General features: G+C 70.9%; 110 protein-coding genes (2 of these 110 only partly in view). 45 read left to right on the top strand and 65 right to left on the bottom strand.

Annotation, left to right across the window (positions count from 1 at the left end; translation table 11 throughout):
• The 3 genes from cydB to ACIBK8_RS24285 form a co-directional block, all read right to left on the bottom strand.
• Positions 1-554, bottom strand: partial view of a cytochrome d ubiquinol oxidase subunit II gene (cydB, locus tag ACIBK8_RS24295; RefSeq protein ID WP_399043941.1) — the 5' portion only. 448 nt of this gene lie to the left of the window's left edge; 554 of the gene's 1002 nt are visible here — the first part of the coding sequence; its start codon is at positions 552-554; its stop codon lies beyond the left edge, outside the window.
• A 12-nt stretch (positions 555-566) separates the two neighbouring features.
• Positions 567-2105 carry a cytochrome ubiquinol oxidase subunit I gene (locus ACIBK8_RS24290; protein ID WP_399043940.1) on the bottom strand — a complete coding sequence of 513 codons (1539 nt, stop codon included), beginning with the start codon at positions 2103-2105 and terminating at the stop codon, positions 567-569.
• A 281-nt stretch (positions 2106-2386) separates the two neighbouring features.
• Complete coding sequence (locus ACIBK8_RS24285; RefSeq protein ID WP_399043939.1) at positions 2387-2590, bottom strand: hypothetical protein; 204 nt, start codon at positions 2588-2590, stop codon at positions 2387-2389.
• 3 nt (positions 2591-2593) lie between these two features.
• Between ACIBK8_RS24285 and ACIBK8_RS24280 the strand changes: the two genes are divergently transcribed.
• Both ACIBK8_RS24280 and ACIBK8_RS24275 read left to right on the top strand, forming a co-directional pair.
• Positions 2594-3307: a DUF389 domain-containing protein gene (locus tag ACIBK8_RS24280; protein ID WP_399043938.1), complete on the top strand. Its 714-nt coding sequence runs from the start codon at positions 2594-2596 to the stop codon at positions 3305-3307.
• An 83-nt stretch (positions 3308-3390) separates the two neighbouring features.
• Entirely contained in the window at positions 3391-4047 is a 657-nt protein-coding gene (locus ACIBK8_RS24275) for a maleylpyruvate isomerase N-terminal domain-containing protein (RefSeq protein WP_399043937.1), read from the top strand.
• Between the two features lie 13 nt (positions 4048-4060).
• On the opposite strand, the gene ACIBK8_RS24270 is transcribed toward ACIBK8_RS24275, so the two are convergent.
• Complete coding sequence (locus ACIBK8_RS24270; RefSeq protein WP_399043936.1) at positions 4061-4189, bottom strand: hypothetical protein; 129 nt, start codon at positions 4187-4189, stop codon at positions 4061-4063.
• A 143-nt stretch (positions 4190-4332) separates the two neighbouring features.
• On the opposite strand from ACIBK8_RS24270, the gene ACIBK8_RS24265 reads away from it, so the two are divergent.
• Together ACIBK8_RS24265 and ACIBK8_RS24260 are read left to right on the top strand one after the other, a co-directional pair.
• Positions 4333-4764 carry a DUF6153 family protein gene (locus tag ACIBK8_RS24265; protein ID WP_399043935.1) on the top strand — a complete coding sequence of 144 codons (432 nt, stop codon included), beginning with the start codon at positions 4333-4335 and terminating at the stop codon, positions 4762-4764.
• A gap of 123 nt (positions 4765-4887) precedes the next feature.
• Complete coding sequence (locus ACIBK8_RS24260) at positions 4888-6531, top strand: multicopper oxidase family protein (protein WP_399043934.1); 1644 nt, start codon at positions 4888-4890, stop codon at positions 6529-6531.
• 77 nt (positions 6532-6608) lie between these two features.
• Here the strand turns inward: ACIBK8_RS24260 and ACIBK8_RS24255 are convergent, their stop codons facing one another.
• The 7 genes from ACIBK8_RS24255 to ACIBK8_RS24225 form a co-directional block, all read right to left on the bottom strand.
• On the bottom strand, positions 6609-7487 hold the full coding sequence (locus ACIBK8_RS24255) for a geranyl diphosphate 2-C-methyltransferase (protein WP_399043933.1): 879 nt from the start codon (positions 7485-7487) through the stop codon (positions 6609-6611).
• Between the two features lie 15 nt (positions 7488-7502).
• Positions 7503-8807 (bottom strand): family 2 encapsulin nanocompartment cargo protein terpene cyclase, encoded by a 1305-nt coding sequence (locus ACIBK8_RS24250; protein WP_399043932.1) that lies wholly within the window; start codon positions 8805-8807, stop codon positions 7503-7505.
• 99 nt (positions 8808-8906) lie between these two features.
• A complete protein-coding gene (locus tag ACIBK8_RS24245; RefSeq protein WP_399043931.1) occupies positions 8907-10319 on the bottom strand; it encodes a family 2B encapsulin nanocompartment shell protein in 1413 nt (470 codons plus the stop codon).
• 914 nt (positions 10320-11233) lie between these two features.
• The gene (locus tag ACIBK8_RS24240) at positions 11234-11620 is read right to left on the bottom strand and encodes a VOC family protein (RefSeq protein ID WP_399043930.1); all 387 of its coding nucleotides are present in this window, start codon (positions 11618-11620) and stop codon (positions 11234-11236) included.
• Positions 11586-11909 carry an ArsR/SmtB family transcription factor gene (locus ACIBK8_RS24235; protein WP_399043929.1) on the bottom strand — a complete coding sequence of 108 codons (324 nt, stop codon included), beginning with the start codon at positions 11907-11909 and terminating at the stop codon, positions 11586-11588. The genes ACIBK8_RS24240 and ACIBK8_RS24235 overlap by 35 nt, the downstream gene beginning before the upstream one ends.
• A gap of 68 nt (positions 11910-11977) precedes the next feature.
• The gene (locus ACIBK8_RS24230; protein WP_399043928.1) at positions 11978-13582 is read right to left on the bottom strand and encodes a GMC family oxidoreductase; all 1605 of its coding nucleotides are present in this window, start codon (positions 13580-13582) and stop codon (positions 11978-11980) included.
• A 182-nt stretch (positions 13583-13764) separates the two neighbouring features.
• Positions 13765-14658 (bottom strand): LysR family transcriptional regulator, encoded by an 894-nt coding sequence (locus ACIBK8_RS24225; protein ID WP_399043927.1) that lies wholly within the window; start codon positions 14656-14658, stop codon positions 13765-13767.
• A gap of 130 nt (positions 14659-14788) precedes the next feature.
• On the opposite strand from ACIBK8_RS24225, the gene ACIBK8_RS24220 reads away from it, so the two are divergent.
• Entirely contained in the window at positions 14789-15439 is a 651-nt protein-coding gene (locus ACIBK8_RS24220) for a MaoC family dehydratase (RefSeq protein ID WP_399043926.1), read from the top strand.
• Positions 15436-16266, top strand: a complete 831-nt coding sequence (locus ACIBK8_RS24215) for an HpcH/HpaI aldolase/citrate lyase family protein (RefSeq protein WP_399043925.1) — start codon at positions 15436-15438, stop codon at positions 16264-16266. Before ACIBK8_RS24220 ends, ACIBK8_RS24215 begins: the two co-directional genes overlap by 4 nt.
• Positions 16267-16744: 478 nt before the next feature.
• On the opposite strand, the gene ACIBK8_RS24210 is transcribed toward ACIBK8_RS24215, so the two are convergent.
• Entirely contained in the window at positions 16745-17101 is a 357-nt protein-coding gene (locus ACIBK8_RS24210; RefSeq protein ID WP_399043924.1) for a MerR family transcriptional regulator, read from the bottom strand.
• Positions 17102-17232: 131 nt separating this feature from the next.
• On the opposite strand from ACIBK8_RS24210, the gene ACIBK8_RS24205 reads away from it, so the two are divergent.
• The gene (locus ACIBK8_RS24205; RefSeq protein WP_399043923.1) at positions 17233-18135 is read left to right on the top strand and encodes an MBL fold metallo-hydrolase; all 903 of its coding nucleotides are present in this window, start codon (positions 17233-17235) and stop codon (positions 18133-18135) included.
• Between the two features lie 20 nt (positions 18136-18155).
• Here the strand turns inward: ACIBK8_RS24205 and ACIBK8_RS24200 are convergent, their stop codons facing one another.
• A complete protein-coding gene (locus ACIBK8_RS24200; RefSeq protein WP_399043922.1) occupies positions 18156-18527 on the bottom strand; it encodes a VOC family protein in 372 nt (123 codons plus the stop codon).
• A gap of 92 nt (positions 18528-18619) precedes the next feature.
• Between ACIBK8_RS24200 and ACIBK8_RS24195 the strand changes: the two genes are divergently transcribed.
• Complete coding sequence (locus ACIBK8_RS24195; protein WP_399043976.1) at positions 18620-19081, top strand: MarR family winged helix-turn-helix transcriptional regulator; 462 nt, start codon at positions 18620-18622, stop codon at positions 19079-19081.
• Positions 19082-19202: 121 nt separating this feature from the next.
• Here ACIBK8_RS24195 and ACIBK8_RS24190 read toward each other — a convergent pair whose 3' ends face one another.
• The gene (locus ACIBK8_RS24190) at positions 19203-19598 is read right to left on the bottom strand and encodes a DUF6191 domain-containing protein (RefSeq protein ID WP_399043921.1); all 396 of its coding nucleotides are present in this window, start codon (positions 19596-19598) and stop codon (positions 19203-19205) included.
• Here ACIBK8_RS24190 and ACIBK8_RS24185 point away from each other — a divergent pair.
• Both ACIBK8_RS24185 and ACIBK8_RS24180 read left to right on the top strand, forming a co-directional pair.
• Positions 19587-19745: a hypothetical protein gene (locus tag ACIBK8_RS24185; protein WP_399043920.1), complete on the top strand. Its 159-nt coding sequence runs from the start codon at positions 19587-19589 to the stop codon at positions 19743-19745. The two genes, ACIBK8_RS24190 and ACIBK8_RS24185, sit on opposite strands and share 12 nt — an antisense overlap.
• Before the next feature lie 119 nt (positions 19746-19864).
• Positions 19865-21280 (top strand): MFS transporter, encoded by a 1416-nt coding sequence (locus ACIBK8_RS24180; protein WP_399043919.1) that lies wholly within the window; start codon positions 19865-19867, stop codon positions 21278-21280.
• 103 nt (positions 21281-21383) lie between these two features.
• On the opposite strand, the gene ACIBK8_RS24175 is transcribed toward ACIBK8_RS24180, so the two are convergent.
• A complete protein-coding gene (locus ACIBK8_RS24175) occupies positions 21384-21881 on the bottom strand; it encodes a hypothetical protein (RefSeq protein ID WP_399043918.1) in 498 nt (165 codons plus the stop codon).
• 186 nt (positions 21882-22067) lie between these two features.
• Entirely contained in the window at positions 22068-23726 is a 1659-nt protein-coding gene (locus ACIBK8_RS24170; RefSeq protein ID WP_399043917.1) for a purple acid phosphatase family protein, read from the bottom strand.
• 323 nt (positions 23727-24049) lie between these two features.
• Here ACIBK8_RS24170 and ACIBK8_RS24165 point away from each other — a divergent pair, with 323 nt between their 5' ends.
• Together ACIBK8_RS24165 and ACIBK8_RS24160 are read left to right on the top strand one after the other, a co-directional pair.
• Positions 24050-24586 (top strand): hypothetical protein, encoded by a 537-nt coding sequence (locus ACIBK8_RS24165; protein ID WP_399043916.1) that lies wholly within the window; start codon positions 24050-24052, stop codon positions 24584-24586.
• Positions 24587-24798: 212 nt separating this feature from the next.
• Positions 24799-25578 (top strand): class I SAM-dependent methyltransferase, encoded by a 780-nt coding sequence (locus tag ACIBK8_RS24160; RefSeq protein ID WP_399043915.1) that lies wholly within the window; start codon positions 24799-24801, stop codon positions 25576-25578.
• 214 nt (positions 25579-25792) lie between these two features.
• On the opposite strand, the gene ACIBK8_RS24155 is transcribed toward ACIBK8_RS24160, so the two are convergent.
• From ACIBK8_RS24155 to ACIBK8_RS24125, 7 genes are all read right to left on the bottom strand, one after another.
• Complete coding sequence (locus ACIBK8_RS24155; RefSeq protein ID WP_399043914.1) at positions 25793-27265, bottom strand: glycoside hydrolase family 3 N-terminal domain-containing protein; 1473 nt, start codon at positions 27263-27265, stop codon at positions 25793-25795.
• A 49-nt stretch (positions 27266-27314) separates the two neighbouring features.
• Complete coding sequence (locus ACIBK8_RS24150) at positions 27315-28121, bottom strand: HAD family hydrolase (RefSeq protein WP_399043913.1); 807 nt, start codon at positions 28119-28121, stop codon at positions 27315-27317.
• Between the two features lie 101 nt (positions 28122-28222).
• Positions 28223-29329 carry a glycosyltransferase family 4 protein gene (locus tag ACIBK8_RS24145; protein ID WP_399043912.1) on the bottom strand — a complete coding sequence of 369 codons (1107 nt, stop codon included), beginning with the start codon at positions 29327-29329 and terminating at the stop codon, positions 28223-28225.
• The gene (locus tag ACIBK8_RS24140; RefSeq protein WP_399043911.1) at positions 29326-29850 is read right to left on the bottom strand and encodes a dCTP deaminase domain-containing protein; all 525 of its coding nucleotides are present in this window, start codon (positions 29848-29850) and stop codon (positions 29326-29328) included. The genes ACIBK8_RS24145 and ACIBK8_RS24140 overlap by 4 nt, the downstream gene beginning before the upstream one ends.
• Complete coding sequence (gene dcd / locus ACIBK8_RS24135) at positions 29847-30374, bottom strand: dCTP deaminase (RefSeq protein ID WP_399043910.1); 528 nt, start codon at positions 30372-30374, stop codon at positions 29847-29849. The genes ACIBK8_RS24140 and dcd overlap by 4 nt, the downstream gene beginning before the upstream one ends.
• Before the next feature lie 36 nt (positions 30375-30410).
• Positions 30411-31421 carry a diiron oxygenase gene (locus tag ACIBK8_RS24130; protein ID WP_399043909.1) on the bottom strand — a complete coding sequence of 337 codons (1011 nt, stop codon included), beginning with the start codon at positions 31419-31421 and terminating at the stop codon, positions 30411-30413.
• A 37-nt stretch (positions 31422-31458) separates the two neighbouring features.
• Positions 31459-32769: an MFS transporter gene (locus tag ACIBK8_RS24125; RefSeq protein ID WP_399043908.1), complete on the bottom strand. Its 1311-nt coding sequence runs from the start codon at positions 32767-32769 to the stop codon at positions 31459-31461.
• A gap of 230 nt (positions 32770-32999) precedes the next feature.
• Here ACIBK8_RS24125 and ACIBK8_RS24120 point away from each other — a divergent pair, with 230 nt between their 5' ends.
• The 4 genes from ACIBK8_RS24120 (at position 33000) to ACIBK8_RS24105 (ending at position 36905) form a co-directional block, all read left to right on the top strand.
• Positions 33000-33464 (top strand): HIT family protein, encoded by a 465-nt coding sequence (locus ACIBK8_RS24120; RefSeq protein ID WP_399043907.1) that lies wholly within the window; start codon positions 33000-33002, stop codon positions 33462-33464.
• Positions 33465-33622: 158 nt separating this feature from the next.
• Entirely contained in the window at positions 33623-34675 is a 1053-nt protein-coding gene (locus ACIBK8_RS24115) for a polysaccharide deacetylase family protein (RefSeq protein ID WP_399043906.1), read from the top strand.
• 456 nt (positions 34676-35131) lie between these two features.
• A complete protein-coding gene (locus tag ACIBK8_RS24110) occupies positions 35132-35947 on the top strand; it encodes an SDR family NAD(P)-dependent oxidoreductase (protein WP_399043905.1) in 816 nt (271 codons plus the stop codon).
• A 373-nt stretch (positions 35948-36320) separates the two neighbouring features.
• Positions 36321-36905 carry a DinB family protein gene (locus ACIBK8_RS24105; protein ID WP_399043904.1) on the top strand — a complete coding sequence of 195 codons (585 nt, stop codon included), beginning with the start codon at positions 36321-36323 and terminating at the stop codon, positions 36903-36905.
• A gap of 301 nt (positions 36906-37206) precedes the next feature.
• Here the strand turns inward: ACIBK8_RS24105 and ACIBK8_RS24100 are convergent, their stop codons facing one another.
• From ACIBK8_RS24100 to ACIBK8_RS24085, 4 genes are all read right to left on the bottom strand, one after another.
• Entirely contained in the window at positions 37207-38226 is a 1020-nt protein-coding gene (locus ACIBK8_RS24100) for a metallophosphoesterase family protein (protein WP_399043903.1), read from the bottom strand.
• Positions 38227-38536: 310 nt separating this feature from the next.
• Entirely contained in the window at positions 38537-38953 is a 417-nt protein-coding gene (locus tag ACIBK8_RS24095; protein WP_399043902.1) for an arsenate reductase ArsC, read from the bottom strand.
• Positions 38946-40064 (bottom strand): ACR3 family arsenite efflux transporter, encoded by a 1119-nt coding sequence (gene arsB / locus ACIBK8_RS24090; protein ID WP_399043901.1) that lies wholly within the window; start codon positions 40062-40064, stop codon positions 38946-38948. The genes ACIBK8_RS24095 and arsB overlap by 8 nt, the downstream gene beginning before the upstream one ends.
• Complete coding sequence (locus ACIBK8_RS24085; RefSeq protein ID WP_399043900.1) at positions 40061-40462, bottom strand: ArsR/SmtB family transcription factor; 402 nt, start codon at positions 40460-40462, stop codon at positions 40061-40063. The genes arsB and ACIBK8_RS24085 overlap by 4 nt, the downstream gene beginning before the upstream one ends.
• Positions 40463-40543: 81 nt before the next feature.
• Here ACIBK8_RS24085 and ACIBK8_RS24080 point away from each other — a divergent pair, with 81 nt between their 5' ends.
• Complete coding sequence (locus ACIBK8_RS24080; RefSeq protein WP_399043899.1) at positions 40544-41023, top strand: ArsI/CadI family heavy metal resistance metalloenzyme; 480 nt, start codon at positions 40544-40546, stop codon at positions 41021-41023.
• A 209-nt stretch (positions 41024-41232) separates the two neighbouring features.
• Here the strand turns inward: ACIBK8_RS24080 and ACIBK8_RS24075 are convergent, their stop codons facing one another.
• Complete coding sequence (locus tag ACIBK8_RS24075; RefSeq protein ID WP_399043898.1) at positions 41233-41358, bottom strand: hypothetical protein; 126 nt, start codon at positions 41356-41358, stop codon at positions 41233-41235.
• Positions 41359-41618: 260 nt separating this feature from the next.
• Here ACIBK8_RS24075 and ACIBK8_RS24070 point away from each other — a divergent pair, with 260 nt between their 5' ends.
• Positions 41619-42719 (top strand): DUF5954 family protein, encoded by a 1101-nt coding sequence (locus ACIBK8_RS24070; RefSeq protein WP_399043897.1) that lies wholly within the window; start codon positions 41619-41621, stop codon positions 42717-42719.
• Positions 42720-42932: 213 nt separating this feature from the next.
• Here ACIBK8_RS24070 and ACIBK8_RS24065 read toward each other — a convergent pair whose 3' ends face one another.
• The 5 genes from ACIBK8_RS24065 to ACIBK8_RS24045 all read right to left on the bottom strand — a co-directional run bounded on the left by ACIBK8_RS24065 (position 42933) and on the right by ACIBK8_RS24045 (position 50473).
• Positions 42933-44945, bottom strand: a complete 2013-nt coding sequence (locus ACIBK8_RS24065) for a hypothetical protein (protein WP_399043896.1) — start codon at positions 44943-44945, stop codon at positions 42933-42935.
• Positions 44946-45896: 951 nt separating this feature from the next.
• Positions 45897-47420 carry an aldehyde dehydrogenase family protein gene (locus tag ACIBK8_RS24060; RefSeq protein ID WP_399043895.1) on the bottom strand — a complete coding sequence of 508 codons (1524 nt, stop codon included), beginning with the start codon at positions 47418-47420 and terminating at the stop codon, positions 45897-45899.
• A 183-nt stretch (positions 47421-47603) separates the two neighbouring features.
• Positions 47604-48857 carry a GAF domain-containing protein gene (locus tag ACIBK8_RS24055; protein ID WP_399043894.1) on the bottom strand — a complete coding sequence of 418 codons (1254 nt, stop codon included), beginning with the start codon at positions 48855-48857 and terminating at the stop codon, positions 47604-47606.
• A 129-nt stretch (positions 48858-48986) separates the two neighbouring features.
• The gene (locus tag ACIBK8_RS24050; protein WP_399043893.1) at positions 48987-49973 is read right to left on the bottom strand and encodes a DUF6114 domain-containing protein; all 987 of its coding nucleotides are present in this window, start codon (positions 49971-49973) and stop codon (positions 48987-48989) included.
• The gene (locus ACIBK8_RS24045) at positions 49964-50473 is read right to left on the bottom strand and encodes a DUF6230 family protein (RefSeq protein ID WP_399043975.1); all 510 of its coding nucleotides are present in this window, start codon (positions 50471-50473) and stop codon (positions 49964-49966) included. The genes ACIBK8_RS24050 and ACIBK8_RS24045 overlap by 10 nt, the downstream gene beginning before the upstream one ends.
• A 261-nt stretch (positions 50474-50734) precedes the next feature.
• Here ACIBK8_RS24045 and ACIBK8_RS24040 point away from each other — a divergent pair, with 261 nt between their 5' ends.
• Entirely contained in the window at positions 50735-51382 is a 648-nt protein-coding gene (locus tag ACIBK8_RS24040; protein WP_399043892.1) for a TetR/AcrR family transcriptional regulator, read from the top strand.
• Between the two features lie 68 nt (positions 51383-51450).
• Here the strand turns inward: ACIBK8_RS24040 and ACIBK8_RS24035 are convergent, their stop codons facing one another.
• Entirely contained in the window at positions 51451-52755 is a 1305-nt protein-coding gene (locus tag ACIBK8_RS24035; protein ID WP_399043891.1) for a glycoside hydrolase family 18 protein, read from the bottom strand.
• 340 nt (positions 52756-53095) lie between these two features.
• Between ACIBK8_RS24035 and ACIBK8_RS24030 the strand changes: the two genes are divergently transcribed.
• A complete protein-coding gene (locus ACIBK8_RS24030; protein ID WP_399043890.1) occupies positions 53096-54268 on the top strand; it encodes an acyl-CoA dehydrogenase family protein in 1173 nt (390 codons plus the stop codon).
• A 233-nt stretch (positions 54269-54501) separates the two neighbouring features.
• Here the strand turns inward: ACIBK8_RS24030 and ACIBK8_RS24025 are convergent, their stop codons facing one another.
• Complete coding sequence (locus ACIBK8_RS24025) at positions 54502-54918, bottom strand: hypothetical protein (protein WP_399043889.1); 417 nt, start codon at positions 54916-54918, stop codon at positions 54502-54504.
• Positions 54919-55126: 208 nt separating this feature from the next.
• Here ACIBK8_RS24025 and ACIBK8_RS24020 point away from each other — a divergent pair, with 208 nt between their 5' ends.
• The 5 genes from ACIBK8_RS24020 to fxsA all read left to right on the top strand — a co-directional run bounded on the left by ACIBK8_RS24020 (position 55127) and on the right by fxsA (position 60937).
• Positions 55127-55567, top strand: a complete 441-nt coding sequence (locus ACIBK8_RS24020) for an Lrp/AsnC family transcriptional regulator (protein WP_393680900.1) — start codon at positions 55127-55129, stop codon at positions 55565-55567.
• 99 nt (positions 55568-55666) lie between these two features.
• On the top strand, positions 55667-57307 hold the full coding sequence (locus ACIBK8_RS24015; protein ID WP_399043888.1) for an amidohydrolase: 1641 nt from the start codon (positions 55667-55669) through the stop codon (positions 57305-57307).
• 546 nt (positions 57308-57853) lie between these two features.
• Positions 57854-59530, top strand: a complete 1677-nt coding sequence (gene lnt, locus ACIBK8_RS24010) for an apolipoprotein N-acyltransferase (protein WP_399043887.1) — start codon at positions 57854-57856, stop codon at positions 59528-59530.
• The gene (locus tag ACIBK8_RS24005) at positions 59527-60285 is read left to right on the top strand and encodes a polyprenol monophosphomannose synthase (protein ID WP_399043886.1); all 759 of its coding nucleotides are present in this window, start codon (positions 59527-59529) and stop codon (positions 60283-60285) included. The genes lnt and ACIBK8_RS24005 overlap by 4 nt, the downstream gene beginning before the upstream one ends.
• 79 nt (positions 60286-60364) lie before the next feature.
• On the top strand, positions 60365-60937 hold the full coding sequence (gene fxsA, locus ACIBK8_RS24000) for an FxsA family membrane protein (protein ID WP_399043885.1): 573 nt from the start codon (positions 60365-60367) through the stop codon (positions 60935-60937).
• 163 nt (positions 60938-61100) lie between these two features.
• Here the strand turns inward: fxsA and ACIBK8_RS23995 are convergent, their stop codons facing one another.
• The 4 genes from ACIBK8_RS23995 to ACIBK8_RS23980 form a co-directional block, all read right to left on the bottom strand.
• Positions 61101-61478, bottom strand: coding sequence for an RNA polymerase-binding protein RbpA (locus ACIBK8_RS23995; protein WP_100605284.1), 378 nt, complete (start codon positions 61476-61478; stop codon positions 61101-61103).
• A gap of 305 nt (positions 61479-61783) precedes the next feature.
• Complete coding sequence (locus ACIBK8_RS23990) at positions 61784-63151, bottom strand: MFS transporter (protein ID WP_399043884.1); 1368 nt, start codon at positions 63149-63151, stop codon at positions 61784-61786.
• Between the two features lie 54 nt (positions 63152-63205).
• Complete coding sequence (locus tag ACIBK8_RS23985) at positions 63206-64003, bottom strand: glycerophosphodiester phosphodiesterase (RefSeq protein ID WP_399043883.1); 798 nt, start codon at positions 64001-64003, stop codon at positions 63206-63208.
• Positions 64003-64593 carry a YitT family protein gene (locus tag ACIBK8_RS23980; RefSeq protein WP_399043974.1) on the bottom strand — a complete coding sequence of 197 codons (591 nt, stop codon included), beginning with the start codon at positions 64591-64593 and terminating at the stop codon, positions 64003-64005. Before ACIBK8_RS23980 ends, ACIBK8_RS23985 begins: the two co-directional genes overlap by 1 nt.
• 194 nt (positions 64594-64787) lie before the next feature.
• Here ACIBK8_RS23980 and ACIBK8_RS23975 point away from each other — a divergent pair, with 194 nt between their 5' ends.
• Complete coding sequence (locus tag ACIBK8_RS23975) at positions 64788-66293, top strand: PLP-dependent aminotransferase family protein (protein WP_399043882.1); 1506 nt, start codon at positions 64788-64790, stop codon at positions 66291-66293.
• Between the two features lie 51 nt (positions 66294-66344).
• Here the strand turns inward: ACIBK8_RS23975 and ACIBK8_RS23970 are convergent, their stop codons facing one another.
• Positions 66345-68084, bottom strand: a complete 1740-nt coding sequence (locus ACIBK8_RS23970) for a hypothetical protein (RefSeq protein ID WP_399043881.1) — start codon at positions 68082-68084, stop codon at positions 66345-66347.
• A gap of 207 nt (positions 68085-68291) precedes the next feature.
• Complete coding sequence (locus tag ACIBK8_RS23965; protein ID WP_393680882.1) at positions 68292-68486, bottom strand: hypothetical protein; 195 nt, start codon at positions 68484-68486, stop codon at positions 68292-68294.
• A gap of 193 nt (positions 68487-68679) precedes the next feature.
• Here ACIBK8_RS23965 and ACIBK8_RS23960 point away from each other — a divergent pair, with 193 nt between their 5' ends.
• Positions 68680-69102, top strand: coding sequence for a YchJ family protein (locus tag ACIBK8_RS23960; RefSeq protein ID WP_399043880.1), 423 nt, complete (start codon positions 68680-68682; stop codon positions 69100-69102).
• Positions 69103-69133: 31 nt separating this feature from the next.
• Here ACIBK8_RS23960 and ACIBK8_RS23955 read toward each other — a convergent pair whose 3' ends face one another.
• Complete coding sequence (locus ACIBK8_RS23955) at positions 69134-69508, bottom strand: RNA-binding S4 domain-containing protein (RefSeq protein WP_399043879.1); 375 nt, start codon at positions 69506-69508, stop codon at positions 69134-69136.
• Positions 69509-69616: 108 nt separating this feature from the next.
• Positions 69617-70765 carry a Ku protein gene (locus ACIBK8_RS23950; protein WP_399043973.1) on the bottom strand — a complete coding sequence of 383 codons (1149 nt, stop codon included), beginning with the start codon at positions 70763-70765 and terminating at the stop codon, positions 69617-69619.
• Positions 70766-70795: 30 nt separating this feature from the next.
• Between ACIBK8_RS23950 and ligD (ACIBK8_RS23945) the strand changes: the two genes are divergently transcribed.
• The 3 genes from ligD (ACIBK8_RS23945) (at position 70796) to murJ (ending at position 74489) form a co-directional block, all read left to right on the top strand.
• The gene (gene ligD, locus ACIBK8_RS23945) at positions 70796-71692 is read left to right on the top strand and encodes a non-homologous end-joining DNA ligase (RefSeq protein WP_399043878.1); all 897 of its coding nucleotides are present in this window, start codon (positions 70796-70798) and stop codon (positions 71690-71692) included.
• A complete protein-coding gene (gene ligD, locus ACIBK8_RS23940; protein ID WP_399043877.1) occupies positions 71689-72651 on the top strand; it encodes a non-homologous end-joining DNA ligase in 963 nt (320 codons plus the stop codon). The genes ligD (ACIBK8_RS23945) and ligD (ACIBK8_RS23940) overlap by 4 nt, the downstream gene beginning before the upstream one ends.
• A 245-nt stretch (positions 72652-72896) precedes the next feature.
• Positions 72897-74489: a murein biosynthesis integral membrane protein MurJ gene (gene murJ, locus ACIBK8_RS23935; protein WP_399043972.1), complete on the top strand. Its 1593-nt coding sequence runs from the start codon at positions 72897-72899 to the stop codon at positions 74487-74489.
• 55 nt (positions 74490-74544) lie between these two features.
• On the opposite strand, the gene ACIBK8_RS23930 is transcribed toward murJ, so the two are convergent.
• Positions 74545-75027, bottom strand: coding sequence for a hypothetical protein (locus ACIBK8_RS23930; protein WP_399043875.1), 483 nt, complete (start codon positions 75025-75027; stop codon positions 74545-74547).
• Between the two features lie 204 nt (positions 75028-75231).
• Here ACIBK8_RS23930 and ACIBK8_RS23925 point away from each other — a divergent pair, with 204 nt between their 5' ends.
• From ACIBK8_RS23925 to ACIBK8_RS23905, 5 genes are all read left to right on the top strand, one after another.
• A complete protein-coding gene (locus tag ACIBK8_RS23925) occupies positions 75232-75810 on the top strand; it encodes a TetR/AcrR family transcriptional regulator (protein ID WP_399043874.1) in 579 nt (192 codons plus the stop codon).
• 175 nt (positions 75811-75985) lie between these two features.
• A complete protein-coding gene (locus ACIBK8_RS23920; RefSeq protein ID WP_399043873.1) occupies positions 75986-77242 on the top strand; it encodes an MFS transporter in 1257 nt (418 codons plus the stop codon).
• Between the two features lie 238 nt (positions 77243-77480).
• Complete coding sequence (locus ACIBK8_RS23915) at positions 77481-78347, top strand: endonuclease I family protein (RefSeq protein WP_399043871.1); 867 nt, start codon at positions 77481-77483, stop codon at positions 78345-78347.
• A gap of 209 nt (positions 78348-78556) precedes the next feature.
• Positions 78557-79861, top strand: coding sequence for a D-alanyl-D-alanine carboxypeptidase family protein (locus ACIBK8_RS23910; RefSeq protein WP_399043870.1), 1305 nt, complete (start codon positions 78557-78559; stop codon positions 79859-79861).
• A gap of 299 nt (positions 79862-80160) precedes the next feature.
• Positions 80161-80364, top strand: a complete 204-nt coding sequence (locus ACIBK8_RS23905; RefSeq protein WP_399043869.1) for a cold-shock protein — start codon at positions 80161-80163, stop codon at positions 80362-80364.
• A 77-nt stretch (positions 80365-80441) separates the two neighbouring features.
• On the opposite strand, the gene ACIBK8_RS23900 is transcribed toward ACIBK8_RS23905, so the two are convergent.
• Both ACIBK8_RS23900 and ACIBK8_RS23895 read right to left on the bottom strand, forming a co-directional pair.
• Entirely contained in the window at positions 80442-81011 is a 570-nt protein-coding gene (locus tag ACIBK8_RS23900) for a GNAT family N-acetyltransferase (RefSeq protein WP_399043868.1), read from the bottom strand.
• 158 nt (positions 81012-81169) lie between these two features.
• Positions 81170-81361, bottom strand: a complete 192-nt coding sequence (locus ACIBK8_RS23895; RefSeq protein ID WP_399043867.1) for an antitoxin — start codon at positions 81359-81361, stop codon at positions 81170-81172.
• Between the two features lie 155 nt (positions 81362-81516).
• Between ACIBK8_RS23895 and ACIBK8_RS23890 the strand changes: the two genes are divergently transcribed.
• Positions 81517-81732 (top strand): hypothetical protein, encoded by a 216-nt coding sequence (locus ACIBK8_RS23890; RefSeq protein WP_393680856.1) that lies wholly within the window; start codon positions 81517-81519, stop codon positions 81730-81732.
• Positions 81733-81762: 30 nt separating this feature from the next.
• Here ACIBK8_RS23890 and ACIBK8_RS23885 read toward each other — a convergent pair whose 3' ends face one another.
• The 6 genes from ACIBK8_RS23885 to ACIBK8_RS23860 form a co-directional block, all read right to left on the bottom strand.
• On the bottom strand, positions 81763-84807 hold the full coding sequence (locus ACIBK8_RS23885) for an alpha-mannosidase (protein WP_399043866.1): 3045 nt from the start codon (positions 84805-84807) through the stop codon (positions 81763-81765).
• 60 nt (positions 84808-84867) lie between these two features.
• Complete coding sequence (locus ACIBK8_RS23880) at positions 84868-86964, bottom strand: endo-beta-N-acetylglucosaminidase (RefSeq protein WP_399043865.1); 2097 nt, start codon at positions 86962-86964, stop codon at positions 84868-84870.
• A 92-nt stretch (positions 86965-87056) separates the two neighbouring features.
• Entirely contained in the window at positions 87057-88328 is a 1272-nt protein-coding gene (locus ACIBK8_RS23875) for a glycosyl hydrolase (protein ID WP_399043864.1), read from the bottom strand.
• Between the two features lie 67 nt (positions 88329-88395).
• Positions 88396-89298: a carbohydrate ABC transporter permease gene (locus tag ACIBK8_RS23870; RefSeq protein WP_399043862.1), complete on the bottom strand. Its 903-nt coding sequence runs from the start codon at positions 89296-89298 to the stop codon at positions 88396-88398.
• Positions 89295-90206, bottom strand: coding sequence for a carbohydrate ABC transporter permease (locus ACIBK8_RS23865; RefSeq protein WP_399043860.1), 912 nt, complete (start codon positions 90204-90206; stop codon positions 89295-89297). Before ACIBK8_RS23865 ends, ACIBK8_RS23870 begins: the two co-directional genes overlap by 4 nt.
• Positions 90203-91507 carry an ABC transporter substrate-binding protein gene (locus ACIBK8_RS23860; protein ID WP_399043858.1) on the bottom strand — a complete coding sequence of 435 codons (1305 nt, stop codon included), beginning with the start codon at positions 91505-91507 and terminating at the stop codon, positions 90203-90205. Before ACIBK8_RS23860 ends, ACIBK8_RS23865 begins: the two co-directional genes overlap by 4 nt.
• 513 nt (positions 91508-92020) lie before the next feature.
• On the opposite strand from ACIBK8_RS23860, the gene ACIBK8_RS23855 reads away from it, so the two are divergent.
• Together ACIBK8_RS23855 and ACIBK8_RS23850 are read left to right on the top strand one after the other, a co-directional pair.
• Entirely contained in the window at positions 92021-93115 is a 1095-nt protein-coding gene (locus ACIBK8_RS23855; protein WP_399043856.1) for a LacI family DNA-binding transcriptional regulator, read from the top strand.
• A gap of 144 nt (positions 93116-93259) precedes the next feature.
• Entirely contained in the window at positions 93260-94777 is a 1518-nt protein-coding gene (locus ACIBK8_RS23850; protein WP_399043854.1) for an SDR family oxidoreductase, read from the top strand.
• 94 nt (positions 94778-94871) lie between these two features.
• Here the strand turns inward: ACIBK8_RS23850 and ACIBK8_RS23845 are convergent, their stop codons facing one another.
• From ACIBK8_RS23845 to ACIBK8_RS23835, 3 genes are all read right to left on the bottom strand, one after another.
• Positions 94872-95330, bottom strand: a complete 459-nt coding sequence (locus ACIBK8_RS23845) for a spore-associated protein A (protein ID WP_399043852.1) — start codon at positions 95328-95330, stop codon at positions 94872-94874.
• A 307-nt stretch (positions 95331-95637) separates the two neighbouring features.
• On the bottom strand, positions 95638-96495 hold the full coding sequence (locus ACIBK8_RS23840) for a lysozyme (protein WP_399043851.1): 858 nt from the start codon (positions 96493-96495) through the stop codon (positions 95638-95640).
• Positions 96496-96855: 360 nt separating this feature from the next.
• Entirely contained in the window at positions 96856-97575 is a 720-nt protein-coding gene (locus ACIBK8_RS23835) for a transglycosylase SLT domain-containing protein (protein ID WP_399043847.1), read from the bottom strand.
• Positions 97576-98107: 532 nt separating this feature from the next.
• Between ACIBK8_RS23835 and ACIBK8_RS23830 the strand changes: the two genes are divergently transcribed.
• The gene (locus ACIBK8_RS23830; RefSeq protein WP_399043849.1) at positions 98108-98287 is read left to right on the top strand and encodes a hypothetical protein; all 180 of its coding nucleotides are present in this window, start codon (positions 98108-98110) and stop codon (positions 98285-98287) included.
• Positions 98288-98446: 159 nt separating this feature from the next.
• Here ACIBK8_RS23830 and ACIBK8_RS23825 read toward each other — a convergent pair whose 3' ends face one another.
• From ACIBK8_RS23825 to ACIBK8_RS23800, 6 genes are all read right to left on the bottom strand, one after another.
• The gene (locus ACIBK8_RS23825; RefSeq protein WP_399043847.1) at positions 98447-99166 is read right to left on the bottom strand and encodes a transglycosylase SLT domain-containing protein; all 720 of its coding nucleotides are present in this window, start codon (positions 99164-99166) and stop codon (positions 98447-98449) included.
• A 392-nt stretch (positions 99167-99558) separates the two neighbouring features.
• Complete coding sequence (locus ACIBK8_RS23820) at positions 99559-100041, bottom strand: HAD family hydrolase (RefSeq protein WP_399043845.1); 483 nt, start codon at positions 100039-100041, stop codon at positions 99559-99561.
• A 201-nt stretch (positions 100042-100242) separates the two neighbouring features.
• On the bottom strand, positions 100243-101142 hold the full coding sequence (locus ACIBK8_RS23815) for an alpha/beta fold hydrolase (protein ID WP_399043843.1): 900 nt from the start codon (positions 101140-101142) through the stop codon (positions 100243-100245).
• Between the two features lie 57 nt (positions 101143-101199).
• Positions 101200-102441: a beta-ketoacyl-[acyl-carrier-protein] synthase family protein gene (locus ACIBK8_RS23810; protein WP_399043842.1), complete on the bottom strand. Its 1242-nt coding sequence runs from the start codon at positions 102439-102441 to the stop codon at positions 101200-101202.
• Positions 102438-102569 (bottom strand): hypothetical protein, encoded by a 132-nt coding sequence (locus ACIBK8_RS23805; RefSeq protein ID WP_393680826.1) that lies wholly within the window; start codon positions 102567-102569, stop codon positions 102438-102440. Before ACIBK8_RS23805 ends, ACIBK8_RS23810 begins: the two co-directional genes overlap by 4 nt.
• Positions 102570-102783: 214 nt before the next feature.
• On the bottom strand, positions 102784-103236 hold the full coding sequence (locus ACIBK8_RS23800; protein WP_399043840.1) for a MarR family winged helix-turn-helix transcriptional regulator: 453 nt from the start codon (positions 103234-103236) through the stop codon (positions 102784-102786).
• 128 nt (positions 103237-103364) lie between these two features.
• Here ACIBK8_RS23800 and ACIBK8_RS23795 point away from each other — a divergent pair, with 128 nt between their 5' ends.
• A complete protein-coding gene (locus ACIBK8_RS23795) occupies positions 103365-103775 on the top strand; it encodes an organic hydroperoxide resistance protein (protein ID WP_399043838.1) in 411 nt (136 codons plus the stop codon).
• Here the strand turns inward: ACIBK8_RS23795 and ACIBK8_RS23790 are convergent.
• On the bottom strand, positions 103765-104781 hold the full coding sequence (locus ACIBK8_RS23790; RefSeq protein ID WP_399043836.1) for a DMT family transporter: 1017 nt from the start codon (positions 104779-104781) through the stop codon (positions 103765-103767). The two genes, ACIBK8_RS23795 and ACIBK8_RS23790, sit on opposite strands and share 11 nt — an antisense overlap.
• A 73-nt stretch (positions 104782-104854) precedes the next feature.
• Between ACIBK8_RS23790 and ACIBK8_RS23785 the strand changes: the two genes are divergently transcribed.
• The 5 genes from ACIBK8_RS23785 to ACIBK8_RS23765 all read left to right on the top strand — a co-directional run bounded on the left by ACIBK8_RS23785 (position 104855) and on the right by ACIBK8_RS23765 (position 110297).
• Positions 104855-105754, top strand: coding sequence for a LysR family transcriptional regulator (locus ACIBK8_RS23785; RefSeq protein ID WP_399043835.1), 900 nt, complete (start codon positions 104855-104857; stop codon positions 105752-105754).
• 269 nt (positions 105755-106023) lie between these two features.
• Positions 106024-106251 (top strand): acyl-CoA carboxylase subunit epsilon, encoded by a 228-nt coding sequence (locus tag ACIBK8_RS23780; protein ID WP_399043834.1) that lies wholly within the window; start codon positions 106024-106026, stop codon positions 106249-106251.
• A gap of 212 nt (positions 106252-106463) precedes the next feature.
• Positions 106464-108092, top strand: coding sequence for an APC family permease (locus tag ACIBK8_RS23775; RefSeq protein WP_399043832.1), 1629 nt, complete (start codon positions 106464-106466; stop codon positions 108090-108092).
• 301 nt (positions 108093-108393) lie between these two features.
• On the top strand, positions 108394-109230 hold the full coding sequence (locus ACIBK8_RS23770) for a PP2C family protein-serine/threonine phosphatase (RefSeq protein WP_399043830.1): 837 nt from the start codon (positions 108394-108396) through the stop codon (positions 109228-109230).
• Between the two features lie 62 nt (positions 109231-109292).
• Positions 109293-110297, top strand: a complete 1005-nt coding sequence (locus ACIBK8_RS23765; protein WP_399043971.1) for an MASE1 domain-containing protein — start codon at positions 109293-109295, stop codon at positions 110295-110297.
• A gap of 115 nt (positions 110298-110412) precedes the next feature.
• Here ACIBK8_RS23765 and ACIBK8_RS23760 read toward each other — a convergent pair whose 3' ends face one another.
• The 3 genes from ACIBK8_RS23760 to ACIBK8_RS23750 form a co-directional block, all read right to left on the bottom strand.
• Entirely contained in the window at positions 110413-111372 is a 960-nt protein-coding gene (locus ACIBK8_RS23760) for a hypothetical protein (RefSeq protein WP_399043828.1), read from the bottom strand.
• A 106-nt stretch (positions 111373-111478) separates the two neighbouring features.
• Positions 111479-112015 carry a phosphoribosyltransferase family protein gene (locus tag ACIBK8_RS23755; RefSeq protein WP_399043827.1) on the bottom strand — a complete coding sequence of 179 codons (537 nt, stop codon included), beginning with the start codon at positions 112013-112015 and terminating at the stop codon, positions 111479-111481.
• Between the two features lie 652 nt (positions 112016-112667).
• Positions 112668-112812 carry the final stretch of an MFS transporter gene (locus ACIBK8_RS23750; protein ID WP_399043826.1) on the bottom strand. The gene runs 1175 nt beyond the window's last position, so 145 of the gene's 1320 nt are visible here — the last part of the coding sequence; its start codon lies off the right edge, out of view; it ends in the stop codon at positions 112668-112670.

The following is a 112812-nucleotide window of genomic DNA, read 5'->3' as shown; positions in this document are numbered from 1 at the left end:
ACCGTCTTCAGCGACGCGAAGACCGCGCCGTGGAAGGTGAAGAGCACCAGCGTCAGCAGCCCGCCGAGCACCGCGTACAGGCCGAACAGGTCCCCGAAGCCGCCCACGTACGACTGGTGTTGGTCGATGGCGATGCCGCGGACCATGTCGGCGAAGATCACACCCCAGAGGAACGCGGGCAGCAGCGACGTCCAGAAGATGGCCAGTTCCCAGTTGCGCTGCCAGCGTTCGCCCGTCCGCTTGGCCCGGTATTCGAAGGCCACACCCCGGACGATCAGACAGATCAGGATGATCAGCAGCGGCAGGTAGAAGCTGCTGAACAGCGTGGCGTACCAGTCGGGAAAGGCCGCGAAGGTCGCACCCGCGGCCGTGATGAGCCAGACCTCGTTCCCGTCCCACACCGGGCCGATGGTGTTGATCAGAACCCGTCGTTCGGTGGTGTCACGGGCCATGAGCCGGGTGAGGATTCCGATGCCGAAATCGAATCCCTCAAGGAAGAAATAGCCCGTCCACAGCACGGCGATCAGAATGAACCAGAGATCGTGGAGATGCATGGCGATCCGTCCTCAGTACGCGAAGGCGAGGGGCTTGTCGGAGTCTCCGCCGGAAGGGCCGCGCAGGGTCGGGTCCTTGGCCGGGGGACGTTCGTCGGTGTCGGGGCCTGCCGCGGCGTACTTGGCCATGAGCCGTACCTCGATCACCGCGAGTACCGCGTAAAGGCCGGTGAACGTGGCCAGTGCGCCGATCTGTGTGCCCACACCGATATGGGGGGAGACGGCGTCGGCGGTGCGCATCAGCCGGAAGACGACCCAGGGCTGACGGCCCATTTCGGTGAAGATCCAGCCGAAGCTGTTCGCGACCAGCGGGAAGCACATGGTGAGGATGCCGATCCGCCAGCTCCACTTGGTGAAGAAGACGTTCATCTCACGGTTCCTGGTGAGCATCAGCCGTGGTGGTTCGTCCTCGCCGGTGCGGTACCGGGGAGCGAGCCAGAATTTCCTGCGGGTGGTCCACAGACCGATCAGGGCCGCCACGAAACTGGTCATCCCGAAGCCGATCATGAGGCGGAATCCCCAGTACGTCATGAAGATGCTCGGGAGGTAGTCGTGCGGCCTGCCACCGAATTCGGCCGCCTCCTCACGCGCCCTGTCATTGATTCCCGGGACCGGGGAGGAGAAGTCGTCCTTGGCGAGAAAGGACAGTGCGCCGGGGATCTCCAGCTCGACGGCGTTCCGTCCTTTGGAGACGTCGCCGACCGAGAAGACCGAGAAGGGGGCGGGAGCCTGTGTGTCCCAGAGCGCCTCGGCGGCTGCCATCTTCATCGGCTGCTGCTCGAACATGACCTTGCCGAGGCGGTCGCCGCTGATCGCCGTGCCCAGACCCGCCACCACGGCGATGACCAGGCCGAGCCGCAGCGAGGTGCTCATGACGGTGATGGTCCGGCGGTTGGTTTCCGTGCCGCGTTTGGCTCGCCACAGGTGGTACGAGGCGATGCCGATCACCAGGGCCGCGCCGGTGAGGAAGGCCGCCGTCAGCGTGTGGAAGACCTGGACCAGAGTGGTGGTCTGGAAGAGAACCCGGCCGATGTCGGTGAGTTGGGCCTTTCCTGTGACGGGGGCGATCTTGTATCCGACCGGGTGCTGCATAAAGGAGTTGGCCGCCAGAATGAAGTACGCGGAGAGCAGGGTGCCGATGGCGACCAGCCAGATGCACGCACAGTGCAGCTTCTTCGGCAGCCGGTGCCAGCCGAAGATCCACAGCCCGATGAACGTGGACTCGCAGAAGAAGGCGATCAGCGCCTCCATCGCCAGCGGGCCGCCGAAGACGTCACCGATGAAGCGGGAGTAGGCGGACCAGTTCATGCCGAACTGGAACTCCTGAAGAATGCCGGTGACGACCCCCATCGCGAGGTTGATCAGAAAGAGCTTTCCCCAGAATTTCGTGGCGTGGAAGTACGTGTCCTTGCCGGTCCTTACCCAGGCGGTTTCCAGCCCCGCCACGATGGATGCCAGGCTGATGGTGAGCGGGACGAAGAAGAAGTGGTAGACGGTGGTGATGCCGAACTGCCACCGCGCGATGGTCTCGTGACCGATTGCCAACTCCACTGCACCCTGCTCTCACTCGGTTTCGCCGCGTTCCGGGGCATAGGTATCTCTAGTGCATGGCACCCGCGAATCGGGTGAAGCCTGTCTGAGGGCGCGGGTGAACGTTCCTTGCAATCGCCGGATCGGCCCCCTGACGGCTTTACGCGGGGCGGCGGACCATTACCGACTCCGCGATGACGTGAACACCGGCCCCCGGACATCTGCCACGTGTTCGTGTTCGCGGAAATGCCCGCCCCAGCGCGATACTCGCCCTCATGATGCGCCTGAGAGTGGTGTGCGAATCACGCCACAGTGCCGCCGTGACGGATCTCCTGAATACCGAACCGGGGGTCGCTCACCTCACGGTCGCGAAGGGAATCGGCCGGCATCCCTTCGGTGACGTCATTGAAGCCGTGGTCGCGCGTGAGGTCGCCGAGGACATTCTGTTCCGGTTGGCGCAGCGCGGCGTACAGCGTCGCGGTGAGGTCAGTCTCCAGCCGATCCACACGATGCTGTCCGATACCGCCGAGGCCGCCGAACGCGCCGCACCCGGTGACAGTTCCGATGCCATCATCTGGGACGAACTGATTTCCACCACCGGCGAAGAGAGCCAACTGAGCCCCGTTTTCCTCACGTTCCTGACCATCGCCTGCCTCCTCGCCGCGGTGGGCGTGATCACCGACTCCGCGATCACCCTCGTGGGGGCCATGGTGGTGAGCCCCGACTTCGGACCGCTGGCAGCGCTCGCGGTCGCCATCGTCGGCGGGCGACGCGACCTCGCGGCCCGTGCCGGGCTGGCCCTCGGTGTCGGATTCCCGCTGGCGATGCTGGTCACCGCGGCGTTGACGCTCCTCGCCAGGACCGGTGGCCTGTTCGAACCCGGCGAACTGTCCCACCTCCGGCAGGTGTCGTTCATCTACCAGGTGGGACCGTTCTCCGTCATCGTCGCGCTGCTCGCCGGTGCCGCGGGCATGGTCGCGCTCACCTCGGAGAAGCAGGGCGCGCTGATCGGGGTCTTCATCTCCGTCACCACCGTGCCCGCCGCCGGGTTCGCCGTACTCGCCGCGGTCGCGGGCGACTGGCTCCGCTGCGGCGAAGCCGCCCTCCAACTCCTCATCAACCTCGCAGGCGTCACCCTCGCCGGCGCCCTCACCCTGCTCATGCGACGACGGCACCTCATCCCCGGCACCGGCGCCGCCCCCACCGACGCGTCACACGGGTAGCCGCCCGCCCGAGGTCACGCGGGCACCCGACCGTCCGGCCCCATGGCTTGTCCACCGTTCCGGGACCGCACTACCTTGCCGCTGTGGATCTCTTCTCACGCTCTTGGACAGCGCTGCGCACGGCGGTCGCCGCACTCCCGGACGAGGACTTCGCGCGGCCGTCCGGCTGCGCCGGCTGGCTCGTGCGCGACCTCGTGTGCCACCTGATCATCGACGCGCAGGACGTCCTGATCACCCTCGTCACCCCCGCCGCAACGGAACCCACCGTCGACGCGGTGACCTACTGGACCGTCGCGGACCAACCGCCGACCGGCGATGACCCGCTCGACGCGCTGATCGTCCGGCTGGCCGCCGCCTACGAGGACCCGCGCCTGCTCACGTTCCACTTCGACGACGTCGGCGCCGCCGCCGGACGCGCCGCCGAACTCGCCGACCCCGACGCCCGGGTGAGCACCCAGGACATGGTCCTCACCGTGGGCGACTTCCTCACCGCTTACGTCCTGGAATGGACGCTGCACCACCTCGACCTGATCGCGCACCTGCCGGGCGCGGTGGAACCGCCGGCGGACGGCCTGGCCCGCGCCCGCGCGATGCTGGAGGAGATCGCCGGCGCCGCGTTCCCCGCGTCGTTCACCGACAAGGACGCGCTCCGGGTCGGCACCGGCCGCCGCCCGCCGACCGAAGCGGAACGGGCCGAACTCGGCGAACTGGCCGGGAAGCTGCCGTTCGTCGTCGGCTGACGGGCCTACGGGGTCAGGACATGAAGGCGAGGCCGTGGGCGACGCCGTTGCGCCGGATCTCGGAGGTGCCGGTCAGGATGCGGACCATCCGGAACATGCGGAACATGCGGAACATGCGGAACATGCGGATCTTGCGGAACACGAACTCGATCTCGTTGCCCGGGTGAGCCCAGGCCGCAAGGCGCCCGGTTCCCGTCAGGTCACGGGGAGCTTGCCCGGCCGGCGTCGCGTATGCCCCCGGGGGGTAAGGTGGCGATCTCGGTGACACAGCCACAAGGGGAGTCGATGACGAAGCGGAGAGCTGGTGGCCGCGGTTCGGCCGCGCGCTTCGCCTTCGCCGCGCTCCTGGCCGTGTGCGTCGCGGTGGCGGTGCTGATCCACCACGAAATGCCGATGCTCGCCGCCCCGCCTGCGTCGGCATCCGGCCATGCCGCGCATGCCGTCATGGACGAGACCGCGGACGAGAAGGCGCCGAGTGCGGCGGAGCCGACCGTGGCGAACTCCTCGGAACGCAGCGCAGGCGCAGCGGGATGCGCCGCTCCGGGAACGGCGCACTGCAACGCGGCAGGAATCGACAGCGTGCAGCTCGCCGTGCCCGACCAGGGTGTGCTCGACCCGTTCGCCGACCTGCGCAGCGCCGCGGCGGGACGGGTGCCAGGAGGCGTGGCGAGCCGCGCCCCGCCGGATTTGTCCGTCCTCTCCGTACTGCGGATCTAGGACGCTTCTGATGGATCTCCGCGGCGTTCCATCAGAAGCGTCCTAGGCCGTCCCGCACGGCACGCCACGTGCCGTCCGCGCCATGGCCACCTCCGCAGTTTTCACGTCAGAGGACGTCACATCATGAACAGCATCACCCGTCGCTCCCTCGTGCTCGCCGGGCTCGGCACCGCCGGGGCAGGCGCGCTCGCCGCCTGCGGCAGCAACGCAGGATCGGGATCGGGGAGCGGCCAGGCACTGGTCAGCCCCGCCGGCTCGGCGGTCGCCGACACCGAGAAGAAGCGCGCAGGCACCGGGCGGGAGCACAAGCTCACGCTGACCGCCGCGCCCGCCACCGTCGACCTGGGCGCCGGCATCATGCCCAAGACCTGGGCCTTCGACGGCCGTACGCCGGGCAAGGAGGTCCGGGTATCCGCCGGCGACACCCTGGTCGCCACCCTCGCCAACCAGCTTCCGGGGAAGACGCCGACCTCCGTCCACTGGCACGGCCTCGCGCTGCGCAACGACATGGACGGGGTGCCGCCCACCACACAGACCGCCGTACGGGCCGGTTCCACCTTCACGTACCGCTTCATCGCCGAGGCGCCCGGTACGTACTTCTTCCATCCGCACGTGGGCGTCCAGCTCGACCGCGGTCTGTACGCCCCGTTGATCGTCGAGGACCCCAAGGAACCCCTCGGCTACGACGACGAGTGGGTCGTTGTGCTCGACGACTGGCTCGACGGCGTGAGCGGCACCCCCGACGAAGCCTTCGCCGAACTCAAGCACGGCATGGGCGACATGGGCGACATGCACGGCGGCGGGGACTCGGGCTCCGGAGGCATGTCGCACGACGGCATGTCCCACGGAGACACGGGTGGAATGGGCGGGATGGGCGGGGGGAGTTCCGCCTCCGCTTCCCCCGCGTCGTCGGGCGACGGCATGTCCATGAAGTTCATGCTCATGGGCGCCACCAGCAAGCTGCTGGGCGGCGACGCGGGCGACGTGAAGTATCCGCACCACCTCGTCAACGGCCGGGTGGCCGCCGACCCGGACGTCTACACGGGCAAGCCGGGCAAGAAGGTCCGGCTGCGGATCATCAACGCCGGTTCGGACACCGCCTACCGCGTGGCTCTCGGCGGCCACCGGCTGACCGTCACCCACACCGACGGCTTCCCGGTCCGGCACCAGCAGGTGGACGCCCTGCTGATCGGTATGGGCGAACGCTACGACGTCCTGGTCACCCTCGACGACGGGGTCTTCCCGCTGGTGGCAGCCGCGGAGGGCAAGGGCGCGAGCGGCCTGGCCCTGGTGCGGACGGGCTCCGGACGCAAGCCGTCCGCCACCGTCCGTCCGAAGGAACTCGACGGGAAGATCGTCACGGCCTCGCAGCTGCGCGCCGCCGACAGCGTGCGCCTGAAGCAGGCCGGGACCGACGTCACCCACCGGATCCAGCTGACCGGCGGCATGGCGAAGTACGACTGGGCCATCAGCGGCAAGCCGTTCGACATGACCCATCCCCAGGCAAACCCCCTCCGCATCACGGAGGGCCAGCGGGTACGGCTGGACTTCGTCAACGAGACCGACATGTGGCATCCGGTGCACCTGCACGGCCACACCTACCAACTCGGCGCATCAGGACCGCGCAAGGACACCACGATCGTGCTGCCGCAGCAGAAGATCTCGGTGTTCTTCGACGCCGACAACCCCGGCCAGTGGATGCTCCACTGCCACAACGCGTACCACGGCGAGGCCGGGATGATGGCGAACGTGGCGTACCGCGCCTGACCGAGCCGTGGCCGCCGTGACGGCGGAAGGTCCGGGTCCGTCGGGTGACGGGCCCGGACCTTCCGGTCGGCGGATGCTCAGACGCGGTCGGCGGCGATCAGGAGGTACTGGAAGGAGCCGTCCTCGTAGGAGTTGATGAACGCCTCTTCAATGCCGGTGACCAGCGACGACGTGGCCCGCAGCTTCCAGTACGGCAGGGTCGCGGGAGTCAGGTCGACGACGGCCTGCGGTACGAGACGGTTGTCGGCCATGGCGCGCAGGTACTCCCGGCGGGAGTGGATGTTGCACTCGAAGTGCGCGTTGATCTGGGAGACCCACTTCGACGGCTGGCCGTAACGCGGGTTCCAGCAGCCGGTGATGGTCACATAGCGCCCGCCGACCGCGAGGACGCGGGAGTGCTCGGCGAAGAGGTCGTGCAGGTCGACATACATGCTCGACTCGTTGTTCCACGAGGCCGCGGCCTGCCCGGTCCCGAAGGGCGTGTCGAGCATGTTGCACACGCGAGCCTGGACGTGGTCATCGATGCCGAGTTCCTTGGCACGCCGGTTGGCGAAGTCGGCCTGCTTCGCGGAGAGGGTGACGCCCTCGACGTTGCAGCCGAACCGCTGATGGGCCATGACCATCGAACCGCCCCGGCCACAGCCGGCGTCCATCAGCGTGTCGTCACGCTCGACGGATCCGAGGTGGTCCAGGAGTACTTCGGCCTGCGCCGACTCCAGGCGGTGGAGCTCGGCGATCAGCTTCTTCTCGTATGCGCTGTCCTCGGCGTCCCCGAGGGCACCGTGATCGACGGCGCCGATGCCGTAGTGGTGGTGGTAAAGCCCGTCGACGTCGCCGAGACGCAGGTTCACGGGCCTGGCCTCCTGGTCCCAGTAACGGGCGATGTCCCCCTGGTAGGGCGACGCCGGGGTGGGGATGAACAGGGAGGTGCCGGTGGTGAGTTCGGTGCTAGTCACAGAGAAGTCCACTCCTTACCAGAAATCGGGCAGGCTGTATCGGTAGGTATTGGTCTGATGCCAGTAGTGGTTGCCGTCGACCCACACGGCCACTCCCCGCAGGAAGCGCAGCACGCTCGGGACGGGGCAGGCGGCGGCCAAGGCGGCGGCCTCGGCTTCGAAGTCGTGCATGAGGTCGTTGTGGACCTCGACCGCCTTCAGATAGGCATCCCGGTCGGAGACGCCCTCACGTTCGGCGATCACGACGGGCAGGTTCAGATGCCGGCCGGGGCTGTTGAGTTCCTTGGTGTATGAGTACAGGTCGTTGACGATGGTGGTGGCATTGCCGGCGAGCGCGATGACCCGCTGCATGTCGGCCCTGGCGTGCAGGTTGGCCGGCAGCTCGTAGCCGCCGACGGTGTCGGTGATGGTGGGGCAGGGGCGGAAGTTGTTGAACTGGCGCATCGCCAGGTACTCCCACACCTCCGGAACCTGATCCGTCTGGGCCCAGGCGGCCTCGGCGAGGTACCCCAGGTGCAGACGGGCCATGTCGTGCCGGAACCGGTCGGCCTGCGAAGCGGTGGACTGCTGGAGGAAGTACTCCATGGCGGACCGGTAGGCGCGCCGAGGAGCGTCCGACTGGAGCGACTCCACCCACGCCGGCGCGTACTCATCCGTCGTGTGCAACGGGTCGAGTGCCGTGTGCGCCAGCAGGAGGCGGCTGCCGAGACCGATGGGCGAGCCGCCGTGGTCCTCGCAGTAGCAGTCGTCGACCGCGTTCTCGGCGACCATCAGCCGCGTGGCGACCATCAGGTGGTCGACGGTCGGAGCGTCCGGATGGCAGGCGACCATGTAGCGGCCGACGGAGAAACCGTCGAACTGGTCCTCCCACTCCGGCGGGTACGCCTGGACCTCGTGCACCGCCCAGGTTTTGATCCTGCGGCTGATCTCTGCCACCCGCGCCGGGTCGGGCTGCGGCACGGGATGGTGGTAGAGGCCAGGGACCGGGGTGCCGTCCGCCGGCGTCTCGGGCGCCGCAGGGGCCTCATCGCGGCGGCCCGGGTGCAGGCTCGCCGTGCCCAGACCACTGGGGCCGCGCAGGATCCGTTCCAGGGCGGAGCCCGGTCGCGGCACCGTGGCCGCGGCCTCCCGCGCCTGCTGCGCGATCAGGTCACCACCGGGGCCGTCCACGGGAGTGGCCCTGATGGCACGGAGGGAGGGCGGGCCGGGCAGCGCGGGCCGGACGCCGGTTTCGGGACCGGTGACGTGGCCGTGCGCCCCGGAGCGGGACGCCGTGGCGGGCGGGCTCGACTGTAGAGGGGAAGGCCCAGGATCGGGCATCCGTAGCTCCTTGGTGAGATGAGGTGGGCTGCCCCGGATCCCGGGCGTGCTCGCCCGGCCCGGGAAGGTCCGGGCCGTCGTGGCCGTCGAGCGGATCCGCTAGCCGTTGCGGCGGCCGATCTGCACGTTCTCCAGCACGCCGAGCGCATCGGGCACCAGGATGGCGGCGGAGTAATAGGTGGAGACCAGGTACGAGATGATCGCCTGCTCGTTGATGCCCATGAAGCGCACCGACAGGCCCGGCTCGTACTCCTCCGGCAGGCCGGTCTGGCGCAGACCGACGACGCCCTGGTTCTCCTCGCCGGTACGCATGGCGAGGATCGAGCTGGTGTTGCCCTTGCTGATCGGGATCTTGCTGCACGGCAGGATCGGAACCCCGCGCCAGGCCGGGACCTGCTGTCCGCCGAGGTCGACGTGGTCCGGGTAGAGCCCGCGGGCGTTGAACTCGCGCCCGATCGCCGCAATCGCCCTGGGGTGGGCGAGGAAGAGCTTCGTGCCGCGGCGACGGGAGAGCAGGTCGTCGAGGTCGTCCGGGGTCGGCAGGCCGGAGTGGCTCTGAATCCGCTGCTTGAAGGCGGCGTTGTGGAGGAGGCCGAACTCCCGGTTGTTGATCAGCTCGTGCTCCTGGCGCTCGCGCAGCGCCTCGATGGTGAGCCTGAGCTGCTCCTCGGTCTGGTTCATCGGCCCGTTGTAGAGGTCGGCGACCCTCGTGTGGATCCGCAGCACCGTCTGCGCGACGGAGAGTTCGTACTCACGCGGGCGGAGTTCGTAGTCGACGAAGGCGCCGGGCAGTTCAGGTTCGCCGGTGTGTCCGGCCGACATCGCGATCTCGGCCTCGCCGTGCTTGTTCTGCCGCTGTTGGGGAAGCGAGCGGAACTGCTCGATGTGGGCCTGGAGGCTCGGCGCCGTGGACAGTACGGAGGCGAAGTCGGCGCGGGACAGGGTGAGCAGGGTGCCGGCGGTCTCGGCGGTGATGGTGCGGTCCCACGTGGCGTCGGCGTCCAGAAGAGCGTCCTCGCCGAAGCGGTCGCCGTCGGCGAGCACGTCGTCGGAGACCTCGGTGCCGTACTTGCCGGCGGCGGTCTGGCTGACCCGGCCGTGCGCGATCAGGTGGATCTGCTCGGCCTGGGCGCCGCGCTCGGCCAGCACCTCGCCGACGCGGAAGTCGCGCTGGACGCACCGGTTGGCGATCGCGGTCAGCACCTCGATGTCTTCGAAGCCGCGCAGCAGGGCCAGTTCGCCGAGTTCGCGGGGGATCACCCGGACGTTGGCGCCGTCCTGGACGAACTCGATCTGCCCATCGCCGACGGTGTAGGTCAGCCGGCGGTTCACCCGGTAGGCGCCGCCCTTGGTCTCCACCCAGGGGAGCATCCGCAGCAGCCAGCGAGAGGTGATCTCCTGCATCTGCGGGGCGGACTTGGTCGTGCTGGCGAGGTTGCGGGCAGCCGCGGTGCTCAGGCTGGTCTGCCGGGGCGCCGCCGGCTGCGCTTCCGGGCCGGTCTCAACGGTCATCTGGCGAAATCTCCTTCGCGAAGGGGGGATCGGGGTACGCGGGCCAACCGGTGAATAGGAAGGAGGCCGGATCTCAGGAAATCCGTCCGGTTCCCGGGGACCAGTAAAGGGCCGTGACGCCCAGCTCACGCAAAGGAGACCGGCGGTGTTACCTCGATGCAGTGATCTTGGTCGGCATGAGGTTTATACGGATAACCGAAAGTATTCGGCCTACTTGATCGAGAGCGCGTCAGGTGCGTGGCACGGCTGCCGCCCCCGTGCTCCCTTCGGCTTCCTGCGCACGCGAGGTGACGCCTCGTCAGCCAAAGATCAACGACCAGGAGTCCCGTGTACGTGCAGTCGCAGGGGAGGGCTGCCGTCGGCGGCGAAAGGGGCCCCGGGCGGCAGTCGTTCGCCGCCGTCCGCGACGGCCCGAAGGTGCCCTCGGCACCCGGGCGGAGGCGAATCCGGCCAAGTTCCCCGCCGAGTCGGATCCCGGCGGGCGGGAGTCGTGAACCGGCCGGATCATGTCCCGAGCCCCGGGGCGCGACGCCCACGGCACCACACTGCGCGTAAACGCGCGTCACCCCGGTGTTGACGTCCACAACTGCCGTGATGGCGGCTCGCTTTGAGGCGTCAGCTCGGTCGTGGCCGAAGCCCCGGGGGAATGCGGATGCCGGGGAAATGTAGGGAAGACAAAGGGTTTTGGGGGAGTGCGGCGGCAGGGTGACGGCGGTGCCACACCTGCGGCGCTTGAACGGCGCAGGGCTGGTCGCGGAGGTCGAAACGCGGGCGGTTCCGCGCGGCGTGGCATCCGCGCGGAACCGGGACCGGAACCGGGACCGGAACCGGGACCGGAACCGGGACCGGAACCGGAACCGGGACCGTAGAGGGATCAGCTCATGCGCTCGCGTACTTCCGCCCGAGCCGGATCCCTACTTGCTGTGCATGATCTGGATCAGGTTGCCGCAGGTGTCGTCCAGTACCGCGGTGGTGACCGGGCCCATCTCCAGCGGCTCCTGGGTGAAGCGCACCCCCAGCTCGCGCAGCCGGTTGAACTCCGCGGGTACGTCGTCCACGGCGAAGGAGGCGACCGGGATGCCGTCCTGGACGAGCGCCGTCGTGTACGGCTTCACCGCGGGATGGCCGGACGGCTCCAGCAGCAGTTCGGTCCCGTCGGGCTCCTCCGGTGAGACCACCGTCAGCCACCGGTCCTCGCCCAGTGGGACGTCGTGCTTCGTCACGAAGCCCAGCACGTCCCTGTAAAAGCGCAGGGCCTTTTCCTGGTCATCGACGAAGACGCTGGTCAGGTGAATCTTCATGGGTGCTCTCCCGTGCATCGGGCCTGAGCCACCGGCTCACGATGCGCTCAAGGGGTTCGGTGTTCAGATCGTGGAACTTGTAGCGGCCCTGGCGTCGCGAATGGATCAGACCCGCGGATTCCATTACGGCAAGATGCTGGCTGATCGCCTGGCGGGACAGCCCGAGACCGTGCTTGGTCACCAGCCGTGCGCATATCTCGAACAGGGTTTGGCCGTCCCGCTCCACCAGCTCATCAAGGATGCGCCGACGGGTGGGATCGGCCAGAGCCTTGAAAACATCCTCCGTCACAACCCACACCATAGGCAAGTGGTGACTTGCCTATCAAGTTCGCCGCGCCTTCGGGCAGGTGGCACGGCTCAGAGGGCGCCGTCATCGCGCGCTTTCCCGGCCGCCGTTTCCTTGTCGCCCTTTTTGCCGCCCTTGATGAGGTCGGCCGCTTTCTCCGCGGCCATGATGGTGGGGGCGTTGGTGTTTCCGCGGGGCACGGTCGGGAATACCGAGGCGTCGACGACCCGCAGGCCCGCGACGTCGAATACGCGCAGTTCGGGGTCGATCACGGCGCCGATGGCGCAGGTCGATGTCGGGTGGTAGAGCGTATGCCCGGATCGCTGTGCCCAGGCGAGGAGGTCCGCGTCGGAGTCCGAGGCCGGCACGTCGTAGGGCCCGGTGATGAGGTCGGCCACCGCCCGTTGCGCCGCGATGCCGAGGGCGATCCGGATGCCGGCGATGATGCAGTTCCGGTCTTCGGGTGTCGTCAGGTAGTTGTGGACGATCCGGGGTGCGGTGTCGGGGCGGGGGGAGCGCAGTGTGACGGTGCCGCGGCTGGTGGGGGCGAGTACGCAGGGGCCGAAGGCGAAGCCGTGTTCGGTGGCCGGGCCGAGTCCTTCCTGGTGGAAGAGGACGGGGGCGGCGTGGAATTGCAGGTCCGGGGCGTCCAGGCCGTCCCGGCTGCCGAAGAAGCCGCCGGTCTCACCGATGTTGGAGGTCAGCGGGCCGCGCCCTTCGCTCTGCAGCAGCGCGGCGTTCTCCGGGCTCGCGGCGCCGGCCAGCGACTCGGCGTCGGTGCGGAAGTTCAGCAGGGTCATGTAGTGGTCCTGCAGGCCCTGGCCGACGGGCAGGTCGCGGATGACGTCGATGCCGAAGGCGGACAGGGCGGCGGCGGGGCCGATCCCGGAGAGCATCAGCAGCTTCGGGGACTCGTAGGCGCCCGCGGACAGGATCACCTCGCGTTCGGCGCGGACGACCTCGACGGTGCCGGCCCGTTCCACCTCCACACCCGTCGCCCGGCCGTTCTCGATCACGATGCGGTGGGCGTGGGCCGAGGGGAGGACGGTGAGGTTGGGGCGTTCGAGGGCGGGGTGCAGGTAGGCGACGGCGGTGCTGCAGCGCATGCCGCCGCGCTGGGTGAGCTGGTAGCGGCCGATGCCGAACTGCGTCTCGCCGTTGAAGTCGTCGTTCGCCTCGTGTCCGGCCTGCTCGGCGGCGTGCAGGAAGGCGGTGGCGAGGGGGTGCCGGGACCTTCCGTCGCTGACCGTCAGCGGCCCGCCCACGCCGTGGAAGGCGTCCTGGCCGCGCTGGTTGTCCTCGGCGCGCCGGAAGTACGGCAGTACGTCGGTGTAGGACCAGCCGGTGGCGCCTGCCGCGGACCAGCTGTCGTAGTCGGCGCGGTTGCCGCGGATGTAGATCATGGCGTTCATGGAGCTGGTGCCGCCGAACATCTTGCCTCGGGGCAGATAGGTCCGCCGTCCGCCGATCCCGGGTTCAGGGTCGGAGTCGAAGTCCCAGTCGAGGCCGGTCTTGAACAGTTGGGGGAAGGCGGCGGGGATGTGGATTTCCTGGGCGGTGTCGGGGCCGCCCGCCTCGATGACCGCCACCCGGGCATCGGGGTCTTCGGACAGCCGTGCCGCCAGCACGGAGCCCGCCGATCCGGCGCCGACGATGACGTAGTCGTAACTGCTCATTCCGTCTCCTTCATGCTCATTACGTCTTCACGTCTTCTTGGGCTGAGGAGTGCGTGGTACGGGCGAAGAGTGCGCAGATCGTGGATGGAGGGGAGCGCGCCGCATCGGGCAGCGCGACATGGTCGTCGGTGTCGACCTGCACCAGGATCGGGCACGCCAGGCGCCCTGGAAAGGAGGCGTTGCTATCCGCTACGCCCCGGTTCCGCCCGTTCCTTGGTGAAGATTCGGAAATTGCGTGCGGCGGGGGTGGTGCGGCGGGTGCGGTGCCAGGCGATGCCGATGGTGCGGTGGGCGGCGGGGTCGGTCAGGGGTATCAGGGCGAGGCCGGCGGGTTCGGTGGTGTCGGGGTCGCGGGGGAGTACGGCGACCCCCAGGCCGGAGGCGACCAGGCCGCGAATGGTGGCGATTTCGGTGGCCTCCAGGGCGATCGTGGGGGTGATGCCGGCCCGGGAGAAGAGCAGGTCGGTGGTCTGGCGGAGGCCGAATTCCGTTCTGAGGGCGATGAATTGCTCCGATGCCGCATCGGAGACCGCGAGTTCCTTGCGGGCGGCCAGTGGGTGGGCGGCCGGGACCGCCAACCACAGGCGTTCTTCGCGGAGCGGGTGCCAGGAGAGGTCCGGATCGGCCGGCTCGGGGCTGGTGATGATCAGGTCCGACTGGCCGTCGCGCAGGCTCTGCACCACTGCGTCGGCCGCGTCGGAGTGCAGCAGGAACTGCGCCGTCGGCGCCTGCTCGCGGTATGCGCTGATGAGTTCGGGGATCAGCCAGCGGCCGAAGGAGTGTGGGAAGGCCAGGGAGATGGTGCCCTGATGGGGATCGAGCAGGGCCGCGATCCGGTCCTCCGCGGTGGCGATCTCCTGGAGGGCACGCCGCACGTGATGCCGGAAGACCTCGCCGCGCGGGTTGAGGCGGAGCCGGTGGTGGTCGCGGTCGAAGAGCGGTGTGCCCAGTTCCTTTTCCAGACGGTGCAGCGCGCGGGAGAGCGTGGGCTGGGCGATGTGCAGCATCGCGGCGGCATCGGTGACGTGTTCCGTATCGGCCAGGACGAGAAACCAGCGCAGTTCAGCGACGTTCATCGGTTGATTATGCGTCAGGGGAATGAACTCGGTACGTGGCAGTCATTTTTCAAACGGGCCGGTGCGTAAGAGCCTTTATGGCACAGGCCCTTGGGGATCGTCCCGGGGCCGACCGAGGAGGCTGACCACCGTGTCCGACCAGCAGGAACGCGAGCAGGCGCGTGAGCAGAAGCGTGCCCAGGAACGTCCGCAGGAGCGTATGCGGGAACGCGCACAGGGGTGTGGAGTCGGCGAAGGCGCGAGGCCGGAACGGTCCGAGCCGACACTCTCCTGGCAGGGCCGCTATTTCGAGGATTTCACCGTCGGCGACGTCTATCGGCATCCGCTCGGCCGTACGGTCACCACGACCGATAACACCTGGCTGACACTGCTCACCCAGAACACCGCACCCCTGCATTTCGACGCGCATTACGCGGCGCAGACCGAATTCGGGAAGCCGCTCGTCGATTCCACCTTCACTCTCGCGCTGGTGACGGGCCAGAGCGTCACCGACATCTCCCAGCACGTGATGGCGAACCTCGGCTGGGACAAGGTGCGGCTGCCGCACCCGGTCTTCGAGGGCGACACCCTCTACTCGCAGTCCGAGGTGCTCCTGGCGCGTGCTTCGAAGTCCCGGCCGGAGGTGGGCGTCGTGACGGTGCGGACCGTGGGGTTCAACCAGCGCGGCGAGGTCGTGATCGTCTTCGAGCGCACCCTGCTCGTCTACCGGCGCGGGTACGGCCCCGGCTTCGCCGAGGTCCGTCCGGTGTGGGACGAGCGCTCGCGCAAGGCCCTGTCGTGAGCGCCGAATCGCGGGAGCGCTCCTGGCTGTTCGTGCCCGGTGACCGGCCCGAGCGGTTCGGCAAGGCGGCCGGCAGCGGAGCCGACGTGGTGATCTGCGACCTTGAGGACGCGGTGGCCCCGGCGCACAAGGACGCCGCGCGCCGCGAGGTGGCCCGCTGGCTCACGTCGGGACAGCCGGACGGAGAGCGGGGTTCCGCCTTCGTACGGATCAACGGCGCGGACACCGAGCAGTACGCCGAGGATGTCGCGGCGATCGGCGGGGCGCCAGGACTGCGCGGGGTGGTGCTGCCCAAGAGCGAGCAGGTCGACCAACTGCACGCGCTGATCGCTGCGTTGCCGCACGGCGTCCCGGTGGTCGCCCTGGCCGAGACCGCACTCGGGGCGCACCAGGCCACCGCCCTTGCCAGGGTGCCGGGCGTGCACCGACTGGCGTTCGGCTCGGTGGACTTCGCCCTGGACCTCGGCGCGCGGGACGAGCCGGAGGCCCTGCGCTACGCCCGCTCCCGGCTGGTGCTGGCCTCCCGGGTGGCCGGCATCGCGGCGCCCCTGGACGGAGTGACCACGCGGCTGGACGCCCCCGAGGTGCTCGCCGCCGACGCGCAGGCCGCGCGCGGGCTCGGCTTCGGCGGCAAGCTCGCCGCCCACCCGGCACAGATCGACGGCATCAACGCCGCGTTCGGTCCCACACCGCGGGAACGCGCCTGGGCCGAGCGTGTGCTGGCCGCCGTCCGGGAGGCGGGCGAATCCGCGATCCGGGTGGACGGCCAGATGATCGACCGGCCGCGCGTCGAACTCGCCCGGCGGCTGCTCGGGAGCCGGGAGTGAAACCACCGGCAGCCACCAACACCCCTACAGCCGCGGCCGATCCCCCCCCCAGATCCCCCCCAGGGCGGGCACGTTGGAGGCGTATGCCGGTGAACTTCCCCGCTCCGAACGCGCTGTCCGCGCCCGCGAAGATCACCTGGGCGAGTACCCCTTCCCCGTGGACGTGACCGACCACGGCATGCCGTATAGTTGATCTTGAGCGCGGGCCGGGATTCCGGTTACTGCGCCCGGCGTTGGTGGTCCAAGGAAAGGCGCCCCACTTCCTGTGGGGAGATGCAGGTGCAAGGCCTGCCCAGCGCTCGACGAGCCCCGTCCCTCGGTGTGAGGGGCGGGGCTTTTTGCTGCCCGGCACGGGTGAATTGGAACCCCAACTGCGCACCGGCCGCGACCTGGATCGCGCCCGGGAGTATTTCCGCCACGGCGTAGAGGCGGCGTTCCCGGCGAACGGCCGGGCGGGCGTCTGGCCGGTGAGGCTTTCTCAATCAGCCGGCTGCAACGGGCATCCGGCGCCGACGCGCACCTCAAGGTCGGTTCGCAGGGCGGCGAGTTCGGCCATGCGCGCGTCGATGACCTGGATCTTCTCCTTGAGCAATACAGACAGTGCTTCCGCGGCATTCGGCGCGTCGCGAAGTTCCTCGCCGTGCCGTGCGATCTCCGCCAGTGAGAATCCGAGCGACTGCGCGGTGCGGATGTAGTGCAGCCAGATCACTGTCTCGGGCGGAAAGTCGCGATATCCGTTGGACAACCGTCGGCCTGTGACGAGGCCGAGTTTCTCGTAGAACCGAATGGTGTCCTTGGTCATGCCCGCTTGTGCGGCCAGCTCTCCGATGCGCATGCCCCTCCGTCGGATCGTGGCTTGACCTTGGAGCGTACTCCACCGTTTAGCGTGAAGCGCCGCTGTCCGGCACGGCACCACCGTGGTGCGCCCGGTCGTCGCCCGGCGAACTGCATTCCTGGAGAGGGAACATGACGCGAATCCATCACCTGAACTGCGGCACGATGCAGCCGGTCGGCGGCCGGCTCATCAACGGCAACCGGCCGCCGTTCCGGACCGCCCGGATGGTCTGCCACTGCCTGCTGATCGAGACCGACCAAGGGCTGGTGCTGGTGGACACCGGGGTCGGCCTGCACGACATCGCCAACCCCGGGCAATCCCTGGGCCGCGCATTCCTGTTCCTCACCCGGCCGCGTCTGGACCCCGCCGAGACAGCGGTGCGCCAGGTGACCGAGCTGGGATACGCGGCCGACGACGTCAGGCACATCGTCTTGACCCACCTCGACCTCGACCACGCCGGCGGGCTGCCCGACTTCCCCAAGGCAAAGGTCCACCTCCACGCGACCGAGCACCGAGTCGCGATGAAGGCCGCCACACGGGCCGAACGTTCCCGATACCGAACCGGCCAATGGGCTCATCGGCCCGACTGGGTCACCTACAACTCCGACGGCGGAGACCACTGGTTCGGCTTCGAGGCCGTACGGCAACTCCAGGGGATTCCCGCCGACATCGCGCTGATACCGCTACCTGGTCACACCCGCGGACACACCGGTGTGGCAGTGCGCCGCCAAGCGGAGACGGACAGTGCAACCAGCCCTCACTGGCTGCTGCATGCCGGGGACGCCTACTTCTCCCATCGCGAGATCGATCCACTGGCTCCACACTCCACGCCAGGATTGGCCCTTTTCCAGACGCTGGTCCAAGTCGACGGCCCAGCCCGCCACCGCAACCAGGCCCGGCTGCGCGAATTGGCGAAAGAGCATGGCGATCAGATCGAAATCTTCTCCGCCCATGATCCGGTCGAACTCGACCGCTACCGGCAGAACGAGCCGCGGACCGTCGCGCAGGAACGCCAAGCGGGCCAGCCGTCCTGACCACCGCCGACCCCGTTCGGTCAGCCACCGTGCGCGGTGAGCGTGTACCCCTCCGGCCCCTCGAAGGAGAACATCGGCCCGAAGGGGCTGTCCGTCATCGGCGTGAAGATCTTGATGCCGGCGGCGACGAGCTGGTCGTGGAGCTGGTGAGCGTCCGAAGTCCGGAACCAGAGCACCACGCCGAGACCCGGTCGTGCGACGTCGGCAAGGTCGGTGCCCGGGAGGAGTGCGCGGACGGCGAACGGGGTCGGCGCGGTGTCGAACACGACCGCGTGCGGGGGCGAGACCGCGGCTCGGCGCAGCCCCAGGTGCTGCTCGCAGAAGGCCGCCGCGGCTTCCACGTCGTGGACCTGAAGGGCGATGAAGTCGGGACCGTCGATGACAGCAGGCATGAGTTTTCCCTCTCGATGTCAGAACTTTGACATAAGGGAGGCTAGGGCGCCGGGGTAAGCCATGTCAAAATGCTGACATGAGTGAGGCTGACATGAACGAGAGTGTGCCGACGGACCCGCTCCGTCCCGCGGACGACGTCACCCACCACGTGGGATATCTGCTCAAACGCGCCCAGGCGGCCCTGCGCGGCGCCATGGACAAGGCTCTGCGCGAGCACGGGCTGACCGTGCCGCAGTACTCCACTCTCGAACTACTGGCCCTGCACCCCGGCATGTCGAACGCCGACCTCGCCCGCGCGACCTTCGTCACCCGACAGTCCGGGAACGTCGTGCTGCGGGGCCTCCAGGAGGCGGGACTGATCACCCGCCCCGCCACCGCCGATCACGGCCGGGCCCGGCCCGCCAGCCTCACCGAAGAGGGCCGCACACGTCTCGCCGCGGTCCAGACCGCCGTGTACGCCGTCGAACAGCGCATGGTCGAGGCGATCCCGTCCCAGCGCGTCGCGGCGCTCCTGGCCGACCTCGACCGCATCGCGGCGGCTCTGGAGGGCTGACCCGCCGGGCGGGTGCGAAGACGCCCTACGGCGACGGGCAGGTGCGCGCGTGCGCGGCCTCGGGTCAAGGAATTTCCCCTGGCCGTGCGTACGGTCGCGTAGCGCGCAGGGAGACTGCCGGTCAGCGCTGCTCGGTCCGGTGACCGGGCTCCGGGCGGATCACTGCTACGCCGGAGTGCAGGTCCACGGAACTGCGCGGCGGTGCACCGGACTCCGCATCGTCACGGAGGGCGAGCCGGCGTTCCTTCTCCTCCTGGACATGCTGTTGTGAGGGCTGGAAGAGCTCGTCCCACGCGCCGGACGTCGCGCCGCCCCCTCCGAACTTGCGTCGGCGCCGACCCGCCCACACGAAGAGCAGCACCCAAAGGGCAGCGACCACGCCCGCGACCGTCAGCAACATCTGGCCCCGCCTCCGAATGCCGATCTTCTGGGAGCCATCGCACGCCCGGCGCAGCAGCCAGAAAATCGGAATCCGTTCGTGCCGATGGCGGATAGCATGGCGCTCATGCTGGCCCATCTGATGTCCGAGGCGACAGACCGCGCGCAGTCCGCGGTCCGCTTCGGCATGGCCAGGTTCTCCCGGGGCCGCCGGGCCATCGACCGTCGCCCGGCCGGCCTGGTGTGGATCTCCAGGCGTCGGCCCATGATGGTCTCCGGCGCCTGACGCGCGCACCGCTTCCGCAGTTCCCCGCGTCCGGGCCCGCGCTTCCATCACCTCCGCGTCCTCTGCACACCTTGTCTTGGTGGTTCATGCGGGCTGCCATGCCGATGGAACGAAGATCCATGCATTCCCTCACCACAGAGTTCCCCCTGTCCGAACACCATGCGGCCGACCGGCGCCGCCGTTGGCTGGGCGTCATCGTCATCTGCCTGGCACAACTGCTCGTCATCCTGGACGCCTCGATCATGAATATCGCGCTGCCGTCCGTGCAGCGCGCCCTGCACATCTCCGAGTCGACCCGCCAGTGGGGTGTGACCAGCTACATGCTGGCCTTCGGCGCACTGTTGCTGCTGGGCGGCCGGATCGCGGACAACGCCGGACGCAGGCGGGCCTTCGTCCTGGGCCTGGCCGGCTTCGCCGCCTGCTCCACGGTGGGCGGGCTCGCCGTGAACGGCCTGATGTTCTTCGTCATGCGGGCGGGCCAGGGAGCTTTCGCCGCTCTGCTCGTTCCGGCCGCACTGTCCCTGCTGTCCACCACCTTCAGCGACCCGTCCGACCGTGCCAAGGCGTTCGGCATCTATGGAGCGGCCTTCGGAGCGGGCTCCGCGATGGGTCTGATCGCGGGCGGCGCCCTGACCGAATTCGCGTCCTGGCGCTGGTGCATGGCCATCGCTGCGCCGTTCGCTTTGTGCGCTGCGGTGGCCGCCAGGCGCGTACTGGAGGAGAGCCGTACCGACGGCGCGCGCCGTTACGACCTGCCCGGCGCGCTGACCGCCGTGCTCGGCCTGGGCGTCCTGGTGTACGGGGTGACGGCCGCTCAGCAGCACGGCTGGAGCTCGGTGTGGGCGTGGGGCAGCTTCACGGTGGCACCGGTGCTGCTCGTGACGTTCGTACGGCTGCAGCGGCGCGGCAGCCACCCGTTGCTGCCGCTGCGGATCGTCACCGACCGACGGCGTGCCTCCGGGATGCTCGCGGCGGGGCTCGGCGGCCTGGCCGTCACCGGCATCTTCCTGCTGCTGAGCTACTACCTTCAGCGCAATCTGGGCATGTCCGCCCTGGTCACGGGGCTGGCCTTCCTGCCGTACTCGGCCGGGATGGCCGTCTCCGCCGCCCTCGGCGGACGCCTGCTGCCCCGTACCGGGCCGCTGCCCCTGATGACCGGCGGACTGGCGGTCTCCGCCGTGGGCGTGCTGCTGCTGGCGCGGGTGAACGGCGACGGTGACTACCTGACCGCTGTGCTGCCCGGTCTGCTGGTGCTCTGCACGGGCGTCGGGCCGATGTTCGCCGCGGCCTCGAACACCGCGCTGGACCGGGTGCCCGAGCGCGACAGCGGCACGTCAGGAGCGGTGTTCAACTCCGTCAACGAGATCGCCGGCGCCTTGGGGTCCGCGATCCTGGCCACGCTGGTCACCGCCGCCGGAACCGGCCCCTCGGCAGCCGTCCACGGCTACCGCACCGCGTTCGTGTTCAGCGCCGCCGCGCTCTCCGCCGGAGCGGTCGCGGTCGGCCTCCTGCTGCGCGAGCGGCGCACCGCCTAGCCGGACGCTCCCGAGCCGGCGCGCACGTAGCCCCTGCGCCGGCTCGGGGCGGGCCGGTACTCACCACACACGACGTCCCATCACCCCAACCGAAATGGCGAGGTCAGTCCGCGTCGGCGGGCTGCTGGCCTTCGCCGGCCATGAACTTCCAGACCAGCCCGTGGCCCAGGACGACCAGCAGGATCAGCAGAACCGCCTCGGCCTGGATCGGCTTCAGGCCGACGATGTCGGCGAGTTCGGGCCGCGCGCCCACCAAAGCGATCAAGGCGTAAAACAGGGCCGCCACCGTCTGCGTCAGGGGCAGGAACACGGACGAGCCGCTCCGGCCGCTGCGCCCGATCAGGCGCAGCGTCGACACACAGCCGATCACGGCGAACACCACGAAGCTGTACCGCCAGATCTCCGGGGTCTCGACACCGCCGACCTGCGCGAACAGGCCCATGAGCGCGGGGAGCAGGAACGAGATGTAGATACCACCGACGATGCGGCGCAGCGCCGGTTCGCGCAGCCACTCCTGGTGCCCCTGCACCACGTTCCACCAGAGGCCGACCAGCGTGAAGCAGGTGGCCGAGAAGAGTGCGTAGAACGTGCTGACATCCATAGGGCCTCCCACGTCACGAATCGCACGGCGCGTCCCTGGGACCGCCTTGAACGGCCACGGTCCCGGTGACGTGGACCCGTGCGGAGCGGTGCGAGCGTCCCACGACAACGCCGCCGCCCTGATGGACCGACACTCGCCACGCCCCCCAACGGACGCCGGGCCGGCCGCCGCGCCGAGGCGGTTGTGTCACCGGTGTGCGTCGCCCCGAGGGCGTTCCAGGGTGACACCGTCCACCGGGGTCAGCAGGCCGTGGGGGCCGTCGAAGGTGTAGTACGTGACCCGCATCCGGGTCCGGCCCTCGCGTGCGTCTCCGGGGTCGACGTCGAACGCCGCGAAGCCGTGAGTGTGTTCGCGGTCCTGGAACGCGCGCCAGGGCGCGTCCTCGATGAACCACAAGGGCTTGCGGTGGCGGCCCTCCTGCTCCTTCGTCAGGTCCACCACCACCCGGCCCTTCGCCTCCTGGAACAGGTCGTCCTGCGTGGTGGCGAAGTTCCCGCCGCCTCCGATGGTCAGGTGCACCGTGCCCCGGCCCGTGTCGGCCACATCGGTGCGGGTCTGCGTCGGCACGGGCGTACGGGCGTCATTGGGCAAGGTGCCGCGTACGGGCAGGGACCGCTCGTAGTAGTGCTCGTGGCCGCCGAGTACCAGGTCGACACCGTAGGCGTCGAAGAGCGGTCCCCAGGCGCTGCGCACCCCGAGGTCGCTGCCGGAACCGCTCCGGCTGCTGGAGATCATCGGATGGTGCATGCAGACCACGATCCAGTCGATCTCCCGACTGTGCCGGGCCGCCTTCAACTCGCGCTCCAGCCAACGGCGTTGGGTGCCTGCGGAGTAACCGCGTACGTAGGTGTCGCCGGTGTCCTGGATCGCCACGTCGTCGTTGGCGAGCGAGAGGAAGCGGACCGCGCCCACGGTGAAGGCGTACCAGAGCCCGCGGGTCTCCGGATCCGATGCCGCGCTCGATGCGGGCAGCGCGTAGTACGCCTGGTAGGCGGCGGTGCCGATGGGTCCGTTGCCGGCCTCGTTCTCGGCGTTGCCCACGCAGGGCATCCACGGGCGCAACCGGGTCGAACGGCTGTTGCTGATGAACCAGTCGGCCCACGTGGCGACGCGGTTCTCGTGGAACACACCGGCGGCCGACGCGTAGCACAGGTCGCCGTTGACCAGATTGAACAGCGGGCCCACGCGCTCGACCGCGGCCACGATGTCGGCGGAGGCGGCGGTGCCCGCCTGGCTGCTCGTGTACAGGGGGAAGCGGCCCGACGGTGACGGGGTACCGCTGCCCGCGGGCCAGTGCACGTCGCGGCGCAGGTTGGGGGCGCCCTGGTCACCGAAGCTGGTGAAGGTGAAGGCGGTGCGCCCGCGCGGGGCGGTGGTGAAGGACCCGGTGTCGGGGGCGGCCCCGGCGTGCCCGGCCGAGTAGAGGTAGGTGGTGTCCGGACGCAGGCCGGTGAGCCGGGCGTGGTGGACGTATACCTCCTCCTTCGACAGTGCGTCGCGGTAGGTCACGGTCTCCGCGTCGACGGCCGACCCCGCGCCGCCGTCGGGCGAGCCGAACCGGACCTGCGGCCTGCGGACGGACTGCGGGCTGATCCAGGACACCGTCATCTCCGTGGCGGGATCCGTACCGAACTGGAGATGCACCCCGCTCACCGCCGGTGTGCCGAGCCGGTGCGGCTGCCGCTGGAGCAGGGGCGTGGGCGTGCGCTCGCCCGGGACGGTTCCGTCGGCGGCATCCGCCGTCCTGGCGGGATCCGCCGTCGCCGGGGCCGGAGCCGCGGCGCCCGCCACGACGCCGGCGGCCACCGTCGAACTCCGGAGTACGGACCTGCGCGCGAGCGTCATGCGTGCCTCCTGCGTGAAGCCTCTTTCGAGGCGGGGAGCCGGGCGTCGGCAACTGTAGGCGTCCCGGCGCGCGGAATCACGAACTCCGGTCGGTCTGGCGGGAGTTGGTGCGTCGCATCGCGATATCCGACGCACCCCGCTTCGGTGGCGAGGACTTCCTTCTCCCAAGAGTGCGGACCGTCGAACGAGTAGGCTCCTGGTCCGCGCCGACGCCGCCCAACACCCCTTCACCGTATGGGTGATAAGCCACCGCTCCGTCGCGTCGGCCGTCTACTGTACGGACACGCCGCGCTGCTCAGCGCAGCCACCTGAGGAGGAATTCCATGTCATCGCCCTGCGACCCCCAGCACGCTCCCGTCGGTGATGTGGACGCAGCGCTCATGATGATCGACTCCCGGCTCAGAAGCATCCACGAAGGCAAGACCGGGACCGACCCCGAACAACAGGCGATGATCGACCAGTTCGCCGCGTCGCTGGGCCCCAAGGGAGCCAATGACGTGCTGGATGGCGCGTGCACGCTCATCTTCATGTTCATGACGTGGCTGCGGCAGGCCCATGAGGCCCAGGACAAGGACGTCATCGAGTACGTGGTGCCCAGCCTCGTGGCCACGATGCGCATGATGCCCAAGAGCATCCGCCCCGAGGCGGTCCCCACCATGGCCGGACTCGCTATCGCCGCGGGCACCGGCCTGAGCCCCAACCTGTGGCGCAAACAGTACGGAGGCTGGACCAAGGAGGAGATGAATCCCCTGGAAGCCACCGCCTTCCTGCTCGCCGAGCACATCAACCGCATCACCGACGACCCGAACTTCGCCACCCGCCTGATCACCGAAGCTCTGTCCAGCGCGGATGAAGACTGACGTACCGGGCGGCGGCCCCGGCCACTTGGCAGGCGAGGTGACCTCACCGGCGGACCTGGGCCGGCGGGCCGTCAACCAACCTCATCCGCGCCCCTCACGTCAGTGGTGGCCGCAGTCCTGCCCACACCGGCCCCACCACCGCTGCTGGGTGGCCTTCGCCGAAGTGGTGAGGAAGGGTGGCCGACCGTCGGCAGCACCGATAGCGTCAGCGCATGGATCAGGATGAACGGCTGCTGCACGCCTCGTCGTTCGGCGCGGCGGCGGTGGCATACGCCGAGCACCGTCCCGACTACGCGCAGGCCGCGGTGCGCTGGGCGCTCGATGCCGCGCCCGGCCCGCGCGTGCTCGACCTCGGCGCCGGAACCGGCAAACTGACCGCCACGCTGGTCGCGCTGGGTGCCGAAGTCATCGCGGTCGAGCCCGACCCGGCGATGCTGACCGAACTGCGCCGTTCGCTGCCGTCGGTCCGTGCCCTGTCGGGGAGCGCCGAGGCGATCCCGCTGCCGGACGCGTCCGTCGATGCCGTACTGGCCGGCAACGCCATGCACTGGTTCGACATGGCCGTCGCGGGATCCGAGATCGCCAGGGTCCTCGCACCCGGCGGCACCCTGGCCGGTCTGTGGAACGTCATGGACGACGGGGTCGAATGGGTTGCCGGGCTCGCGCGGATCAGCGGAAGCGCGGCCATCGGCCCGCGTGACACGCCGGCCAGTTGGCGCGCCGAGACGGCAGACATGCACCTTCCGAAGACTGGCGTGGCCGCCCGGTTCGGCTCGCCGGAACAGGCCGAATTCCCGCACGGGCAGCGCCGCAGCGCCGACTCCCTCGTCGCGACCATCGCGACGCGCGCGGGGGTGCTGGTCATGCCGGAACAGGAACAACAGGCCACGCTGAGCCGGATCCGCGCGTTCCTCGCAAGTGAACCGGAGACCGCCAATGGCGAGTTCACCCTCCCGATGCTGACCGGCGTGCTGCGCGTCCGAAGGCTGTGACGAAGGGCGCCTGACGATTGCCGGCGGACGGACAAGCGGACGGACAAGCGGACGGACAAGCGGACGGTGTGCCGGTACGGGAGTCTTGTACCGGCACACCGGGTGCGCGTGGGGCGTCCCTCAGCGGCGGGCCCGGGTGAGCGTGCCCTGAGGTGGACGCGGTGGCCGCCGCGTCCACCGCCACCGGGATCCGGGTCGTGCCGGCGTCGGCCGCTCAGTCGCGGACCGTCTCCGCTGAGCGCCGCCCGGCCAGCAGTTCCGCGGCGGCCCGGGTGTTCACCGCGCCCGCACCGTAGGTACGGATGGTGGCGCCGGTCGTCAGGGCGGTGTCATCGGGCATCCCGACCGCGATCAGGACGGCGTCGGGGCGCCCCGCCAGCAACTCGGCGACCAGCGCCGCGGCCTCCTCGGCGCGGTGCGCGTCCCGGACCGCCAGGACCAGCGGCGTGCCATCCGCCGCCGCCAGGATCGCCTTGGGTGATGCCTCGGCCGCGGTGGTACGGATCGTCCGGGCGAGCAGGCCGAGTTCGGCGAGCGGGGCGGCCAGCTCCCAGTGGGCGTCGCCCGCCACGGCGTTGCCCGCGGCGACCAGCTCGACCACGGTGGCCGGTCCTGGCAGTGCGACCGCGCCCTCGGCGCGGACCGCACGCCGTGCCGCCTCCAGGCCGGCCGAACGGTCCGCCGGGGCGGCCCAACGGCGCAGGTCCGCCACCCGCTGGGCCGCCGCCTCCAGGAGTTCGACGTCCAGCTCGCCCGTCCGTACCGCCGCCACCACGGCGTCCCGTACGTCGTGCCAGACGCGCTCGCCCTCGGCCGGCCCGAGCAGCAGCAGATCGGCCCCGGCCCGGAACGAGTCGACGGCTGCGCGGCCCAGTTCGGCCGCGGGCAGCGGACCGGCGATGGCGATGGCCGTGCCGATCACCACGCCCTCGAAGCCGAGTTCCTCCCGCAGGAGGCCGTGCAGCAGGGCGCGGCTCAGGTTGGCCGGGTGCTCCGCGTCCAGGGCGGGGAACAGGACGTTGGCGGCCATCACCGAGCGGACCCCGGCCTCGATGGCGGAGACGAACGGGGGCAGCTCGCGGCTGCGGAAGGTGTCCAGGTCGCAGTCGACGACGGCCAGGGCGTGGTGCGAGTCGACCACCGTCGCGCCGTGCCCGGGGAAGTGCTTGGCGCAGGCCGCCACCCCCGCCGCCTGGACGGCTCCGATGAAGGCCGCGCTGTGGGCGCCCACCAGCCGGGGGTCGGGGCCGAAGGAGCGGACCCCGATGACGGGGTTGTCCGGGTCGCTGTTGACGTCGACGGAGGGCGCGAGGCTGAGGTTGACCCCGGCCGCGCGCAGGTCGGCCGCCAGCGCGGCGGCGACCCGTGCGGTGCTGCCGAGGTCGTCCGCGACACCCAGCGCCAGGTTGCCCGGGTAGGAGCTGCCGTGGTCGGACTCCAGCCGGGTGACGTCGCCGCCCTCCTCGTCGACGCCGATCAGGGCGTCGGGGGCGGTCGCACGCAGGGCGCGGGCGCTGTGCAGGACCGCGTCGGCACTGCCGGCCCCGACGTCGCCGTCCGGCGCGCCGGGGAACAGTACGAAGCCCGGCAGACCTGCGTCCAGACCGGTGTGCGCCCAGTCGGGCGCGGTGCCGGCGGTGACCCCCGGGAGCAGGCAGGTGTTGACCAGACGGTCGAGTTCACTCATGGCTGTCGTGTCCCTTGTCGAAGCGGTCGGTGCGGTGGAGGAGGGTTGGTCAGTCCTGTGGGAAGAGCTCTTCGATGACCGCGGCCACACCGTCCTCGTCGTGACCGCCGATGACGTGGTCGACGTCCGACAGCACCGCGGGGTGGGCGTTGGCCATGCCGTACGAGGTGCCGGCCCAGGCCATCATGGGAAGGTCGTTGGGCATGTCGCCGAAGGCCACCGTCTCCGAGGCCGCCACCCCGTGCCGGGCGGCCAGCTCCGCGAGCGCGAAGGCCTTGCTGACGCCCTGCGCCACCGCCTCCACCAGCCGCTCGCCGTTGGAGTGGTAGACGGTGACCAGATGACCCACCGCGGGGTGCGCGAGCTCCACCAGTTCGTCGGCGGTCAGCTCGGGGTGCCGGCCGACCAGCTTCGGTGCGGGCCGGCCGAACAGGACGGCGTCGTCGGGGCGGATGACCGTGGTGTCGGAGTCCCAGTCGCCCGCCTCGTACCGGGCGTCGCCCGCCAACTCCTTGGCGTACTCCACCGCGAGGCCGATACCGGGGACGGCCGCCCGCAGCAGGGCGGCCACCTCGGTCAACGTCGGGACCGCGATGCCGTGTTCGGCGACGACCTCCTCGGTGTGCATGTCGTAGCTCAGGGCTCCGTTGGAGCAGATCGCCGTGCCGCGGTGGCCGAATGCCTCGGCGATCGGGCCCATCAGCCGCGGTGGCCGCCCCGTGACGAGGACGAACTGCGCGCCGGCCTTCTCGATCCGTTCGAAGGCGGCGACCGTACGGGCCGAGATGGTGCGGTCGCTGCGGACGATGGTGCCGTCGAGGTCGGTGGCGACCAGCAGCGGTGAAGCAGAGCTCATGTGGTGTGTTCTCTCCTGTCAGCGAGGGTCAGGTGATGGTCAGGCGGATGGGGTTGTCGGGGTCCGGGGACGGCGTGGCCGGACGCGGGCGGCGTTCGGGCTCAGCCTGCGCGGAGTTCATCGGACACCTCCCGCAGTTCGCGGGCCGTTCGGGAGAGCGGGAAGCGGGCCGCGTTGCGGTAACCGGCCGCTCGCACCTCGTCGAGGGCTTCGGGCGTACGGGCCAACCGGTCCACACAGGACGCGAAGGCGCGTGCCGAGCCGTCGCCGTCGGCGGCCTGTGCCGACCCCTTCAGCACCTCGGCCAGCCCGGGGACCGGCTGGTAGAGCACCGGGAGGCCGCAGGCCTGCGCCTCGACGGCGACCAGGCCGAATGCCTCCAGCCGGCTGGAGGGGACGACCAGCAGATCGTGCTCGGCGAAGCTCTGCCACAGATGGGGCCGGTCGAGCCAGCCGAGGTAGCGGACCGCGGACAGGTCGGCGGTCTGCGCCAGCGCGTGGAACTCGGCCGGTGGCGCGGCCACGCTGAGGCTCGCGCCCTCGATCGCGGCCAGCCGCGCCAGCAGCTCAGCGGCGGCCTTCTCACTGGTGAGGCGCCCCGCGTAGAGCACCCGGAGCTGTCCGGTCGTCCGTGGTACGCGCTTCGGCGGCGCGGTCAGGAGGTGATCGGGGATGCCCCAGGGGATCCGGGTGATGCGGTCCGGCTTGACGGGGGTCAGGGTACGCAGCCGGTCGGCCATCGCCCCGGTCGGGACGACGATCCGGCCGGCGGTCGCCGCCGCGTCCCGCAGCACCGCCCGCTGGGTGGGATGGTCGGCGGCGAACAGCAGGTCGGTGCCGTGCACCAGGGCGAGCTGCGGCAGCTCGGGGAAGGCGCGCAGCAGGGCGGGGGTGGCGCCGAACGCGAGGTGCTGGAGGTGCACCACCTCGTGGTCGCCGCCGCCGAACCGCTCGCGGATGGCCGCGGTCAGATCGTCCACGTACGTCCAGAACGCCGGCCCGCTCAGCTGCTTGCCCGGCACGTCGAGCAGCTGCGGTCCGTGTCCGGGGTCGCGGGGCACGACCGGGCCCGGTTTCCGGGGGTCCGCGGTGAGCATGAAGGTGTCGGCGGGGACGAGGGGTTCGGGCCCGAGGTAGAGGTCCCAGAGCAGCTCGACGCTGCCGCCGGGGCTGCCGATGGGGAGGTCGAGTCCGGTGAGCGTCGTCATGAGAGTTCCTGGTACAGCCGGGAGATGTCGATCCCCTGGGTCCGGGTGTATTTACGCCCCTGGCGCTGGTAACTCAGGCTCGATCCGAGTGCGCTCAGGAAGACGATCTTTCCGAAGGTCATGCCGGGGTAGACCCGGACCGGCCGGACGACCTGGATCTCCAGCGTCCAGGCGATCGCGTGTCCCTGATGGCCCAGCGGCGCGGAGACATGCACCCAGATACCGAGCGCACCGACGGTGTGATCGCCGTTGATGAACTGGGCATAACGTTCGGATCCGGTCCGTTCCCGGGTGACCCCCAGGTACAGCTCGCCCGGTTCCAGCACCATCCCCGACGCGGGGATGGTCAGCTCCTCGTACGCGGTGGGCCGGGCGGCGTCCAGTTCCCCCACGCACCGGCGGATCCGGTCGCCGAGGCACCAGTCGTAGGCGTTGGGGGAGACCCGCTCCGGGTCGAAGGGCTCGATCACGATGTCCCCGCAGGCGACGGCGGCGGTGATGGCCTCGCGGGTCAGGATCACGGCGCCCCCACCCGGTCGCGCCAGTACCGGGACTCCTGCGGACCCGCCGCCTTCTGGTACTTGCCCTCGTAGAGCTCGACCTCGCCCAGAGAGGCGAAGAACATGATCTGGCCGATCTTCATCTCGGCGTAGACCCGCAGTGGCCGGACCGGCGACAGCATCAGTGTCCACTGCCCGTGGAAGCCGATGTCGCCGATCGGTGCGGTGATCTCCACGAAGAGGCCGAGCCGGCCGACCGAGGAGCGGCCGAAGAGGAGCGGTACGTAGCTGTCCGAGCCGACCTGCTCCACGGTGTGGCCCAGGTAGAGCTGGCCGGGCTGGAGGACGAAGCCCTCCGGTGGAATCAGGAGGGAACGGGTCGGGTTGGCCTGGTAGGTGTCGATGGTCTGGTCGGTGTAGCAGAGCAGCGTCTCGCCCAAGCGGACGTTGTAGCTGTTCGGGTTCACCTGGTCGGCACTGAACGGCGAGATGCCGATCCGGCCGTCGGCCACCGCCTCGGTGATCTCCGGTCCTGTCAGAATCATGGGTGCGTATCCCGTGTTCGTCGGTGCGGTCGCAGGTCAGCCCTGCGCCCGGACCGCGTCGAAGTCGTAGTCGACCCGGTGCTCGATCCCCAACTCCCGCACCATCCGGTGCACGGTGGAGAAGTCGTTCATCATCAGCTCGTTGCCGGGGAGTTTGCGGGTGTCCTCGATGATCTCCTCGGCGTGCCGGATCCCGCTGAACTCCAGGAGCCTCGGCCACAGTTCCCAGTCCTCCGCGCCGAACGCGGTGATCGCGTCGGGCATCATCCGGACCAGGAAGTCGCGCTGTTCCGCGGTGAACTTCGGGAAGATCTCGCGCATCAGCTCCGCCAGCACCGGCCCGTGCGCGGCCTCGTCGCGCGCGTGGAGCCGGGCGATCAGGTTGTGCATGGGCTGGATCCCCTTGCCGCGGGCGAGCAGGTCGAGGAAGCCGTTGATGCTGATCTCGCCGACCGCCGTCCACAGCAGGTAGAGCAGGTCCTTCTGCCACGGCTCGCTGTGCTTGTCCGTCAGCGCGTACAGGCGCCGGTTGGTGACCGGCTGGCCGTAGTCGGGCTCGGCGCCGAGCTGGCGGGCCTCCCGGGTGCGCTGCATGGCGGCCATGTGCATATAGGTGTGCCAGACCTCGTCCACATGGGACTGCTGCACGACCTCCTTGACCTCGTAGCGGTCGACTCCGGGGAACACCCCGTGGGCGAGCTTCGTGAAGGTCGGGTTGGCGACGAACTCCTCGGCGGCGATGACCCGTTCGTTGTACGAGATCCACGCCATCGTGTTCACCTGCCGGCGCTGTTCATCGGACGCGGCCAGAAAATGCGGGTGTTCGGCGAACGGGAGCAGTTCGAGGGGGTAGTCGAGCAGTTCGGGGTCGTAGCCGCCCGGGTCGGTGACCGCCGCCATGTCGGTACGGATCGTCGCCCGGCGCGGCCAGGCGTCGGCCAGCCGGCGCAGGGTGCTGCGGCCGACGCTCGGCTGGGCCAACAGCTCGGAGTCGAGGGTCTCGGGGGTGGGGTCCGGGGAGTCGGTAAACGGGGCGTGCGTGGTCATCGGTTGCCTCTCGTTCGGACGCGGACGTATCGGTCTGTCAGCGGATGGGCCGCCTGGGGTTGACGGGCTGGAGGCGACGGGCAGGCGGGGGCGCGAGGGTCGCGCGAAGGGCGATCGGCCCCAGCAGGACGACGGTGAGGGCCATCGCCATCGGCAGCAGCATCGCGGAGCCGAGCGAAGTGGCCCCGGCGATCAGGCCGATGACGGCGGGTCCGGCGAGGTTGCCGCCGTAGGCGAGGGTCGAGACCCAGGCCAGACCGCGGCCGACCGAGCCCTCGTTGGCGGCGAGGCTGCTGAAGACCGCGGGTACCACGGTGGCCAGGCCCGCGCCCGCGACCGCCCAGCCGACGAACGCGAAGCCCAGCCGGCCGGTGGACAGGTGGGGCGCCAGCAGTACCAGCGCGTAGCCGAGTACGGAGATGGCTCCCGCCCACGCGATGCCGCGCACGGGACCGAGGCGCCGGCGGAGCCCGTCGCTGGTCAGCCGGGTGACGGTGAGCGCGGCGGCGAAGGCCGTGTACGCCAGCGGGGCGGTGGCCGAGTCGGCCCCCAGCTCCTGACGGGCGTGCAGGGCCGCCCAGTCGTAGCCGGCGCCCTCGCTGAGGAAGGCGGCCATGGCGGTGAGCCCGAGCAGCAGGATCAGACCGGCGCGCAGCGGCACGGGCTCGGTCGCCTCGGCCGTCCGCTCGGCCTCGGCAGCCGGCGATGGGCCCCCGGCCGGCGTCTCGGCGGCCGTACGCTCCGGTCGCAGCAGCGCCCGGCCTGGCAGCAGGGACAGTGCCGCGACCACCAGCGCGCCGCAGGCCACCAGGGCCTGACCGCTGCCGTGCAGATGCAGGCCGAGGGCGATCACGCCACTGCCGGCCACGCCACCCAGGCTCCACAATCCGTGGAAGGAGGACAGAATCGGCCGGCCGAAGCGCTGTTCGACCTCGATGGCCTGTGCGTTCATGGCCACGTCCAGGACGCCGAGACCGGCGCCGAGCAGGAACGCGGTCACCAGCAGCAGCCCGAATCCGGGGGCGAGCGCCGGACCGACGACGGTCAGGGCCGCGAGCGGTCCGCTGATGCGCAGCAGGCGCCGGCTGGTCCAGCGGTCGGACAGGCGCCCGGCCGCGGGCATCGCGACGATCGAGCCGATGCCGACCACCAGCAGCGCCAGGCCCAGTTGGTGGGCGCTGAGCTGGAGACGTTCGTCGACACCCGGCAGGGAGGCGCTCCAGAGCGAACGTGCGACCCCGCAGAGCGCGAAGACGCCGAGAGTGGCGATCCGAGCCCGCTTCGCCTCCCGGTGCCGTTGCTCCGGGTGAAGGCCATCCGTCGTGCGTAAGGAAGGTCCACTGGGCATCTGCTGCACCCCCGCCAGTTAGTAAACGTTACTAACTGACGGTAGGTTCCGTGATGCCGCGCCGTTGTGTCAAGGGACTCCCGTGGGGTGGGAGTTGACCCGTATGACGCGAGGGACAGTCGGTCTCGTAAAAACCGTGTGTGCACCACAGGTAATTTGACTCTGCGTCACCTCACCGGAGCGACAAGCCCGTTGGGCCGCCCGTGCCCTCGCCATCCGAAGGAGCCCCGATGACCGGATCCGCCGCCGACGGCCACCGCCCGGCCGGCGACCCCCGGACCGCAGACACCGCCGCGGCTTGCGTGTTCTGCGACATCCTCGCCGGCCGGCTCGCGGCGGCGGTCGTCTACGAGGACGCCAGGACCATGGCGTTTCTCGACATCACCGCGGTCACCGATGGCCACACGCTGGTGATCCCCAGACGGCATGCCGCGGACCTGTGGGAGATCGACGAGGAGGACGCCGTGGCCGTGATGCGTACCGTCCACATGATGGCGGCGCGTATCCGTGAGGTGATCGATCCGGCCGGGCTCACACTGTTTCAGGCCAATCGGCCGTCCGGTTGGCAGGACGTGTTCCACCTGCACGTTCACCTGGTGCCCCGCGCGGAGGGGGACCGGCTCCACCGGCCGTGGGTGGCGCAGCCGGTCGAATTGTCCTTGCTGGAACCCACGCGGCGCCGGCTGGCCTGCTGACCGCGCCGCCGATCCCGCCCGGCGCCCCCGAGGCCGACGAGCCGCCAATCTCCTTTGAACAACGGTTGGTTGACAGTCGGGACACCGGCGGGTTTCTATCAGGAAACCTTCCTGACTGGAGGGGGCACGTCAGACCGCACCCGACGGGGAAGGACTGTATGCGCTACTCCGGAATCTCCTGGACCGCCACCGGCTTCGATGTCTCGGTCCTCGACCAGGACGGCGTCCCGGTCGAGCCGGCCGTTCACTTCCCCGCAGGCCAGGTGGCAGAGGTCACCGCGTACCTGCTGGACCGTCAGCGCGCCTACGAGGCGGCGGGCGAGCACCTCGTGAACGTCATCGAGAGCACCAACGGGATGCTCGACGGCGGGCTGATGAGCGCGGGCCTGCGGATGTACCGGGCCGATCCCTGGGTCCTGCCGGACCGGCCCGCGTTCGGCTCGGTACCGGCCGGCCAACTGGCCCTGGCCGCGGTCCGCGACCTGACCGCCCTGGACCACCTGCACATCGAGACCGGCACCCTGACGGGGCGTACCGAGCAACTCAACGCAGGCATCACCGAGAGCGCCGACGCCACCGAGGCCCTGAGCCGGGCCGGCCGCTGCCTGAGCCACGGCTCACGCCAGCGACCGGTGGTCGCGCTGACCTTCGACGACGGCCCCAACCCCCCGTACACCGGCCGGATCCTGGATGTCCTGGACCGCTACGGCGTGCCCGCGACCTTCTTCTGCGTCGGCCTGCACGCCCTCGCCCACCACGAGGAACTGTCCCGGATGGCCGACGCGGGCCACCAGGTCGCCAACCACACCTGGTCCCACCCCTTCCTTCCCGACCTCACCCGGGGCGAGCTGCGCGCACAGCTCGAACGCACCGACGAGGCCATCGGGACGGCTCTGGGCACCGACGGCCCCCGGATGTTCCGGCCGCCGTACGGCTCCCGCACACCCGAGGTCCTGTCCTGGCTCGCCGAGGGCGACAACCCGGTGGCGCTCTGGGACGTCGACACGATGGACTGGGCGCTGCCAGGCGCCCCGACCATCACCCACCTCGTCCTGGAACGGGCCGCGCCGGGCTCTGTGATCCTGCTGCACGACGGCGGCGGGGACCGTTCACAGACCACGGAGGCGCTGCCCGCGATGATCGAGGGCCTGCTCGAACGCGGCTACGGCTTCGTCCGAGCGGAGGAGCTCATGACCGCCGCGACCCCCTGACCGGCCGCCTCACCCCGTCGACCGCGGCGCGGACGGGCCCACCGGTCCGCGCCTGCCGGACCACGTGCCCGTCGACGCCGCCACCCGTACGTGATCACCTTCCGCCGGCTCCTCGGCCACCTTCGCGACGTCGGAGGCCGATTCACGGCTTGCCGCAATGCCGCGGCACAGCCACCCACGCCTCGAAAACCTGCGCGCGGAGATCGCGGCCTGACGCGACGCCAACGCCCGAGAACGATCGACGGGTGATGGCGATCCCGCGCAACGGGCCACGCCGGGTTTCCGGGCGCGCTCGTGCAGCCATGGAATCTCCCTGACGTCGGCGCGATATTCGGGTCGGTGCTCTCCGAATGAGGTGGGGACGAGATTGGCGAAAAGACCTGCGTCAGTGAAGGCTGCATTGGGGATGCATTCGCCCGCGCAGATGCGCACACGTGGTATGAGCTGGAGGATGCTGTGCCGAATGCAGACGCCGTTGAAGAACGGCCGTCCGTCTCCCGGGCGCTGGAGGGCCGACACGTCTTGGTGACGGGAGGTTCCCGCGGCGTGGGTGAGCAAATTGTGCGGTCACTCCTGTCACAGGGCGCGCTGGTCTCGACGTGCGGCCGTCAGGAGGCCGACCTGGACAGGCTGAACGCTTCGGTCCAGGAGGACGGGCACCCAGCTCTGTTCACCCGGCCCTTGGACGTGGTGGACGGGGAGGCCCTGGGCAGCTTTGTCGATGCCGCGGTCGCCGCTCGGGGGGCACTCCACGGCGTGGTTGCCTGCGCCGGCGGCGGCGTCGGGCGGGGCCTGCTGGAGGCGTCGGCGCAGGACTGGACGTCCACATGGGAGCTGAATGCGGGACATGCCGCACGCCTCACGGCCGCTGCCGTGCCCCACTTCCGCGCGGCGGGAGGCGGATCGGTGGTGGTGATCGCCTCGATCTCCGGGTGGAAGCCCGGACCTCAAGCTCAGTACGGCGCAGCAAAGGCGGCACAAATCCACATGGTCGGTTCACTGGCCCGTGAGTTGGGGCCGGACGGCATCCGTGTGAATGCGGTTTCCCCGGGGTCGATGCTGATCGCCGGCAAGATGTGGGACCGGATGCGCACCGAGGATCCCGCCGCTTACGAGCGCTTTCTCGATGAGCTTCCTGCGCGGACCTTGGTCTCACCGGTCGAGGTGGCCGAGGCGGTCGCCTTCCTCCTGTCCGACCACGCAAGCGGAATCTCCGGAGCCAACGTGCCGGTCGACCGGGCCCAGAATGCCCCTACCCCTTACGGGTATTGAGCGGATCCAAGGCAGCCACACCCAGCAGCGGCTCTGCGACTTGGCCACCGACAGCGCGACGTACCGCCTCGGCTCCGGCCGCCGGCCTGCTTCCTGACGCTTTCCAACTGGGCGCTCGGCAACGCGTTTCACGCTGCGCCCCACTACATATCCGACGATCCCCGGTCAGCAAAACCGGGGATTCTCCGGACCGTTGAATTCGTTCGCACTGACTGCTTGGCGGCGCATTGGAGGGTGTCCCACGTGGCAAGTTTCGCGAGCTTCTTGTAGCAGGTCAGGGCGGCGGCCACGGCCCGGCCTCGGCTCTGCCGGTCGTTGCGGACCACGTACGGGATCTTGAGGCCACAAGCAGCCCATGGCAGGCTCATGCCGCATGATCGATGAATTCGCGAAGGACAACCTGCACGGGAGACTGCGGCGGGACCGCGAGGCGCTGCTCTGGAAACTCGACGGCTTGTCCGAATACGACGCCCGCCGGCCTTTGACGGCGACCGGGACCAACCTCCTCGGCCTGGTCAAACACGTGGCCACCGTCGAGGCCAGATACTTCGGCGAGGTCTTCGACCGCCCTTCCCCGGAACCGCTGCCCCGGTGGCAGGACTCCGACGGCAGCGATCAGTGGGCGACCGAGGACGAGACCCGCGATCAGATCGTCGGGTTCTACCGGCGCACGTGGGAACACTCGGACGCGACGATCAACGAGCTTCCCCTCGACGCCCCCGGCCACGTGCCGTGGTGGCCGGAGCCTTGTCCCAACACGAACCTGTTCGCCGTCATGGTCCATGTCCTCGGCGAGTCCATCCGGCATACCGGGCACGCCGACATCCTGCGCGAGGGCCTCGACGGCCGGACCGGGGTGCGCGCCGAACATGAGAAGCAGATCGACGAGGAAGCCCGTGCAGCCCACCGCGCGAAGATCGAGCAGGCCGCCAGGTCGGCCGCACCCATCAAGGCTTAGAGGCTGTCTCACGTGACGTGACGCCCGTGCGGCACGCTGCCGGTCGTCGGCGCTGATCCGTCGAAGCATTTGGTTCCTGATGGACTCCGGGAGTCGCCCGCCACCGCGCATCGCCGCTTCACGGTATGGACCGAGGCCGGCCTGTGGCGTCGGCCGCACCGGGCGGTGCTGGACGAACCCGGGGCCCGCGGCGAGGTGGACCGAACCTCGGCGATCGTCGACGCGGCCTCCGTTCGCGCCAAAGGGGGGATCGCTGACCGGGCCGAACCCGGTCGATCGCGGCAAGAAGGGCAAGTCCGCATCAGAGATGTGTCGCCAGCGGGATGGTGACCTGCTTCAGCCAGGCTCCCTCGGCGAAGTCGCGGGCCTTCACCAGGACGCGGTCGCGGAACACCTCCACCTGGAGCCCCTGGTTGAACGCGCCGGGAACGCTCACCTCGCCGCCCTTGCCGTCGTCCGTGTAACCCGTCGATATCGCGCCCGTGTTGATCACGGAGAAGCCGTCGATGTTGGCGGTGCCGGGCACGACACGACGCACGTGCCAGTCGGAAAGGCCGAGGTCCCAGTGGGTGTGGCCGCAGAAGAGGAAGACGTCGCGGTAGCGGCCGAGGATCGCGAGGAGCCGGTCCGCCTGCAGGTAGTCACGGGAGTACAGCTTGTTGTGGCTGCCGGAGACGGTGTTGGGCAGCGGATGATGGGTGATCACCATGACCGGCTTGCGGTGGCGCGCCCAGTGGCGCAGCCGGTCTTCCAGCCAGCTGAACTGAGCGTCGCTCAGCCACACTTCGTCCCAGAGCTTCGGGTCGTGGTAATGCATGTACTTTTCGGTGCCCAGGCTCAGTACGGGGATACCGCCGAAGGAATGCTCGGCATAAACGGTATTGCGGCCGGCAAAGTGGTAGAAGCTGCGGAACAGGGAATCCTCGGTGGTGCCGTTGGGCCAGGTTTCCTGCGCAAGTGTCTGCGGGTCGAGCCACTTGGGCACGTAGAACTCGTGATTGCCGATCGCCCAGGCCACCGTTTTCGGCAGGGTGTGTTTGGCGAACTCGGCCCTTACGGCTGCGTATTCGGCGTCGTATCCGCGCGGCGTGATGTCACCCGCGATCGCCAAGCCCGCGCTGTCCGGGTTGGTCTCGCGCGTGTCCTTCAGCGCCACGTTCAAGTCCTGGAGGTCACCCTGGATGTCGCTGATGACATTGAACCGGGCGACCGGCCTACCTCTGCGGCCGGGCACCGGCTGGGCGGCATACGCCGACGGGTGTGAGACGGCGCCGAGCGCCACCGCGCCCGCGGCGGTGCCCAGGAGAGATCTGCGATCCATGAGTGGTTCCTTCGCTGCGGCATTGCCCGAGTGAGAGCGACTGGTAGAGGGGCACGTCCTTGGACCTGCCCCGCAATGAGTAACCGACTGACCTGGATCGCACTGTGGCCGGAAATGGCAAACGGATGAACAGAGTCCGACGGTCCTGCTCGGACGATCAGCCCTAGGTCCTGCGACTTCATTGGGCTCATGTCTTCTGAAGGTTGTTCAGCGGGAACCGAAGGCTGTTACCCGGTTTGGCTCGTGGTGTGGCCTTGGGTTCCCGCTGATGCTCGGACGTGCGTGTCGGAGGTCCAGGGGTGCGACGCGCTCAGAAGCGAGGCTGAGTACCGAGGTCTTCCAGGAGGCCGCGGATACGCCGTTGGATCTCGTCGCGAATGGGGCGTACGGCGTCGACACCCTGGCCTGCTGGGTCATCGAGCTTCCAGTCCAGGTACGTCTTCCCCGGGAAGACGGGGCAGGTGTCGCCGCAGCCCATGGTGATCACCACGTCGGACGCTCGTACCGCTTCCACGGTCAGAACCTTCGGTGTCTCGGCGGATACGTCGATGCCGATCTCCGCCATCGCCTCAACGGCGGCCGGGTTCACGGTGTCGGCGGGTACGGAACCGGCGGAGCGGACCTCGACCCGGCCCTCGGAGAGGTGGGTGAGGAAGGCGGCGGCCATCTGCGAGCGGCCGGCGTTGTGGACGCACACGAACAGCACGGACGGCTTGGACTCAGACACGGGCGGAGCCTTCCGGGGAGACGGTCGGTCCGGCCGTCGGTGCGGGCTGGGGGAAGAACCGGCGGGCGGCCAGGGCGACGTAGACCAGGCCGATGAGGACCGGGACCTCGATGAGGGGGCCGACGACTCCGGCGAGGGCTTGGCCGGAGGTGGCGCCGAAGGTGGCGATGGCGACGGCGATGGCGAGTTCAAAGTTGTTGCCCGCTGCGGTGAACGCCAGCGTCGTCGCCTTCGGGTAGTCCAGTCCGACCGCGCGGCCGACGGCCATGGACCCGGCCCACATCAGGGCGAAGTACACCAGCAGGGGCAGCGCGATCCGGGCGACGTCGAGAGGCTTGGAGGTGATGGCGTCGCCCTGGAGGGCGAAGAGCACGACGATGGTGAACAGCAGGCCCCACAGGGCGAACGGTCCGATCCGCGGGATCAGCTTCGTCTCGTACCAGGTGCGGCCCCTGGTCTTCTCGCCCAGCCGGCGGGTGAGGAACCCGGCCAGCAGCGGGATGCCGAGGAAGATCAGTACGGAGCGGGCGATCTCCCACACCGATACGTCCAGCGTGGTCTGCTCCAGGCCGAGCCAGCCGGGCAGCACGGACAGGTAGAACCAGCCCAGTGCGGCGAAGGCGATCACCTGGAACACGGAGTTGAGGGCGACGAGGACGGCGGCGGCTTCGCGGTCGCCGCAGGCGAGGTCGTTCCAGATGATGACCATGGCGATGCAGCGGGCGAGGCCGACGATGATCAGGCCGGTGCGGTACTCGGGCAGGTCCGGCAGGAAGACCCAGGCGAGGGCGAACATCAGGGCCGGGCCGATGATCCAGTTGAGGACCAGGGACGGGATGAGCAGGCGGCGGTCGCGGGTGACGGTGTCGAGGCGGTCGTAGCGGACCTTGGCCAGGACCGGGTACATCATCACGAGCAGGCCGAGCGCGATCGGCAGCGAGACGCCGGTGACGGTCACCTTCGCCAGCGCGTCACCGAGCCCCGGCACGAGGCGGCCCAGCCCGAGGCCGGCGGCCATCGCGATCAGAATCCACACGGCGAGGAAGCGGTCCAGGAACGACAGTTGCCCGGCCACCGGCCGCGCAGCCGAGGCGGCGGCTTCCGGGTTCACGAGGCGGCTCCGGCGGGCGTGGTCTCGGCCGGCGGTTGTCCGGCGGGGCGGGTGAGAATCGCGGCGAGTCGGTCGGTCATCTGCGGAAGCAAGCGGTAGTACACCCACGTTCCGCGCCGCTCGGAGTCGATGAGTCCGGCCTGCTTCAGCAGCTTCAGGTGGTGGGAGATCGTCGGCTGCGACAGTTCGAAGGCCGGGGTGAGGTCGCAGACGCAGACTTCCCCGCCCGCCCGGGAAGCGATCATCGACAGCAGTCGCAGCCGCACCGGGTCGCCCAGCGCCTTGAACACCTTCGCCAGATCGGCGCACTGGTCCTCGTCCAGCGGGGCGGTCAGCAGCGCGGGACGGCACCCCCCGACACCGTCCTGGCCGAGCACCACAAGCTCTTGTTTCGACATCCTTCTATGTTGACGTTCTTCAATCCAAGACGCAAGCTTGCATCGACAGACATCAATGCAACGCGATCGGGGAGAACCGTCATGTCCCGTGTCCAGCTCGCCCTCAATGTCGCCGACCTCGAAGCCTCGGTGACCTTCTACTCCAAGCTGTTCGGCGTCGAGCCCGCCAAGCGCCGGCCGGGCTACGCCAACTTCGCGGTCACCGAACCGCCGCTCAAGCTCGTCCTCATCGAGGGCGAGCCCGGTCAGGACACCCGTCTGGATCACCTCGGCGTCGAAGTCGACTCCACGGAGACGGTCACCGCCGCCACCGACCGGCTCACGGAGGCAGGACTCGCCACGTTCGAGGAGAACGACACCTCCTGCTGCTACGCCCTCCAGGACAAGGTCTGGGTCCACGGCCCCGGCCGCGAACCCTGGGAGGTCTACGTCGTCAAGGCCGACGCCGACCAGATGGGCAAGAGCCCTGCGCTCGACGGCGGTGACGCCTGCTGCACCAGCGCTCCGGCGGAGACGGGCGAGCCTGCCCCGGCGGCAGCGGCCTGCGGTTGCGGAAGCTGACCGGTTTCGTCCACGTCCCTCGCCCAGGACGCGGTCAACGCGGCTGCGGTCCAGGCTCACGCCATGCATGGTGAGCTGCCGCTTGAGGAAGTAGGCGCTCACCTGGCCGGTGCCGTTCGCGGTCTGACGGGAAACCATGACGTGCCGGTTGAGGGTGTGCGGCCAGCGCGTTCGCCGTTCGGTGAGCCAGGCCCGCAGGGCGGCCCGGGTCAGGGCCCCATCGGCTGGACGTTGCCGTCGATGGTGATGCGGCCCTGACGGAAGTCCAGTTCGTCGAGCTGGAGCGCCCGGATTGTCTCGCTCCGGGCGGCATGGACGGCGGCCAGGCTCCCCACTTCAACGTAGCCGGGCAGGCCGGCCTCGCTGACTCCCTCGGCATGGACGGCTTCGAGGGACTGCTCGACGGGCGGGCCGGCGAGCTGGTTCGGGGCGTAGGCAGCGGCAGCGAGTAACAGGCTCGACGGGCAGGGGGAGTTGGCCTCGCTGAGGCCGAGCGCGCCACCGCGGACGACGACCTGTCGAGCAGGCTCAACCAGGGCATACGGATTTGGCGGAATACGCGTGGGAGGCGTCTCGCGGTCGGCAGGATGGGCGTATGGACCTTGAGGACATGAGGCCGGGCGGGGCGCGACCGGTGGCAGTGCGGCTTCCGGTGGAGCCGGTCGAGGCCGCCGTTGAAGCCGACGCGGTCGACGCCGCGAAGCAGGCCGGCGATGTGGCGATCCGCGGCCCGCTGTTCGGTGTGGCCGCGCAGGACGCGGCCGACAGGCAGCGCTGGCGGGTGGTGATCGAGGTGTCGAACGGCTGCCCGCAGTTGGCCCGCGACAGCCTGAATTCGCTGCTGTGGTTCCGTGCGAAGGACGAGGCCCAGGACAGGGCGGAGCGTCGTGCGCTGCTGGCGGCGGTTGCCCGGCTGGAGAGCGAGCGCGTTGACGAACTCACCGTGCTCGGAAGCCGCTACCGAATCGTGCGCGCCGAGGAGTACGTAGGCATGGGCCCGGACGGCATCGAGCAGCCGCGCCCGACCGATCCGGAGCCTGTCACCCCCGACTGGGGCTGCGACTCCAGGGGTGCGGAGATCGATGACGGTCTGGTCCTGGATCCGGACGTGCCGGTCACTCCCGCCCAGGCGGCGGAACGGCTGACCCTGCGCGACATGGCCTATACCGGTTCCTGGTATCCCGAGGACGTGCGGCTCGACTCGCGCCGGGCCCTGGACACCCACCCCGACATCCTGCTGCTCCCTACGACGTTCAAGATCGTGGAGCGGACTGACACCGGATGGAAGTCGGGCAGCGGCTTGCACGTCAGTGCGCATGAGGCCCGTAAGACGCTGGACTTCTCTCTGACGTTTTGGGAGCCGCGCAGGCGTGGTCTCATCCCTATGGACGCCGATCGGCATGTCGATGCCCGTACGCAGGCTGCCGAGGAGGCTGACTCCGCGGCCGGAGAGCTGACCGCGTACGCCGAGGCCGCTGACCGGCTGCGCACCGGCCGGGTCAACCAACTGGAGGTCCTGGGCACCGTCTACCGGATCGGCCGCGCCCGCCGCCTGCTGCGCTGGGGACCTGACGGGCCCGAAGGGCCGCGCCCATCCGATGTCAGCCAACATGCCCCCAGCCGCATCCACCCCTCACTCGATGAGGACGGCAACATCCACTACGAGGACGAGGACCACGGGGACGACGACGGCTGAGCTTTCCTGACCTGGCGCAGGTGGCGGTGAGCCGAACACGCTGATCTTGCGCAGGGCTTTCGGAAGGCCGTAGCCCGCTCTCCGGTACATGGCGATATCTGATGCACCGGAGAGAGCGAGCGGCTGTCATGTCAGAGAGCGAGCGGCTGTCATGCCAACGGCGCTGCGCCGGTAGGTCGCACTCCGAGGCGCTTCACGACTTCCTCGACCGGTTCATTCATCCTTATTGCAGAGCTTGGTCAGGTCGTCCCATGCATGAGTGCCGGCCCCGTTGACGATGATCAGTTGCTCGATGCGGGGGCCTTTGCCGTCTTTCCTCTGCTTGCATAGATTTTCTCGGACTTTGGCGAACTTCCTGGTCTCAAAAAGGAGATTCTCCAGGTCGGCCGTGGACTTCTGAAACAGATCCGTGAAACTTGGCTCCACATTGATCTGGAGGACACGCTTGAATCCGGGGGGTGCGCTCTCCGGTCCGCTATCGTCTTTGCTGCTCGCCCCGCCTTCGCCGTTGAGCTGTTCTCCGCCCTTGTTCACGTTCTCCGGCAGGTTTCTCTTGGACCTGACGGTCTTGACCTGGAAAGCCTTCTTCACCTCCTCCCCTCCGGTGCGGGATATGACCATGTAGTCAGTTTTGTACCTGACGCCATTGATCTCGTAGGGACCGTCGTAAATCACCTTGGCGTTCGGATCGGTCTTCATCAGGTGGGCAATCTGTTCCAGCACGCGCATGTCGCCTGGATTGTCAGCCTTGTAGGCTTTGATGACGTTGCCGGCCAGGTCTTTGGTATTCGACAAACGGCCTGACTCGGCGATCGCCGCCAACAAGGGGAGCTGACCGCGATGGTTGGCGCTGCTTATGGCCTCCACTGCGTTCTCGTTGGCCTTCGTGTCATCGACGGCAGTCCCCTGCGTCATCAGGTCCAGCAACTTCGCGATCTTGGGTTTCAGTGCGGCGGCGTAGGACATGTTCGCCGGGTCCAGCTCCCGGGCCTGCAGCCGTTTCGCCAGCTCTTGGTCGTGCCCGTACACGGCGGCCGTGTACACCCACACGTAGTCCGTGTGCCTGACGGTCTCTCCGGGCCGCGCGATGTTGGGACGCGTGCCGCCGACCTCCTTGGTCTCGTGGGGCTGCATCATGCCGAGCGGGTGGGTCCGGTCGGGTGTGCCGGGGAACCGCACGTGCAAGGTGGCCTCGGCCGCCTCGTCGCCCTTGTTCGTGACGCTGAAGGAGTACGAGCACGGCTTGGTCGTGCACAGGGAGGGGTCGTTACTGGTGACCGTGAAGTCGGGGCCCTTGTCGGCGACCGCCTCCTCGGTTGATGCGGGCGGGACGGCCGCGTCCGCTGCCTGGGCGGCTGCCGTGTGCGCGGCAGCCGTCTGCTTGTCCGTGGCCGGTTTCGGCACTGTGAAGAGGTATGGGTTGTAGATGTCGCTGTCGTCCCCCGAGGCGGCCGGCACGATCCGTTGGCCGGCGCTCTGCATCCGCGAGCTGACGGAAGAATGCCAGGCAGCTGTCTCGATCGGGCTGGTGTCGGCGGGGTTGATCCCGACAGCAACGACCGTGTACGGGGCGTCAGAAGTCAGGACGACCATGCGGTTCTGGGCGGTATAGGACGTGACGCGACGCCCGCCCCGTGTCCCGGCATCCTCCTGCACCACGGACGGGTCAGAGGTGACCTGCCGCACCACGGCGGCCATCGACTTCGGCGTCAGAGAGCCCGCGTTCACCCCGAAGCTGTCGAGCATGTAGTAGCCGTCACGCTTCTCCGGCTTGACCCAGTGCCCGCTGCTCGTCAGGTCGTTCCCGTAATGCGGGCTCTGCTGGGCCCAGAAGTCGTCGTCGCCCTTGAGATAGAGCTGGTCACCGGACCAGGCCATGGCAGCCTTACCGGTAACGGGCGCTCGGAGGGTTCCCGTTGCCTCCCCCTGGGCGGTGACAGTCATTTCGGCCCGCGTCACGGGCTCCCCGCCGCTGGGCGCGTAGACCGCAGAGAAGCGCAGGCCGGGCAGCTTACCCAGCACTTGGGCGGCGGACTCGCCGCGGGCCCGCGCATCGGCTGGGGACGCGCCGCCCGCACCGTCCGGACCGCCGGAGGAACCGCGGGGCCAGAACGTGACGGTCAGCGCCACCGCCAGCACGACGACGAAGGCGGCGACAGAGAGAAGCAGGCCCTTGCGTTGCGGGCCCGGCCTTGACTGCCCGGTGGTTCCCTGTGGAGGGATCACGGGGGGACAGGGCGGTGGCGGGGGCGCTGCCGGAGGAGCGGGCCATGGCGGGGGCGTTCCAGCTGCATCCCCGGGCCTGCTCGGCGCAGCGGACTTCCCGGCTCTACTCGTCGCGTTGGGTGTGGGGGATTCCCCGGAGTCGGTCGGCTCCGGGGGACGGGCGGGCTGTGGAGGAATCCCCCGTGGGGTTTGCGGCCCGCTTTGTCGATCCGGACTTTCGGACCCATTTCCCGCCTGCTGATCGCCCACGGCGCCCCCTCGACCTTACGGCAGATAGTCGGTTCCCGACGGACGCTACTGCATCAGCACGCACAGTCACAGAGCCGAAGTCGCATTGATCAAGCGGTAGTTGATGTCATCGTCCGGCCCAGGGCCGGGCAACGGGCCGGTGGGCAATTCCACCCCCATGCCGACCCGGAGCCTCGGCCGAAATTTGAGAGGCGTCCTCAAACCTTCCTGAGACCTTCCTGAAAACCGCGAATAGGCTTTCTCCCGAGCCCAGCTGGAGGGAAAGTCGCCATGACGTCGGTGAACGCGGCCCGCCAACTGGCCGAAGCCGATCACGCCCCGAGGACCGGCCAGCTCGAACCCGCCCCGAAGACCTTCGAAGGCTGGTACTACGGGCAGCACCAGCCGTAGCGGGACGCACGACGGCTCCTCGTCCACCTCTTCTGCCACAGCATCGTGCAGCTGTGGGGGGAGGCTCCGGACGGATCCGCACCCCGATAGACCCGATAGAGGAGCCGATGCGGCGGTGGGAGGAGCCGATGGGCGATGTGTGGGGCGCGTTAGCAGGGCCTTGGCCCGGAAGTGCCCCGGAACAGCTGGTCAGGAGTGGGATACCGATGGGAGATATCGGGGGTGTACTCGCATTTCGCCCCACGGCTCAGATCTGCTCCCCGAAGGGCGCCTGACGGGTGATTTACCTGGTCAGGCGCCCTTTTCCTGCGTCTAGAAGAACCCGAGCTTCTTCGCCGAGTACGACACAAGAAGGTTCTTCGTCTGCTGGTAATGGTCCAGCATCATCTTGTGGTTCTCCCTGCCGATTCCGGACTGCTTGTAGCCGCCGAACGCGGCGTGGGCGGGGTAGGCGTGGTAGCAGTTGGTCCATACCCGGCCGGCCTGGATGGCGCGGCCCGCTCGGTAGGCGGTGGAGCCGTTCCTGGTCCATACGCCTGCGCCGAGTCCGTAGAGGGTGTCGTTGGCGATGGTGATCGCGTCGTCGAAGTCGCCGAAGGGGGCCACGGCGACGACCGGGCCGAAGATCTCCTCCTGGAAGATCCGCATGTCGTTGGTGCCCTCGAAGATCGTCGGGCGGACGTAGTAGCCGCCCTCCAACTCGCCGCCCAGTTCGGCCCGTTCGCCGCCGGTGAGTACGCGGGCCCCTTCCTTGCGGCCGATGTCCAGGTAGGAAAGGATCTTCTCCAGCTGGTCGTTGGACGCCTGCGCGCCGATCATGGTGTCGGTGTCCAGCGGGTGGCCCTGGACGATCTTCTCCGTACGGGCCGTGCCCGCCGCGAGGAAGTCCGCGTAGTGGCCGCGCTGGATCAGGGCGCGGGACGGACAGGTGCACACCTCGCCCTGGTTGAGGGCGAACATGGTGAAGCCTTCGAGTGCCTTGTCGAGGAAGTCGTCCGCGGTCGAAGAGACGTCGTCGAAGAAGATGTTGGGGCTCTTGCCGCCCAGTTCGAGGGTCACCGGACGCAGGTTCTCCGACGCGTACTGCATGATCAGCCGCCCGGTCGTGGTCTCACCGGTGAAGGCGACCTTGGCCACGCGGGGGCTGGAGGCCAGCGGCTTGCCCGCCTCGGCGCCGAAGCCGTTGACGATGTTGACGACGCCTGGCGGCAGCAGGTCCGCGATCAGACTCATGAGGAAGTGCACGGATGCGGGGGTCTGTTCGGCGGGCTTGAGCACCACGGCGTTGCCTGCGGCCAGCGCAGGGGCGAGCTTCCAGGTCGCCATCAGGATGGGGAAGTTCCACGGGATGATCTGCGCGACGACGCCGAGCGGCTCGTGGAAGTGGTACGCGACGGTGTCCTCGTCGATCTCCGAGAGGGTGCCTTCCTGGGCGCGGACCGCTCCGGCGAAGTAGCGGAAGTGGTCGATGGCCAACGGGATGTCGGCGGCCAGCGCCTCGCGCACCGGCTTGCCGTTCTCCCAGCTCTCCGCGACCGCCAGCGCCTCCAGGTGCTGCTCCATCCGGTCGGCGATCTTGTTGAGGACGGCGGCGCGCTCGGCAGGTGCGGTGCGGGCCCAGCCGGGGGCCGCCGCGTGCGCCGCGTCCAGGGCGCGCTCCACGTCCTCGGCGGTGCCGCGGGCGATCTCGGTGAACGTACGGCCGTTGACCGGCGTCGGGTTCTCGAAGTACCGGCCCTGTGCGGGCGCCACGAATTCGCCGCCGATCCAGTGGTCGTAGCGGGGCTCGTAGGACATCACGGCATCGGCGGAACCGGGGCTGGCGTAACGGGCCATGGGGCGGTCTCCCAATCGCTTGGCGCTTGCCCTCCGCTCCCGTGCGGAGAGTGTGGCGCGCACGCTAGGGGCGGGGAGGTTGCCGGAACGTTGCGGGGAGGAGAGGAGGGGAGGCGAGGGGAGACGAGGAGGAGCGGGTCGTGGGCGCCCGTCAGCCCGTCAGCCCGCCAGCCCGCCAGCCCTTTAGCCCGTCAGCCCGTAAGCCGTCCGCAGCCGCGTCGCCGTGGTGTTCGCGTCCGCGCGGGCGTGCGAGTGTGGGGGGAGTGCCTCGACCAGCGCTTCCCAGACCTCCAAGTCGTCCTCGCCCCAGGGGGTTTGTGCCCACTGTCGCAGCGCGGCGGCGTCCCGGCAGGTCAGCAGGGTCCGTCGCAGCCGGTCCTCCAGGGTGGTGCGCAGGCGGCGTACGCCGGGTGCTTCGGACAGCGGCAGCAGCGGGCCGCGGTAGTCGCCCAGCGCGACGGTCAGGTCGCCGGCCGCCAGATCCGCCCCGACCGCAGCGGAATCCGCCTCGACGGGTCTGCGCAGCCGGTAGGGGCGGGAGGCGAGCAGCGGTCCCACCAGCTGCCGCAGGCGCGACATCTCGGCCCGCAGGGTCACCGGACGCATCTCGCGCTCGCCGTACAGCAGTACCGAGAGCTGATCACCCGTCAGGCCGTCGGGGTGGTGGGCGAGCAGCACCATGATCTCGCTGTGCCGCCGGCCGAGCCGCAGTCGCCTGCCGTCCAGGACCAGCAGGGCCTCGTCACGCCCCAGCGCGGTGAGGCAGACCCCCGGCTGCGGGGACTGCGCGGCGAGATGGGATTCGGCGGCGCGGGCGGTGGCCTGGACGAGGGCGAGGCTGTGCGGGCTGGCCAGGTGGTCGCCGCCGGTGATGTCGACGGCGCCCAGCAGCCGTCCGGTGCGCTGGTCGTGGAGCGGGGCTGCGGCACAGGTCCAGGGCTGCACCCGCCGGTTGTAGTGCTCGGCCGCGAAGATCTGCACCGCGTGGTCGGCGGCGAGCGCGGTGCCCGGCGCGTTGGTGCCCGCGTGCCGCTCGTCCCAGCGCGACCCGGCCACGAAGTTCATCCGCTCCGCGCGCCGCACCACTCCGGGATGCCCCTCGACCCAGAGCATCCGCCCCTGCGGATCGCAGACGGCCAGGAGGTGCGCACCGTCCTGGGCGATGGCGCCGAGCAGTTCACGGAAGACGGGCATCGCGCGGGCGAGCGGGTGCGCTTCGCGGTGGGCACGGAGTGCGTCCTCGTCCAGCTCGACGGGTGCCATGCCGTCCGACGCGGCCCGCGCGGCGGCCGAGCGGCGCCAGGAGTCGGCGACGACCGGGCGGACCGGCGGCGCGACCTGCCCGCCTGCCAGGAACGCCTCGTGCGCGCGCCGCATGGAGGCGATCCGTTCCGCGGGATCCGTACCCGTCTCCATCGCCAGCCAAGGGTTGACCACGTATCACCTCTCCGGTGCGGCTCGGCCCCGTATGCCGATCGTGCTCGTACCGGGCCGAGCCGTAAACCCCGGCGCACGCCGGATCGTGAAGCACAGGACCGGCGTGGGGGAGGGGTGCGGGCGCGGGGGTCAGGCGGGCCGTGCCTGCAGCCGCAGTCCGTCGGCGACGATCAGGTCGGAGGTGACCAGCGCCTGTTCCGCCGACACCCGCGTCATGTAGACGAAGGGCGGGACGACCGGCGGGACGGGCAGCGTGTCGGGGGTGAAGGTCAGGCAGACCACGCCCTGGAGACAGCCGCTGAACTTCGTCAGGTAGAGCGTGACGTCGCCGGTCAGCTCCAACGCGTCGGAAGCCAGCCGGAGTTCGGGGCCGCCGTCGCGGGTGGTGAGCCGGTAGTCGCTGAGCGAGGCGGCCTTCATGTGCAGCACCATGGCCTTCAGCGGCCCGTCGGCGGTCGGTACGTCGGTGACGCCCGCCAGGGTGAAGCCCTGTGGCGCGAACTTGGTCGTGGTCACCGTCGGCGGGTGCGCCGGTGCCGGGACGCCGGCGGTGCGGACCGGGTCCGCCGCACCGGCCCGTTCCGCTGGCCCGCCGAGCGCCGTGAGCAGTGCGAGGGGCAGTGCCACGGCCAGTGCCTTGCCCGCCGCCCCGCGGGCGCCCGCCCGGCCGGGGCGCCGCTCGCCGTCCGTCCCGTCGTCCGCCGCGTCCGGTGGTGCCGGGCGCCATCCGAAGCCCATCGCCCCGCCCGCGATGCCCAGCCCCATCCCCACCAGGAAGCCGCCGAGGTTCGTCGCGGCGAACGAGAGGACGGACAGGATCAGCGCGTTGACGCTCACGTAGTGGTGCGCGGCCGGTGTGCACCACAGGAACAGCCCGGCGGCCATCAGGGCGATGCCGATGCCGATCGCCGCCAGACCGCCGAGCCCCAGACTCACCAGCACCGTCAGCGGGGACAGCGGCACCAGCAGCAGTTCGGCCCCGCCGAGCAGGAGCAGCACTCCGGCCCAGAACGGCCGGGTGCGCCGCCAGTGGCGCAGGGCCGCCCGGCGTTCGGGCCAGGGCAGGCGCCGGTCGAGGTGCGCCGCCCAGCGGGCCCGGCGCGCCCTCAGAAGCACTTCGCACCGCCGAGGCGGACGCTGAGCCGGAGCCCGTTGAGGTGGAAGTTGCCTCCGGTGGCCGACCAGGCGTGCGAGCGGACACCCGCGACCGAGATGTCGCCTGCCTGGAGGCCGAACTTGCCCTTCGGGCCCGTGACATCGGGCACCGCGTCCAGCGACGAGGCGTCCCGGCCGATCTGGGCGGTGCCGAACCTGGCGTCGCCCACCAGGTCCTCGCCGTCGATGACGAGGCTGTCGGCGCGCACCGGACCCGCGTCGCCGCCCGCGGTCAGCTTGAACACCACAGGCCCCAACGGCGTTTTGACCTCGGCGGACTGGCAGATGTCGGACAGTTCGGCCTTGCCGATGCCGAGCAGCGCGACGGGATGCCCGCCGCCGTCGGTATCGCGGTCCGTGTGGACGTAGGAGGCGAGACCGGAGCTGGTCAGCCTGCCCGACGACACCTGGAAGTCGGTGCCGGACACCGCGAACGAGGCGGCCAGCGCGCCGTCGGCCATCACCACCGCGAGCGCGCCCACCGCGAGAAGCGCGGGCAGCGCGGCCACCGCGGTCTTCTTCCATGAGGTCCGCCCTTCGGGCGGTGTACGGGTCGTGGTGCTCACTGCGTCCTCCCCGGGGTGGCGGTCAGCCGGCAGTCGCGGGACAGGTACGGATGCGCGAGGGAAGTGCTTCACCGAGCCGTTACGCAACGAAGTCGCAAGTGATGACGCTCTGTCATACTGCGGAAAACTCGTGGCAGTTGGAGACTAGGGCGGATTTTGAATATGAGTCAACAGCGCGGACGGGCCGCCCGCGCCACCGAACGATCCCCATCCCGTCGCGCCGAACTCATAGCCACCGGGCGGAAGTTGTTCGCCGACACCTCCTACGACGCACTGTCCATGGACGACATCGCACGGCACGCCGGTGTCGCCAAGGGCCTGATCTACTACTACTTCAAGAACAAGCGCGGCTACTACCTCGCGATCATCGAGGACGCCGTGGCCGGCCTCGCCGAACTGGCCGGCAGCACCCACGACCTGGCGCCGTACGCCAGGGTCCGGCACACCGTCGACGGCTATCTGCGCTACGCCCAGCACCACCAGGCCGCCTACCGTGCCATCGTCACCGGAGGTGTCGGCTTCGACGCCGAGGTCCTGGCCATCCGTGACGCGGTACGCGACCGGATGCTCACCACCATCGCCCTGGGCGCCTGGGGCCGCGCGGACCTGCCGCCGCTGGCCAGGACGGCTTTGACCGGCTGGCTGTGCAGCGTCGAGGGCGTCACTCTCGAATGGATCAGGGAACAGCTGCTGCCCCGCGAGACGGTGGGAGAACTGCTGGTGCGCGGCCTGGGGGACACCCTGCGGCTGATCGAGGAGTATGAGCCGGACTGTCCCGCGCCGCCCCGTCCGCAGACCGGCTGAACCGCGGCCGGCGCACGCGAAGGGCGGGAGGCCGCAGCCTCCCGCCCTCACCTACGTACCGACGGCGGTTACTTGATCGCCTTGATCAGCTCGCCGTTGGTGGTGTCACCGCTCAGCTCCCAGAAGAACGTGCCGCCCATGCCCTGCTCGTTCTTGTAGGCCATCTTCGAGGCGATGGTCTCCGGGGTGTCGTAACTCCACCACTGGTCACCGCACTTGGCGTAGGCGGTGCCCGCCACCTTGCCGGTGGCCGGGCAGCGCTCCTTGAGCACCTTGTAGTCGTCGATGCCGGCCTCGTACTTGCCCGGGGCCGCTCCGGTGGCGGTGCCGCCCGGCTTGTCCTCGGTGACGCCCTTCCAGCCGCGGCCGTAGAAGCCGATGCCCAGCAGCAGCTTGTCCGCCGGGACGCCGAGCTTCTTCAGCTTCGCGGTGGTGTCGGTGGTGTTGAACCCGGCCTTGGGGATGCCGTCGTACGACGTGAGCGGCGAGTGCGGGGCGGTCGGGCCCTTGTCGTCCCACGCGCCGAAGTAGTCGTACGTCATCGGGTTGTACCAGTCGACGTACTGGGCGGCGGTGCCGTAGTCGGTCTTGTCGAGCTTGCCGCCGTCCGAGGCGTCCGCGCTGATCGCCGCGGTCACCAACTGGTCCTTGCCGAACTCCTCGCGCATCGCCTTCATGACGTTGGTGAAGGCGTCCTTGCCGCTGGTGTCACAGGTCAGACCGCAGTCGTTGGGGTACTCCCAGTCGATGTCGATGCCGTCGAAGACATCGGCCCACCGGGAGTCCTCGACCATGTCGTGGCAGGACTTGGCGAACGCGGCGGGGTTCTTGGCCGCCTCGCCGAAGCCGCCGGACCAGGTCCAACCGCCGAACGACCAGAGGACCTTGAGGTTCGGGTGCAGCTTCTTGAGCTTGCGCAGCTGGTTGAAGTTGCCGCGCAGCGCACCGTCGTCCCAGGTGTCGGCCTTGCCGTCGACACTCTGGTCGGCGGTGTACGCCTTGTCGTAGTCGGCGTACGAGTCGCCGATCGCGCACTTTCCGCCGGTGACGTTGCCGAACGCGTAGTTGATGTGCGTCAGCTTGTCGGCCGACCCCGACGTCTCGATGTTCTTGACGTGGTAATTGCGGTCGTAGACACCCCAGTTGGTGAAGTATCCGACGACCTTGTCGCCTGCCGCGGCCGGCGTGGACCCGGTCGTTTGGGCGGCGGTTGCGGAGGCGGCAGTGGTGCTCGGGCTCGTGGCGGTGGGGGCGCCGGCCGGAGAGGCGACGGCCTGTCCGGTGAGCAGCGAGCCGGCAAGCGCCGCCGTACCAAGCGCGGTTGCGGCGGCGATCAGCGTGCGCGGTGATCGCTTCCGTGGCGATCTGTGCATGTCGTCTCCTCGGAGGGGGGTCGAGGGGTGGAGCCCGACCTGCGTTCCGAACGGTCCTGAACGCGTTGGGCGTTGGGGAGAAGCTAGATGGACTAGACCAGTGCGTCAATGGTTCGGACCAATTTCATCGGGTGGCCCGCACCGGCCTGATGCGCACGTCCATCATTGATCAACCCGTGACGTGAGGCCGCCGATCGGGCATACTCCTAGCGCCACAGTCGCAGGTCACCGCCTTCCGCGACCCGGGAAGCGATCATCGGCTTGGTACACGGAATCCGGCGCCGCCGCCACACCCCATGCGTGCGGAGTCGCAGCGCCCGACAGGGAGGAGAGCGCCGCCATGACCCAGTACGGCCCCCGGCCGGTGGACCGCAGGCTGCCCACGGAGGAAGCCCGCGACCTGTTGACGCTCGTGCGGGAACTCATCGAGCGTGAAATCAAGCCGACGGCCGCCGACGAGGAGGACGCCGGGCACTTCCCGCGCGACACCTTCACGCTGCTGTCCGCATCCGGACTGCTCTCCCTCCCTTACCCGGAGGAATTCGGCGGCGGACAACAGCCCTACGAGGTGTACCTCCAGATCCTCGAAGAACTCGCGGGCGCCAGGCTCAGCGTCGGCCTCGGCGTCAGCGTGCACACCCTGGCCTGTCACGCGCTCGCCGAGTTCGGCACGAAGGAACAGCGCGCCGAACACCTTCCCGCCATGCTCGGCGGCGGACTGCTCGGCGCCTACTGCCTCTCCGAGCCCGCATCCGGCTCCGACGCGGCGTCCCTGACGACCCGCGCCACCCGCGAGGGCGACGGCTGGAAGATCAACGGCACCAAGGCGTGGATCACCCACGGCGGGGTGGCCGACTTCTACACCGTCCTGGCACGCACCGGCGGCAGCGGCGCACACGGCATCACCGCCTTCCTCGTCCCCGGCGACGCCGAGGGCCTGAGCGCCGCCGCACCCGAGCGCAAGATGGGCATGAAGGGCTCGCCGACCGCCCAGGTGCACTTCGACGACGTCCGCGTCCCCGACTCCCGCCGCGTCGGCGACGAGGGCCAGGGCTTCACCGTCGCGCTCTCGGCGCTGGAGTCCGGCCGCCTCGGCATCGCCGCCTGCGCCATCGGCGTCGCCCAGGCCGCCATCGACGAAGCACTCGCCTACACCGCGTCGCGCCGCCAATTCGGCCGCCCCATCGCCGACTTCCAGGGTCTGCGCTTCATGCTGGCCGACATGGCGACCCAGGTGGAGGCAGGACGCGCGCTGTACCTCACCGCCGCCCGCCTGCGCGACGCGGGACTGCCGTTCTCCAAGGAAGCGGCGATGGCCAAGCTCTTCTGCACCGACACCGCGATGCGGGTGACCACCGACGCCGTCCAACTCCTCGGCGGCTACGGCTACACCCTGGACTTCCCCGTGGAGCGCTTCCTGCGCGAGGCGAAGGTCCTCCAGATCGTCGAGGGCACCAACCAGATCCAGCGCATGGTGATCGCCCGCCACCTCGCAGGCCCCGAATCACACTGAGCGTCCGCCGTCGCGTGCCTCGGGGGAGAGATCGCCCGGGGCGCGCCGACGGGGTGCCGCGAAATGGCTGACTGAGCGTCAAATCCCTTATCCCACCCGGCACTTCGGGTGACTGACGCACCGGTGCGTGCCCCGCGTCCAGGCATGCGAAAGCGCATCGAAGCGGGGTGGAGGTGGGGCGGAGGCCGCCGCGGATGACGGGCGGGCGGCCTTCGGCGAATCGTCTGCGGCGGTCAGGCCCTGCGGCGCATCCGCGGCACCCTGACCGGCCGCTCGCCGGGCTCACCGATGTGCGAGAACGGCTGACGGCGCCAGTCCAGGCTCTCCGGGAGCGTCAACAGCACGGCCGCGTCCTGCTCTTGAGCGTCCATCGAGTCCGGAGTCGCCGGGGCCTCGGCCACCGGCCGCCCGGATCCCTGGCAGACCATCAGGCCGAACGGGTTCCACGGCGAGGGGCACAGCGCGTGCTCCGGGAGGCTGTCCTCCTCGGCGAGCAGGCCGATCGGCTGCCCGCAGTCCGGGCAGGTGACCCGGAAGATCTCAAAGGTTTCGTACGTACCGTCGTCGTCGGAGAAGTCGAAATCATCGCCCTCCGTAGCGCCGACATCGGCCTGCACGGATTCCTGCTTAAGACGTCGCATGATGTCCATCCCCCTCGGGTGGGCTGATCGGGCCGCCGACTTCCTGTGACGGGCGGTCCCGGCCACCACCAGCAATTCCCCTCATGCCGCGCGCATAATCACCGGCACCCGGCGGACGCCGATGCATGCATGTGGCATTCATCACATGAGCGGCGCAGGAGTGTCCACGATCCGGCGCGCGGTGCGCACACGCGCCCGAGCACAGTAAGTTGAGCGGGTGGAGGAGTTGGACCGACAAATCGTGGATCTGCTCGTCAAGGACGGGCGGATGAGCTACACCGACCTGGGCAAGGCCACCGGCCTGTCCACCTCGGCGGTGCACCAGCGGGTGCGCCGCCTGGAGCAGCGCGGTGTCGTACGCGGCTATGCCGCGATCGTGGACCCGGAGGCGGTGGGCCTGCCGCTGACCGCGTTCATCTCGGTCAAACCCTTCGACCCCAGCGCCCCGGACGACATCGCCGAGCGCCTCGCCGAGGTCCCCGAACTGGAGGCGTGTCACAGCGTCGCCGGCGACGAGAACTACATCCTCAAGGTCAGGGTCGCCACCCCGCTGGAGCTGGAGCACCTGCTCACCCGCATCCGCACCCTGGCCGGCGTCTCCACCCGCACCACCGTCGTCCTGTCCACCCCGTACGAGGCCAGGCCGCCGCGCATCTGAGCGGAATCCAGCCGTCCGGGGCGCACCCGGGCGGCATTTTCGGGTACGCACCCGACCCCGCGCGCCGTCCGTGCGCCCGCAGGGGCGAAACTGTCCGGTATGAGCGAGCGCACTCCCGATCCGTCCCGTCCCCGTACCGTCCTGCTCCGTGGCGGGGAGGTGCACAGCCCCGCCGATCCCTTCGCCACCGCCATGGTGGTGGAGGGCGACAGCGTCGCGTGGGTGGGGGAGGAGGGCGCGGCCGATTCCTTCGCCGACGGAGTCGACGAGGTCGTCCACCTCGACGGCGCGCTCGTCACCCCGGCGTTCACGGACGCACATGTGCACACCACGGCCACCGGCCTGGCACTCACCGGCCTCGACCTCTCGTCCGCCGCCGGCCTCTCCGACGCGCTGGCCCGCATCCGCGCCTACGCGCAGGCCCGTCCCCACGACAAGGTCCTGCTCGGCCACGGCTGGGACGCCAGTGCCTGGCCCGAAGGCCGTGCGCCGTCCCGGCCGGAACTGGACGCGGCGACCGACGGCAGGCCCCTCTATCTCACCCGCGTCGACGTGCACTCGGCGGTCGTCACCACCGCCCTGCTCGACCGCGTCCCCGGCGTCCGTGACCTGGCCGGATTCCACCCCGACGGGCCGCTGACCGGCGCCGCGCACCACGCCGTGCGGCAGGCCGGGTACGCCACCGTGACACCCGCCCAGCGCGCGGACGCCCAGGCCGCGGCGCTCGCCCGCGCCGCGTCCCTCGGCATCGGCAGCCTCCACGAGTGCGCGGGCCCCGACATTTCGAGCGAGGCCGACTTCACCGCTCTGCTGGCCCTGGCCGCCGAAGGCCACGGCCCGCGCGTCGTCGGCTACTGGGCCGAGCCCATCGCATCCGCAAAGGAAGCAGCCCGGGTCAGGGAACTCGGCGCACTCGGCGCGGCCGGCGACCTCTTCGTCGACGGCTCGCTCGGCTCGCACACCGCGCACCTCCACACCCCGTACGCCGACGCCGCCCACACCGGCACCGCCCACCTCGACGCCGCGGCCGTCGCCGACCACGTCGCCCTGTGCACCGAGGCCGGACTCCAGGCCGGTTTCCACGCCATCGGCGACGCCGCGCTCACCGCGGTCACCGACGGCGTACGCGCCGCGGCCGACCGCGTCGGACTCGACCGCGTACGGGCCGCCAGGCACCGCGTCGAACACGCCGAGATGCTCACCGAGCGCACCATCGCCGCCTTCGCCGACCTGGCCCTGACCGCCTCCGTCCAGCCCGCCTTCGACGCGGCCTGGGGCGGCGATGACGGCATGTACGCCACCCGGCTCGGCGCCGACCGCGCCCGCACCCTCAACCCGTACGCGGCGCTTCTCAAGGCCGGTGTGCCGCTCGCCCTGGGCTCCGACAGCCCGGTCACCCCGCTCGACCCGTGGGGCACCCTGCGGGCCGCCGTCTTCCACCGCACCCCCGGCCACGGCATCTCCGCCCGCGCCGCCTTCACCGCGCACACCCGCGGCGGCTGGCGCGCCATCGGCCGCGACGACGCCGGCATCCTGGTGCCCGGAGCCCCCGCCGACTATGCCGTCTGGCGCACCGGCGACCTGATCGTCCAGGCCCCCGACGAACGCGTCGAACGCTGGTCGACCGACCCCCGCTCCGGCACCCCCGGCCTGCCCGATCTCCGCCCGGGAAACGCGCTCCCCACCTGCCTGACCACGGTCGTCGGCGGCCGGACGGTCTTCCGGCGGCCGAACGAGTGACATCGGCCGGCCGCCGCCCGCGCGGCGGTCGGCAGGTACGGACTTGCCCCACCTGCGAAGCCGCCGCACCGACCCGGCAGGACGCGAAATCGGTGCAGACGGGACACCTGTTGACAGCAGCCGGTCGGCGGCCGGTAGGTTCGGCCGAGTCCACCACAGGACGTCCGATCGGGAGACATCCGCGCTGTCGTCGAACGCAGCTGGGCCATGGGGCGGTGCACCACACCGGAGCACCGCCACTGGGAGCCAGGTCCAGCACAAGCGGCACGGAGCGCAGGAAAGATTCGGCCGGTCGGCAGGTGCGACCCGGGTGGGGCCCGGACGCTCAGTAGACAACGGCTTTCGGTCGACCCGCATCCAGCGGGCCCCAGGTCGGCCCGAAGGGCGCCGGGCCCCTATCCGCACCTCATCGCGGCTGTCCGCACCGCAGCGGCCCGCACCCCGCCGCCCGAGTCGTCCCGCCCTTCACGCACCCCGCAGACGGCCCCGCGGCCCACCGATGTACGGTCAGCTGACCAACGCACGACCTGCAGGAAGGCCGCGACCGTGCCATCGGGTTCCGACACCACCGAAGCTGCCGCGGGCGACAACGCGGCCGACGGTCCTGTGCCGCCCGCCGCGCCGGGCTCGTCCCCGGACGCGCCGCGCCGCCCCGGCCGACTGCGCCGCCTCGCCGCACTGGCCAGGCGCGAGGCGCCGCGCACCCTGCTCGCCGTCGTCTCCGGCGTCGCACTCGGCCTGTCCTTCCCGCCCTACGACCTGTGGCCGCTCTCGCTCGTCGCGGTCGCCGCGCTCGCGCTGCTGGTGCGCGGCAGGACGGCCCGGCAGGGCGCGTGGAGCGGCTTCGCCTTCGCCGTGCCGTTCTTCCTGATCCTGCTGAAGTGGCTGCACGTCGTCGGCTGGGACGCCGTGGTGGGTCTTTCCATCGCCGAGGCGCTGTTCGTGGTGCTGATGGGCGCGGGCCTGGCGCTCACGTCACGGCTGCCCGCCTGGCCCCTCTGGGGCGCCTGCCTGTGGGTCGCCCAGGAGTGGGCCCGCGACCGCCTCCCGTTCGGCGGCTTCCCCTGGGGCCGGCTGGCGTTCGCCAACACCGGATCGCCGTTCACACCGCTCGCCGCACTCGGCGGCGCCCCGCTGGTGACCTTCGCCGTCGCGCTGACCGGCGGGCTGCTGGCCGCCTGCGCGGCCGGGCTGTGGGGGCTGCGCAGGCCGGGATCCCCGAACCGCGCGCTGCCGGCCATCGAGGCGTTCGGCCTCGCCGCCGTGATCACCGCGGCCGGCGTACTGGTGCCCGTCCCCACCAAGGCCGACGACACCGTCGACATCGCCGTCGTCCAGGGCAACGTCCAGCAGGCCGGCATGGACTTCCTCGGGCGCCCCATGAAGATCCTCGACAACCACGCCACGGCCACCGAGAAGCTCGCCGCCGACGTCAGAGCGGGCCGGGCGAAGAAGCCGGACCTGGTGATCTGGCCAGAGAACTCGTCGGACCTCGACCCGTTCCAGTACCCGCAGGCGTACGACCGCATCGACGAAGCCGTGAAGGACATCGGCGTACCGGTGCTGGTCGGGGCCCTCATCGACCATCCCTCCAAGAAGGGCTACGTCTTCAACGAGGGCATCGTCTGGGATCCGAAGAAGGGCCCCGGCGCCTCGTACACCAAGCAGCACCCGGTGCCGTTCGGCGAGTACGTGCCGTTCCGCGCACAGCTCAGCAAGATCATCACGCGCTTCCAGCGGGTGCCGAGGGACTTCTACCCCGGCGACCACACGGGCGTCCTGAACATCGGCCCCGCCAAGCTCGGCGACGTCATCTGCTTCGAGGTGGCCTACGACGAGATCGTGCACGACACCGTCGACGCCGGCGCCCGCGCCCTAGTCGTGCAGACCAACAACGCCACCTACGGCCGCACCGGCCAGCCCGAGCAGCAGCTGGCCATGTCCAAGCTCCGGGCCGTCGAGCACGGCCGGGCGGTGGTGACGGCCGCCACCAGCGGAATCAGCGCCGTGGTCGCGCCGAACGGGGCAGTCACCCACCAAATCCCCGAATTCACCCAGGGGGTCGTCTCCGCGAGCATCCCGCTGCGTGACGAAACGACGCTCGCCGACCGCGTCGGTGCAGCACCTGAGTGGACGCTCGCTATCGTGGGCCTTCTGTCCTGCGCCGCGGCCACAGTCATCGGCCGGCGCGGGCGTTCGAAGAGCGAGAAGGGGCACTTGTGACAGACGGCGGTCAGCGGCAGTACGGTCCGCTCGGCACCACGTTGGTGATCATTCCGACGTACAACGAGGCGGAGAACATCAAGCCGATCGTCTCGCGGGTGCGGTCCGCCGTCCCCGAGGCGCATGTCCTCGTGGCGGACGACAACAGCCCCGACGGCACGGGCAAGCTGGTCGACGAGCTGGTGGCCGAGGACGAGCAGGTCCACGTTCTGCACCGCAAGGGCAAGGAAGGGCTCGGCGCCGCCTACCTGGCGGGCTTCCGCTGGGGCATCGACCACGACTTCGACGTGCTGGTCGAGATGGACGCCGACGGATCCCACCAGCCGGAGGAGCTGCCCCGGCTGCTCACCGCGCTCAAGGGCGCCGATCTCGTGCTGGGCTCGCGCTGGGTGCCCGGCGGCCGGGTGGTGAACTGGCCCAAGTACCGCGAGTTCATCTCCCGCGGCGGCAGCACGTACTCCCGGATGATGCTGGACGTCCCGATGCGCGACGTGACCGGCGGCTACCGCGCCTTTCGCGCGGGCACGCTCAAGCGGCTCGGCCTCGACGAGGTGGCCTCCCAGGGCTATTGCTTCCAGGTCGACCTCGCCCGCCGCGCCGTACAGGCCGGGCTGCACGTCGTGGAGGTCCCGATCACCTTCGTCGAACGGGAACGCGGCGACAGCAAGATGAGCCGCGACATCGTCGTCGAGGCGCTGTGGCGGATCACGGCCTGGGGTGTCAGCTCGCGGGTGTCCAAGCTCCGCGGCAAGTAGCCCGCAGGCGGGCCTCGCGCTTGATCGTCAGGGCGACCCTCGAAGGCTGTCTGTCAGTGCGACCAGGCACACTTGAGGCATGACGTTCGGAGCAACGCCCACGCCGAGTCCCCGCCCGCCCCGGCGCTCCCGCGCCCGCCGGTTCATCCCGCTGTGCGTGGCCGCCTGGCTGGTGCTGGAAATCTGGCTGCTGACCCTGGTGGCCGACGCGGCGGGCGGCTGGACGGTGTTCCTGCTGCTGGTGGCCGGCGTGATCGTCGGCGGGTACGTGATCAAGCGCGCCGGACGCCGTGCCTGGAAGAACCTCACGGAAACGCTTCAGGCGGGCCAGCAGGAGGCGGCGAAGGACCCCGCGGCCTCCGGGAGCGGCGGCAACACGATGCCGATGCTCGGCGGCCTGCTGCTGATGCTGCCCGGGATGATCTCCGACGTCCTGGGCCTGCTCTGCCTCTTCCCGCCGACCGGGAAGCTGATCCAGCGCCGCGCGGAGAAGCTGCTGACCCGTCAGGCGCGCTACACACCGGGCTCGCTCGGCGACGCCTTCCAGCAGGCCCGTATGCACCAGCCCGACGGCAAGGTTGTCCAGGGCGAGGTCATCCACGACGACGAGCCGCAGCAGCCGCCCCGGCAGGACCCGCCGCTGACCCGTTGAGCCGCCGCGGGCCCCTGTACGCCGGGGCCCGCCGCGCACGGCGTGACGAAAAGACCCGCCCGCAGGGCGCGGCAGCCGCCGGAAACACGCAAGGGCCGGGGCCACCGTGAAACGCGGTGGCCCCGGCCCTTTTGCTGCGGTGCTGCGTAGTGAAGCCCGGTTGTCAGGCGGACTTGCGGTTGGTGTCGCGCGGATGCACGGCAATGTTCATGGTGCCGGAGCGCAGGACGGCCAGCCTTTCGGCCAGCACCTCCTCCAACTCCTCGCGGGTGCGCCGCTCCATGAGCATGTCCCAGTGCGTACGCGCGGGCTTCCCCTTCTTTTCCTCAGGGCCGTCGCCATCCACCAGAAGCGAGGGTGCACCGCAAACCTTGCACTCCCACTCCGGCGGAATCTCGGCCTCAACCGAGAACGGCATCTCAAAGCGATGTCCGTTCTCGCATGCGTACTCCACCGCCTGGCGCGGGGCCAGGTCGATGCCGCGGTCGGTCTCGTAGCTGGTCACCACGAGTCGCGTGCCGCGAAGAGCTCGCTCACTCATGAATCGTGCCTCCCGGGCTTGTCGCCCACAGGACAGGTGTCGCTGTCGTCGTCATCCGGTCAACGTCCGGTCGGCGGTGAAGATTCCCGAAATCGGGACATGCGCCCACCCGTCGCCCACCACCGCCCTTGACGGAGGCGCTGTGCGCCGCTGCCTACCTTCGTGCCGCCCCTTGTTGTACCCACCAGCGCCCGGTTTGTCACATCTGGCAGCAGATGTCACCCAGCGCTTCCCAACGTTAAGCGCGCAGTAACGGTCCGCCTGGTGAGCCAAAGGCGTACACTACCGGCCCGCGCGCTCCGGACCTAAATCCGGTCCGGCACGGCATTGCCCGCGGCAGCGATCGCGCGCCGCACCGGCACCCGCGCCAGCAGCACGAAACCGACCACGAAGAACGCCACCAGCGACAGAATCGCGTCCCGGTAGCTGCCCGTCACCTGGTAGGTCACGCCGAAAACCAAAGGCCCCAGCCAGCTCACGCCGCGGTCGCTGATCTCGTACGCGGAAAAATACTCCGCTTCCTTGCCGCGCGGCACCAAATGTGAAAACAGGGAACGGGACAGCGCCTGGCTGCCGCCCAGGACCAGGCCGATCGCGGCGGCGATCGCGAAGAATCCCGCGGGCACGCCGGCCGGCAGGAAGAACGCCGCGGCGATCGTCACCGTCCACGCCACCAGCGAGCCGAGGATCGTCCGCTGCGCGCCGTAGCGCCGCGCCAGCCGCCCCATGAGCAGTGCGCCGGCCGCGGCCAGCACCTGCACCAGCAGGACCGCGACGATCAGCGTCGTCTGGTCCAGCTTCAGCTCCTCCGAGCCGAAGACCGACGCCTGGGTGATCACCGTCTGCACGCCGTCGTTGTAGACGAGATACGCCAGGAGGAAGGCGAGGGTCAGGGGGCGGCTGCGCATGTCGCGCAGCGTGCCGCGCAGTTGACGCCAGCCCTGGCCGAGCGTGGCGGCACCCGCGGCAGGTGCGTCCGCGCCGCGCGCCGCCCACCGGTCCCGCAGCCGGCGCAGCGGTATCAGCGAGAACAGCCCCCACCACAGCCCCGCGGACGCCAGGCAGATCCGCACCGCCGTGCTCTCGCTGACCCCGAACGCGTCGTGCCCGGCGTACAGCACCAGATTGGCGATCAGGGCCAGCGCAGCCGCCGCGTAGCCGAACGCCCAGCCCCGCGTGGACACCGCGTCCCGCTCGTCCGGCTCGGCTATCTGGGGCAGGTAGGAGTTGTAGAGCATCATCGACACGACGAACGAGACATTCGCGACGATCAGCAGGGCGCCGCCGAGCAGATAACGCTGGCCGCCGAGGAAGAACATGCCGGTCGTGGCCGCGGCACCGGCGTACGCGCAGCATCCCAGGAGCGGTTTCTTGCGGCCGGTGCGGTCGACGACGGCACCGGCGACCGGCATCGCCAGCACCGAGAGCAGCAGCGAGGCGGAGACCGTGTACGCGAAGAACGAACCGGCCCTGACCGGTATCCCCAGCGGATGCACGAAGCCGTCCGCGCCGGCCGCCGCCTTCGCCACGGACGTCAGATACGGGCCTAGGAAGACCGTCAGCACCGTCGTGGAGTAGACGCTGTTGGCCCAGTCGTACCAGTACCAGCCGCGCTGTTCCCTGCGTCGTGCCGCGTTCCCCGCCGTATCCCCGGCCACGGCCTGTGCGTTCACCGCACCCACCCCCGTCTTCCCGTCCCCGCCCACCGCGGCGGACGGGGCAGGGGCTCAGACCCAGGCGCCCCGCCCGGTCAGCACCGCGCGCAGTGTGTCGATGTGATCGGTCATGATGCCATCCACCCCAAGATCCAACAGAGTCGCCATCCGCCCGGCGTCGTTGACCGTCCACACGTGGACCTGCATGCCGAGCGCGTGGGCCGCGCGGACGAACAGCCGGTCGACGACCGGGATTCCGGACTGCCGCTCGGGGACCTGCACGCACACCGCGCTGCGTCGTACCGCGGCGCCCAGCAGCCGGTCCACCGGCAGTGATCCGCGGCCGAGCGAACGCAGCCGCAGTCCCGCGACGCCCCGGGTGCCCAGTGACGTCGCCATCCGCCGGCCCGCCATCCGCTGCGCCCGCGCGACCCTGGCCTCCGAGAACGAGCCGATGCACACCCGGTCCCAGGCGTCCGTACGGCGCAGCAGTTCCAGCAGCGGTGTCAGCGCGGCCTCCGCCTTGACGTCGACGTTCCAGTGGGCGTCCGGGAACTCCTCCAGCAGGTCAGCGAAGAGCGGCAGCGGCTCACGCCCGGCGACCCTGGCCCGGCGCACCGCACGCCACGGCAGCGCGCCGATCTCGCCGCGGGTGTCGGTGACCCGGTCCAGCGTCGCGTCGTGGAAGGCGACCAGCTGCCCGTCGGACGTGGCGTGGACGTCGGTCTCCAGATAGCGGTACCCCCTCTCCACCGCGCGCCGGAACGCGGCGGCGGTGTTCTCCAGGCCGTCGGCCGCCCCGCCGCGGTGTGCGAACGGGAGCGGGGCGGGGTGGTCGAGGTAGGGGTGGCGTACGGGTATCGCTGGCATCACTCAGGAAGTATCGCGCGCTCCTGCGGGGCGTCGCTGCGGGCCACCACCAGAGGCTGCTGCTCGGGCAGGCCCTTGATCGCGAACCGGCGGATGAAGAACTGCGCCAGCGGACCGATGGCCAGCGCGTAGAGCACCGTGCCCACCCCCGCCGAGCCGCCGAGCAGGAAGCCGACGGTGAGCACGGTCACCTCGATGCAGGTCCGCACCAGGCGCAGCGGGCGGCCCGTACGCCGGTGCAGCCCGGTCATCAGGCCGTCGCGCGGCCCGGGGCCGTAGCGCGCCGAGATGTACAGGCCGGTGGCCGTGCCGTTGAGGAGCACGGCGAAGACCAGCAGCGGGATCCGGATACCGAGCGCGCGGGGGTCGGGGACCAGCGCCAGCGTCGCGTCCATGACCAGACCGAGCACCACCACGTTCGAGATCGTGCCGAGTCCGGGGCGCTGCCGCAGCGGAATCCACAGGAGCAGGACCAGGGCGCCGGTGGCGATGGTGACGGTGCCCATGGAAAGGCCGGTATGTACAGAAATCCCCTGGTTCAGCACGCTCCATGGGTCCAGGCCGAGCCCGGCGCGCAGTTGGAAGCCCATGCTCACGCCGTAGAGCACGAGCCCGACATAGAGCTGTATGAGCCGTCGCGGCACAAAGGAACGCGCCGATTTGTGCCTGTCGTCGATGGACAAAACTCTTCCCCCTCCTGGCAGGATTGGATTGACACATGACACGATGTGGCATGGCACGGCTCAAGATCGAGAGCCAATTCGCAGAAGGTGGACTGAATCTCATGGCGCAGTGGACTTCAGCGGTGGGTGCGACCCAGCTCGCCCGGCTGCTCCGGTCACAGGACCCGCGGGATGCCGAACTCGCCGTGGGCGGCCGGAAGTTGCCCGCCTACCGCAGCCTCGCCGACGGCGTACGCCTCCTCGTCCTGGAAGGCCGCGTCCCGGTCGCCGCCCGGCTCCCCGCCGAACGCGAACTGGCCGCCGCGCTCGGAGTCAGCCGCACCACCGTCGCCGCCGCCTACGAAGCCCTGCGCGCCGAAGGCTTCCTGGAGTCCCGCCGCGGATCGGGCAGTTGGACCGCGGCACCGGCCGGCAGCCCGCTGCCCACCCGCGGCCTGGAACCGCTGCCCCCGGAGGCCGGCGGCTCCATGATCGACCTCGGCTGCGCCGCCCTGCCCGCCCCCGAGCCCTGGCTGACCCGCGCCATCCAGGGCGGCATGGCCGACCTCCCGCTCTACGCCCACACCCACGGCGACTACCCCGCCGGCCTCCCCGTCCTGCGCCAGGCACTCGCCGACCGCTACACCGCCCGCGGCATCCCCACCATGCCCGAACAGATCATGGTCACCACCGGCGCGATGGGCGCCGTCGCCGCGATCTGCCGGCTCTGTACGAGCCCCGGCGAGCGGGTGGCCGTCGACTCCCCGTCGTACGCCAACATCCTCCAGCTGATGCGCGACGCCGGCGCCCGGCTCGTCCCGGTGGCGCTCGCCGAACGGCTGGCCGGCTGGGACATCCCCGCCTGGCGCCAGGTGATGCGGGACGCCGCGCCCCGGATGGCCTACGTCGTCGCCGACTTCCACAACCCGACCGGCACCCTCGCGACCGACGACCAGCGGCGCCGCATGGTCGACGCCGCCAAGGCGGCCGGCACGCTGCTCGTCGTCGACGAGACCATGACGGAGCTCCAGCTCGACGACAATCCCGAACCGCCGCGCCCGGTCTGCGCGTTCGACCCCGGGGGCAGCGCCGTGATCACCGTCGGCTCGGCCAGCAAGGCGTTCTGGGCCGGGATGCGGATCGGCTGGGTGCGTGCGGCGCCTGACATCATCCGCAGCCTCGTCGCCGCCCGCGCCTACTCCGACCTCGGCTCGCCCGTGCTGGAACAGCTCGCCATCGCCTCGCTGCTGGACACCGGCGGCTGGGAGCAGGCCGTCGAGATACGCCGCGACCAGGCCCGCGAGAACCGTGACGCGATCGTCGGCGCACTCCGACGCGAGCTGCCCGACTGGGAGTTCACCGTCCCCCGCGGCGGCCTCACCCTCTGGGTCCGCACCGGCGGCCTCTCCGGATCCCGCATCGCCGAGGTGGGCGAGCGGCTGGGGGTACGGGTGCCGTCAGGGCCCAGGTTCGGTGTGGACGGCACCTTCGAAGGGTTCGTACGGGTGCCGTTCACGGTCGGCGGGGCGGTCGCCGACGAGGCCGCGTCCCGGCTGGCGGGTGCGGCCCGGATGGTGGCGAGCGGCGCCACCGTCGACGCGGACACGCTCAGGGCGTTCGTCGCCTGAGGCGCCACCGGCCCGCGGCGGGGGCGCAACCGGCGCCCACGCGCCCCGCCCTCAGCCCTCCGCGCCCGCGGCCCGCACCGGGCCGTTGACCTTCACCGCACCGTTCACCGGCCCCGCCGCCGCGGCCGGAACCGTCCCGGGAGCCGCCGCGCCACCCGGCGCCGGACCGTCCGCAGGATCCGCCGCCTCCCCGGTCACCGCCTTCGCCAGCTGCGCAGGCCCGCCGCCCGTCGGCAGTCCCGCCTCCCGCTCGCCCGCCGCCGGGCCTGGCACCTGCTCGCCCGCCGGGACCGTGCGGTCGGGAAGCAGCGCGAGTACCGCCTGCCGGTGCGTCTCGCTCGTCGCGTCGTCGAACGGGTCCGGGGTCGCGGGCACCTGGAGCCGCAGTACAGGACCCGCGCCCAGCCGCGCGTAGCCGCGCCCGGCCGGCACCTCGGCCGTCGGCGTGGTGTGCGGCGGCGCCCCGAGCACCGCGCTCACCTCGTCCGCCGTCGCGGGGCCGAGCAGCACCCGGGCGCGGGTGAGTGTCCGTACCGGTTCGCTCAGCAGGCCGGCGCTGTCGCACTGGTCCGCGACCACCACTGTGACCTGCGCCGCCCGGCCGTGCCGCAGCGGCACCTGGAGCAGCCGCTGCGGGTCGTCCCGGCCCTCGGCGACCGCCAGGTGGGCCAGCGCGGTGGGCCGGTCGGCGATGATCCACAACGGCCGCCGGATGTCGTCGGGCGCCGGGCCTCCGGACTGCCGCGCCCGGTTCGCCACGACGAGCCGCCGCTCGGTCTCGTGCGCCGCCCACTCCAGCGTCGCCAGCGCGCCCGACAGGCCGCTCTCCACCCCGAGCACGCCACCGCACCCGGCCAGGCACCCGTACTCACCCGTTCCGCTGCCGTCGATGATCAGGACGTCGCCGTGCTGGAGCGCCTGGAGCGCGAGCGACCGCAGCAGCGTGGTGGTCCCCGACCCCGGCTGCCCCAGCACGAGCAGGTGCGGCTCGGTGGACCGCGGGCCGGTGCGCCAGACGACCGGCGGCTCGTCCCGGGTGCCGTCGGGCCCGTCGACCGGCAGCGTCCGGTGCACCGACACGTGATCGGTGAAGCCGAGCACCGCCTCGCCGGGCGAGGTCACGAACCGCTGCGCGGCGAGGTCGGTGGGCAGCGGACCGAGGACGGTCAGCAGCAGCCGGTTGGTCTCCTCGTCCCACTCGAAGCGGTACTCGCGCCCGCGCCCGCACTTGGCGTGCAGCACCTGCTCGATACGGGCCCGGGACGGGGCCTCGCCGTCGGTGAAGTACGCCGGATACCTCAGCCGGAGCCGCGCGATCCGGCCGTCGTCGTCGAAGGTGTACTCCTCGAACACCTCCTCGCAGTCGCCGCCGTGCGCGTAGAGGGGGCAGGGATCGCCGTCGCTGGAGAAGTACGGGACCAGCGCCTCGTACAGCGCCTGGAGCCGCGCCGACGCCGCCTCGCCGGGTCCGTTCTGCACGGGCGTGTGGTCCCGCCCCGCCCAGGCCGCCGCGCCCATCGCGCCGACCAGCCCCAGCAGCGGCCCGTACGGCACGAACGTCACCACCAGCAGGCAGGCGGCGACGAGGAAGAACAGCGGGCCCCGGCGGTCCTTGGGGGTGGCGGCCCAGCGCTGCCCGCCGGAGACGGCAAGCCTGCGCGCGCCGCGGCCGATGGTGATCAGCGGATGGAACACATCGGTCGCGCTGTCGGCTGCGGTGCGCGCGAACTCGCGGCTGCGGGCGAGGGATGCGCTGTCGGTCAGGATGCGGGGCAGGGGGCGCCGGGCCACATCTGTCTCCTGGGGTCGGTACGCGGCTGTGACGGGCTCTGCGCCCCGTCGCCCCGGCAACGTCCTGCGGAACGGGCTATTCCGTGGACGTCGCCGGTGGCCACGGGGTCGGGGCGGCGGTGAAGGCGCCTCTCGGGGGTGGGCGGCGGGTGCACCGGAGGGGCGAGTCCGGCGCCGCGCTGCGGGCGCGACGGCGGACCCGCTCGCCTAGATCTTGAGCCCTCCCAGGAGGCCGGCCAGGCTCGCGCTGCCGGCCTTGATGCTCGGCGCGATGGCGGACCCCGCCAGATAGAACCCGAAGAGCGCGCACACCAGGGCGTGCGAGGCTTTGAGGCCGTCTTTACGGAAGAAGAGGAAGACGATGACACCGAAGAGTACGACGCCGGAAATGGTCAGAATCATGGGATGCGCTCCTGGGTGGTGGGGACGGTCACCGTGAGTTCTTCCAGCCTCACAGGGCGCATCAAGCCCCCAAAAGCTGCGAATGGGTGATTTATCGTTGAAACCCCCCAAATAGGCCCACCCGTGCAGCGGCCTCCCGCGCCATGTGCTGGGCGGGGCACCGGCCGTCAGCGCCTACCGGCACAATCGGGGGGTGCCGAAGAACAAGCCCCGCCGCGCCGCCGCGGTCACCTCCGAAAGCCCCTGCCCCTGCGGTCGCGACGCGTCCTACCGCGACTGCTGCGCGCCCTTCCACCAGGGCCGCGCCACCGCCCCCACCGCCGAGCGGCTGATGCGCTCGCGCTACGCCGCCTTCGCCGTCGGCGACCCGGCCTACCTGCTGCGCACCTGGCACCCCTCGACCCGGCCTGCCGGTCTGGAACTCGACCACGGCAGGCGCTGGACCGGCCTGGAAATCCTCGGGACGACGGGCGGCAGCGCGTTCCACACCGAAGGCACGGTGGAATTCCGCGCGCACTCCACCCTGCGCGGGCACGCCGACACCCAGTACGAGAACAGCCGCTTCGTCCGCGAGGACGGCGCGTGGGTCTATCTGGACGCGGACGCGGGGGAGTAGGCGCGGGGGAGTAGCGCCTCGGCGCGTCCGCTCAGTGGCCGCGCAGCTGCTCGATCTCGCGGCGGTCCCGCTTGGTCGGCCGCCCCGTGCCCCGGTCGCGGATGCCCGTGAGGGGGATCTCCTCGCGCGGCGGTTCCGGCGGGGTGTTGTCGACGAAACATTCGGCGGCGACGGCCGCGCCCACCCGCTTGCGCACCAGCCGCGAGACCACCACGACGCGCTCCCGGCCCGCGTGCCGCAGCCGCACCTCGTCCCCCGTACGCACCGTGTAGGCGGGCTTCACCCGTTCCCCGTTGACCCGGACGTGCCCCGCGCGGCAGGCGGTCGCGGCCAGCGAGCGCGTCTTGGTCAGCCGCACGGACCAGATCCAGCTGTCGATGCGGGTGTTGCCCTCGTCTGAAGCCATGCCACGACTCTAGGACACGCGCCGGAGCCCGGGGAGTGCCACCGGAAGCGCCGAGGGCCGGGCCCACCCGCGGCCGGGTGCGCCCCGGACACCCGCCCGCCGAGGCGCTCAGGCCGACGCCCGCTTCCCGCCCTTCTTCGCCGCCGCCTTCTTCGTGGCGCTCTTCTTGGCCGACGTGCCGCCGGACGTGCCGGACCTGCCCGACCCGCCCGATCTGCCCGACGACGAGGCGCCGCCCGAGCCGGAGGCCCCGGCCTTCGCCCGCCCGCCCGAGGTCTTCGCCGCCGCCTTCTTCGCACCGGACGACGCGGTCTTCTTCGCCGCCGCCTTCTTGGCCGGGGCCTTCGCCGCCGAGGTCTTCTTCGTGCCGCCCTTGTCCGCACCGGGCTCCGCACCGGACTCCGTGCCGCTCCCGGTGCCCTTCCGGCCCCGGATCGGGGTGACCGACGCCGACTCCTCGCCCTCGTCCGCCGCACCTTCCCCGCGCCCCTCCCGGGCCGCCTTCACGCTGCTCTCCAGCGCGGCCATCAGGTCGATCACCTGGCCGCCCGACGTGCCGGACGAGGCGGGTGCGACCGGTTCGCCGCCCTCCAGTTTCGCCGTGACCAGCGCCTCGACGGCCTCGCGGTAGTCGTCGTGCAGTTCGCCGGGATCCAGCTCGCCCAGGGAATCCATCAGGGTCTCGGCCAGCGTCAGCTCGTTCTCGCGGATCTCGACGCCGTCCGGGACCACACCGGCCGTCGAACGGATCTGGTCGGGCCACAGCAGCGCGTGCATCACGATCGCCCCGTCGTGGGACCGCAGCATCGCCAGGGTCTCCCGTCCGTGCATCGCCACCTTGCCGATCGCGACCTTCCCGTGGTGCTCCAGCGCCTCCCGCAGCAGGGTGTACGGCTTGGCGGCGGCCGGCCCGTTGGGCCCCAGGTAGTAGGACTTGTCCATCTGGAGCGGGTCGATCTCACCGGCGTCGAGGAACGACAGGATCGTCAGCGTCTTCGTGGTCGGCAGCGGCAGCCGGGACAGGTCGTCGTCGGTGATCGGCACGATCGAGTCGCCCGCCTGGTACCCCTTGCCGATCTCCTCGTTCGACACCTCCTCGCCGTCCAGTTCACAGAACTTGCGGTACTGGATCCGTCCGCCGTCCTTGTCGTGGATCCGGACGAAGGACACCGAGGAGCTGCGGTTCGTGGCGCTGTAGGTCTTCACGGGGATGCTGACCAGGCCAAAGGAAATAACGCCGTTCCATACAGATCGCATCATTCATCCCTTATGTGGGATTCTCATCGTATGTCGCCTATTACGGCCGTGGAGGGGCGGCGCCTTTCGCTGACCCGCCTGGAGAAGGTCCTCTATCCCGAGACCGGCACCACCAAGGGCGAGGTGCTGCACTACGTCACGACCACGGCGGGCGCGATTCTGGCGCACCTCCACGACCGGCCGGTGTCCTTCCTGCGCTTCCCCGACGGGCCGGACGGCCAGTGCTTCTTCACCAAGAACGTGCCGCCCGGCACCCCCGCCTGGGTGAAGACCTCCGAAGTGCCCCGCAAATCGGCCGACCACGGCCGCCAGGTGGTGCTCCAGGACCTCTCGTCCCTGGTGTGGGCCGCCAACCTCGTCGTCGAACTGCACGTACCGCAGTGGACCGTGGAGCGCCCCGGAATCGCCGACCGGCTCGTCCTGGATCTCGACCCGGGCGAACCGGCCACCATCGTCGAATGCTGCGCCGCCGCCCGGTGGCTGCGCGACCGGCTGGCCGCCGACGGCCTGCACACCTACGCCAAGACCAGCGGCTCCAAGGGCCTGCACCTCATCGTGCCCGTCGAGCCCACTCCATCGGACGACACCACCGCCTACGCGAAGACCCTCGCCGTCGAAGCCGCGGCGGCGCTGCCCGGACTGGTCGTCCACAAGATGAAGAAGGAGCTGCGCCCCGGCAAGGTGTTCATCGACTTCTCGCAGAACTCCGCGGCCAAGACCACCGCGGCGGCCTACACCCTGCGCGCCCGCCGCACCCCCACCGTCTCCACCCCCGTCACCTGGGACGAGGTCGCCGACTGCACGGAACCCGGCCAACTCTCCTTCCTCTTCGGCGAGATCGCAGGACGGCTGGCGCGCCACGGAGATCTGCTCGGCCCGCTCCTCAACCTCAACCGCGCACGTCCGCTCCCGAGGGCCGTCCGGTGACCACGCTGCCCCGGATCGCCCCCATGCTCGCCACACCGGGCATCCTCCCGGCCGCGCGCGACGACTGGCGGTGGGCGTACGAGAGCAAGCACGACGGGCAGCGCGCCGTCATCGAGCTGCCCGGGGACGGCGCGGTGCTGCTGCGGTCCCGTTCGGGTGCGGACATCACCGCCGTCTACCCCGAGTTGCTGCCCCTGGGCGCCGCCGCCGACGAAGCGGCACCGGCCGTCCTGGACGGGGAGGTGGTCGCGCTCGACGAGGAGGGCAGGCCCGATTTCGAGCGGTTGCAGTCCCGGATGGGGCTGTCGGGATCGCCGGTGAAGGCCGCCCGGCTGGTGCCTGGCAACCCCGTCCATCTCCTGCTGTTCGACGTGATGTTCCTCCGGGGCCGCAGCCTGCTGCGACTGCCGTACGCCGAACGCCGCGCGGCACTGGAGGGCCTCGGGCTCCGGGGGCCGCACTGGTCGACGCCGGCCGCGCTGCACGGGCACGGCGCGCAGGCGCTCGCGGCGACGAAGGAACGCGGCCTTGAAGGCGTGGTCTGCAAGCGGCTCGACTCCGTCTACACGCCGGGCATCAGATCCCGCTCCTGGATCAAGATCCGCAACATCCGGACCGTGGACGCGATCGTCGGCGGCTGGGTGCCGGGCCGGGGACATCTCGCGGGGCTGCCGGGCGCGTTGCTGCTGGGCAGGTACGAGGCGGGCGAGCTGCGCTACATCGGCAACGTCGGCACGGGATGGAACGCCCGCGAACGGGCCCTGCTCGCCGAGCTGTTGCGGATCGCGGCCGTGGACACCTGCCCGTTCGCCACGGTGCCGCCGGTCGCGGACGCCCGGTGGGTCCTGCCACGCCTGGTGGGCGAGGTCCGCTACGCCACCGAGACGAAGGCAGGGCTGCTGCGGCAACCGTCATGGCACCGGCTGCGCCCGGACCTGGCGCCCGGGGACGCCGGGTGAACGGGACCGCCGGACGCCCCGGGTGCGCCAACCGCGTCCGTGGAAAGGGAGATGTCAGTGCCCCGGCATAGATTGGGGGCATGACGGAGGGCACACACGACACCGACACGATGCGGCTGCGGGCGCAGGCAGGTACCGCAGCCGCGGCACAGGCGGCGCCCGGTGCGGCGGCGGACGCAGCCGAGCGGCCGGGGGAGCCACGCGCCGGGCGGCGACGCCACGCGGCGGCCAAGGCCAACGGAGCGATGCGCTCCTCGGTGCTGATGGCGGCGGGGACCATGGTCTCGCGCGCGACGGGCCTGATCCGGCAGGTGCTCCAGGCCGGAGCGCTGGGCACCGGCCTGCTGGCGACGACCTACAACACCGCCAACGTCGTCCCGATGAGCATCTACACCCTGCTCATCGGCGGGGCGCTGAACTCCGTACTGGTACCGCAACTGGTCCGCGCCCGCACCGAGCACCAGGACGGCGGCCGTGCCTACGAGCAACGCCTGGTCACCCTCGTGTTGTGCGTCCTCGGCGCGGGCACTCTCCTCGCCCTGTGGGCCGCCCCGCAGATCGTCGCCGTCTACGCACCCGACGGTGCCGACACACACGCCGCGTTCGACCTCACCGTCGTCTTCGCCCGCTTCCTCCTGCCACAGATCTTCTTCTACGGCCTGTACTTCATCCTGGGCCAAGTGCTCAATGCCCGGCAGAAGTTCGGCGCGATGATGTGGACGCCGGTCCTCAACAACATCATCCTGATCGCGATGCTCGGCCTCTACATCGGGCTGCTGGCGGGCCCGGACCGCATCGAGGACATCACCCAGGGTCAGATCGACCTCCTGGGCATCGGCACCACCCTCGGCATCGCCGTCCAGGGCATCGCACTGATCCCGTTCGTACGGGCCTCCGGCTTCCGCTTCCGCCCGCGCTTCGACTGGCGCGGCGCCGGCCTGCGCAAGAGCATCTCCGCCGCCCGGTGGACGCTGCTCTTCGTGCTGGCCAACCTCGCCGCGATGACCGTCGTCACCCACTTCGCCAACGCCGCCGACCGGCAACTCCCCACCTCAGGCGTCGGCTTCACCGCGTACTCCTACGCGCAGACGATCTGGATGCTGCCGCAGTCGATCGTCACCGTGTCCCTGGTCACCGCGCTGCTGCCCCGGATGAGCCGCGCGGTCGCCGAGCACCGCCTCGACGACCTGCGCGGCGACCTCTCCCGGGCCCTGCGCGTCAGCGGCGTCGTCATCGTGCCGGCCGCCTTCTTCTTCCTCGTCTTCGGGCCGCAGACCGCCCAACTCCTGTTCGCCCACGGCGCGGTGGACGCCGCGTCGGCCGCACCTGCCGGGCACATGCTCCAGGCCCTGGGGCTCGGTCTGATCCCGTTCTCCGCCCAGTACCTGCTGCTGCGCGGGTTCTACGCCTTCGAGGACACCCGTACGCCGTTCTGGATGGGCGCCTGGATAGCGGCCGTGAACATCGTCCTGGCCACCGCCTGTCATCTGCTGCTGCCCGCCCGCTGGTCGGTCACCGGCATGGCCGCCGCCTACGCCGTCGCCTACGGCATCGGGCTGCTGATCACCGCACTGCGGCTGCGCAAGCGGCTGTACGGCAGGCTCGACGGGCGACGCCTGTGCCGGACCTACGGAAAGCTGGCGGCGGCTGCGGCCGTGGCCGGAGTGCTCGGCCGGCTCGCCGCCATGGCCTGCGAGGCCGTCCCGGCGTCGAGCGACTGGGCGCCGGTGCTCGCCCTGATAGCGGGCGGCGCCACCATGGCCCTCGTCTTCCTGGCGCTGGCCCGTGCCCTGCGGATCGGCGAACTGCGGAGCCTGCCGCTGCCGGGGCTGCGGTGAGGTGACGGGCGGCGCCCGCCGAGGCGCGCCGCCCGGCCGGCCGGCCGCCCGCCGCTTACGACGCGGTGCGGGCCGCGGTGCCGATCCAGTTGATGACGGCCGTGGTCGTGGCGTCGTCCAGATCCGCGAGGACGCGCAGCGCCGCCGCGTCCTCCGGTGCCGGGGCGACCCCGGCGGCGGTGAGCGCCACCTGGAGGTCGAGTCGACGGCGGTCGGATGTGGACACCGGTGTGTGCATCCGGCTCTCCGCCTGCGGGGCCGCGTCCTGGGACGGTGCCTCCGGAAGCCGCGGGACGATCGGCAGCAGGTCCTCGGGGCGCGGCGGCGGCAGGAACTCGTCCACCCTGGTGTGCGGGCGGGCCAGCGCCATGGGCACCGTCACGGACGGGAGGCGCAGCGGCAGCGGCTGGGGCCGCCGGGTGGCCGTCTGATGGGTCACCACCGTGGGCCACTGCTCGTGGGCGGCGGGCGCAGGGGTGGGACCGGCCCGGTTGCCGCTTTCGGTGCCGATCGGGGACTGCTCGCAGTACGGCAACATCGGGGGGCCTCCACAGCTCACGATCCGTAAGACGTCTTGACCTCCAGAACCTTCTCAGCGGTACGGGAGTTGCGGAGTCCGCCACGGTTCACCCGATGGGAGCAACACGGCAATTCAGGACAGGGGAGACAAGCCGCCGAGCGGGACGACGAGCCCTCCGCCCTTTACTGGAATGATCGGTTGGAAACTTGTAAGGTCCTCCCCATGGGCAGGAGCAAGGAATTCGACCCGGACGCGGCGCTGCAGGCGGCCCTGGAACTGTTCTGGCGCAAGGGGTACGAGGCCACGTCGATGCAGGATCTGGTCGACCACCTCGGCATCAACAGGGGCAGCATCTACGCGACGTACGGCAGCAAGCACGAGCTGTACCTCAAGGCGCTGGACCGCTACTGCGAGGGGGAGGGCAGCGTGGCGCTCGAACTGCTCAGCCGCCCCGGCTCGGCGCTCTCCGCGGTACGGGACTTCCTGCTCGCGCACGCCGCGCAGTGCCACCAGGACGAGGAGCGCAAGGGCTGCCTGGTGACCAACTCGGCCACCGAACTCCTCCCCGGTGACACCGGTGCCGGGCGCCGGATCGAGACCGCGCTGCGCGATGTGGAGAACGCCCTCACGGGCGCCCTGATCCGGGCCAAGGGGCAGGGCGAGCTGGACGAGAACGCTCAACCCCGTTCCCTGGCCCGCTTTTTGGTCACCTTCATCCAGGGCCTGCGGGTCATCGCGAAGACGCAGGACGAGCGGCGCCTGGACGACGCGGTCGACCAGGCGCTGACGCTGCTGCGCTGAGGCGACCGGCGACTGGCGGCCGACGACCGGTGACCGGTGGCCGACGGTCGGTGACCGGTGGCCGACGGTCGGCCGCTACCCCGGTCGGCACCCCGCCCTCCGTTCCCCCCTCCATGCCTTCCCCCTGCCCTTTTATTGGAACGATCGGTTAGAAAATAATGAAGGAGAGTTGACCGTGCCCCGTGCCGTATATGTGTTGTCGATGGGCATTTTCGCCATGGTGACCAGTGAATTCGTGGTCGCCGGTCTGATGCCGCAGATGGCCGACGGGTTGGGGGTGAGCGTCGCGCAGATCGGCTACCTCATCACCGCATTCGCCGTGGCCATGGCGGCCGGTGGTCCCTTCCTGACCGTCGCAGTGCTGAAACTGCGTCAGAAAAGCGCGCTGTATGTGCTGTTCGCCCTCTTTCTGGCCGGGAATGTACTGGCCGCCGTGGCGCCCGGCTACGGCGTACTCCTCGCGGCCCGGATCATCACCGGCGTCGCCTCGCAGGCGTTCTTCGGCGTCGCCATCTCCCTCTGCGTCCAGCTGACCCGTCCCGAAGTCCGGGGCCGCGCCATCGCGCTGGCCCTGAACGGGCTGATGCTCGGCACGCTGCTGGGCCTGCCGCTCTCCACCCTCATCGGCGAACACCTGGGATGGCGTGCGGCGTTCTGGGTGATCTCGGGAATCGCCGTCCTCGCGGCGCTCGCCACGCTCGTGGGGGTGCCCGCCCTGGGGCGGGCCCCCGGAAGCGGCGGCATACGGGCCGAGTTGACCGCCTTCCGTAACCCCGGGCTGTGGCTCGCGCTCTCCACCAGCACGCTGATCATCGGCGCGACGTTCTCCGCGTTCAGCTACCTCCACCCCATCCTCACCGAGGTCACCGGCTTCGCGTCCGGCACCGTCCCGCTGCTGCTCATCGCGTACGGCGCCGCCACCGTCGTCGGCAACACCGTCGTCGGACGGCTGGCCGACCGGCACACCCTGGGCGTCCAACTGGCAGGTCTGGCGATGAACGCGCTCTTCCTCGCCGGGTTCGCCCTGCTCGCGGGGCGCGCCGTGCCCGCCGTGGCGCTGATGGTGGGAGTCGGTCTGGTCGGCGTCACGATGAACCCGGCGATGGTCACCCGCGTCCAACGGGCCGGAAATGCACGTCCGTTGATGAACACCATCCACTCCTCCTTCATCACCCTCGGCGTCATCATCGGCTCTTCGGCGGGCGGCCTGGCGATCACCGCCTACGGCCTCCGCGCACCGCTCTGGCTCGGCGCGGCGCTCGCCCTCATCGGCATCGGCACGCTGGTGCCCGACCTCATCCGTGCCCGCCGCACCTCCCGGACACCCCTCCGGCCGGCAACTCCGGCCACGGGCACCCTTCCCGCGCCCGCCGCGGCCGTCGCCGCCACCGTCGCCGCCGAGCCGAGTGAGGTCTGCATGGCCGGTTCCTGACGACTCGGATCCGACGAGCCGTGGGCGGAGCGGGGGGCCGGGAAGGCCGGATCAAGGGGGTCGTCTGGGACGAAAAGCGTGGCCGTCACCAGCTGACCACACAACTCTCTCCTCGCGTTCACACTGTGGTGATTACCGCGATGGAAAGCTTCCTGCGGCCGTATACCCAACGGCCGGTATCGGCCGTGCCCCCACATCACGCGGCCCGATGCCACATTTCGGGGAGAGGACACCATTCGTGGACAACACCCGCGTGACCCGCAGAGGTCGCCGCACCGCGCTCGCCGTGGCCGCAGGGACCGTAATGGTCGCGGTGGCCGCACAGGTTCCGGCCACCGCGACGGCCACTCCGGCCGCAGGACCGGCTGCCCGCCACTCCATATCCGCCGCACCCGCGATATCCGCCGGCGCCTACGACGACACGTACTACAAGGACGCCATCGGCAAGACCGGCCAGGAGCTCAAGGATTCGCAGCACCGGATCATCAGCAGTACCCAGACCGGAAAGCTGTCGTACGACCAGGTCTGGGACGCGCTCAAGGACACCGACGAGGACCCGGCCAACAGCGCGAACGTCATCCTGCTGTACTCCGGCCGCTCGCAGAGCAAGGACGCCCACGGCGGGAACCCGGACGACTGGAACCGCGAGCACGTCTGGGCGAAATCGCACGGCGACTTCGGCACCGCCACCGGGCCCGGAACGGACATCCACCACCTGCGGCCCGCCGACGTGTCCGTCAACAGCATCCGCGGCAACAAGGACTTCGACAAGGGCGGTTCGGAGGTCGAGGAGGCGCCGGGCAACCGCACCGACGACGACTCCTTCGAGCCCCGCGACGCGGTCAAGGGCGACGTGGCCCGCATGATCCTCTACATGGCCGTCCGCTACGACGGCGAGGACGGGTTCCCCGACCTCGAACCCAACGACAAGGTCGACAACGGCTCGCAGCCCAACATCGGCCGCCTCTCGGTCTTCCAGCAGTGGAACCAGGCGGACCCGCCCGACACCTTCGAGCAGCACCGCAACCAGGTGATCTTCGACAAGTACCAGCACAACCGCAACCCGTTCATCGACCACCCCGAGTGGGTCAACGAGATCTGGTGACCCGCAGGCCCTGAAACGGGGCGACACGTGCCGGCCTCCCGCAGGACCGGCGCGTGTCGCCCCGGCGCGTCGCGGGGCGCCGTCCGCAAGCCGTCCGCCCCCGGCCCGCGCCGGAGCGGATGACGCCTTCTCAGGCCGTCGGGGGAGCCGGTGAACCGTATGGAGCACTCCAACCGGCGACCGGCGGACGTCGTTCCTAGCGTGGCCTCATGTCGTCAGCGAGTTGGCCTTCCGTCAAAGCCGGTACCGCAGCGGTCGTTTGTGCCGCGTGCCTGGTGGTCACCTGCCCGCCGGCCACCGCCGGGTCGTCCGGCACCGATGATGAGCCGGGCAGCGGAGCGTCCGGCTCCGGTACCCGGCTCGACCGCAGCGGTGTGCAGTTCCGTTCGGGCGTCTCCGATCCCCCATCCGTCTCCGCCCTGTCGTGGATGGTCACCGACGCGGACGACGGGAGGATCCTGGCCGCCAAGAACGCGCACCGGGAGCTGCCGCCCGCCAGCACGCTCAAGACGCTCTTCGCGGTGACCGTGCTCCCGAAGTTCGGGCAGGGGAGCGTGCACACCGTCTCCGAGGACGACCTGTCCGGCATCAACGCGGGCAGCTCCCTCGTCGGCGTCAAGGAAGACATGAGCTACTCCGTCGCCGACCTCTGGCGCGGGGTCTTCCTCAGCTCGGGCAGCGACGCGGTGCACACCCTGGCCTCGATGAACGGCGGTTGGCAGGAGACCGTCTCGGACATGCAGGAGATGGCCCACCGCCTCGGCGCCCGCGACACCACGGTGGAGTCGGCGGACGGCTTCGACACGCCGGGCCAGGTCTCCTCCGCCTACGACCTCACGCTGTTCGCCAAGGCAGGGCTGACCAACCGGGACTTCGCGCGCTTCGCCGCCACCAAAGAGGCGCAGTTCCCCGAAACGGGCGGCCCGGACTCGTTCGGCATCCAGAACACCAACCGGCTGCTGGTGGGCTCGCACGGCGTGACCCCGTACCCCGGCCTGGTCGGCGTGAAGAACGGCTACACCAGCAAGGCGGGCAACACCCTGGTGGCCGCGGCGCAGCAGGACGGCAGGACGCTGCTGGTCACGGTCATGAACCCGCAGTCCGGCCAGTACAACGCCGTCTACGAGGAGGCGCGTGCCCTCCTGGACTGGGGCTTCTCCGCGGAACCCGACGCCTCCCCGGTCGCCATGCTGCCGGACAAGGTGGGATCGGCAATGGCCTCGGTGTCCCGCACCGATGGCGACGACCGTGATCAGGACCAGGACAAGGACCAGGGGCACGAGCAGAACCGGAACCAGGACCAGGACCGCGACCGTGCCCGGAGCGACGACCGCGCCCGTGGTCATGATCACAAGCAGCCCGCGGGGGAGCGCTCCGGTGTGGTCCACGTGTCCACGGTGGGCCGGGGCGACAAGGGCGGCACGGCGCCCTGGGGATGGTGGTTCGCCGTCATCGGCGCGGCACTGCTGACGGGCCTCGGCGCCGAGCTGTGGCGCAGCCGGCGGCGCGGCTGACCGGCCGGGGCCCGGGACGGCGGCTTCCTGCCTCGTACTGGCGTGTCACCGGTCAGGGATTCGGCGGATCCCGATGGCCTCGGCCGGTGAACGATGACGCGACTGCCACGGTGGTGATGACTGGCGGGCGATGCTCGGTGTAGCGTCCTGATCAGCTGTCGTGGTTCCGAAGTGCCGGGCGCCCGTGTCGCATTCACGGGCGTTCTTTCTGTGCGATGCCTCTCCGGACCAGGGCGATCACCTCCGGATCCCGTGCCATGCGGGAGCCGATACGAGCCCATTGAACGAAGGAGACAGGTATGGCCAGCGGCACGGTGAAGTGGTTCAACTCGGAAAAGGGCTTCGGCTTCATCGCGCAGGACGGCGGCGGCGCCGACGTCTTCGCGCACTACTCGAACATCGACGCCCAGGGCTTCCGTGAGCTCCAGGAGGGCCAGAAGGTGACCTTCGAGGTCACGCAGGGCCAGAAGGGCCCGCAGGCGGAGAAGATCCGCGTGGCCTGAGCCCGGCTCACTCCGGCGCCCGCCCCCCCCTTGCCATCCGGGGCGGGCGCCGTCGTCGTCTGCGGACCTTCCCGGCGTCACGGCCTGCGGTCGTTGAGGATCTTCTGGAAGAGCCGGTGATCGCGCCAGGCACCGTCGATGTGCAGATAGCGCTCGGCGACTCCGTACGCCGCGAAGCCGTTCTTGGTCAGCACGCGCTGTGAGGCGACGTTGTCGAGCAGGGTGCCTGCCTGGATCCGGTGCAGGGCCAGCACGGAGTCGGCGGTCTCGCAGACCTGCCGCACGGCGGCGTCGGCCAGACCGCGGCCCGTGTGCCCCACGTCGACCCAGTAGCCCAAGTCGGCGCTGCGGAACTGGCCCCGCACGATGCCACTGAGGACGATCCCGCCGACGATGTCGTCCTCGTCCCCGTCGCCGTCCCGCACCAGCACCCAGGACAGCAGCCGCTCCGCCTCCTCCTCGGCTCGGTGGGCGGCCAGGTGCGCCCGCTGCCCTTCGGTGGTGTAGAACGCGTCGTTCCTGGCCGGATCCCAGTGCTTGAGGTGGTCGCGGCTGCGCCGCTGTGCGCGGGCGAGCCCCGCGGCGTCGTCCGGTGTCACCGGGCGCATCAGGACATCGGGGGCGAGCCGGGCCGAGATAGTGATCATCGGCCCAGCGTAGAGCCGCCGTCGGGCCCTGCGGGAGCCCGCGGGCCCCGCCGTCCGGGCCCGTACACACCTGTGCCCCGCCCGGACGCGCCGGGTGGCGCGCCCGTCACGGGGGCACGGGGGTGGGTGAGCCGGTGCGCGGGCGCCGGTTCACGTCGTCAGGTCTGCGGCGGCTGACCCTGGTCCCCGCGGCCGAACTGGTCCTTGAGCTTTTCCTGGGCCTTGTCCACCTGGCTCTTGTACTTGCCTTGCGTCTTGCTGTCGACGTAGTCGCCGGCCTTGTCCACGCCCTTGCTCGTCTGGCTTTCGTGGCCCTTCAGCAGGCTCTTGAGCTTGTCCATCATGGACATGGGTCATCCTCCTCGCGACGATCCCCCTCGGCTCCAGCATCACCCCCGGCCGCGCGTTCTGCATCCGCGCGCCAGGAGGGCCACCCGGCCGCGGCCCCGCCCGGATGGCCCCCGTCCGGCGGGCGGGACCGCGGGGCCCGGCCGAGAATGCAGCGGTGAGCGATGAACACCGCAGTGCCGACGACGCCGCGCCGCGGCCCGCGCCGGATGACGAGGAACGGCGGCGCGCCAGGATGACGCTGGCCGACCGGGCGCGGGACGCGGACGACCTGTCCCTGCTGATGGACATGCTGGGCCTGTATCCGGGCCGGGACACCCGCCCCACGGCGGGCGGCGGCCGGCCGGACGGGCGCGGGACCGAGGACGAGTGACCCGGGTCCTGGCCCGTCCGGTACCGGGGGTCAGCCGTCGCTGCCCGCCCTGGTCAGGCGCAGCGTGACGATCTGGAACGGCCGCAGCGCCATCCGCACCGTACGGTCATCCCGGTGCAGCTCGGGGCCGTCGTCGACCGGGCGCTCCAGCAGGTCCGTGGCGTGGGCGCCGGCCAGGCCGAAGGCGGTGGTGACGGCGGTGGCGGCCCGCCCGCCGTGTGCCTCGTGCAGCCGGACGACCACGTCGCCGCTGCCGTCGTCGGCGAGCTTCACCGCGGTCACCACGACCGCGTCGTTGTCCACCGTGACCAGCGGCGCGACCGGACCCGCGCCCGGGACGCGGCGTTCGGGGAGGTTGATGCGGTGGCCTTCGCGCACCGCGTCGCCGATGGCGGCTCCGGGCGCGAGGGCGTAGCGGAAGCGGTGCAGCCCCTGGTCGGTCTCCGGGTCGGGGAACCGCGGCGCGCGCAGCAGCGAGAGCCGCACGGTCGTCGTCGTGCCGCGGTCCGGTGCGTCGCGGACGGTACGGGTGACGTCGTGGCCGTACGTCGCGTCGTTGACCAGCGCGACGCCCCAGCCCGGCTCCTCGATGTGCACGAAGCGGTGCGCGCAGGTCTCGAACTTGGCCGCCTCCCAGCTGGTGTTGGTGTGCGTGGGCCGGTACAGGTGCCCGAACTGGGTCTCCGCGGCGTAGCGTTCGGCGTGCAGGTCGAGCGGGAAGGCGGCCTTGAGGAACTTCTCGGTCTCGTGCCAGTCGACCTCGGTGTCGATGTCGACGCGCCGCTGCCCGCGGGCCAGCGTCAGTGTCTGCACGACGCGCGAGGCGCCGAAGCTCCGCACCACCCGCACCGTCGCCGCGTCCCCGGACGCCGCGTCGAGTGTCACCTCGTCCGCCGCGGTCAGATCCGTGACGGTGTTCCGGTAGAACGCGTCCACGTCCCAGGCGTCCCACATGTTGGGGAAGTCCGGGTGGATCTGGAGCAGGTTGGCGGCGCCGCCCGGTGCGACGGCCTCCCGCCCGGCCGTCAGGTCGTACGCGGAGACGATCAGGCCCCGCGCGTCGACCTCGGTCCGCAGCAGGCCGTTGGCCAGCACGAACCCGCCGCCCGCGCGCGGCTCGGCCAGCACGTCGGCGCCGTCGGGCACCGCGGGGGCCAGGGCCCCGGCCGCGACACCTGACCTGGGGTGCGGCGCCGCGTTCGCCACCAGCTCCGCCCCGCCGTCACCGGCCAGCGCGGCCAGCGCGCCGGCGATCAGGCCCTCCAGCTCGGCGGCCACCTCGGCGTAGGTACGTTCCGCCTCGCGGTGCACCCACGCGATCGACGAGCCGGGCAGGATGTCGTGGAACTGGTGCAGCAGCACCGTCTTCCAGATCCGGTCCAACTCCGCGTACGGGTAGGGGTGTCCGGCGGTGACGGCGGCCGTCGCCGACCACAGTTCGGCCTCCCGCAGGAGGTGTTCGCTGCGCCGGTTGCCGCGCTTCGTCTTCGCCTGGCTGGTCAGCGTCGCGCGGTGCAGCTCCAGGTACAGCTCGCCCACCCACACCGGCGCCTGCGGGTACTCCGCCTCCGCCTTCGCGAAGAAGTCCGCCGGCTTCTCCCACACCACGGTGGGCGAGCCGTCCAGATCCCGCAGCCGGCGGGCCTTGGCGATCATCTCGCGGGTGGTGCCGCCGCCGCCGTCGCCCCACCCGGTCGGCGCCAGCGAGTGCCGTGCCACGCCCTTGTCCTTGAAGTTCCGCGCCGCATGGGCGATTTCGCTGCCCGCCATCTGGCAGTTGTAGGTGTCGACCGGCGGGAAGTGCGTGAAGATCCGGGTGCCGTCGATGCCCTCCCAGCGGAACGTGTGATGCGGGAACGCGTTGATCTGGCTCCAGGAGATCTTCTGCGTCAGCAGCCACTTCGCGCCCGCCGCCTTGATGATCTGCGGAAGCCCGGCCGCGAACCCGAAGGTGTCGGGCAGCCACGCCTCGTCGTTCTCGACGCCGAACTCCTCCAGGAAGAACCGCTTGCCGTGCACGAACTGCCGCGCCATCGCCTCCGACCCTGGCATGTTGGTGTCGGACTCCACCCACATGCCGCCAGCGGGCACGAACCGGCCGTCCGCGACCGCCCGCTTCACCTTGGCGTAGACCTCGGGGCGGTGCTCCTTGATCCACGCGTACTGCTGGGCCTGGGACATCGCGAAGACAAAGTCCGGCTCGTCCTCCAGCAGCGCCGTCATGTTCGACGTGGTCCTGGCGACCTTCCGCACCGTCTCGCGCAGCGGCCACAGCCACGCCGAGTCGATGTGCGCGTGCCCCACCGCGCTGATCCGGTGCGCCGACGCGCCCGCGGGCGCCGCCAGCACCTCGCGCAGCTCCGAACGGGCCGCCTGTGCACTCCCGTTGACGTCCTGGAGGTCCACCGCGTCCAGCGCCCGCCCGATGGCCCGCAGCAGCTCCCAGCGCCGGGGCGAATCCACGGGCAGCTCGGCCATCAGCTCCCCGAGCACCTCCAGATCCTGGATCAGCTCCCACACGGTGGTGTCGAACACCGCGAGATCCAGCCGCGCCAGGCGGTACTGCGGCTCGTCGCCCGCGGTCTCCCGGTCGCCCAACGCGGTGGGCTGGAACGGGTGGACGTCCAGGATCACCGGGTTGGACGCGGCTTCGAGGTGCCATTCGACGCGTTCGCCGCCCTGCACCGGCGCGCCGGCCCGCACCCACTGGTTACGGGGGTTGATGGCCTTCACCGGGCTGCCGTCCGGCGTGTACACCAGCGCCTCGCACTGGAACCCGGGCATCCGCTCGTCGAACCCCAGGTCAAGGACGGCCTCCACGGTCCGGCCCGCCCACTCGGCCGGCACCTCGCCGGTCACCTTGAACCAGGTCGTCGCCCAGGGCGCACCCCACGCGTCGCCGACGGCCACCGGCGTGTGCTCCGCCGCAAGACCCTCGGCCACCGGGACCGGCTCACCCGGCGCGACCCAGGCCGCGACCTCAAGCGGCACCGCGTCCGGGTACAGGGCGGGCCGGATCCGTTCGTCCAGCACCCGCTTGAGGCGGGCTTCGATCAGTGCGCGATCGTCATGCATGCAGGTGGCTCCGTAGTGTCGTGATGAGGGTGTGTGCGGTGGTACGGGAGGGGCGGTCGGCTACCAGGAGTGCCGGATCACGGCGGGCTCCGACGCGGTGAACAGTTCGCCGACCGCCCGGATGCGGAGCACGGCGGCCGGTTCTGTTCCGGCGCGGCGCAGCCCCGGCAGGTGGAACGCGGTGCCGCAGGTGCCGCCGATGAACCGGACGCCGCCGCCCGGCAGTTGGCGGGACAGCTCGTAGTGGCGCACCGGGCCGGGAGCGCGCCGCCAGGACAGCCGCAGAGCGGTCGCGCCGCCGGCGGTCGCCGCGTCGGTGACGACCGCGCCGGTGGGCGCCGCCGGTATCGCCGCGGCGCCGTCCCGTACGGCCAGCAGGCCGAGCCGCCACCCGACCGGGGTGCCGCTGCGGCCGGTCAGCCGCACACCCAGCGCGTGCAGGGTGCCGGGCGCGAGGGTGCCGAGCGGTACGGACGTACGCCGCCAGCCGTCGCCCGGTACGACGGTCCCGGCCGGCAGATAGGCGAAGGGGGCCGGCTCCCCGGGGGCCGACGGCTCGCGCAGCGCGACGGCCACCTCCACGGTGACGGGCCCGGAATCCGCGTCGGCCCGGTACACCAGATCGACCGTCGTGGCGCCGCCGACCGGCAGCCGGGTGCCGTACAGCTCCACCGTCGCCGGCGCGACGAGGTCACCGCGCACCCGCAGGCTGCTGCCGCCGCGCCAGGCGTCCTGGAAGTCCAGCGCCACATCGGGGCGTTCGCCATCGGTACGGACCACCCAGCGCCGGGCGGGCAGCCGGTCCTGGAGCCCGAGGTGATGCCACGGCGCGTCGGACACCGCGGCGCCGCCCTCGTACCAGCGCAGCCCGTGGCCGGTGTTGAACGACGTCCCGAACGGCAGCGCGTCGAGCGTGGAACGGTCCGCCACGGCGGTGGCCGGCGCCCGCCAGCCGCTGTCGGTGCCGCCGGGGCGGGCCGGATCGAGGCCCGCACCGGACCAGAAGCGGTCGTCCGCCGCGTGGAACTGCTCGGGCGTGCGCCCGTCGGGCAGGTGGTTCAGCGTCCAGTCCGGCCGGTAGAAGCCGTACGAGACCACGTGGTCGCGCCCGGCCGGGATGATCGCGTCCCAGTCGGTTGCGGTGTCCCAGCCCGCGGACTCGACGTCGACGCCGGCCCACAACGCGTACCGGCTGCGGCCCAGTTGCTCCGCCAGCCGCCCTGATGCGGCGAGCTGCTGCGCACTCCAGCGGAAGTCCACGAACATCGAGTCGGCGACCGGCCCGTGCGCGTCCTGGAAGAACGCCTGGTTACGGGAGTTGAGGGCGCCCTGCCAGCCCACCCGGCCGTCGGCGTCCATCGCGTCGTACCAGGTGATGCGCAGCCCGCGGCCGGTGCCCGCCGTGCGCAGCGCCCGCAGGAACGCCTGCATGTCCGCGGCCAGCGCGGCGTCCCCGCCATCGGTCTCGGCGTTGATGAACCACCCGTCGAAGCCGTACGCGTGGGCCACTTCCACCAGCTTCGCGGCCAGCGGGAAGCGGCCCGCCGCGTCCTTCTGCACCAGATCGCGGGTCCAGCGCAGCTGCCCGCCGTACGCGACGGGCGGCAGGAACACGGTGCCGAGTACCGGCACGCCGTTGCGGTGCGCGGCGTCCACCACCGGAGCGTTGGGCGCCAGAATCAGCCCTTCGCCGGACGAGCCGCCCCAGAAGACCAGTTCGTCGAGGTAGGCCCAGTGGGTCGGCGTGTAGCGGTCGGCGGTGGCGGAGCCCTGCGAGGGGTTGCCCGCGGTGTGGTCGAACGCCGCCAGGGCACTGATCCTGGCCTGGCCCTCGCGGGCCGTGGTGTTCGCGGGGACCGGCGTGAACCGCCGGGCGAGCGGCACCGTCGCGGTGTTGAACGCCAGGTCGCGGTCGGCCTGCGGGGTCCACGCCAGCAGGCTGCGCCAGGTCACGCCGTCGCCCGGCGTGCCGGACGGCAGCGAGTCGGGGAACCAGTACGACGCGTACGGCTGGAGAGGCGCGGCCTCACCGGCCGCCGCCCGGGGCCGTGCGGCGGCCGGGACCGTGCCCAGCGACGGGCCGAACAGCGCGGCGGCGGCACCGGCACCGGCCAGCACCACACGGCGGCGGGACATCGGGAACGGTTCCTGGGGCATGGGCTCCTCCGAAAGCGCGGACGGTGAACGGGCGGGACGGCCGTGGCTCTGGCACCGCCCGGATACCGGCGGCCGGGACCGCCGGGACCGGGTCAGGCCAGTACCTCCTGCGGCGTACGGACCTCGGTGATGCCACGTGCCGCCAAATGCTCTACGTCATCGGCGCGTTCGGCCAGTACGAGAGCGGGCCGCAGACCTTGACCGGCCAACCGCGCCCAGGCTTCGAAGACGTCGCCGCCGGGCGCGCACACCGAGCGGCGGGGGGCCGCGTCCGCGTCGCCCGCGTCCACGGCGAGGGCGGTGGTGCGCGCCGCCGGCCGGTGCACCCGCCCGCCCCACTCGCCGGCCAGCGCGGCGAGTGCCTTGCCCGCCGGCTTGACCGTTCCGTCGTTGCCGAGCAGGCCGAGGCCGTACTCAAGAGCGGGAAAGTCCGCCAGCGACCGGGACACGTCGTGCGAGCACCACCACGTCACGCCCCACACGTCCGGGCAGTCCAGGGCGTTGCGGACGGTGGCATCCGTGAACCGGGCCGCCTGGTCCTCGGGGATGTGCGGGGCGGGGGCGCCGACTTCCTGGAGCCACACCGGGCGGTGCGGATCGCTCGCCCACGCCTTCGACAGCTCGATCAGATAGGCCGCGTGCTGCTCCGTCGCGGTGCCCGTCGGACCGTGCCGCTGCGCGGTGCCGTTGAACACCCAGGAGTGCACGGCCGTCACGGCACCGCGCCGGGCGGCGTGCGCCGGGGTGAAGGGGTGCCCGTCGCGGTACCAGGCGGCGTCGTAGGCGGCGTGCAGATGCATCCGGCCGGGGGCGCCCCGCTCGCAGGCCGCCAGCATCCGGTCGAGCCACGCCCCGGCCTGCGCCTCGGTGATCCGGTCCGGGTCGGGATGCGGGCCGTCCGAGAACTGGTTGATCTCATTGCCCAGCGTCATGCCGAGGAAGTTGGGCCGGCCGGCGAGCGCCGCGGCCAGCGTGCGCAGGTATTCCTCCTGGCCCGACAGGACGTCCGGGTCGGTGAAGAGGTTGCGGCGGTGCCAGGTCTGCGTCCAGGCGGGCAGGAAGTCGAAGCTCGACAGATGGCCCTGGAGGCCGTCGACGTTGACGTCGAGGCCGCGTTCGGCCGCGGCGTCCGCCAGCCGTACCAACTGCTCGACGGCGGCCGGCCGGATCAGGGTGCGGTTGGGCTGGAACACCGGCCAGAGCGGGAAGACCCGGACGTGGTCGAGGCCGAGGGCGGCGACGGCGTCGAGGTCGGCGCGTACCGCGTCCAGGTCGAAGTCCAGCCAGTGGTGGAACCACCCTTGGGCGGGTGTGTAGTTGACGCCGAAGCGGAGCGGGCGGCGGGCGGAGTCCTGCTCGGGCATAGCGGTCCCTGTGGGTGAGAGGCGGCGGACGGCACAGGCGGGGGAGCGGTCGGTGGTTCTGCGGGCCTCAGCCCTTGACCGCACCCTCGCCGACACCGCGGAAGAAGAAACGCTGGAGACAGGCGAACAACACGATCAGGGGGAGCACGGCGATGACGGTGCCGGCCGCGACCAGGCGCTGATTGTTCGCGAAGGTGCCGTGCAGGAAGTTCAGGCCGATCGTCAGGGTGAACTTCGACTGGTCGCTGAGCACGATCAGCGGCCACAGGAAGTCGTCCCACGCCCCCATGAAGGCGAAGATCGCCACCACCGCCAGGGTGCCCTTGACCGAAGGCAGCGCGATCCGCAGGAACCGCTGCCAGGCGTTGGCACCGTCGACGAACGCCGCCTCCTCCACCTCGTAGGGCAGCGCGGCGAAGGCGTTCCGCATCAGCAGCACGTTCATGGCGCCGATGCAGGCGGGCAGCAGCACCCCGATGAGGGTGTTGTTGAGCTGGAGTTCCCGCATCGTCACGAACTGGGCGATCATGATGCTCTCCACCGGCACCAGCATCGCCATGAGGAAGACGACGAGTGCGGCCTTCCGGCCGCGGAACCTCATCCGGGCCAGCGCGTAGCCCGCCAGCGCCGCGCCCAGACAGTTCGTCAGGACGTTGGCGACCGCGACCTTCAGGGAGTTCAGCGCGAAGTCCCAGACCGGGATGATCTTTGCGACACCGGCGTAGTTGTCCAGCGTCGCCGCGTGCGGCACCAGGCTCGGCGGATAGCGGTAGATGTCCTCGCCCGCCCCCTTGAGCGAGGTGGACAGCTGCCACAGGAACGGCCCCACGGTCAGCGCCAGCACGGCGAGCAGCAGCAGGTACCGCAGTACCCATTGCCACACCGGTGTCCGCCGGCCGCTCCTGCCGCGCCGTATCCGGCCGTCGCCGTCCGGCGCGGCCCGCCGCTGCTGTTCTGCCGTGGCACTCATGCGTCCTCCTTGCGGTTGGCGCGCAGCACCAGCAGCATCAGCCCCAGCGTGATCACGAACACCACGACGGACAGCGCCGACGCATAGCCGACCCGGCCGTTGAGACCCGTGCCGACCTGCTGGACCAGCATCACCAGCGTGGTGTCCTCGCCACCGGGGCCGCCGGTCGGCCCGGCCATCAGATAGACCTCGGAGAACACCTTGAAGGCGCCGACCGAGGCGAGCGCGGCCACCAGCACCATCGTGGAGCGCACCGCGGGGACGGTGACCGTCCAGAAGCGGCGCACCGCCCCCGCGCCGTCGACGGCGCACGCCTCGTGCAGTTCGCGCGGGACGTTGGCCAGCGCCGCCAGATAAACGATCATGTAGTAGCCGAGGCCCTTCCAGACCGTGACCGCCATCGCGCTGAGCAGCAGCAGCCACGGGTCGCTGAGGAAGCCGACCTTGCCGAAGCCGACCGCCTCCAGCACGGCGTTGATCAGCCCGCGGTCGTCCAGCAGCCACACCCAGATCAGCCCGACCACCACGACGGACGCGACCACCGGCGTGTAGAACGCGGCACGGAAGAACGTGATCCCGGGGAAGCGCCCCTGGACGAGCAGGGCCAGCAGCAGCGGCAGGATCACCAGCAGCGGCACGACCCCCAGGACGTACAGCAGGCTGTTGCGCAGGCCGGTCCAGAACATCGCGTCATGGATCAGCTCCTGGTAGTTGGCGCCGCCCACGTACTGCCCCGCGACGAGCGTGCGGGAGTCGGTGAAGGAGTTCACCACCGTGCTCAGGAACGGATACAGGCTGAACCCGGCGACGATCAGCAGCCCGGGGGCGAGGAACAGCCAGGGGCTGGTGGGCAGATGCCTGCGGACGGCCCCCGGTGCCTTCGCCGCTCGGGCCGTGCCGGTCGTCACCGTGCGCCCGCGCCGGTCGTGAGCAGCCGGTTGCACTCATCGACCGCACCGTCGAGCGCGGCCTTGGGCGACTCCTTGCCCTGCACCGCCTTCGCGACGGCGTTGCGCAGCACGGTCTTCATCTGGTCGCTGATCAGCACCGGCGTGTAATTCACCGCGCTGCCGAGGGACTTGGCGGACGCGATGCGCACCCGGGTCGCGTCCGTGCCGTCCTCCTTGGTGAAGTACGGATCGTCGAGCGAACCCTTGGTGCTGGGGAAGATCGCCACCCGCTTCGCGAAGTCCATCTGGTGCTTGCGGTCCGTGACGAAGTGGGCGAACGCCACCGCGGCCGGTTTGACCTTGCTCTGCGCATTCACCATCAGGCCCTGGACGTACATATTGGCCTTGCCGGTGTTGTTGACCGTGTCCGTGATCCCGATGTTCTTGTAGAGGCTCGGCGCCTCCCTCTTGAAGTTCCCCAGATCCAGCGCACTGCCCGGGTTCATCGCCACGGACTGCTGCTGGAACTTGCGCCCCGCGGACTCGGCCACGGCGGTCAGTGCCTGCGAATCCAGCGCGCCCGCCTTGTACAACTCCCGGTAATGCCCGAGCAGTTCGACACCCTTCGGCTCATTGAAGGTGAAGGCGGTGCCCTGCGCGTTCATGAGCCGTACGCCGTAGCGCCCGAAGTCCTCGATCGACGGGGTGCTCGCCAGCATCGCGATCTTCCCGTCGCTCTTCTTCGCCATCGTCAGGGCGTCCGCGAAGAGCTTTCCGTACGTCGTCGGCGGCTTCTCGGGATCGAGCCCCGCCTTCTTGAAGAGCGCCTTGTTGTAGAACATCGGTCCTGTGTTCAAATACCAGGGGAATGCGTAGACACCCGCCATGCCCGGCATCTCGTAGCTCTTCCAGGCACCCGCCAGATACTCGTCCTCGTACTTTCCCGCCGCCTTGTGCAGGTCGAGCGCGATACCGGCCTTGGCCAGCGGATAGGCGAGGTCCGGTGACGCATTGACGACATCGGGGAGTGTGCCGCCCGCCGCGTCCGCGCTGAGCTTGTCCGGATAGCCTTCGGCCGGCTGATCCACCCAACTGACCTCGGCATCCGGATACTTCTTCTCGAAGTCCGCGATGAGCCCTTCGAAGTAGTCCTTGAAATTGGCCTTGAGATTCCAGGTCTGGAAGGTCACCCGACCTTCGACCTTTCCCGTCGCGCTGTCCGAAGCGCCGGAATCTCCCGAGGCCCCGCACGCGGTCAGGGCGAGCGCCGATGTGACCAGTACCGCGGCGGACGCGGCTGCTCGGCGGGATATACGCATGGCTGGCTGGCTCCTCTTCTCGGACCAGAAACAGGGCGAATCATTGCGGCAGCCGGATGCGACAGGGCGTGTTTCCGGAGCGGACTCTCTCGGCGTCCACGCGCTGCCGCTGGATGCCGCTTCCTGCCCCGGACACGCGAAAATCAACAACTGTGCCGTGCCCCTTCAACGCACCGGCCGACCGTTAACGCGAGCCTCGGTGCGATGATGCGGCAGACGGTACTAATGCGATTTAGTGAGTGTCAATACCCACACCGGAATCGGCCTCGCGGAGGGCCGCAGAATGCCGTATTCACCCGCCCTGACCTGCGGAAACGCCAGTCGGACGGCGGCATGTGGAGCGCCACGGAAAGCCCTGGAGCCGCCGATTGACACACTCCGCCCCAGTGATCAGACTGACGGTACTAATGCGGTTTAGGAAGCAGCGCGCAAGAGGCACCCGCACCGCCCCTGGCTCGCCGCTGCGGCCACCGCGACGAGGCGAGCGAGACCACCGCACGAGGAGAGCCCGTCATGACAGCGTCCGGCGAGGCCGCCCGCCGCAAACCCGCCAGGCGGCCGACGATCAAGGACATCGCGCGCCGCGCCGGGGTCTCGGAGAGCGCCGTCTCGTTCGCGCTCAACGACCGCCCCGGCGTCTCCCGGGACACCCGCGCCCGGATCCGCCGCGTCGCCGAAGAGCTGGGCTGGCAGGCCAACAGCGCGGCCCGCGCGCTCTCCGGCGAACGCGCGGGCAGCGCGGGCCTGGTACTCGCCCGCCCGGCCAGCACGCTCGGGGTCGAATCCTTCTTCCTCCAACTGGTCTCCGGCATCCAGGAAGTCCTCTCGGCACGCCGGACCGCGCTGCTCTTCCAGGTGGTCGAGGACCTGGACGAGGAATGCGCCCTCTACCGCCGCTGGTGGGCCGAACGCCGGGTGGACGGCGTCCTCGTCGTCGACCCCCGCACCGAGGACCCGCGCCCCGGCCTGCTCGCCTCCCTCGGCCTGCCTGCCGTCGTCGTCGGCGGCCTCCCCGCCCAGGCGTCACCCGGCGCGGCCACCGCCGCGGAACCCCCGCAGGTCTCCACGGTCTGGGCCGACGACTCCAAGGCCATGGCCAGGGTCATCGACCACCTCCACGGCCTCGGCCACCGCCGGATCGTGCACGTCGCCGGCCTGCCGGGACTGGCCCACACCGCGCGCCGTATCCACTCCCTGCGCACCGAGGCGGACCGCCACGGCCTCGGCGCGCACCAGGTCCGCTCGGTGACCACCGACTACTCCGACGCGGAGGGCGCCGAAGCCACCCGCCGCATCCTGGACACCGCCGAGCCGCCCACGGCGATCATCTACGACAACGACGTGATGGCCGTGGCCGGCGCCTCGGTGGCGGCGGGCCGCGGCATCTCCGTCCCCGGCGGCCTGTCGATCGTGGCCTGGGACGACTCGGCCCTGTGCCGCGTCACCCACCCCCAGCTCACCGCCCTGGTCCGCGACACCCCCGGCTTCGGCCGGCTCGCCGCCCAGGAACTCCTCACCGTCATCGACGGCGGCCCGCCACGCACCGTGCACGGCGAACTCCCGCACCTGGAAGCCCGCGAGAGCACCGGCACACCGGACGCGCCGTAGCCCTGGAGCCGCCGCCCGCAGCACGCTCCGCCCCTGGCCGGACGGAGCTGTCGACGACACCAAGGAGGCGTATCGTCCCCATATGCACCCTATGGACGGCCGCCCAGCGCACGGCCGCCATGCCCCACGGAGGAGACCGCCCGCATGGCCCAGACCGAGCCGTCACCCGCGGCCCGCCCCCTCGCCCTGGTCACCGGCGCGACCGGCTACATCGGCGGCCGGCTCGCCCCCGAACTCCTGGACGCCGGATACGCCGTACGCACGCTCGCCAGAAGCCCGGAGAAGCTGCGCGACCACCCCTGGGCCGGCCGGACCGAGGCGTGCCGCGGGGACGTCACCGACGCCGCATCGGTCCGCGCCGCCCTGGACGGCGTCGACACCGCCTACTACCTGGTGCACGCCATCGGCACCGGCCACGACTTCGAGGAGACCGACCGCAGGGCCGCCCGGATCTTCGCCGAACAGGCCCGCGCCGCCGGCGTCCGCCGCCTCGTCTACCTCGGCGGCCTGACCCCCGACGGCGTACCGCAGCAGTCCCTCTCGCCCCACCTCCGCTCCCGCGCCGAGGTCGCCGACATCCTCCTGGCGTCCGGCGTCCCCACCGCCGTGCTGCGCGCCGCCGTCATCATCGGCTCCGGCTCCGCCTCGTTCGAGATGCTGCGCTACCTCGCCGAACGCCTCCCCGTGATGGTGACACCCAGCTGGGTACGCACCCGCATCCAGCCCATCGCCATCCGCGACGTGCTGCGCTACCTGGTGGGCTGCGCCGGCCTGCCGGACGACGTCTCACGGGCCTTCGACATCGGCGGCCCCGACGTGCTCACCTACCGCGACATGATGCAGCGCTACGCCCGCGTCGCCGGCCTCCCGGAGCGGCTCATCCTCCCCGTGCCGATGCTCACACCGGGCCTGTCCAGCCGCTGGGTCGGGCTGGTCACACCGGTCCCCGGCGCCCTGGCCAGGCCGCTCGCCGAGTCGCTGCGGCACGAAGTCGTCTGCCAGGAGCACGACATCGCCCGCTACGTACCCGACCTGCCGGGCCGCCCCATCCCCTTCGACGACGCGCTGGACCTGGCACTGCGGCGGATCCGCGAGGCCGAGGTCGCCACCCGCTGGTCCAGCGCCGCGGTGCCTGGCGCACCGAGTGATCCGCTGCCCACCGACCCCGACTGGGCGGGCGGCTCCCTCTACACCGACCGCCGCGCACGCCGGGTGGACGCCGCGCCCGAAGCACTGTGGCGGGTGGTGGAAGGCATCGGCGGTGAACACGGCTGGTACTCGTCGGGCCTGGCCTGGGCGGCGCGCGGCTGGCTCGACCGGCTCGTCGGCGGGGTGGGGCTGCGGCGCGGCAGACGCGACGCGGGCCGGCTGCGGGTCGGCGACGCCCTGGACTTCTGGCGCGTCGAGGAGATCCTGCCCGGCCGGCTGCTCCGGCTCCGCGCCGAAATGCGGCTACCTGGCCTGGCCTGGCTGGAGTTGGCCGTCGGCCACGACACCCGCGGCCGTACGGTCTACTGTCAGCGGGCCCTGTTCCACCCGCACGGCCTGGCCGGGCACGCCTACTGGTGGGCGGTGTCCCCGTTCCACGCCGCGGTGTTCGGCGGCATGGCCCGCAACATCGCCAGGACCGCGGAGACGGCGCCGGAACCGCCCGCCCCCTGAGGCGACCGGCCACGTCGCAGCTCGCCATACACACGTCGCCATGCAAAAACGGCGGACCCCGGGCACCCGGCCCGGAATCCGCCGTGTGCGCTGCTCAGTGGTGGGTCACCGTACCGGCCGCCAGCCGGCCGCAGTTCGAGCCGTTGACGCTGACACTGACGTTTTCGATCGTGCCGCCCCAGTCCACACAGCGGCCCTTCGCGAGCAAATACACCGGGCCCGCGTAACTGGTGTAAAGCCCGCTGTCGAAGACCGTGTCGGAACTCCCGTCGGTCGGCCCGAGATAGGTGTAGATGGAGACCGGCTTTCCGGTGGTGTTCCGCACCGTCACGACACAGTTCTTACCCGTCTTGCCGCTGTAGGTCAGAAACACCTTTCCCTTTCCGGAGATCTCCGCGGAATTCACTACGCTGTAGCCGCTTCCACAGGCTCCGTTGTACGCCGCCGACGCGGCACGTGCGGGTGTGGCCGACGCACTGGTGGCGCCGGCCATCGTGGCCAAACCCGCCACTGCCAGCACGGCCGAACCTGCGATGGCACGAGAACGCTTCATGGGAATACCCCCGTCAGAGGTGGTGTCCTTCGCGTGGTCATTGCACAGTGTTGGACGACGCTCGTACGGAGATGGTTGTACCGACCGTGGGTGAACTTCCCGCACCCCGTTCGAACAAGCCACTCGCGCGGCATCAAACCACCCCGGAAAAAGGCTCGTTGCCGCACTTCACCGCCAATTCCCCGCCCCTCGAACGCGGTTGCCGAAATTTTTTTCTCCGGACGGCTCCAAGGCACGGCAACGGCCGGTCCCCGGCGCCTGGTGCGGCGCCGGGGACCGGCCGTCGGCAGCTGCTCCCGCGGGCGGGTCAGCCGTTGGCGAGCGCCTTGAGGCGGGTGAACGATCCGTTGAAGCGGTTGTGGTCGCCGACCGTCGGTCCGGTGGAGGTGTACTGCCAGATCGTCTGGAACGGCCACCCTGCCGGGAGCGTCCCGACGGACGAGCCGTAGCGCGGTACCCACAGCGGATTCGTCTTGCCGAACTTGCTGGAGTTCCCGGTGCACTTCGTCCACCAGTTGGTGGAGGTGTAGATGACCGCGTCCCGCCCGGTCTTCGCCCGGTACGTGGTCACGAAGTCGGCGATCCACTGGATCATCGCCGACGTGCTCTTGCCGTAGCAGGTCGCCCCGTAGGGGTTGTACTCCATGTCGAGCGCCCCGGGCAGCGTCTTGCCGTCCTTCGACCACGCCCCGCCGTGCCCGGCGAAGTACGTCGCCTGCGACGCACCGCTGGAGTGGTCGGGCAGCGCGAAGTGGTACGCGCCGTGGATGATGTCGGCGTCGTACGAGCCCCGGTACTGCTGGGTGAAGTACGGGTTCTTGTAGGTGGTCCCCTCGGTGGCCTTGACGTACGCGAAGCGCACGCCGCTGGTGCGCAGTGTGGACCAGCTGACGTTGCCGTTGTGGCTGGAGACGTCGACACCTTCGACCGACGATGCCGAGGGGGACGCCTGCGTATCGGAGCCACCGGCGCGGTCGACGCCCTCGTGGGCGGCGATCGTGGAGCCCATCCAGTCCTGGTCGGGGTGGGCGGGTTCCTTGCCGCCCCCGGCCGCCGCGGCGGTGCCGGGCAGGGCGAGTGGCAGGACGAGCGCGGAGAGGGAGAGGAGCGTTCCGGCCGCGGCGGGGAAGGTGCGACGGGCCGGACCGGATCTGCGCAGGGGCATCGGGTACCTCCGAAGGCCATCGGTTGGCGGTGCGGCAGATTTTGAGCAGATTCCTGCCGATAAGGAGACATATACGCTGCACCGCTCGCTCCTATGACCCGACAGACCTTGAGGCCCCCGTCCGGCCGGACGGTGTCACCCGTCCGGCGCCACAACGGCCCGGTGACGCGCTCGCCGCAGCGCGCCCGGGAACGCGAAAGCGGGCCCCGTGGTGCCGGGGCCCGCTTGTCTGCGCAGCGGCGCACGCGCCAGTCGCCGCATCCGTCAGTTCGGTGGTGGCGGCGTCACCTCGCCGTGCGCCGCCTCACCGGTGCTTCGCACCCGTACCGCATCGCCGCGGTGCCGGGGTACCGCGTCAGCTCAGTAGGCGGAGTTGACGTTGTCGATGGAGCCGTAGCGGTGTGCTGCGTAGTTGGCTGCGGCGGTGATGTTGGCGATGGGGTCGGTGAGCTTATGGGGGGTGCCCTTGACGTGGTAGGTGTCGAAGGTGGGCTGGATGACCTGGAGGAGGCCCTTGGAGGGGATGCCGTTGATGGCGTTGATGTCCCAGTTGTTGACGGCGTTGGGGTTGCCGGAGGACTCGCGCATGATGTTGCGGTGCAGTCCGTTGTAGGAGCCGGGTATGCCCTTGTCCTTCATGATGTCGAGGGACTGGCGGATCCAGCCGTCCAGGTTGTTCTTGTACTGCTTCGGCGCGGCCTTCGGGGCAGCCTTGGGTGCCGCCTTCGGCGCGGCGAGCGCCTTGCGCTCCAGGGAGCGGTCGGCGGCCTGCTGGGCGGTGTGGCCCTGCTCGGCGATGGCGGTCACCTTGAGCCGGTCGGCCACCGAAGCGGTGGTCTCGCCCGCGGCCTTCGCGTTCTTCGCGGCCGTGTCCTTGCCGGTCTGGGGCTTGGCGGGGAGGCCGTTGGCGTTGACGGGCTTCACTGCGGTGGGGGCGTGTGCGGCGGTGGTGGCCTGGGCGTTGCCGGGGGATGTGGTGACGGTGAGGGCGGTGGTGGCGCCGGCGGTGGCGAGGACGGCGACGGCGACCTTGTGGGTGCGGGTGATGCGGGCGTTGCGGAGCAGGGTGAAGCTGGGCATGCGGGGTGACCTCTTCCGGGTGGTGTGCGGGGGAGCGGCCTTCGGCGGCGCGTGTGACCGAGGTCTGGCCGCGCTCGCTCGCCACGGGGAGGAGCCTTTTCGGCACGTTCTCGGTGCTACCCGAGTAATGGTTAACGCGGCCCTGGAGCGGTGGCAATGATGGGTTGTACTACCCCTCATCGTGAGATCCACCGAAATGCCCGATGTTGTGACCGTTTTCCCCAAGGGGGGAGCGGAATGGCGTCGACTAGGTGTGCTCGTACGTGACGCACGTCCTGTGCCGGGCATCACCCCGGGCCCCCGGTCCGCGACCCCTTGGAGTTGTGTGGCTCACAGGGGTGGCGGGGTGCGCGGGAGGAGTTTCGGAGGCGACCGGAAGCGCCGCCCCGTGGTCATGGCCGTGCGCGGCGTCCGTTGTGGCGGAGTCGGTGGGCCGTTCGCAGCAGCGCGCGGGCTGTCGGGTGGCCGCGGCGGCGGGAGTTCCCCGAGGGTGAGAGCCCCACTGGGAGTCACTCACCGTAAGGAACCGCATATGTACCGTCGCCTCGCCGTCGTCGTCGCGGGTGTGCTGGCCGCTGGAGTGCTCGCCTCCGGTACGGCGTCCGCCGACGACCACGAGCTCACGCCCAAGGAGAAGGCCGGTCTGGAGTTCGCGGGGGGCGTCGTCGGCGCCCTCCTCGGAGGGCCGTTGCTGGGAGGCGCCCTGCGCTGACGTCCGGGCGCCCGGCCCGCCGGCCGGGCGCAGACATGACGAGGGCCCTGTCCGCGGGAAGCGGACAGGGCCCTCGTCGGGTCGACGGTGCCGTACCGGCACGTCCGACCGGCCTTCGCCAAGTGCCGGCGCCGTGCGCGCCGGCCGTCATGTTCCGGCTCAGTAGGCGGAGTTGACGTTGTCGATGGAGCCGTAGCGGTGTGCTGCGTAGTTGGCTGCGGCGGTGATGTTGGCGATGGGGTCGGTGAGCTTATGGGGGGTGCCCTTGACGTGGTAGGTGTCGAAGGTGGGCTGGATGACCTGGAGGAGGCCCTTGGAGGGGATGCCGTTGATGGCGTTGATGTCCCAGTTGTTGACGGCGTTGGGGTTGCCGGAGGACTCGCGCATGATGTTGCGGTGGAGCCCGTTGTAGGAGCCGGGTATGCCCTTGTCCTTCATGATGTCGAGGGACTGGCGGATCCAGCCGTCCAGGTTGTTCTTGTACTGCTTCGGCGCGGCCTTCGGGGCAGCCTTGGGTGCCGCCTTCGGCGCGGCGAGCGCCTTGCGCTCCAGGGAGCGGTCGGCGGCCTGCTGGGCGGTGTGGCCCTGCTCGGCGATGGCGGTCACCTTGAGCCGGTCGGCCACCGAAGCGGTGGTCTCGCCCGCGGCCTTCGCGTTCTTCGCGGCCGTGTCCTTGCCGGTCTGGGGCTTGGCGGGGAGGCCGTTGGCGTTGACGGGCTTCACTGCGGTGGGGGCGTGTGCGGCGGTGGTGGCCTGGGCGTTGCCGGGGGATGTGGTGACGGTGAGGGCGGTGGTGGCGCCGGCGGTGGCGAGGACGGCGACGGCGACCTTGTGGGTGCGGGTGATGCGGGCGTTGCGGAGCAGGGTGAAGCTGGGCATGCGGGGTGACCTCTTCCGGGTGGTGTGCGGGGGAGCGGCCTTCGGCGGCGCGTGTGACCGAGGTCTGGCCGCGCTCGCTCACGACGGGGAGGAGCCTTTTCGGCACGTTCTCGGTGCTACCCGAGTAATGGTTAACGCGGCCCTGGAGCGGTGGCAATGATGGGTTGTACTACCCCTCATCGTGAGATCCGCCGAAATGCCCGATGTTGTGACCGCTTTTCGGCACGGTTGAGCGGGCGTACCTCGACTACGACGGCTCGTACGTGACGTGCACCCTGTGCCCGGCATCACCCAACGGCGCCCGGAACACCGGAGTTGCGGGCCAACGGGAGGGCGTCGAAGTTGCCCGGGTCACACGGAAGATGGCGCGTGGGGACGCACCGCGGCCATGGTCAGGCCGCGGCCGGCCCCACCAGGCGCAGGACCGCGTCCAGGCCGCGCCGGCAACCAGGTGTCGCGCCGCTCGGCAGGACGTAGGACCGCAGGCCCGCGCCCGCGCCGCCGCCGTCCTTGGCCGGATGATCACCGACCATCAAGGTCTGCGTGGGCTCGACGTCCAGCAGTCGGCAGGCGTGCCGGAACAGCAGTGGATCCGGCTTCTCCGTGCGGTGCTCGAAGGAGTGGACCCAGGCGCCGACGTACCCGTCGAGCCGGTGCCGCGCGAAGGTGGGCCGCAGATCCCACCCCACATCGCTCACCACTCCGACCGCGATGCCGCGGTCCGCCAGCCCGGCGAGTGCTTCCCCGGCGTCGGCGTACGGCAGCCAGTGCTCGGGCGTCCGCAGCTGTTCGTACAGCGCTCCGGCATACGGCGCGAGGGCGGGAACGGACCCGTACCAGGTGGTGAAGGCGCGCCGGTGGGCAGCCGCCGACACGAAAGCCCCGCCTCCAGCCCGGTGAGCAGGGCGTCCATGGCGTGGTCGCCGACGGGGTGGGGCAGGGCCGCGCGGATACGGTCGGCTTCCGGCCATCAGGAATGGCGCGGACGCCGACCGGCCGGCCCGCCGTGCACACGGCAGCAGCGCCCGCTTCACGCACGGGTAAGGGCTGTCACGGGTACGACGGGTACGCGCCCCTCACGCGTACGCGGTCCCGTCGGTCGGCTCTGCCTCGCGGGTGGCCGGGGCCAGGCCGGGGGCCGAGGACAGGGGACCGTCCGTGAAGAAACGGGCCGTCAAGTCCGCTACGGCCTGCGGGCGTTCGAGGACGACCCAGTGGTCGGTGTCCGGGATGGTGAGGAACCGGCCTTCGGAGAGGGTGCCGGCGAAGCGGCGCTGACGGGCCGGGGAGGTGACCGTGTCGTGCGCGCCGCTGAAGACCAGGGTGGGCACCCCGGCCAGGCCGCCGGAGAAGTCCGGGCGGTTGGCCGGAGCGCGGAGCAGCGAGTCGACGGCGTGCGGTGCGTGCCGGGCCGCGTGCAGCACGGCCCGTTGCACATAGCGGTGGGCGAGCCGTCTGCGGGTGATGAACCGCTGCTCGTCCCGGCACAGCAGACCGTCGGCGATCAGCGAGGCGCAACGGTCGACCGCACCGCGCGCCAGCTCTTCGCGCGCCCGCCGCCAGCGCTCGGTCTGCGCCGCACCGATGTGGACCGGCGTGCCGCCGAGCGCCAGCCGCGCGATCCGCCGGGGGAAGCGCCGGGCGCAGCCGAAGGCGATCCCCGCGCCGTAGGAGAAACCGAACAGATTGATCCGCGGGACGTCGAGGTCGTCGATGATCCGCTCGACCGCCGCGCACAGCAGGTCCACGCCAGGACCCGGCGGGAGCGCGGCGGCGCTGCCCATGCCCGGCAGATCCGCGGTGATCACGCTCGCCACCGGGCGCAGCCGCATTTCCATCTGCTGCCAGTCGAACATCCCCTGGAGCGCGCCGCCGAGCACCAGCACGGGTTGGGTGATCCCGTCCGGCTGCCGCAGCACGCGGTACGCATAGGGCACCCCGTTCACCGACAGGGAGCGGATCGTTTCCTCGGACATGGCTTTTCCTTCTGGGGAGGTCCGTGGTGAGCCGACGGCGGCCGGGCGGGGATGCGGTCAGCCGCGGGTCAGGACCAGCGCGGCGTTGTGCCCGCCGAAGCCGAGCGACGTCTTGACCGCGCAGTCGAACCGGGCGGAGCGGGCTTCCCGGCGCACGATCTCCATCGGGATCCGCGGATCCGGTGTGTCGAGATTGACGGTCGGCGGCACCAGCTGCGCTTCCAGCGCGAGCGCCGTCAGCGCCGTCTCGATACCGCCGGCGGCGCCCAGCGTGTGCCCGGTCATCGCCTTGGTGGAGGTGACCAGCGGGTGCGTGCCGATCACCCGCCGCAGCATCGTCGCCTCGATCCGGTCGTTGACGACCGTCGAGGTGCCGTGCGCGTTGACGTGCCCGATGTCGGCCCCCGTCACCTCCGCGTCCGCCATCGCGGTGCGCAGCGCGCGCTCGATGCCCCGGCCTTCGGGGTCGGGCGCCACCGCGGCGTACGCGTCGCTGGACGCGCCGTATCCGGCGAGGTTGGCGCGGATCGTGGCGCCGCGTGCCCTGGCGTGCTCGGGGCGTTCCAGGACCAGGAGTCCGGCGCCTTCGCCGACGACGAAGCCGTCCCGGTCGGCGTCGAAGGGGCGGCAGGCGGCTGCGGGGTCGTCCCGCCGGGTGGAGACGGCCTTCATCTGGCAGGCGCTGGCGATCAGCAGCCGCGAGCACACCGACTCGGCGCCGCCGGCGATGGCGATGTCGCAGGCCCCGGAGCGCAGCAGTTGGTGCGCGGTGCCCAGGGCGACGGTCCCCGATGAGCACGCGGTCGCCACACCGAGGCTGGGGCCCTGCGCGCCCAGGTCCATGGCGACGTTGCTGGCCGCGCTGTTGATGACGGTCAGCGGGGCGAGTTTGGGGGAGACCCGGCGGGCGCCGCGTTCGAGCAGGGCGGTGTGCTGCTCGTCGTAGAAGGGCAGTCCGCCGTGGGCCGAGCCGATGACGACGGCGACCCGGGTGCTGTCCCAGGTGGTGGCGTCGAGGCCGGCGTCGGCCATCGCCTCGCGGGCCGCGATCACCGCAAGCTGCGCGAAGCGGTCCAGCAGGCGGATGGCCGCGACGCCCAGCACCGCGGTGGTGTCCAGGTCGTCGGCGCCGTACATGAAGTCGCAGGGCAGATCGGTCAGTTCGGGTCTGTGCCGGACTCCGGAAGGGGAAGGATCCTCGGTGACGGCGTGCCAGGTGGCCTTGGTGCCGACACCCGCGGCCGTCACCAGACCGATGCCTGTCACCGCCGCGGAGAACGGCTTACGGGCGGCCGTCACGCGGCGACTTCGCCGTCGACGGGCGCCGTCGGCCGGGGGTGGCGCAGCGGGGGCTCGGTGGTGACGCCGGCCGGATCGGTCCCGGATCGTTGGGTCAGCAAGGTGCTGACGACTTCTGCCGCGTTCACGTGGCACTCCTCCGCTGTTCGTGGGCGATCTGCCAACCGCGGCCCGGCGGGTGCGCGCCGGCGGCTCCGGCTGCGCTGCACAGGGGCGCGTAAAGGGCGCGCGCCCCCTGTGCGCGTACCGCGGAAGGCACTTGCCAGGTCTAACGGCGCGGGGCGACGGGAGGGTACGGGGCGTGGCTGGATCGGGACGGTCCAGGGCCCGGCGCCGCGGGGCTCACGCCTGGTCGAGTGCGCCGGTCACCCGCCCCAACAGGCCGCGCAGGGTGCGGAGTTCCTCGACGGTGAGTCCGGTCGCCGCGAGCATCCGGCGGGGTACGGGCAGGGCGCGCTCGCGCAGTTCCTCGCCGTCCGGGGTGAGGCGTACGGTCACCGACCGCTCGTCGTCGGCGCTGCGTTCGCGGCGTACCAGGCCGGCCGTCTCCAGGCGCTTGAGAAGCGGGGAGAGGGTGCCGGAGTCGAGGCGGAGGCGCTCGCCGATGGCCTTGACGGGCCGCGGGCCGTCCTCCCAGAGCACGAGCATGACCAGGTACTGGGGGTAGGTCAGCCCGAGGTCCTTGAGCGCGTCCCGGTAGACGCCGCCGAACGCGCGCGAGGCGGCGTGCAGCGAGAAGCAGACCTGATGGTCGAGCCGGAGCAGTTCGGTGTCGGGTACCGGGGGCGTGGTCATGGCTCCAGATTAGCCCTCCGCGGCATTGAGTCGCGGGAAGCTTAATTGCGCACAACTGAGTTGTGTGCAATCTTTATGGGTGTCGGACGGTCGGGATTCGGCCGTCGCGCTATCGAAGGAGTTCCGTGATGGACGCGCTCTACACCGCTGTCGCCACCGCCAACGGCCGAGAGGGACGGGCGGTCAGCTCCGACGGCCGCATCGATCTGGCCCTGGCCATGCCGCCCGCACTCGGCGGCGACGGCGCGGGCACCAACCCGGAGCAGCTCTTCGCCGCCGGATACGCCGCGTGCTTCGCCAGCGCGATGGGGAACGTCGGCAGGCAGCTGAAGGTCGACACCAAGGACGTCTCGGTCACCGCCGAGGTCTCCATCGGCAAGGACGACACCGGCTTCGGCCTGGCCGTCGTCATGCGGGTGGAGCTGCCGGACAGCCTCGCGGGCGAGCAGGGCAGGCAGCTCGTCGAGGCCACCCACCAGTACTGCCCCTACTCGAAGGCGACCCGCGGCAACATCGACGTCGAGCTGGTCATCGAGTAGCCCGCCGCTGCCCGGTGTCCGCCGTGCCGCTGCCTGTACGCGCCTTTCCCGTACGGCTGTTGAACCCCACGGCCGCGATCACCACCGCGCACCCGGCGAGCTGGGTGGCCGTCGGACGCTCGCCGATGGCCAGGCCAAGCAGCAGGGCCAGCACGGGCTGGAGCAGCAGCAGCGCGGCCCCGGTGTGCGGCGCCAGCCTCGGCAGCGCGGTGGTGATCAGCAGCCAGGCCAGGACCTGCCCGAACAGCGCCAGCGCCGCCAGCCAGCCCCAGGCCGGCCAGCCGGGGGCCAGGTCGATGCCCGTCCACAGGCCGCCAAGCACCGCCGCTGCCACGGCCGCCGCCCCGGTGGACACGCACACCGGGGCGACGGTCTGCGCCCGCCCGCCGCCGAGCCGCAGCAGGAACAGGTACCCGGCGTACGCCACCCCGGCGGCGATCCCGTACGCCACCCCGGCCACCGGATCGCTGCCCGGCTGCGGCTGCCCGACGGCGCCGCTCGCGAGCGCGACCCCGCCCAGCATCAGCGGCGCCGTGCACAGGAACCGCCGGGGCAGCGCCGTCTTCGAGACCAGCCTGGCGAGCAGCGGGAAGACCACGACCTGGACGTTGAGCAGCAGCGTGGCGACGGCGGCGCCGACGTGCAGGACGCTCGCCGCCCAGAAGACCAGGTCGACGCCGAGCAGCAGCCCGGCCGCGAGATCCGCCAGCAGGTGGGACACCGCCCGGCGCCCGGTCCGCCGCCGCTCCCGCAGCGCGAGCGGCACCAGCACCGGCAGCGCGAGCGCGCACCGCAGGAACGCCGCCGTCCCCGCGTTCGTGCCGGACAGCTTCATGAACACCGCCGACGCCGAGATGCACGCGGACCCGGCGACGACCCCCGCCACCGGCCCGCTCCAGCGCCCCGCGCGGCGCGGCACCGCGCCATCCGGCGCCCGCCCGGCTCCGGCCCGCGGTGCCGTCGCCGGGGGCGCCGCCGCCTCGATCTGCGTCTCGTCGGATCCCATGCGTCCACTCTGACCGCCGCAATCCAGAAGAAAAAGCGAAGATTTGGCGGCAATACCCGGTAGAATTTCTGATGTGTTCAGCATCGACCGGCTCCGCGCCCTCGCCGCGGTGGCCGCCCACGGCTCCATCGCCCAGGCCGCCAAGACACTCCGGCTGACCCCGTCGGGCGTCTCCCAGCAGCTCGCCAAACTGGAACGCGAAGCCGGGCGCCCGCTGCTCGAACCCCAGGGCCGCAGCGTCCGCCTCACCCACGCCGGACGCGTCCTCGCCGGCCACGCCGACCGGCTGCTCGCCCAACTCGCCGCCGCCGAGCGGGATCTCGCCGACCTCGGCGACGACGTCATCGGCCCGCTGCGGATCGGCGGCGTGGGCAGTGCGGTACGCACCCTGCTGCCCCGGACGCTGGCCGCACTGACCGCCGCCCACCCCCGGCTGACCCCCACGGTGCACGACGGCGAGGCCGTCGACCTGCTGCCGCTGCTGCTCGCCGGCACCCTCGATCTGCTGCTCGTCGAAAGCTGGGCCAACCGCCCCCTCTTCGTCCCCGAAGGCGTGAGCGTACAGACGCTGACCAGTGAGGACGCCTACGTGGCGGTGTCCGCCGACCACCCGCTCGGCGACCGGGAAACGGTCGGCCTCGCCGAACTGGCGGGCACCGTGTGGACCGCCTGCCCGCCGGGCACCGAGCCGTACGAAGCGCTCCTCCAGGCGCTGCGCGCCGAAGACGTCGAACCCGAGGTGCGCTACACCCTCGCCGAACACCTCACCCAGCTCGCCCTGGTCGAACAGGGCGTCGCCGCCGCCCTCATCCCCGCCGTGTCCCGCGGCCTCGCCCCACCCGCCGTGCGGTTCCTGCGTACCCGGCCCGCCCTGCGCCGCGACATCAAGGCCGCCTGGCTCACCCGCACCGCGAGCCCGCCGGTCCGCGCCTGCGTCAACATGCTGTCGGGGCAACCCACCCGGATGTCCTGACCCGGACGGCGGCGGCCGGCCCGCCCGGTTCCGGGAGCCGCCGCTCGCCCGAACGGCCTACGTGGCGCGGGGCGTTGCGCGGCAGCCCGTGGGCCGCGGCGGCAGGGGAGGCGCGGCACGGGCACCACCCGGTCGGCGAGCGTCGGCGCGACGGCTCCCACCCGCGCTCCTAGGGTCGGCCGTGTGACCGCACCACCCGCCTCCCACACCGCGCCCCGACCGGGACACCCGGCACACGGGCTGCGCCGTCCCCCCACAGGGCCCCGGCCGTGACCGCCCCCGCAGACGGTCCGCCCCACGACTTCGCGCTGCGCATCGACAAGGGCGTGGCCGAGCCCGAGGAACTCGCGGCGATCACGGTGATCCTCTGGGCCCGGCTGGCCCAGGGCATCGCCGGCGCCCAGGACGCGCGGCCGGCGGGGCTCCACGCCGACCGCGCCCACCGGCACCATCTCCCGCCCTTGGCCTGCTGGGCCGGCTGCTGGACGTGCGGCTGAGTACCACGCGGCGGCGGACCGGTGCCTGACGCCGGGCGGGGTACACCATCCGTCCCAAGGAGCGAACACGGACATCTCGGCAGGTAAGACCGCACGGCGGGCGGTGGAGACCGGGCCGCTTGGGGGATCCGGGGTGCTGACCGGCAGAATCCGCGTCAGGTCCCGCGCACGCAGGGCCGTCCAGCCGGGAAGTGAAGCAGGAGGCCGAAGCTGTGTCGGAGCGTCAGGTGACAGGTGGGGGCGGGGGCGCCGACGCGCCGGGGGTGCAGATACAGGAGGGCAGGCTCCGCAGAGAACTGGGCTTCTGGGGGCTGACCGCGATCGGCTTCTCCAACATCGTCGGCTCCGGATGGCTGTTCGCGGCCATGTACGCGGCGCAGACCGCGGGGCCCGCGTCGCTGCTGTCCTGGATCGGGGCGGGGCTGCTGTGCGCCCTGGTCGCCCTCGTCATGATCGAACTCGGCGCCTCGCGTCCCGAGGGCGGCGGCACGGTCCGCTGGCCGCTGTTCGCCAGCGGGCGCCTGGTCGGCACCGTCGTCGGCTGGTCGGTGCTGCTGTCGGTGGGCGGCACCGCCGCCGAGATCAGCGCGATCATGCAGTACGCCGCGCACTACCTGCCGGGCATCTACAACGGCCACACCCTCACCGCATCCGGGCTCGCGCTCGCCGCCGGACTCAGCGTGCTGCTGACCGCGCTGAACTGGTTCGCGGTACGGATGTTCGCCCAACTCAACAATCTCGTCTCGGTGTTCAAAATCGTCGTCCCGGTGATCACCGTGATCGCGCTCATCGCCTCCGGCTGGCACTCCGGCCGCCTCACCGACCACGGCGGCTTCGCCCCGTACGGCTACGCGGCCTGCCTGACCGCGCTGGCCGGCGGCGGCATCGTCTACTCCGTCAACGGATTCCAGGCCCCGCTGGACTTCTCCGGCGAGACCCGCAACCCGCGCCGCACCATCCCCGCCGCCGTCCTCACCGGCATCGGCCTGGCCGTCCTGATGTACCTGGCCCTCCAGGTGGCCTTCCTGTTCACCGTCCCCGACAAGGTGCTCGGCGGCGGCTGGAGCGGCGTCTCCTTCGAATCACCCTTCGGCCAGCTCGCCCTGATCCTCAATCTGCACTGGCTCTCCAGCCTGCTCTACGCCGACGCGGTCATCTCGCCCGGCGGCTCCGCCTACGTCGGCGTGGCGATCGACGCGCGGCACACCTACGCGCTCGCCAAGAACGGCACCATCCCGCGCTTCTTCATGAAGGTGCACGAGCGCTCCGGCATGCCGCGCCGCGCCCTGGTCATCAACCTCGCGGTGATCATCGTCTTCCTGCTCCCGGTCGGCGGCTGGCAGGACATCGTCAGCGTGATGGGCGACATGTACCTGCTGATCTACGCGGCGTCGGCGGTGGCCGTCGCCGTCTTCAGGGCCGAGCCCGGCGGCGGCACCGCGGGGTGGGTGCCGGGGCTGCGCTGGATCGCCCCGCTCAGCTTCGTCGTGGCCACCGAGTTCGTCTACTGGTCGGGCTGGCACGATCTGCGGCTCGCGCTGCCCCTCGTGCTCGGCGGGATCCTGATCTTCCTGGCCATGCGGCGCCCCGGCGCGCAGCGCGGCACGGAACCCGGCGGGCGCCGCGGGTCGCTCACCGCCGAACTGCGCACCGGCGCCTGGCTGGTGTGCTACCTCGCCGCCCTGACCCTGCTGTCCTGGCTCGGCACCTTCGAGGGCTCCGCCCACCTCCCCGCCCCTTACGACTCGCTCACCGTCGCCGTCATCGCCCTGGCCGTCTTCTTCTGGGCGGTGCGCTCCGGAGTCCGGCACCGGGCCACGACCCTCGCACCCGCCTCCTGACCACCGCCCGCAGCGCCGCACGGGAGCCGCGCACCCGCCCGGCCTTGTGCCTGCCACCGCCGGGCGCAAGGTGCCCGGCGCGCCTATCCTGAGCGTGGAGCTTCCGGGTGGGGCCGTCCGGCGCCACCCGAGGGAAAGGCCCGGCAGGGGTGTCCCGGCCGGGCCGGTTCAGGAGGCCGGAAGGGATATGCCGCGCGAGGCCGTGTCGTCGACGTCGCGTCGTTGCCCGGAGGGGACTTCGACGACACGACCCAGGGGCGCCCCGCAGCGGCCCGCGACCTGATGTACATCGGAGCCGTCCATGTTCCGGCGTCGTCCTCCGCGGTCGGTGAGCGCCGACGACCTGCTGACCACGCTCGGGCGGCTCACCGCCCAGGCGCGGGCGGGAGCGGAGCTTCAGCGGGCCAGGGTGGAGCTGGCCCAGGCCCTCCAGCGGGAGATGCTGCCGGCCGCGCTGCCGCAGCTCCCCGGCCTGCGGGCGGCGGCCGGATACGCCCCCGCCCGGCACGGCCTGGACATCGGCGGCGACTGGTACGACGGCTTCACGCTGCCCGACGGGTCGGTCGCCTTCTCGCTCGGTGACGTACAGGGCCACGACGTCGAAGCCGCCGCCTTCATGGGACAGATCCGGATCGGGCTGCGCGCCGTGGCCACCGTCGCCGCCGACCCGGGAGAGGTGCTGAGCCGCGCCAACGACCTGCTGCTGTCCGTGGATTGCGGGCTCTTCGCCACCTGCACTTTCCTCCGCTTCGACCCCGTCACCTGGGAGTTGTCCAGCGCCCGCGCGGGACACATCCCCGGTGTCTGGGCCACGTCCGACGGCCGCTGCGGCCTCGCCGAGGACGCCGGCGGGGTGCCGCTCGGCGTGCTGCCCGGCGAGACCTACCCGGTGACCCGCCGCCCGCTGACCAGGGCCGGGGCGTTCGTCCTGCTCACCGACGGTGTGGTCGAAGGGCCTTCGTTCCCGATCGAGGCGGGCCTCGCGGAGGCGATCCGGCGGGTCAGCATCCGGGCACCGCACGGCGACCCGGCCGCGGTCGCCGAGGCCGTCATGGGCGTGGCCGAATTCACCGGCCACGCCGACGACGCCGCGGTGATCGCCCTCTGCTTCGACAGGGCGGCCCGCGGCCCGGAGTGACGCACGGCCGGGTGTGCGTGTCGGTGGCCGCAGGGCGTCGCCGGCGTTGTCTGATGACTGCTGTGGTGCGCACCGAGGATGTCCGGCGTCCGGCGATCGCGGCCCTGAGGATCCTCGCCCTCGCCGCCGCCTACTACGCGGCTGCCCGTATCGGCCTGCTGGAACAGGTGGTGATCGCGGGAGCGGTGGTCACCCCGCTCTGGCCGCCCACCGGCATCGCCCTCAGCTGCTTCCTGCTCTTCGGCCTGCGCACCTGGCCCGGCGTCGTTCTCGGCACCTTCCTCGTCATCGCCACCCTCGGCCCGCTCGACGTCGGCATCATCGGCAACCTCCTGGGCAACACGCTCGGCCCGGTGGCCGCCTTCCTGATGCTGCGCAGGGCCGGTTTCCGCGTCGAACTCGACCGGCTGCGGGACGGGGTGGCGCTGGTCGTGCTCGGCGCCTTCGCCGGCATGCTGATCAGCGCGACGCTGGGCACCGGCACGCTGCTCCTCAGCGGGAAACTGCCGGCCGGCGGGTTCTGGCCCACCTGGTCGGCGTGGTGGGCGGGCGACGCGATGGGCGTCCTGATCATCACGCCGCTGCTGCTGTCGCTGCGGGCGATCCGGCTGCCGCTGTCTCTCCCGTCGCGCTGGGCCGAGGCGTCCGCCCTGCTGCTCACCGCGGTCGTCATCTCCCTGCTCGGCACCCGCAGTTCGCTCGCCCTGCTCTTCCTCGTCTTCCCGCTGATCGTCTGGGCGGCGCTCCGCTTCCAGCTCGCCGGGGCCGCCCCGTGCGCCCTGATCATCTCCGTCCTGGCGATCACCGCGGCCACCGACCGGGTCGGCCCGTTCGCGGGGCACAGCCTCTTCTCCGTGATGGTCAACCTCCAGGCGCTGAACGCCTCGGCCGCGCTCACCGCGCTGCTGCTCGCGGCGACCGTCACGGAGCAGAACGGCATCCGCCGCAAGATCGAGGACGCCTGCCGGGAACTGGCCGAAGTGGTGGACCGCCTGGCACCCGGCGAAACCGCGCACCGCTGGCCGGCGGACGGACGGCCGAAGCGGCGGAAGGACGAGCAGCCCTGACGACGGGACCGCCGTCCGGGACGCCCCGGCACCCCGGCATGCAGCGGGGCGGGCGGCACCGGGCCACCCGCCCCGCATCCCCGCTCGCCGTCAACCACCCGGCAGCCGCGGCTCCTTACGGACGGCAGAAATCGGCGGAGGTGATCCAGCCGCCGCCGTTCTCGTCGTCGGTGCCGAGCACCCCGGTGGCCGAGCCCGGCACGCAGGCGAGTGCCTCGATCTTGTGGCCGGAGAAGGTGGCGATCCGCTCCGGCGTCGCGGGCACGTCGAGTGCGGCGTCGTGGCCGCCGGTGAACGAGACCTTTCCGGCGCGGTAGAGGGCCGAGTCGAACGGGCCGTCGTCACCCGGGTCGGACGCGGAGGAGACCGTCAGGGTGCCGTCCGCGGCGATCTTCAGGTCCGAGACGTGCCGCACGTTCTCGGTCGGGAAGGGGACGCGCAGGTCGGCGGAGTCGCGCTTGCCGAAGTCGTGGGTGTCCGGATTCCACTCGGCCGCGGTCAGCACGCCGGGGTCGTCGTCCTCGCCGCGGTCCGCCCAGACCGCGAGCAGGCGGCCGTCCACGGCGGACAGCGCGAAGCTCTCGTAGTTGCCCTTGGACGAAGTACCGGGCAGCGCGAAGGAGTCGACGACGGTGGCCGTGTCGCCGTCCCTGCGGATGCGGTACGCCGTTCCGTCGCTGGCCAGCGCCACGTACTCGTGGGTGTGACCGGGGACCGCGTCGAGCGCCTCCAGGTCGACCGGCTGCTCGCCGCTCCATGTCACCGGCCGCGCCTGCGGGGCGGCGCCGGGGCGGTAGCGCACCGCCACCAGACGGTTCTCGCCGTCCTCCTTGTTGTCGCGGACCGCGAGGGTGTCCACCGTGTCGCCCGACACGCCGTCGACGACGATGCCGCTGATGCCCGCGGTGATGCCGTCGCCGACCTGCTGCCAGCCGTCGTCCGCCGCGCGGGACACGGCGCCGGTGGACTGCGCGGGGCGCGGCGTGCCGGTCGGCGGGGTGTGGGCCTGGGCGCTGCCGGCCGCCGCCAGCAGGGCCGCACCGGCGACGGCCGTGGTGAATGCTTTCCTGATCATGGCCGGAGTGTACGGCTGGGGGCGAAGCGCGGGGAGGGGCGCGGCAGTTGAGTCCGCGGGCATTCGGGTGGACCGCCGCGCAGCGGTGCGGGAGAGGGGCGCTGTGTCAGCCGGTGTAGAGGGGCAGGTGCAGCAGCGAGGCGACGTCCGGGCGGCGTTCGCCTTCGGTGGCGACGGTCAGCACCTGCCGCACCGTGCCGCCGGCCGCCGCCACCAGATTGTGCAGCGCGGTGAGGACGCCGCCGCTGCTGATCACCTCGTCGATGAGGGCGATCCGGCGGCCCTCGACGAGCGCGGCGTCGTCCTCGCCGAGGAACAGCTCCTGCTTCTCCGGTGTGCCGGTGTTCCGGACCGGCACCCGGACCGGCCGCGTCATGTTGGGGTGCCGCCTCTTGCGGGCGATGACGTACGGGCGGCCGGTGTACCGCGAGAGTTCATGGGCGAGGAGGATGCCACCGGCCTCCGGGCCCAGGATCACCTCGGCGTCCGACGGCATCCGCCCGGCGAGCGCCTTGGCGCAGGCGACGGTCAGTTCCACATCGCCGTAGAGCTTGAGGAAGGCGATGCGGGTGTTCTCCGCGACCCGTACGACCGGCAGGTCCCGGCGGATGTCGCCGACGGAGATGGTGTGGGTGAGCGTCATGAACAGGCGTCCTTGTCCAAGGTGGCGAGCGGGAGGGCAGGGAGTGCGGCCGTACGGGAGGGGAGCCGGGCGCCGGCCGGGGTCGGGCGAGGGGGGGTGCTGCGGGGCGCGCCGGGAGAAGTCGGCGTGCGGGGGCGTGAGTTGGCGGCTACCGAAGAGGCCGACGGGGTGGCGGCGGTGCGGGCCCGGCAGGCCGTTCGCCGCCGTCCGGGCCGTGCCTCGGTGCGCGGAGCGGCCGTCCCGGACTGCCGGGCCCGGCGCTCCGCACCGTCAGCATGGTCGAGCGTGGTGATGCGGTCCCGAGAGGCCGGCGGGTGCTTCTCTGCCGGCCGGATCCATGTCTGCCGCGGTGAGCTGACCGCGCAGTGCGCCGGCGGCACGGGTGTACGCGGGGCTTTGGGCCGGGGCCACTCCGCGGAACACCGTGACGGCCGTTGCCATGGATGGCCTCCTTGCGTCAAAAGTTGCCAAATTCAGCACCCAATGTTGCGCCGAGTGATGCCGGGGTGACTGATTGAATCACAAGATCATACGTATGATGTCCGCGCAAGGGTGATGGATGTCGAATGCCTTGGTTCACCGGGTAGTTGACGCGCTGTCGGGCGGGGGACATTTCCCCCGCTCACGGCCCGCGCGGCAGGCTCGCGCCCGTTCAGTCGGCCTGCGCCGCCGCGGCCTGCGGCGCGGCCGACGACCGCTCGGCCAGCCGCGCGAGGAACGGCGTGACGAGCCCCGTGAGCGCGAGCAGGGCGGCCAGTCCCAGCCATCCGGAAGGGCCCACGTCCACGACGGCCATC

The organism is Streptomyces sp. NPDC050161 (assembly GCF_044460025.1).
GTDB lineage: Bacteria > Actinomycetota > Actinomycetes > Streptomycetales > Streptomycetaceae > Streptomyces.
This window is presented reverse-complemented; position numbering and strand designations above follow the sequence as displayed.

Excerpts from the sequence above, each read along its gene's own strand:
- ACIBK8_RS24120 (WP_399043907.1), top strand. The coding sequence starts at position 33,000 with ATGACCGGATCCGCCGCCGACGGCCACCGCCCGGCCGGCGACCCCCGG.
- ACIBK8_RS24280 (WP_399043938.1), top strand. The coding sequence starts at position 2,594 with ATGCTGTCCGATACCGCCGAGGCCGCCGAACGCGCCGCACCCGGTGAC.
- ACIBK8_RS24060 (WP_399043895.1), bottom strand. The coding sequence starts at position 47,420 with ATGGCCCGTTACGCCAGCCCCGGTTCCGCCGATGCCGTGATGTCCTAC.
- ACIBK8_RS24035 (WP_399043891.1), bottom strand. The coding sequence starts at position 52,755 with ATGCACAGATCGCCACGGAAGCGATCACCGCGCACGCTGATCGCCGCC.
- ACIBK8_RS23980 (WP_399043974.1), bottom strand. The coding sequence starts at position 64,593 with ATGGGCTTCCAACTGCGCGCCGGGCTCGGCCTGGACCCATGGAGCGTG.
- ACIBK8_RS23995 (WP_100605284.1), bottom strand. The coding sequence starts at position 61,478 with ATGAGTGAGCGAGCTCTTCGCGGCACGCGACTCGTGGTGACCAGCTAC.
- ACIBK8_RS24265 (WP_399043935.1), top strand. The coding sequence starts at position 4,333 with ATGACGAAGCGGAGAGCTGGTGGCCGCGGTTCGGCCGCGCGCTTCGCC.
- ACIBK8_RS24175 (WP_399043918.1), bottom strand. The coding sequence starts at position 21,881 with ATGGATGTCAGCACGTTCTACGCACTCTTCTCGGCCACCTGCTTCACG.
- ACIBK8_RS23885 (WP_399043866.1), bottom strand. The coding sequence starts at position 84,807 with ATGCATGACGATCGCGCACTGATCGAAGCCCGCCTCAAGCGGGTGCTG.
- ACIBK8_RS23900 (WP_399043868.1), bottom strand. The coding sequence starts at position 81,011 with ATGATCACTATCTCGGCCCGGCTCGCCCCCGATGTCCTGATGCGCCCG.
- ACIBK8_RS23815 (WP_399043843.1), bottom strand. The coding sequence starts at position 101,142 with ATGTCCGAGGAAACGATCCGCTCCCTGTCGGTGAACGGGGTGCCCTAT.
- ACIBK8_RS24130 (WP_399043909.1), bottom strand. The coding sequence starts at position 31,421 with ATGACCACGCACGCCCCGTTTACCGACTCCCCGGACCCCACCCCCGAG.
- ACIBK8_RS23830 (WP_399043849.1), top strand. The coding sequence starts at position 98,108 with ATGTACCGTCGCCTCGCCGTCGTCGTCGCGGGTGTGCTGGCCGCTGGA.
- ACIBK8_RS24025 (WP_399043889.1), bottom strand. The coding sequence starts at position 54,918 with ATGGACATCATGCGACGTCTTAAGCAGGAATCCGTGCAGGCCGATGTC.
- ACIBK8_RS23925 (WP_399043874.1), top strand. The coding sequence starts at position 75,232 with ATGGGCAGGAGCAAGGAATTCGACCCGGACGCGGCGCTGCAGGCGGCC.
- ACIBK8_RS24085 (WP_399043900.1), bottom strand. The coding sequence starts at position 40,462 with ATGTCGAAACAAGAGCTTGTGGTGCTCGGCCAGGACGGTGTCGGGGGG.
- ligD (WP_399043878.1), top strand. The coding sequence starts at position 70,796 with ATGTCGCCTATTACGGCCGTGGAGGGGCGGCGCCTTTCGCTGACCCGC.
- ACIBK8_RS24100 (WP_399043903.1), bottom strand. The coding sequence starts at position 38,226 with ATGGATCGCAGATCTCTCCTGGGCACCGCCGCGGGCGCGGTGGCGCTC.
- ACIBK8_RS24195 (WP_399043976.1), top strand. The coding sequence starts at position 18,620 with ATGAACGAGAGTGTGCCGACGGACCCGCTCCGTCCCGCGGACGACGTC.
- ACIBK8_RS23955 (WP_399043879.1), bottom strand. The coding sequence starts at position 69,508 with ATGGCTTCAGACGAGGGCAACACCCGCATCGACAGCTGGATCTGGTCC.
- ACIBK8_RS23895 (WP_399043867.1), bottom strand. The coding sequence starts at position 81,361 with ATGTCCATGATGGACAAGCTCAAGAGCCTGCTGAAGGGCCACGAAAGC.
- ACIBK8_RS24260 (WP_399043934.1), top strand. The coding sequence starts at position 4,888 with ATGAACAGCATCACCCGTCGCTCCCTCGTGCTCGCCGGGCTCGGCACC.
- ACIBK8_RS24225 (WP_399043927.1), bottom strand. The coding sequence starts at position 14,658 with ATGAACGTCGCTGAACTGCGCTGGTTTCTCGTCCTGGCCGATACGGAA.
- ACIBK8_RS23850 (WP_399043854.1), top strand. The coding sequence starts at position 93,260 with ATGGCCCAGACCGAGCCGTCACCCGCGGCCCGCCCCCTCGCCCTGGTC.
- ACIBK8_RS24185 (WP_399043920.1), top strand. The coding sequence starts at position 19,587 with ATGCTGGCCCATCTGATGTCCGAGGCGACAGACCGCGCGCAGTCCGCG.
- ACIBK8_RS24115 (WP_399043906.1), top strand. The coding sequence starts at position 33,623 with ATGCGCTACTCCGGAATCTCCTGGACCGCCACCGGCTTCGATGTCTCG.
- ACIBK8_RS24205 (WP_399043923.1), top strand. The coding sequence starts at position 17,233 with ATGACGCGAATCCATCACCTGAACTGCGGCACGATGCAGCCGGTCGGC.
- ACIBK8_RS23825 (WP_399043847.1), bottom strand. The coding sequence starts at position 99,166 with ATGCCCAGCTTCACCCTGCTCCGCAACGCCCGCATCACCCGCACCCAC.
- ACIBK8_RS24105 (WP_399043904.1), top strand. The coding sequence starts at position 36,321 with ATGATCGATGAATTCGCGAAGGACAACCTGCACGGGAGACTGCGGCGG.
- ACIBK8_RS23835 (WP_399043847.1), bottom strand. The coding sequence starts at position 97,575 with ATGCCCAGCTTCACCCTGCTCCGCAACGCCCGCATCACCCGCACCCAC.
- ACIBK8_RS23930 (WP_399043875.1), bottom strand. The coding sequence starts at position 75,027 with ATGTTGCCGTACTGCGAGCAGTCCCCGATCGGCACCGAAAGCGGCAAC.
- ACIBK8_RS24080 (WP_399043899.1), top strand. The coding sequence starts at position 40,544 with ATGTCCCGTGTCCAGCTCGCCCTCAATGTCGCCGACCTCGAAGCCTCG.
- ACIBK8_RS24250 (WP_399043932.1), bottom strand. The coding sequence starts at position 8,807 with ATGCCCGATCCTGGGCCTTCCCCTCTACAGTCGAGCCCGCCCGCCACG.
- ACIBK8_RS23855 (WP_399043856.1), top strand. The coding sequence starts at position 92,021 with ATGACAGCGTCCGGCGAGGCCGCCCGCCGCAAACCCGCCAGGCGGCCG.
- murJ (WP_399043972.1), top strand. The coding sequence starts at position 72,897 with ATGCGCTCCTCGGTGCTGATGGCGGCGGGGACCATGGTCTCGCGCGCG.
- ACIBK8_RS24210 (WP_399043924.1), bottom strand. The coding sequence starts at position 17,101 with ATGCGCATCGGAGAGCTGGCCGCACAAGCGGGCATGACCAAGGACACC.
- ACIBK8_RS24170 (WP_399043917.1), bottom strand. The coding sequence starts at position 23,726 with ATGACGCTCGCGCGCAGGTCCGTACTCCGGAGTTCGACGGTGGCCGCC.
- ACIBK8_RS23845 (WP_399043852.1), bottom strand. The coding sequence starts at position 95,330 with ATGAAGCGTTCTCGTGCCATCGCAGGTTCGGCCGTGCTGGCAGTGGCG.
- ACIBK8_RS23790 (WP_399043836.1), bottom strand. The coding sequence starts at position 104,781 with ATGGGATCCGACGAGACGCAGATCGAGGCGGCGGCGCCCCCGGCGACG.
- ACIBK8_RS24160 (WP_399043915.1), top strand. The coding sequence starts at position 24,799 with ATGGATCAGGATGAACGGCTGCTGCACGCCTCGTCGTTCGGCGCGGCG.
- ACIBK8_RS24125 (WP_399043908.1), bottom strand. The coding sequence starts at position 32,769 with ATGCCCAGTGGACCTTCCTTACGCACGACGGATGGCCTTCACCCGGAG.
- ACIBK8_RS23800 (WP_399043840.1), bottom strand. The coding sequence starts at position 103,236 with ATGACCACGCCCCCGGTACCCGACACCGAACTGCTCCGGCTCGACCAT.
- ACIBK8_RS23975 (WP_399043882.1), top strand. The coding sequence starts at position 64,788 with ATGGCGCAGTGGACTTCAGCGGTGGGTGCGACCCAGCTCGCCCGGCTG.
- ACIBK8_RS23965 (WP_393680882.1), bottom strand. The coding sequence starts at position 68,486 with ATGATTCTGACCATTTCCGGCGTCGTACTCTTCGGTGTCATCGTCTTC.
- ACIBK8_RS23870 (WP_399043862.1), bottom strand. The coding sequence starts at position 89,298 with ATGAGTGCCACGGCAGAACAGCAGCGGCGGGCCGCGCCGGACGGCGAC.
- ACIBK8_RS24200 (WP_399043922.1), bottom strand. The coding sequence starts at position 18,527 with ATGCCTGCTGTCATCGACGGTCCCGACTTCATCGCCCTTCAGGTCCAC.
- ACIBK8_RS24155 (WP_399043914.1), bottom strand. The coding sequence starts at position 27,265 with ATGAGTGAACTCGACCGTCTGGTCAACACCTGCCTGCTCCCGGGGGTC.
- ACIBK8_RS24230 (WP_399043928.1), bottom strand. The coding sequence starts at position 13,582 with ATGAGCAGTTACGACTACGTCATCGTCGGCGCCGGATCGGCGGGCTCC.
- ACIBK8_RS23755 (WP_399043827.1), bottom strand. The coding sequence starts at position 112,015 with ATGACGCTCACCCACACCATCTCCGTCGGCGACATCCGCCGGGACCTG.
- ACIBK8_RS24240 (WP_399043930.1), bottom strand. The coding sequence starts at position 11,620 with ATGAAGATTCACCTGACCAGCGTCTTCGTCGATGACCAGGAAAAGGCC.
- ACIBK8_RS24045 (WP_399043975.1), bottom strand. The coding sequence starts at position 50,473 with ATGGCCGACGGCGCGCTGGCCGCCTCGTTCGCGGTGTCCGGCACCGAC.
- ACIBK8_RS23875 (WP_399043864.1), bottom strand. The coding sequence starts at position 88,328 with ATGCCCGAGCAGGACTCCGCCCGCCGCCCGCTCCGCTTCGGCGTCAAC.
- dcd (WP_399043910.1), bottom strand. The coding sequence starts at position 30,374 with ATGATTCTGACAGGACCGGAGATCACCGAGGCGGTGGCCGACGGCCGG.
- ACIBK8_RS23985 (WP_399043883.1), bottom strand. The coding sequence starts at position 64,003 with ATGCCAGCGATACCCGTACGCCACCCCTACCTCGACCACCCCGCCCCG.
- ACIBK8_RS23905 (WP_399043869.1), top strand. The coding sequence starts at position 80,161 with ATGGCCAGCGGCACGGTGAAGTGGTTCAACTCGGAAAAGGGCTTCGGC.
- ACIBK8_RS24145 (WP_399043912.1), bottom strand. The coding sequence starts at position 29,329 with ATGACGACGCTCACCGGACTCGACCTCCCCATCGGCAGCCCCGGCGGC.
- fxsA (WP_399043885.1), top strand. The coding sequence starts at position 60,365 with ATGACGTTCGGAGCAACGCCCACGCCGAGTCCCCGCCCGCCCCGGCGC.
- ACIBK8_RS23795 (WP_399043838.1), top strand. The coding sequence starts at position 103,365 with ATGGACGCGCTCTACACCGCTGTCGCCACCGCCAACGGCCGAGAGGGA.
- ACIBK8_RS23770 (WP_399043830.1), top strand. The coding sequence starts at position 108,394 with ATGTTCCGGCGTCGTCCTCCGCGGTCGGTGAGCGCCGACGACCTGCTG.
- ACIBK8_RS24245 (WP_399043931.1), bottom strand. The coding sequence starts at position 10,319 with ATGACCGTTGAGACCGGCCCGGAAGCGCAGCCGGCGGCGCCCCGGCAG.
- ACIBK8_RS24165 (WP_399043916.1), top strand. The coding sequence starts at position 24,050 with ATGTCATCGCCCTGCGACCCCCAGCACGCTCCCGTCGGTGATGTGGAC.
- ACIBK8_RS24070 (WP_399043897.1), top strand. The coding sequence starts at position 41,619 with ATGGACCTTGAGGACATGAGGCCGGGCGGGGCGCGACCGGTGGCAGTG.
- ACIBK8_RS23860 (WP_399043858.1), bottom strand. The coding sequence starts at position 91,507 with ATGCGTATATCCCGCCGAGCAGCCGCGTCCGCCGCGGTACTGGTCACA.
- ACIBK8_RS24180 (WP_399043919.1), top strand. The coding sequence starts at position 19,865 with ATGCATTCCCTCACCACAGAGTTCCCCCTGTCCGAACACCATGCGGCC.
- ACIBK8_RS23910 (WP_399043870.1), top strand. The coding sequence starts at position 78,557 with ATGTCGTCAGCGAGTTGGCCTTCCGTCAAAGCCGGTACCGCAGCGGTC.
- ACIBK8_RS23950 (WP_399043973.1), bottom strand. The coding sequence starts at position 70,765 with ATGCGATCTGTATGGAACGGCGTTATTTCCTTTGGCCTGGTCAGCATC.
- ACIBK8_RS23840 (WP_399043851.1), bottom strand. The coding sequence starts at position 96,495 with ATGCCCCTGCGCAGATCCGGTCCGGCCCGTCGCACCTTCCCCGCCGCG.
- ACIBK8_RS23880 (WP_399043865.1), bottom strand. The coding sequence starts at position 86,964 with ATGCCCCAGGAACCGTTCCCGATGTCCCGCCGCCGTGTGGTGCTGGCC.
- ACIBK8_RS23760 (WP_399043828.1), bottom strand. The coding sequence starts at position 111,372 with ATGATCAGGAAAGCATTCACCACGGCCGTCGCCGGTGCGGCCCTGCTG.
- ACIBK8_RS24015 (WP_399043888.1), top strand. The coding sequence starts at position 55,667 with ATGAGCGAGCGCACTCCCGATCCGTCCCGTCCCCGTACCGTCCTGCTC.
- ACIBK8_RS24030 (WP_399043890.1), top strand. The coding sequence starts at position 53,096 with ATGACCCAGTACGGCCCCCGGCCGGTGGACCGCAGGCTGCCCACGGAG.
- ACIBK8_RS24190 (WP_399043921.1), bottom strand. The coding sequence starts at position 19,598 with ATGGGCCAGCATGAGCGCCATGCTATCCGCCATCGGCACGAACGGATT.
- ACIBK8_RS24150 (WP_399043913.1), bottom strand. The coding sequence starts at position 28,121 with ATGAGCTCTGCTTCACCGCTGCTGGTCGCCACCGACCTCGACGGCACC.